The sequence below is a fragment of the Actinokineospora diospyrosa genome, assembly GCF_024171925.1.
Lineage (GTDB): Bacteria > Actinomycetota > Actinomycetes > Mycobacteriales > Pseudonocardiaceae > Actinokineospora > Actinokineospora diospyrosa.
Map to the genome: position 1 here is coordinate 1 of NZ_JAMTCO010000008.1, position 115343 is coordinate 115343.

The following is a 115343-nucleotide window of genomic DNA, read 5'->3' on the forward strand; positions in this document are numbered from 1 at the left end:
GCACTGCCTGACCGCACTGCCTGACCGCACTGCCTGACCGCACTGCCTGACCGCACTGCCTGACCGCACTGCCTGACCGCACTGCCTGACCGCACCCCCGGCCCGGCACGCCGCGGCGCCGCCGCCCGAGCCGGTCGGGCGGTGCTGTGCGACCGACGACAAGATCGCCTTCCCCGGCCGCCGGGCGGGGTGCGCGGATCGGCCGGTTGTGGCTTTGGCGCGGGCGCGGGGAAGTGGTCGGCCGAGAAACATCGCCGGGGTGGGAATTCACACGGGCCGCATGTGTCCACAGAAGACTGTTGTAATTTCATCAAGCTATGGTTTGAGCACGATACGAAATCCGTTCGGATCTCGTCGTGTTCAGCGGGAATTCGTCTCGACCGTCGCTCGTTTCGACGAGTTATTAGATGGACGAGAAATCTGTCGTTTCGCGCTGGAGGGTGGGTGGCCGGCAAAAATGTGGATGAGAAAACGGGTGCGGCTATCGCGGGATCGCGGTGTGAATAGCTAGCTTGGAACTCCCACAAACATGTAGAAGGGAGACGCCGGTGACCGGGTTGTCCGGGCGCGTCGCGTTGGTCACCGGCGCGGCGCGCGGGATCGGCGCCGCCATCGCGGAAGCGCTGGCCGGTGAAGGTGTATCCGTTGCGGCGGTTGATATCGATGTCGACGGGCTCAAGGCGGTCGCGGACCGCGCCGGTGGGTCGGTGGTGCCGTTCCCGGCCGATGTCACCGACCAGGGGTCGTTCGCCCGCGTGGTGGCCGAGGTCGAGCGCGACCTCGGTCCGCTCGACATCGGCGTGTCCGCGGCGGGAGTGCTGTGCGCGGCTTCAGTCGGTTCGACCCGGGCCGAGGATTGGGCGCGTACGTTCGAAGTCAATTCGACCGGGGTGTTCTTCGTGCTGCGGGAAATTTCCCACCGCATGGTGCCGCGCGGTCGTGGTGTACTGATCACGATCGGGTCGAACGCGGCCGGTGTGCCGCGCATGGGGATGGCCGCGTACGCGGCGTCCAAGGCAGCCGCCACAATGCTCACCCGGTGCCTCGGCCTCGAACTCGCCGGATCCGGCGTTCGCTGCAATATCGTTTCCCCCGGCTCGACCGACACCGAGATGCAGCGCGCGCTCTGGACCGACGGCAACGGACCGGAGCGGGTCATCGCGGGTGACCCGGCGCGGTTCCGCGTCGGTATTCCGCTCAAGCGCATCGCCGACCCCGCCGACGTGGCCGACGCCGTGGTCTTCCTGGTGTCCGACCGCGCGCGGCACATCACCATGCAGAACCTCTACGTGGACGGTGGCGCCACCCTGTGCGCTTGACCGCCCGACCGTTCGGCGGTCCGGCCGCCCGCCGAACGAGACGGGCGAACGGGCGCTGCCCGGCGCGCTCGGCACCACTCGATCCGCACGCGTGAAAGGAAACCCGGCGTGTCCCCAGCTGTCCTGGTGCGTCCCCGCCCCGTCCACCGAGGGGTGGATCTCCTGGCCGCCTACCTGCCCGGGTCGTTCTACTACACCTCGGCACGCGGCTCGCTGCTCGCCGACGGCGTGCACGCCTGCGTCGAGGCCGACGGCGGTGATCGCGCCCGAGCCGCGGCGACGGCGCTGGCGGCAGCGGTCCGGGCGGGTCACGACGACCCCGTGGTGGTCGGCGCCATCGGCTTCCGCCCGGACGGTCCGGCCAGCCTCGTCGTGCCCGCTCTCGTCCGCCGCGCAGGCGCCCCCGCGGGTACCGGCCCCACCGCACCGGCGCCGGTACCCGCCTGGACGGTCATCCCCCGACCGGAACCGGCGCGCTACACCGACGCCGTGCGCCGCGCGCTGGAGCTGATCGACGGTGTCGAACTGGACAAGGTCGTGCTGGGACGGTGCCTCGACCTGCTCTCCGACAGCCCCGTCGCGGTGCCCGCGCTGCTCGTCCGGCTGGTGCGCGCCGACCCCGCCGCGCACGCCTTCGCCGTCGACGTGAGCGCGCCCGGCGATCCCGCCCCGCGCACGCTGGTCGGCGCCAGCCCCGAGCTGCTGGTCTCGCGGCGCGGCACCGAGGTGGTCGCCACCCCGCTCGCCGGGTCGGCGCCCCGGGTGGCCGACGAGGAGGAGGACCGCGGGCGCCGGGCAGCCCTGCTGGCCTCGGCCAAGGACCGGGCCGAGCACGCGCACGTCGCGACCGAGGTCGCGCGGGTGCTCGGCCGGTTCTGCCGCGAGCTGGACGTGCCCGCCGAACCCACCGTGATCGCTACGCCGACCATGTGGCACCTCTCGACCCGGATCACCGGCCGGATCGCGGACCCCGCCGACCCCGCCACCTCGGCGTTGGCGCTGGCCGAGGCGTTGCACCCCACGCCCGCGGTGTGCGGGGTGCCGGTGGACCGCGCGCGCGACGCGATCGCCGCCCTGGAGCCGCTCGACCGCGGCTACTTCACCGGGCTGGTGGGGTGGACCGACTCGCACGGCGACGGCGAGTGGGTGGTCACCATCCGCTGCGCAGAGGTCTGCGACGCGGCGGTGCGCCTGTTCGCGGGCGCCGGGATCGTCGCGGGCTCGGACCCGGACGCGGAGCTGGCCGAGACCGGGGCGAAGTTCCGCACCCTGCTGCGGGCGCTCGGCGCGCGGGAGCGGTGATGACCCTCGAGCACACCCCGTGGCCCGAGGACGTCGCCGCCCGCTACCGCGCCGCGGGCCACTGGCGCGGGCAGACCCTCGGCGCGCTGCTCACCGCGCTGGCCGAGGCGCACGCGACCCGCACCGCCGTGGTGGGGGAGCGCGACGGGGTCACCAGCCGCTGGGACTACGCCGAGCTCGACACGCGCGCCCACCGGATCGCGGCAGGCCTAGCCGAGGCCGGGACCCGCGCGGGCGAACGGGTGGTCGTGCAGGTGCCGAACGTGCCCGAGCTGGTCCCGGTGCTGTTCGGGCTGTGGCGCCTCGGCGCCTGGCCGGTGTTCGCGCTGCCCGCCCACCGGCACACCGAGCTGCGCCACTTCGCCGAGCAGAGCGGGGCCGCCGCGATCCTCACCGTCGACGCGCACGAGCGCCACGACCACGCGGCCCTCGCGCGCGCCGTGGCCGCGGAGGTGCCCTCGGTGCGCCGGGTGCACGTGGTCGGGTCGACCGAGTTCGACGAGCTCGCCGCGACCGCGCCGCGCGAGCTGCCCGCCCCCGACCCGTCGGGTGTGGCGTTCCTGCAGCTCTCCGGCGGCAGCACGGGGCTGCCGAAGCTGATCCCGCGCACCCACGACGACTACCTCTACAGCGTCCGCGAGAGCGCCCGCATCTGCGCGCTGCGCCCGGACAGCGTGTACCTGGCCGCCCTGCCCGCCGCGCACAACTACCCCCTGAGCTCGCCCGGTGTGCTGGGTGCGCTGCACGTGGGTGCCAAGGTCGTGCTCTGCCCGCGCCCGGACGCCGACACCGCGTTCCGGCTCATCGACCGCGAGGGCGTGACGATCACCGGCGTCGTGCCGCCATTGGCCGCCTCGTGGGTGCAGGCGGCCGCCCGCACCGAGCACGACCTGTCCACCCTCGAAGTCCTGCTCGTCGGCGGGGCCAAGTGCGGTCGTGAGCTGGCCGAGCGGATCGGGCCCGCGCTGGGCGCGCGGTTGCAGCAGGTGTTCGGCATGGCCGAGGGGCTGGTCTGCTACACCCGCCTCGACGACCCGGACGACCTCGTGCTGGGCACCCAGGGACGCCCGATCTCCCCGGACGACGAGGTGCGCGTGGTCGACCCGGACAACCCCTCGGCGGGCTCGGACGACCTGGTCCCGCCGGGGGAGACCGGGGCGTTGCTGACCCGCGGCCCGTACACGATCCGCGGCTACTACCGCGCGCCCGAGCACAACGCCCGGGCGTTCACCCCGGACGGCTTCTACCGCACCGGGGACCTGGTGCGGCGCGGTCCCACCGGGCACCTGGAGGTCGTCGGCCGGGCCAAGGAGCAGATCAACCGGGGCGGGGAGAAGGTCGCCGCGGAGGAGGTCGAGGACCACCTGATGGCCCACCCCGACGTGCTCGACGCCGCGGTGGTCGCGGTGCCCGACGAGTACCTCGGCGAGCGGACCTGCGCCTACGTCGTGCCCGTGGCGGGCGCCGCGCCCACCGGACCCGCGCTGCGCCGGTTCGTCCGCGAGCGCGGTGTCGCCGCGTTCAAGGTGCCCGACCTGGTGCAGGTCGTCGCGGAGTTCCCGGTGACCGGTGTCGGCAAGACCAGCAAACGCGAACTGCGGGTGGCCTTGGCCGCCCTCGTGAGGAGGGCGTGACCGTGTCCCTACCCAAGATCGGCACCTACCGGCTGCCCACGGCGGCCGACCTGCCCGCGGGCCGGGTCGACTGGCGGCCCGACCCGGCTCGGGCGGCATTGTTGGTGCACGACGCGCAGCGCTACTTCCTCGCCCCTTTCGCAGGCGCGCCCATCCCGCGGGTGGTCGCCAACATCGCGGCCCTGCTCGACGCGGCGCGGGAGGTGGGGGTCCCGGTGTTCTACACCGCCCAGCCGGGCCGCCAGAGCGCCGAGGACCGCGGGCTGCTCACCGAGTTCTGGGGCGCGGGCATCGGCGCGGTCATCGATGACGACCCGCGCGCCGCCGACGTCGTCGCCGAGCTCGCCCCGCGGCCCGGCGACACGGTGCTGGACAAGTGGCGCTACAGCGCGTTCCAGCGCACCCCGCTGATCGATCTGCTCGCCGCGGCCCGCCGCGACCAACTGCTGATCACCGGGGTCTACGCCCACATCGGCTGCCAGGCCACCGCGGTGGAGGCGTTCATGTCCGACGTCCGGCCGTTGCTGATCGGCGACGCCGTGGCCGACTTCTCCCGCGAGCACCACGACCGGGCCTGCGCCTACGTCGCGCAGTGCTGCGGCACCGTGACCACCACCGCCGACGCGCTGGCCGCGCTGGTCCCGGCGGGGGCACGGCGATGAGCCAGGAGCCGGGCCGCGCGCTGACCGCGGACCGCCTGCGGGCCGACATCGCCGAGGTCCTCGGCTGCGCGCCGGAGGAGGTGACCCCGGAGGCCGACCTGCTCGACCTGGGCCTGGACTCCATGCGCACCATGGCCCTGGTCGAGCGCTGGCGGGCGGCGGGCGCGCCCGGGGTGGAGTTCGCCGACCTGGCCGAGGAGCCCCGGCTGGACCGCTGGACCCGCCTCGTCGCCGGGGCGGGCCCGTGACCCGGGTCGATCACCGGCACCGCCACCGCGAGCGGATCGCCGAGGTCCGCGCGGGCACCGCGGCGGAGAAGGTGGGCTACCCGATCCGCGTGCGCGCCGCGCGGGTGGTGCGCACGGCCATGGTCGGGTCCGGCCTGCTGCGGGTCACCCTCGGCGGCGCCGGGACCGCCGGGTTCGAAGCGCACGCGCCCGACGAGCACGTCAAGGTGCTGTTCCCGGACCCGGACGGCACGCTGCGCCTGCCGGAGCCCGACGGTGACCTGCTGCGGTGGCCCACGCCGCCGCCGATCTCGCGCGAGTACACGGTGCGCCGCTTCGACCCGGCCACCGGCGAGCTCGACCTCGACATCGCCCTGCACCCGGGCGGGCTGGGCAGCGACTGGGCGCGCGCGGTCGAACCCGGCGCGGTGGTGCACGTGGTGGGACCGCCCGGCGGGGTGATCGTCCCGCACCGCTACGACCGCTACCTGCTCGCGGGCGACCTGACCGCGCTGCCCGCCATCTCCCGCTGGCTCGAGGAACTGCCCCGCACCGCGCGCGGCTGGGCGTTCATCGAGGTCGCGGACGCCAGCGAGCACATCGACCTGCGCAACCCCGAGGGCGTGCGGGTGCGCTGGCTGCACCGCGACGGCGCCGACCCCGGCGGCCCCGGCCTGCTCGAGCGCGCCGTGCGGGAGGTTCGCGTGCCCGACGGCGAGCGGGTCTACGCCTGGATCGCCGGTGAGGCGGGTTCGATCAAGCCGCTGCGCCGCTGGGTCCGCGACGAGCTGGGCCTGGACAGGGCCGACCACGACATCACCGGCTACTGGAAGCGAGGCGTCGCCGACTTCGACGACGAGCACGAGTGACCCGCGCGACCCACGACATCACCGGTCACGATCAACCTGTTGAGGGAACGCCCATGCCCGAGCCCAGACTCGCCCGCACCGCTGGAGCGCTCGTGCTCGTCGCGGGTCTGACCGCCGGGCGCGGCTCCGGCTCCGACGACCCCGCCACGGGCACCACCCGGGTCCGCACCGCCGACAACGGCGACATCACCATCCCGGCCACGCCGAAGCGGGTCGTCGCCACCGGGTACGCCGTGCCTGCCCTGCTAGAGGCGGGCGCGCTGGCCACCTTCGACACCGGGCGCGAGGCCTACCGGACCAAGACTAGGGAGCTGGCAGCCAAGTACGCCGGGGTACTGCCCCGGCTGAGGTGCGCGCACCTGGGCGCCTACGGCGAGATCGCCAACGGCGACGCCCACCGCGAGGTCAACGGCTCCTGGGGCGCCTACGGCCAGGTCGAGGTGAAGGGCGGCGGTTCCAAGGACGTCAGCGAGTACCCCTCGATCGAGGAGCTGCCCTCCGCCTTCGGTGAGGCCGAGGTGATCACCTGCACGGTCAACGCAGGCGGTTCCACGCCCAAGGGGGTGCGGTACGCGCTCGACTCGCCGTTGTGGAAGGCGCCGCCCGCGGTCAAGGCGGGCAAGGTCCACCCGTTGCGCTACACCGAGGCCACGACCTACGGCTCGGCGCTGGCCACCGCCGCCGCGGTCGACAGAGCGCTCGAACCGCTGCTGAAGTCGTGAGTGCCGTTCACACCGCGCCCGCGCGCCGCCGGTCGGGCGCGCGCACGGCGTGGCTCGTCGCGGCGATCGGGGCGCTGGCGATCGGCGCCGCGCTGGTGGGTTCCTTGCCGCTGAGCAAGCGGCTCAACGCCGTGGTGCTGGGGGAGACCGTGGCGCGCGGCCTCGGCGCGAACGTGGCCGGGGTCCGGGCGGGCGCGCTGGTGCTGATCACCGCGCTGGCCGGGGCGGCGACCGCGGTCGCCGGGCCGATCCTGTTCGTGGGGCTGATCGTGCCGCACCTGGCCCGGCGCGTGGCCGGTGGTTCGGTGCCGTGGCAGGTCGGCCACGCCGCGGTGATGGACCCGATCCTGCTGCCTGCCCCCGACGTCGGGTCGCGGGTGCCGCTGCCGACCGGTGAGGCGCCGGTGGCGGTCGTGACCGCGTTCCTCGACGGGCCGGTGCTGATCCGGGCCGCCCGCCGCTACGGAGCGGCGCCGCTGTGAGCTCCGTCGTCCCGCGCCGCGGTCGCCGCTGGCCGCCTGCCTGCCCGCCCAGGTGCCGCTCGCCCCGGTCCCGCCGCCTGCGGACGTGGTCAGCACCGCCGTCGGCGGCCGCTACCCGATCTGGCCGCTCGCCAGGAAGGTCGGGCGCCGATGACCTCCCACCTGACCGCGCGCGGCCCCACCCCGCGCCACGGCGACCACCGCGCCGGTGGTCGTGCCCGCCGCCCGCCCCGACCTCCAGGAGACCGCGTTGAGCACAGCCCACGCCCACCCCGGGACGCAGTTCGACTCCGACGCGGCGGGCTCGCCCGAGACCACCTGGGAGTTGACCCGCGCCCAGCGCGGTATCTGGGACGCGCAGCGCCTGGAGCCGGACTCGCCGTACTACGTCGTCGGTGACGTGCTGGAGATCGGCGGCGGCGACCCGGTGGACGTCGAGGCGTTGCGCGCGGCGATCCGCGCGACCACCGAGGAGGCGGACAGCCTGCGGTTGCGCGTGTTCACCACCGCGCGGGGGCCGCGCCAGGTGCTGTCCGCCGAGCCGGTGCCGCTCCCCGAGGTGGTCGACCTGCGCGCCGCCCCGGACCCGGTGGCCACCGCGCACGCGCTGGTCGAGCGCGAACGCCGCCGGGTCGCCGAGGCCTGCCGGGAGTTGGTGGACCGCCCGCTGTTCTCCCACACGGTGCTGCGCCTGACCGACCGGGAGGTGTGGTTCACGCAGCTGGGCCACCACCTGGTGTTCGACGGCTACTCCGCGGCCATGCTGGCCCGCCGCACCGCGGCCCATTACACGGCCCTGGTGCGCGGGATCCAGCCCGCCCCGTCACCATTCGGCCGGTTCGCCGACGTGGTCGCGGCCGACCGCGCCTACCTCGCGGGCGAGCGGGCCGAGCGGGACCGGGCGTACTGGCGCGCGCGGTTCACCCCCCTGCCCGACCTCGACGGCGACACCGGGACGACCGGGCTCCCCGAACGCACGGTCACCGCCCGTGCCGTGCTGCCCGCGAGCGACCTCGAGCGGCTGCGGGAGGTCGCCGAGAGCGTGGGCGCGACGTGGGGCGAAGCGCTCATCGCCTGCTACGCCGCGTTCCTGCACCGGGTGTTGGGCCGCGACGACGTGGTGTTCGCGCTGCCGCTGATGTGCCGGACAGGTTCCGCGCTGCGCACCCCGGCCATGGCGGTCAACGTGCTGCCCCTGCGGGTCGCGGTGTCCGGTGGGGACGGGTTGGCCGAGCTGACCGCGCGGGTGGCCGCGGCGATGCGGGAGATGCGCGCGCACCAGCGCTACCGCGGCGAGGACCTGCCCCGCGACTTGGCCGTGCCCGGCGCGGGCGCGCTGCTGCACGGGCGGGGGATCAACCTCAAGGCGTTCGACCTCGCGATCGACTTCGCCGGGTCGACCGGGACCATGCGCAACGTCGCGGGCGGGCCGCCGGAGGACATGGGGCTCAGCGTGCTGCCCACCGCGGGCGGCGGGCTGCTGCTGGGTTTCGAGGTCGACGCCCGCACCCACGACCAGGCGGGTGTCGACCGCAGGCTCGACGCGCTGCGCGCGCTGGTCTCCGGGTTGACGGACCCGACCGCGCCCGCGGTCGGTCAGGTCGACCTGGTCGGGCCCGATGACCGCGCCGCCCTGCTCGAGGCCTGGCGCGCCGAGGCCGTGCCGGGTGTGCCGCGCGACGTGCCCGGCCTGCTGGCCGAACTCCTGGCCGACCACCGCGGGCAGACGGCGCTGGTGTGCGGGGCGCGGCGGCTGACCGTCGAGGAGTTGGTCGCCGGGGTGCGCAGGATGGCTCGCGCCCTGCGGGCGCGCGGTGTCGGCGCGGACGACGTGGTCGCACTGCCGATGACCCGTTCGACCGACCTGGTCGTCACCCTGCTGGCGGTGCTCGAGGCGGGCGCCGCCTTCCTCCCGCTCGACGTCGAGCACCCCCTGCCGCGGCTGCGCGCGACGATCGCCGAGGCGGGGGCGGTGCTCGCGCTCGCCGAGGTGGCCACCGCCGACGCGGTGCCGCCGGAGGTGCCGCACCTGGTGCTCGACGCACCGGAGGTCCGCGCGGAATTGGCCGGGCTGCCCGATCTACCACTGTCCACTGAGGAACTGTCGGCGCCCCGACACCCCGATCACCTGGCCTACGTCATCTTCACTTCGGGCTCCACCGGGACCCCCAAGGGCGTGTTGGGGCGCGTCGGCGGCTTGGCCTCGCTCGTGCACCACCACCGGGCCACCACGGTGGCCGAGACCGCGCGCGCGGCCGGGCGGCGGCTGCGCGCGGCGCACACGTACTCCTTCGCCTTCGACTCCGCGCTCGACCAGCTGCTGTGGCTGTTGTGCGGGCACGAACTGCACCTCTACGACGCCGAAACGGCGCGCGACGCGTCCGCGTTGGTCGCCGCGTTCGCCCGTGACGGCATCGACGTCGTAGACACCACGCCATCGATGGCCGCCCACCTGGTGGACGCGGGCCTCCTCGAGGGTCCCCACCGTCCGGCGTTGCTCATCCTCGGCGGGGAGGCCGCGCCACCCGCGCTGTGGCGCCGGGTCGCGGAGTCCGGCGTCCCCGCGCGCAACCTCTACGGTCCGACAGAGGCCACAGTGGACAGCACGGCGGCGCGGATCGACGGCGGTGACCCGGTCGTCGGGTTCCCGGTCCCGGGGACCCGCGTCTACCTGCTGGACAACGCGCTGCGCGTGGTGCCACCGGGCAGCGCCGGGGAGCTGTACCTGGCGGGCCCGCACCTGGCGCGCGGCTACCTCGACCGGCCGGGCGCCACTGCCGAGCGGTTCCTCGCCGACCCGTTCGGCGCCCCCGGCGACCGGATGTACCGCACCGGGGACCTGGCCCGCTGGGTTCCGGGCCGGGGGCTGGCGTACCTGGGCCGCCGCGACGGGCAGGTCAAGGTTCGCGGGCACCGCGTCGAGCTCGGCGAGGTCGAGGCCGCGCTGGGCGCGCTGCCGGGGGTGGGCGCCGCGGCCGCCGCCGTGCGCACCGACACCGGCACGCCCCGCCTCGTGGGCTACGTCGTGCCCGCCGCGCTGAGCACCCCCGACCCGGCGGGCGCGCTCAGCCAGGACGCGATCCGCTCGGCGTTGGCGCGGCGGGTGCCGGACCACCTGGTGCCCACGGCCGTGGTCGTCCTGGACGCGCTCCCCATGACCGCCAACGGGAAGCTCGATCGCGCGGCCCTGCCCGCCCCCCGGTCCGCCGGTGGCGGCCGCGGTCCGGGCACGGAGCGGGAACGGCTGCTCTGCGCCGCCGTCGCCGAGGCGGTCGGGGTGGACCAGGTCGGTCCGGACGACGACTTCTTCGCCGTCGGCGGCGACAGCATCACCGCGATCGGCGTCAGCAGCAGGTTGCGCGCGCACGGCGTGGACCTACGTCCCCGGGACCTGCTCGGGCGCGGGAGCCTCGCCTCGCTGGCCGCCGCGAGCCGCGACCTCGGCGAGGTGCGGGCGCTCGTGCCCGACGAGCCGACCGGGCCGGTGCCCGCACCGCCCATCGTGCGCGCCCTGCTCGACGCGCACCCCGACCTCACCCCGGTCGCGGGGTACGCGCAGTGGACCGCGGTGCGCGTGGACGGGGTGCTGACCCTCGCGGCCCTCACCCGTGGTGTCCGCGCGCTGGTCGACCACCACGACGCCCTGCGCCTGCGGGTGGCGCTCTCCGGTGAGTTGGTCATCGCCGCACCGGGGGCCGCGCTCGCGGGCCACGTGGTCGTTGAGTCCACAGGGCACGGTTCGGCCGCGGTGGCGGCCGCGCTGGCCGCCGAACTCGACCCGACCGCGGGCGAGGTGGTGAGGGTGGCGCTGCTGCGCACGCCGTCGGAGGTCCCCGACGAGGTGGTGGTCGTGCTCCACCACCTCGTCGTCGACGGCGTGTCCTGGCGGGTGCTGCTCAACGACCTGCACGCCGCGTGCACCGGAAAGCCCCTCGCGCCGGTTGGTGCCTCGTGGCGCGGTCACGCGCTGCGGCTCGCCGAGCAGGGCACCACCGGCGCCCGCGCGGGCGAGGTCGACCACTGGCGCGCCGCCCGCGACGACTTCCGCCTCGGTGCCCGTCCGCTGGACCGGTCCGTCGACACCACCGCCACCGCCCACCGCGTCACCACCGTCGCCTCGCCCGAGGCCAGCGCCGCCGTCCTCACCGGACTGACCGCCGCCTACCGCGCGGGTGCCGACGAGGTGCTGCTGGCCGCGCTCGTCCTCGCGCTGCGGTTGTGCGGCGGCGACGAGCGTGACGCGGTGACGGTCACCGTGGAAGGCCACGGCCGCGATCAGGACGGGTTCGACCTCGCGCGCACGGTCGGCTGGTTCACCGCCGAACACCCCTTGCGCCTGCCCGCCGACGCCGTGCGCTCCTCGGCGGACCTGGCCGACGCGCTGGCGGGCGGCGCGGCCGCCGGGCGGTTGGTGCGCGCGGTCAAGGAGGCCAAGCGCGCGGTCCCCGACAACGGCGTCGGCTACGGCGTGCTGCGCCACCTCGACCCCGCGACCAAGGCGGAGTTCGCCGCGACCCCGCCGCCGGACGTGGTGCTCAACTACCTCGGCCGGTTCGCCCCGGTGACCGGGGGCGGGTGGCGGTTGCCCGACGACGACCCGTTCGCCGTGATCGAGCCCCCGGCCAAGGCGCTGGAGCAGGTGCTCGCGCTCAACTGCTTCGTCCGGGAGGGCACCCGGCCGCGCGTCGCCGTGGAGTGGACCGCGGCCGGACTGGTCCTCACCCCGCGCGCGCTCGCCGGGCTGCGCGCCGCCTGGGCGCGGGCGCTCGACGCCCTCACCGCGCACGCCGAGCGCCTCGGCCCCGACGGCGGCGGTCTCACCCCGTCCGACCTGCCGCTGGTCGACCTCGACCAGGACGCCATCGACGAGCTCGAGCGGCGTGGCCGGGTGCTCGACGTCCTGCCCGCCACGCCCCTGCAGATCGGCCTGGCCTTCCACACCCAGGTGCGCGCCGAACAGGACACCGACGTCTACGTCGTGCAGGCGCTGACCCTGCTGCGCGGCGCCCTCGACCCCGACCGGATGCGCGCGGCGACCGCCGAGCTGCTGCGCAGGCACCCCGCGCTGCGCGTCCACCTGCACACCACCGCGGGCGGGGACGTCGTGCAGGTCGTCCCCGCCGAGGTCACCCTCGACTGGCGGCGGGTCGACCTGTCCGGACACGCTCCCGATGAGCGCGCTCGACTCCTGGCCGAGCATTGCCGCGCGGACCTGGAGCGGCCGCTGGACCCCGCGGTCGCGCCGCTGGTGCGCTTCCTGCTGTGCGCGCTCGGCCCCGACGAGCACCGGCTGGTCATCACCAACCACCACGCGCTGCTCGACGGCTGGTCGATGCCGCTGGTGGGTCGCACCCTGCTGGCGACCTACGCCGAACTCGGCGGCGGGCCCGCAGCGCCGACCAGTCCGTCCCCGAGCGAGTACCACCGCCTGCTCGCGGGGCGCGATCACGCCGCCGGTCTGGCGGCCTGGCAGGCGGCGCTGGCGGGGCTCGACGCGGGCACCCGGCTGGCCCCGGCCACCGCCGTGTCCACCGTGGCCCGGCCGGGGCGGGTGACCGTCGAGCTGGGCGTGGAGTTCAGCGAGCGGGTGCGCGCGTTCGGCCGGGAGCACGGCGTCACCGCCACCACGCTGTTCCAGACCGCCTGGGGAGTGCTGCTCGGCAGGCTCACCGGACGCGAGGACGTGGTGTTCGGCTGCCCCGTCTCCGGTAGGCCCGCCGAGCTCGACGGGGTCGAACGCGTCATCGGCCAACTGGGCAACACCATCGCGGTCCGCGTGCGCGCCGCAGCGGCCGAGACCGCCGCGGCCGTCCTCGCCCGGGTGCAGGCCGAGAGCGCCGCGTTGGCCGAGCACCACCACGTCGGGCTACCGCAGGTGCAGCGCGCGGCGGGACTGGGCGAGCTGTTCGACACCATGCTGGTGATGGAGAACTTCCCCCTCTCCAGCAGGCACCGCAGCACGCTCGCCCCCGGTCTCGACCTCGTGGGCGTCGACATCACCGACGCGACGCACTACCCGCTGACCGTGGTCGTGATCCCCGGGGAGGACATCGTCGTCGGCCTCGGCTACCAGCCGCGGGTCTTCGACGAGGACACCGTGCGCCGCTACGGCCGCTGGCTGCGCACCCTGCTCGAGGAGATCATCACCGACCCGGACCGCCCCGTCGCCCGGTTGCGCCTCCTCGACGCCGCCGAGCACCGGGCGGTGCTGGCGCTGGGGGAGGGGCCGGAGCCGAGCAGGCGGGTGGGCGGCTGCCTGGAGGAGTTCGGCCGGTGGGTGCGCGAGCGGCCCGACGCCGAGGCCGTCGTGTGCCGCGACCGCGTCCTGTCCTACGCCGAGCTCGATCGCCGCGCCAACCGCCTCGCCCACGCCCTGCGCGCGCGGGGCGTGCGCCCGCAGGACCCGGTGGCGGTGCTGCTCGACCGGGACGTGGAGCTGGCGGTGGCGCTGTTCGGCGTGCTCAAGGCGGGCGCGGTGCACGTCCCGATGGACCCCACCTACCCGGTCGAGCGCCTGCGGTTCATGGTCGAGGACATCGCCCCCAGCGCGGTGATCGCCACCCCCGGCTCGCTGGCCGTCCCGATCTCCGCCCCGGTGGTCGACCCCGCGGCAGACACCGGACCGTCCACTTGGGACGCCGATCCGGTCGAGGCCCGCCGCGGCATCACCGACGACTCGATCGCCTACGTCATCTACACCTCCGGCACCACGGGCAGGCCCAAGGGTGTCGCCATCGCGCACCGCGGCCTGCCCAGCCTGGTCACCCTGCAGGAGGACATCGTCGGGATCGGTGAGCGCGAGCGCTTCCTGCACTTCGCCTCGACCAGCTTCGACGTGGCGTTCTTCCAGTTCGTGCTGCCGCTGCTCTCCGGCGGCACCTGCGTCATCGCCCCCGAGGAAGCGCGGGTGCCCGGCGACGAGCTGCTCGACTACATCGCCGAGCACCGGGTCACGGGGATAAACCTGCTGCCCTCGTTCGTCGCGGCGATGCCTGACGCCGGCGCGGTCGACCGCGAGCTGTTCGTCATGCTCGGTGCCGAGCGGCTCGACCCCGAACTGGCCCACCGCTGGGGCGATCGGCGCGCGCTGTTCAACGCCTACGGCCCCACCGAGGTCACTATCAACTCCGTCACCTGGCGCTACCGGCGCGACGACCCGGGGCCACTGCCGATCGGCAGGCCCGATCCGCAGGTGCGCGCCTACGTTCTCGACGCGGGACTGCTCCCGGTCGGCATCGGGGTGGTGGGCGAGCTGTACCTGGCCGGACCCAAACTCGCCCGCGGCTACGTCAACCGCCCCGGGTTGACCGCCGAGCGGTTCATCGCCGACCCCTTCGGACCGGCGGGCGAGCGCATGTACCGCACCGGCGACCAGGTGCGCTGGCGCCCCGACGGGCAGTTGGTGTTCCTGGGCCGCGTCGACCACCAGGTCAAGGTTCGCGGCTTCCGCATCGAACTCGCCGAGATCGAGAACGTGCTCAGCAGGCACGCGCAGGTGCTGGCCTGCGCGGTGGTCCTTCGGGAGGGCAGGCTGGTCGGCTACGTCCTGCCCACCGAAGGCACCCAACCCGATCCGGCCTCGCTGCGCGAGCACCTGGGCACCGACCTGCCCGATCACATGGTGCCCGCGGCCTTCGTCGTCGTCGACCACCTGCCCCTGGGCCCCACCGGCAAACTCGACCGCGCCGCCCTGCCCGACCCCGCCCCGCACACCGCGGCAGAGGACCGGGAACCGTCCACTCCGGCCGAGGCCACGCTGCTGGCGGTGTTCCGCGAGGTGCTCGGCGACGTGCGCCTCGACGACTCCTTCCTCGACGCGGGCGGCGACAGCATCGTCTCCCTGCGGGTGGTGTCGCGGGCCCGCCGCGCCGGGCTCGTGCTCACCGCCCGCGACGTGTTCGAGGGCGGCACGATCGCCGGGATCGCCGCCCGATGCGGCACCCCGAAGTCCACACAGGACATTCCGGCGGTCGGCGACGCCCCGCTGACCCCGATCATGCGCGACCTGCTGCGGCGTGGACCCGCGGACTCGTTCTGCCAGTGGGTGCAGGTGTGCGTGCCACCCGGCGACACCGCCGGGTGGCACCGGGTCCTCGACGCCGTCCTCGCCCGGCACGACGCCCTACGTGCCCGCCTGGCCGACACCCCGGACGGGCCGGTGTTGCGCATCCCCGAGGTGGGTGCCGTGACCGGATCGGACGTCCTCACCGCGGTGGCCGCCACCGGCGACCCGGGGGTGCTCGCCCGGGAGCACACCGACCGGGTCCGCGCCGCCATGGACCCGCGCACCGGGCCGCTGCTGCGCGCGGTGTGGATCGACGCGGGACCGACCCGACTGGGCAGGCTCGTCCTCGTCGCCCACCACCTCGTGGTCGACGCCGTGTCGTGGCGCGTCCTGCTCGACGACATCGCGCAGGCCCACGCGGGCACCGCCCTTCCCCGCCACGGCATGTCCCTGCTGGGCTGGGCGCGGGCACTGCGCGCCGCCGTCCCCGCGCGGCAAGACGAACTCCCGCACTGGCACCGCGTCGCCGCGGCCCCGCCAGTCCCGCTGCCCGCCCTCGACCCCATCCGCGACACCGCCGCGACCGCTCGCCACCACCACATCCGCCTCGACCCGACCACCACCCGAGCGGCGATCACCACCCTGCCCGCCGCGTACCGCACCACCCCGGACACCGTGCTGCTCACCGCCCTCGCCCGCGCGGTCGCCGCCTGGCGCGGCACCACGCCCGACCTGCTCGTCGCGCTCGAGGGCCACGGCCGCCCGGCGCACCTCCCGGACTTCTCCGGACCGGTGGACCTGTCCCAGGCGGTGGGCTGGTTCACCGCCGCGCACCCGGTCCGGATCACCCTGCCCGCCCACACCCCGCCCACCCACACCGCGTCCGCCTTGCGCGCGGTGCGCGAACACCTGCGCGCCGCCGGGGACGGCCTCGGCCACGGGATCCTCGGCGGCGACCTGGTGCGCCCGGCCGAGGTCGGCTGGAACTACCTCGGGCGCTTCCCCGCCGCGCCCCGGGAGGAGACCGCCTGGCAGACCCCGCCGGGGGTGGACCCGCTCGGCTCAGGCGGCGAGGACCTGCCGCTGCCGCACGCGCTCATGGTGAACGCCCTGCTCCGCGACGACGGGCACGGCGAGTGCCTGGGTGTCCGCTTCACCTGGCCCGCGGCCCTGTTCACCCCCGAGGAGATCGCCGAGCTGGGGCAGTGCCTCACCCACGAGCTCGCCGAACTCACCGCCGATGTGCCCGGGGGCGACCTGCTCCCGCTGACGCCCCTGCAGGAACTCATGCTCGACCAGGCGCGGACGGGCGAGGACCCCTACACCGTCCAAGCCGTCTTCACCCTCGAAGGCCACCTCGACCTGGCAGCCCTGCGCGCCGCGGGCACCCGCCTGCTGGCCCGCAACCCCAACCTGGGCGCGGTGTTCCCACCCAGCCACGCCGTCCAGGTCGTTCCCGCCCGGCCCGAGCCCGGCTTCACCACCCGGGAGGTCGATGACGCCGATCGGGAGCGCGTGCTGGCCGAGGACCTGGCCGAACCGTTCGACCTGGCCGCCGGGCCGCCCTTCCGGCTCACCGTGCTGTGGCGCGGACCCGGTCACCACGACCTCGTGCTGACCAGCCACCACCTGCTGTCCGACGGCTGGTCGGCGCCGCGGATCCTGACCGAGCTGTTCGCCCTCTACAGCGGGACCGAACTACCCGAGCCCACCCCGTTCTCCCACCACACCCGATGGCTCGCCGCCCGTGACCACGCCGCGGACCTGCGCGCCTGGCGGCGCGAGCTGCTCGACCTGCCCGAGGGAGACCACGTGCTGCGGGGCAGGCGCGCCGTCGTCGCCGCGGCCGATCCGGTCCTGTTCACCGTGCCCGCGCCGGTCGTCTCGGCGCTCTCCGCCGCGGGCGCCGACCGGGGACTCACCCCCAACACCATGCTGCAAGGCGGTTGGGCGGCGGTCCTCGCCGCCCGTTCTGGCCGCCGCGACGTCACGTTCGGCACCATGGTCGCCTGCCGCACACCCGAGGTGGCGGGGGTGGAGGACATCCTCGGCCTGCTCGCCAACACCGTCCCGGTCCGCGTCCGGCTCTCCGGGACCCTCGCCGAGGCGCTGGCCGACGCGCAGTCGCGCCAGCACGCCCTGGTCGAGCACCAGCACATCGGCGTCCCCGAACTCGCCGCCACCACCGGTCGGGAACGGTTGTTCGACACCCTCCTCGTGTTCGAGAACTACCCGGTCGACCCCACCCGGTTGCGCGAGCCCGCTCCCGGGCTGGTCGTCACCGGCACCCGGTTCCGCGAACGCACCCACCACCCGCTCACCCTCACCGTCGTCCCCACCGGCGCGGGCTGGACGGGTGTGCTCGCACCCCAGGCCGGGATCTTCGACCCCGGCGAGGTCGACGCCGTCGCGGCCGATCTCCTGCGCGCGCTGCGCGTGCTGCCGACCCTGCTCGACCACGACGTCGAACGACTGCCGGGGGAGCTCGCGTGAGCACCGACGCGGCGCGCCCCGCCGTCGACGCGGCCCTGTGGCGGGCCGCGTTCGTCCTGGTGCTGGGCACCTTCATGGCGACCATCGACACCACCATCGTCTCGGTGGCGCTGGACGTGCTGGCCGACCGGTTCGCCGTCGCGGTCACCGACATCCACTGGGTCAGCACCGCCTACCTGCTGGCCGTCGTCGCCGCGGTCCCGGCCTCGGGGTGGCTGGCCGACCGGTTCGGGGGCAGGCGCGCCTGGACGGCGTCGATCGCGGTGTTCCTGTTGGCCTCCCTGCTCTGCGCGCTGGCCTGGTCGCTGCCCAGCCTCATCGCCTTCCGCGTGCTGCAAGGCGCGGCGGGCGGGCTGCTGCCGCCGCTGGGCCAGGCCCTGCTGGCCCGCGCCGCGGGACCGGACCGCGTCGGCCGGGTGATCAGCGTGGTCGCCGTGGTGCCCCTGCTGTCCCCGGTCCTGGGCCCGCTCGCGGGCGGCGCCATCCTCGGCGCGGCCTCGTGGCCCTGGCTGTTCTGCGTCAACATCCCGATCGGCGCGGTCGCCCTGCTGCTGGTGCGCCGATGCGTCCCCGCCGGGGCGCGGGGCGAGCGCGGCACACCGTTCGACCTGCGCGGCGCAGCCCTGCTCGCACCCGGACTCGCCGTGTTCGTCTACGGGCTCACCGGGTTGGGCCGCACCGGGTCGGCCCCGTTCAGCGCCGCCGCGATCGCACTGGGCGCGTCGATGCTCGTGGCCTTCGTCGTGCACGGCCTGCACACCAGGGGCGTGCCCCTGATCGACCCGCGCCTGTTCACCCGCCCGCCGTTCGGGGTGGCGGCGATCGCCCTGGTGGTCCTGGGCGCCTCGGTGTTCGGCACCATGTTCCTGCTCCCGCTGTACCTGCAGCGGGCGGCCGGGCAGAGCGCGTGGGAGACCGGTCTGCTGCTCGCGCCCCAGGGCATCGGCGCCGCCGCGGGCTCGCTGTGGGTCAGCCGGGTCGTGCACCGCCTCGCGCCCCGCACGCTGGTGCTGAGCGGCATCGTCCTGGTGGCCGCTGGCACGGTCGTGTTCACCCAACTCGCCCACGACGTGCCCGACGCGCTCATCGCCGGGTCGCTGCTGGTCAGGGGTCTGGGCGCGGCGATGATCGGCGCCCCGGTGATGACCCTGGCCTACCGGGCCGTCGAGCCCGCCCAGCTGCCGCGCGCCGCGGGAGCCCTGAGCCTGCTCAACACCCTCGGCGGCTCCGTGGGCACCGCGGTCCTCGCCGTCGTCCTGCACGCACGGTTCGCCGCCCGCGGACCCGACACCGCCGCGGCGTTCGCCGACACCTTCTGGTGGGTGCTCGCCTCGGCGGTCCTGGCCGCGGTGGCGGCCACCCGGCTACCGCGCCCACGACAACGACACCAGCCCGGTCCACCCGCCTGACCGGCTCGACGGGAGGACCTGGCGACCGCCCCAGACCACGGAAGGAGCACGACGATGACCCACGACGACAGCGCGACCCTCGAGGTCCTCTGCTGCTGTGATCCACCGGAAGTCCTCGACCCCGCTGCGTACCGCGACGCCGCGGTGACCGAGGCGCTGACCGAGGTCACCGCGCGCCCGGCCGCGCAGCAACCGCCGTGGCCGCACCCGTTCGAGGTCGACGCGGTGGAGGCCGAGTTGTCGGAGCTGCCCGGGTTGACCACCGAGGACGAGGTGGACGACCTGGCCCGCGCGATGGCCTTGGTGGCCCGCGGTGACGCGCTGGTGCTGCAGGGCGGGGATTGCGCCGAGCGGTTCCACGAAGCGGTGCCCGACCTGGTCCGGCGGAAGGTGGACTACCTGCAGGGCTTGGCCGCCATGATGCGCGCGGCCACCGGGCTGCCCAGCGTGGCCGTGGGCAGACTCGCCGGGCAGTACGGCAAACCGCGTTCCTCGCCGTACGAACCGGCACCAACCGGAGGGCGGATGGCCGCCTATTGCGGTGACGGGGTCAACGCCCCCGAAGCCGAACCGGCTCGGCGCGTGCCGGACCCGCGCAGGCTCCGCACGGCTTACGACTGCGCTCGGGCGGTGCTGCGGGAGGTTCGTCGGGCATCGAGGGGCAAGCCCCTGATGGAACGCGTCCACGTCGCCCACGAGTTGCTGCTGATGCCCTACGAGCGGCCGCTGGTGCGCGCGGGCGTGCGCGGCCCCTTCAGCGCCTCGACGCACTTCGGCTGGATCGGGGAACGCACCCGCGACCTGGGGGGCGCTCACGTGGCGCTGGCGGCCGCGGTGCGCAACCCCGTCGGGGTCAAGATCGGCCCCACGGCCGCCCCCGATGACGTCGTCGCGCTCACCCTGGCGCTCAACCCCGACGGCGTGCCCGGCAAGCTGTGCCTGATCACCCGCTACGGCGCCGCCGATGTCGACCGGTCGCTGCCCGAGGTGGCCAGGGCCGTGGCCAGACGCGGAGCACCCGCGGTCTGGGTGTGCGACCCCATGCACGGCAACGGCATCAAGGTCGGTGACGTGAAGACGCGCCTGGTCGAGGACATGCTCACCGAGGTCTCCTCGTTCGTGCGCGTCCTCACCGAACTCCGGCTGCGCCCCTCGGGTCTGCACCTGGAACTCACCCCGGACCCGGTGACCGAGTGCGTCTCGTCGCAGGAGGCCGAACCGCTCTTCGCCGACTACCGGTCCACTTGCGACCCGAGGCTCAACCCCGAGCAGTCCGTGGCGGTGATCGCGCACTTCCTCGACCGGATCTCCTGATCGGACCACCGGGCGGGTTGTCCCCCCGAGTTGGCGTAGACCGGGTACCGGCGGGTGCCGTGCGGGCCGCCAACAGTGAGCCGATCCAGTTCCGCCGCGACCGGCCGCGGGCGGAGCGGGACGGGCCACTCGGGTGCCCTCGCCGTCCGAGGGCGCTTGCCGGTCGGACGGCGATGTGCGACGGTCCAGCGGGCAGCGGTCGGCGTGTGCCCGGGAGTTGGGGGTTGCAACGGTGGATTCGGACGACACCGGCGCGCGTGCCGACCGCGATCGAGACGGGGCGGGCCACGCTCGCAACGAGCGCCCGCGCGACAGACTGGGCAGGCCGCTGCCGCGCGGGGTACCCGGAGTGCCGCGCCTGGTGGAAGGCGTCGCTCGGACACCGGATGAGACCCTTCTGGAAGCGCAGCGGCTGCTGGACAGCGGCATGCCCTTCCACGCGCACGAAGTGCTGGAGGACGCCTGGAAGGCGGCACCCGAGGCGACGCGCGCGCTGTGGAAGGGCCTCGCGCAGTTGGCGGTGGGTGTCACGCACGCCGCCCGGGGCAACCTCGCGGGCGCTGGTGCCCTGCTCACCCGCGGCGCGGACAGCATCGCGCCCTACGAAGGCGGGCCTGCCCACGGCGTCGACGTCACGGCGCTGCTGCGGTGGGCCCGCGACCAGGCCGCGGCCATGGCGGAAGGGACCAGCCAGGTGCCCGTTCTCCGCCTGCGCGACCGGCCATCCCAGTCGGACTGAGAGTTCCCGTGGTGCTGAAGCCGCCGAGAGGTGGCGCCGCACGCAGCCGCTTGCGCGGCGGTCTCTGTGCGCCTCAGCAGACCCTGCCCCCCGCATGATCGTTCTACCGCGACTGGCGGCTTGATCGCCATCGCCCCGGTGGCGCAGGCCGTCACCATACCGGTGGCGTGCAGCGAGAACGCTCTGGTCGCGGCGGTGAACCTGGCCAACTCCACTCCCACCGCCGATACCCTCGTCCTCGCGGGCGGAGTTCGTGCGGTGGCAGGTGGCGGCGTTGCGGGCGGTGATCACCACCCCGATCGAGATGGTCGGCCCCGCCGCGGTCACCAGCGCCGCACCGCTGGGCCTGGGGTTGTTCCGGATCGCCGAGGTCGGTCCGAGCGGCACGCTCACGCTCACGACCGGGGTCGCGTTCACCCGCGGCAACGTCCTCGGTGACGGTGGCGCAATCCTCAACCGGGGTGCCGTCACCCATCACGGCCAACACCCCGAACAACTGCGCGGGCAGCGCCCCCGCCGTACCCAACTGCACCGGCTGACCCCCGCGCCGGTGGCACCCGCGGACCCGCGCCCACCACGTCGGTGGGCCGGGTGCGGATCCGGCTGCCGGGACCGGGGAGTCCTGGCCAAGCTCCGCTGCTGCCCAGAAATAGGGAAGCAAATAGGTTTGCCGCCACACCCGCCCAGGGGAACTTTTTGTCGCGTTCTTTCCTCGAACACTTTCTCGCCGAGAGGAAAGTCCTCGCAAGAGGGTGACAAGCCGCCATTTTCCTTGCCGATTCCGACGGATCAGCGCAGGGTTGAAATGGGAGTTCAGACGAGCGGGCGTATCCGTGCGCCGCGCCGCACCGCGAGATCTTCGCGAAGAAGGCCTGTCTCTCAAGCTGCTGGCCAACCTTTGCCCCCGGCGGCGGCGACCGACGATCCGACACATCGTGGAACTGGAGAAGTATCATGGAATCGACCACGCGCAACACCACGGCGGTACGAGTCCGACGTGCTCTGATCGGGCTGGGGACCGTGGCGGGATTCGCCCTGGTCGCTCCCGGCACCGCCCACGCCGCGGATCCGACCGGCTGCGTCCGCACCGGTGAGAACGTGACCTGCACCGCGGGCGTACCCGCTGGCCAGACCGTCACCGGCACCGCCAACGCCAACACCATCACCATCAGCGGCGGCCCGGTCGCGGGCACGATCTCCACCTTGGGGGGCAACGACACCATCGTCATCACCGGCACCGCGGGCATCAACGGGACGACGGGTCCTCCCGGCATGAACGGCACCGCGGGCACCCCTGCGGGGACCGCGGGCGGCAACGGCGGCGTCGGGACCACCGGCGGCGTCGGCATCAGCGGCACCGGGACCGTCGACGGCGGTGACGGCACCGACCAGATCACCGTCACCGGCGGTCCCGGCGGCAACGGGGGCAACGGCGGTCCGGGCGGGACCGGGCGCAACAGCGGCGCGGGTGGCGCGGGCGGCAACGGTGGTGTCGGCGGTGTCGGCGGCGCCGCCAACGTCGGGTCGATCACCGGCGGTGTCGGCGGCGACACCATCACCGCCACCGGCGGCAAGGGCGGCCTCGGCGGCGTCGGCGGCCTGGGCGGCAACGGCGGGGCCACGGCAGGCGGGGCGGGCGCGGGCGGTATCGGCGGTGCCGCGGGTGTCGGTGGTGCAGGCAACGGCGGGACCGTCAACGGCGGCACCACGGACTCCGGCATCGACAACGTCACCACCAACGGCGGTGCGGGCGGTGCGGGTTCCGCCGGTGGGGTCGGCGGCTGCGGTAGCGGCGGCGGCGCTGGCGGCGTGGGCGGCGCCGGTGGCGCGGGCGGTGTTGGCAACTCCGGGACCGTCAACGGCGGCGCCGGAGCGGACACCCTCAAGAGCAAGGGCGGTCTCGGTGGCCTCGGCGGTCTGGGAGCCAAGGGCGGCAACGGGCTGAGTGCCACGCAGCCTGGTGGAGCGGGTGGCCTCGGCGGTGCGGGCGGCGCGGGCGGTGTTGGCAACTCCGGGACCGTCAACGGCGACGCCGACAACGACGTCATCACCAACACCGGCGGCACGGGCGGCAACGGCGGGGCAGGTGGCACCGGCGGCACCGGCTGTGCCGGTCCTGGCGGCGCGGGCGGTCTGGGCGCAGCCGCGGGTGCGGCGGGCACGGGCAACGCCGGAACCGTCAACGGCGGTACCGGCGTGAACACCATCACCAACCCCAACGGCGCGGCAGGCCTGGTCGGTTCGAACGGCGTGGCAGGCGTCAACAACACCGGTGTGTGCACCTGCTGATCGGTCGTCACCTCACGAGGGGGTCGGGGCTCCTGGAGTTCGCCAGGAACCCCGACCCCTCGCATGCCTGCGTTGGACCACCGAGGGGCGCTGCCCTGCTTACCAGGTCGCAAACAGGGACCGCGCCGCTTCCAGGCGTCCCCATCCACCGCCGTGGTGAGCGGAACCTGGTGTTCGGGAGCCGCCAGAGCGGCCGTCGCTCACGGGGTCAGCAGCAGGGTGGCGCGGTTGTCGCTACCGGAGAGCAAGGTGTTCGCCGCGGCGGTCAGCGGGCCGCACCCGGTCAGCGGCGGCACGGTGAACGCGGCGGTCAGCTCCCCGCCCAGCCGCGGGTCGAAACCGGGGCGCGAGCGCAGCGGCAGGTCGACGGGCGCGGTCCGGCAGCCCGCGGGTACGGGGAACGTCCTGCCGCGCACCGTCACCGACCGCACCACGACAGCCACCCGGGCGTTCGCGGTGAACACGGTCGACGACAGGGAACCGGTGACGGGTGCAGCCTGCTCGAACTCCACGTGCGCCGACAGCTCCCGCGCTGACACGTCCCGCGCTGACACGTCTGTTGCGTCGAGCGCCAGGTCCGAGGTGTGTTCGCCGGTGGCCGCCGCGACGACCGCGTGCAGGGAGCCGCGCAGGGGCGCGACGGCGCTCTTGATCGTGGCGGATCCGGTGATCGAGTAGTGGAAGGTCGCTGTTCGCGCGAGGGTGCGGAGTGCGGTCGGCGGGGTCGAGCGGACCAGGCGACCGGGTCGGGTGATCGGACGGACTTGGACGTAGTACCCGGTTTCCGGGACCAGACCGGTGATCACTGCCGACCGGCCGTCGGCGCCGGTGGTGGCGACGACCGAGTCGTCGAGCAGCACCTCGTAGCCGGTCGTGGCCGCGTCCGACGGACCCCACTGGGCGGTGATCGTGTCCGAAGTAGACGTGGCCGCGAACGGTGCGGGCGCGGGTGATTAGTCGACCCTCATGTCCATTGTGGTCACCGAGTACCAGCGGGCGGTTGGCTGCTCCCCGCGTGTGCACAGGGTGCTGACCGGCGGGATGTCCGACCAGTCCGCCCGCTTGCCGGTCAGGCTGATCCGGACGCTGTCCACCTCGACGGTCGTGGACCCCCAGGCGTTGCCGACCAGGGCGGCGGTCGCGTACCCGAAGACCGGCACCACCACGTCCTGGCCGGTGACCGGGGTCGGGCGCAGGTCCAGGGTCCGCACCGCGGTAGCGGTGCCCAGCGCGTTGCGCGACTCCAGCCGGACCGCCACGGTGCCCTCGACCCCCACCGCGCCGACCGCCGCCAAGCCCGCGGCGGGAATGGTCAACGTGCCGCGCACGGCGCGCGGCTCCGGGCCGAGCCAACTGTAGATCGGGTCCTCGGCGTTGGTGGTGAGCGCGAGGTCCGCGCGTGCGACCACCGGAGAATCGCACGTTCGCGCCACCGCGACCGACCGCTCCACCGCGCCGGCGACACCCCCCGTCGCGAGCACACCACCCGCGGCGACGAGCACAGCGGCGATCACGGGTCGTACGCGCATGGGGATGTCCATTCGGCCGGGACCACTCGGTCTCGGAATGGTAGGGGCGCTGTTGATCGCCGGCAATCAGGTTGCGCCGAACGCAGGCTGGTGCTTTCACGCTCGAGTTAATGGAAGCGGCAACCTCTCCTTCCACGATGGATTCGGCGCTCATCGTTCTCCACCCTGGCGAGCGCGAACGCGTCAGGCACTGGAGGATCTCCGGCACCTGAGCTGAGCGGTAAACACACAACCCGAGCAACCCGTCGCACAAGGTGCTTTCGAACTTCCCGGGCGGGTCAGCGCCGCCAAGCGCGGGCACTACGATGCCGCCGTGCCGACACCATCTGTTCCCGGGATCGAGGCCCACGCCCGCACCGCCACCCGGTTGCACCCACTTGCCGGGACGCCTACCTCGGCGGACAGCCACGTCGGCGGCCCCATGCGATGGCCTGCCGACGAGCCGTGGCCGTACTGCGCGGATCCGCTACCAGACGGCTCGCTCGGGCAGGCGTTACTCGGGACCGCGCAGTTCTATTGTCGGGATTTCCCGATGCTGCCATTCCCGGCAGGCCGCGACCTGCTGCAGGTGTTCTGGTGCCCAGCCGTCTACGACGGCCGCCATCACCACGGCTACGAGCCCATAGCGCTTCGCCTGTTCTGGCGGGATTCGACGACCCTGAACGGCCCTGATCTCGATCAGCCCGAACCCGTGCTGGTTGACGAGGAAGCCGTACCCGACCACGCCTGTGCGCTGCGGCCATGCCAGGTCACGGAATATCCCCACTCCTACGACGCAGAGCTGCTGGGGTTCGAGCCCGGTGACGACTGGCCGGAACTGGCCGCTGGCTCAAAGATCGGCGGCTGGATGCCCTGGTGGCAGTCCGGCCCAACGACGTTCCCCTGCCGAGACTGCGGAACCGACTCGGTCCTGATGCTGTCCCTACACACCGAAGAAGCCAACGACGGCTGCTCATGCGAAACCGACGAGACCACCGTGGGCTGGCAATTCGGCCGGGACGGTGCGCTGAACATTCTGGTCTGCCCAAATGACGTAGAGCACCGACCAACCCCCTGGATCGACTAGCAGCGTCGGGGAGGTAATCCGAGCCCGCCGCCCACACGCAGTGCGCACCTGCTGTGGCGAAAGTGCTACGCCGCCAGACCTGGTCCGCATTGGCCGCGATATCCGCCCCGGCCGTACTTCCGCCTGAGCTCAGCGGGTTTGGACGATGGCGGTCGTGGTGAGGACGACCACTGCGGCGGCGCAGGACAGGGCGAGGGTTGGGTAGCCCGCTTGGGCCAGGACGAGGCCTGCCAGCGCTGTGCCTGCGGCGCCTGCGAGGCCCATCAGGAGGTCGGTGAGGCCCTGCGCGGCGGGGCGGACTTCTGCGGGGAGGGACTCGGTGAGTAGCGTCGAGCCGCCGATGAGGGTTGCGCTCCAGGACAGGCCCAGTAGGCCCAGGGCGACCGTCAGCAGGGCCGGGTTGTGCGGGACGGCCGCGGCCAGTAGGCAGGCGGTGAGCAGGCCCGCGGCGCCCGCGGCGAGCAGTGGACGCCTGCCGAAGCGGTCGCCCAGCCAGCCGATGACGGGGGAGAGCCCGAACATCCCGGCGAGGTGGGTGCTCATGACCAGGCCGACCACGCCCAGGCTGCCGTGGTCGAGGTGAACCGGGGTCATTGACATCAGTGACACCATGACCAGGTGCCCGGTCACCACCGCCAGCAGGCCGAGGCGGGCGGGTGGGCGCGTCCGCAGTGTGCGCAGGGCCGCGCGGACGCCCACCGCGGGGCCCTCGCCCGCCAGCCCCAGTTCGCGGGCCAGCAACAGCGGGTCGGGGCGCAGGACGACCAGCACGATGACCGCGGCGGTGAGGAAGGTCAGGCCGCTGAGCACGAAGGGGCCCGCCATCGCCGCCGCGTGCCACCCCTGGAACAGGGAGTCGACCGCGGCCGAGATCGCCGGGCCCGCCACCGCGCCGACGGTGGTCGCCCACACCACTGTGGACAGTGCGCGGCCGCGGCCCGCCCGGTCGGCCAGGTCGACGGCGGCGAAGCGGGCTTGGAAGTTGGACGTCGTGGCGGCGCCGAAGCAGAACATCGCGGGGTAGAGCAGGACCACCCAGCCGGTGGCGGCCGTGGTGGTGAGCAGCGCCGCGCCCACCGCCCCGACCAGGTAGCCCGCGGCCAGTCCCACCCGCCTGCCCCGGTCGCGCATGAGCGCGGCCACCACCGGGGCCAGGACGGCTGAGCCGACCACCATCGCGCTGCCCGCGAGCCCGGCCTGCGACGGACCGACCAGCCGGGCCGCGAACAGCACGCCGACCGCGATCCCGATGCCCAACCCGACCCCGCCGACGAGCTGGCTCGCGAACAGACCCGCGACCGCACGGCGCTGCGCGAAGGCCGCGGTGGCGAGCGCCGCCGCTGACGGGGCCGGTGTCTGGTCAGCGATCACTGGGCTTCCTCTCATCGGGCGCACCGCGTGTGCCGGGCACCGGTGCGGGACTGGTCGACCCGGCGGGACCGGGTGGTGTCCGGTCAGCCGGTGCCGTGGCCGTGGTGCTCGGGGGCGCCGGGCGGCACGGTGCTGCTCTGTTCCCACTTGGGCGCCACGGCACCGGCGGGTGCGGTGCGGTAGGCGAAGTCCTCGAGTGTCATCAGGTAGTCGCGCTCGCGCTGGCGGTAGCTCACGCACGAGCGGCGCGGGTAGAAGCCGCTCTGCTCGACCTGCGGAGCCCACTTCAGCGGGATGCAGTCGCGCGCGGGTTTGGTCGTCTTGAGCCAGTCGGTGGCGAAGACGGTCTCCCAGAAGGTGATGTGCGCGTCGTAGGTACCGTAGACGAAGGCCTGGGTGAACGGGCCGCCGTTGAGCACCGGCGCGCTGAGGTCGGCGATGTGGTTGCCCATCCGGCCCGCCGCGCCGGGAGCGCCGAAGCCGAGCGGTTTGTACGGGTCCGGGACCGGGCGCAGGGCCTTGTCGTTGTCGACGCAGTTGATCAGCACCGCGCCGCACGGGCCGGTGCGGATGGCGTTGCGCGCGTAGTAGTCCTGCATGAAGAAGTGCAGGTCGAAGTGCGGCTTGTCGAACACGTGCTCCGGCCCGTGCCCGCCGGGCTGCCAGTTGAACATCATCCACTGGAAGGGCAGGCCCTGCAGCTTCGGGAACCACAGCACCCGCTCGTGCCCGCTCTTGCACTCCGACACGGGGTCGACGGTGCCGTTGCCGTCCTTGTCGAAGCAGGTGTTGCCGTCGTGCAGCGGCAAGGTCGGCAGCGACCTGGCGGCCGCGTCGTCCACGGTGATGCCGATCATCGTCGGGGTACCGTTGGACGATTTCGAGTAGACGGTCTGGACGTAGCCGTCACCCAGGGACGCGCGGTTCTCCACGATGATGTCGTTGTTGCCGTGGCCGCCGTGCCCCGAGTCCTGAGCGGCCGCCGCGGTGCACGCGGTGGCGCAAGAGGCGAGTAGAGCGGTCGATAAGAGGATCTTGCGGATTCTTCTGCTGTTCATGGGTTCCCCTGCCGTGGTGTGGACGTGCCGTGTGAGCGGGCGGTCCCAGCGCCGCTGCGCCGGGACCGCCCGTGAACCGTGACCCGGCTAGTGCGCCGAGTGGCCTTCCCAGCGGTAGCTCTCGAACGCGGCGTCGAGCTTCGCGCCGGTGAGCCGGTTGGCGAAGGTCGACATGGTGTAGGTGCCGATGCCCAGCACGACCTCCAGCGCGTTGCGCCGGGTGTAGCCCGCGGCGAGGAACGCCTCGAGCTCCTCGGGCGCGACGCCGCCGTTCTTGGTGATCACGGCGAGGGCGAACTGGCGGATGGCCTCCAGCCTGCTGTCGGCCAGCGGCTTGCGCTCGCGCAGCGTGTCGATGACCGCGGCCTCGACCTCCTGCCCGGCCAGCATGGTGGAGTGCATCGCGACGCAGTAGTGGCACTCGACGTGGGTGGCCATCGCCATGATGACGACCTCGCGCTCCATGGTGGTGAGCGTGGTCTTGTCGAAGGCGCCGATGTTGCCCATGAAGGTGCCCAGCAGTTCCGGCGAGGTGGCCATGTTGGCCACCGGCGCGGGGACGTAGCCGAACTTCTTCAGCGAGCCCTCGACCATGGGCTTCGAGCTCGCGGGGGCGGTCTCGGGGGTGTGTGCGACGAACTGGCTCATCGGGGGTGTCCTCCTGGGACGACTGGATTCTCTCTTTGACCGTGGGGGAAGCGGGTTCTCGGCGGTGTCGCGGCTAGCTGCGGGCCTCCTCGTCGGTACTCGTGGTCCGCCCGCACGGCGGCAGTGCCGCGCGCAGCCGGTCGGCCAACGCGGCCAAGAGCGGCGGCCGCATCACGCTGTAGTGGTCGCCCTCGAGGTCGACCACCTCGCTGCCGGGACCGAACAGGGCCAGCCACGCCGAGGTGACCTCGGCGGTCGCGCCGTCGCGGGCGCGCAGCACCAGGACCGGGCCCGGGTACGGGCGCGGTCGGTGGGCCAGCAGGGCGCGGTAGTTGCGCGAGAAGCGGTCCACGATGGCGGTGAGCGTGTCGAGGTCGACGTCCCGCGGCAGCACGGATTCCGCGCGAGCCCGGTCGTAGAACTCCCGCAGGGAGGTGAACCCGGCGGGCGTCCAGTCGCGGCCCGCCAGGCCCGCGAGGTCGCGGGCGAACCAGGACAGCAGCGTCGACTCGTCGACCTCGTGCCCGGAGCCGGGCGCCTCCACCAGGTCGACCACCGCCACGAGCTCGATCGCGCGGCCCGCCTCGGCCAGCTGGCGGGCGATCTCCACCGCCAGTACCCCGCCCATCGACCAGCCGCCGAGGCGGTACGGGCCGGGGTGGGCGGCGGTGATCGCCTCGACGTAGTGCGCGGCCATGGCCGGGAGCGTGGCGGGCGGCTCGTCGGGGGTCTGCAGCCCGTGGAACGGCTGGTCGGGACCGAGCAGCTCGGCCAGGGCCGAGTAGCACAGCACGTCGCCACCGACCGGGTGCGCGAAGAACAGCGGGGTCCGCTGCCCGCTCGCGCGGATCGGCACCAGCGCGCGGCGGTCGTGCTGGGTCGCACCGCGCAGCGCCTCGGCGAGTTGGGCGATGGTGGGCCGGGCGAACAGGGTGGCCAGCGGGAGCGACTGGCCCAGTCCACTGCGGACTCTCGACATCAGTCGGACGGCGAGCAGCGAGTCCCCGCCCAGCGCGAAGAAGTGGCTGTCGATGCCGATCTCGGCGGTGGGGAAGAACTCGGCCCAGATCTCGGCGAGCCGGACCTCGACCGCGTCGCGCGGGCTGGTGCCCGCGGCCCCGACCGGGGCGGCGTCCGGCGCGGGCAGCGCGGCGCGGTCGACCTTGCCGTTGGCGCTGAGCGGGAGCGAGTCGAGCACGACGACCCGCGATGGCACGAGGTACTCGGGCAGCTCCGCGCGCAGCCCGGCGAGCAGGTCGGCCTCGTCGACGGCATCACCCACGACGTAGGCGACCAGCCGCTTGGCGTGCCGCTCGCCCACCGCCGCCGCGACCGCGGCGCGGACGCCTGGCCTGCGCAGCAGTGCCGCGTCGACCTCGCCCAGCTCGATCCGGAACCCGTTGACCTTCACCTGGAAGTCCTCGCGGCCGAGGAACTCGATGGTGCCGTCGGGCAGGTACCGGCCCAGGTCGCCGGTGCGGTAGAGCCGTTCGCCGGTGACCGGGTGCCGCACGAAGCTCGCCCGGGTGCGCGCCTGGTCGCCGAGGTAGCCGCGGGCCAGGCCGACGCCCGCGATGTAGAGCTGCCCGGGAACCCAGGTCGGGCACGGGCGCATCGCGTCGTTGAGCACGTGGAACCGCTGGTTGCGCATCGGGGTGCCGTAGGGGATCGACGTCCAGCCCGGGTCGACGTCGCCGATCGGGTGCAGGATCGACCAGATCGCCGCCTCGGTGGCACCGCCGAGGCTCCACACACCCGCCCGCGGCAGCAGGGTGCGGACGCGGCCGGGCAGGGTGACCGGGATCCAGTCCCCGCTCATCATCACCACGCGCACCGGGAGGTCGGTGAGCCCAGCGGCCAGCGCGTGCTCGGTGAACATCTCCATCAGCGTCGGCACGCTGTTCCACACGGTGACCCGGTGTTCGGTCACCAACTCGGCCCACCGGGCGGGCTCGCGCAGGGCCGAAGGCTCGGGCAGCACCACCGCGGCACCCGCGGCGAGGGCTCCGAACACGTCGTAGACCGACAGGTCGAAGTTCAGCGCGGACAGGCCGAGCACGCGGTCGGTGGCGGTGATCTCGAACCGGTCGTTGACGTCGTGGATGGTGTTGAGCGCGGCGGCGTGCTCGATCATCACGCCCTTGGGCACCCCGGTGGAGCCGGAGGTGAAGATCACGTACGCCAGGTCGCGCGGGGTGACCGCGGTGGCGGGCAGCGCTCCGGTGCCCTCGGCCGAGTCGAGGTCGACGCTGAGCCGGACCGTGCCCTCGGGCCACGAGGTCTGGCGCTCGACCGCGGACTGGGTCAGCACGGCCGCGGCACCGGAGAGTTCCAGCAGCGTGCGCAGCCGTTCGGTGGGCACACCCGCGTCGACCGGCACGTAGGCGGCCCCGGCCTTGAGGACACCGAGGGTGGCCACGACCTGCTCCCACCCCTTGTCCATCACCACCGCGACGAGCGCGCCGGGGGTGACCCCGTTGGCCCGCAGCCACCGGTCGACCTGGTTGGACCGCGCGTCGAGCTCCCCGTAGGTCAGGGTGCGGGCGGCGAGCACGGCGACGTCGTCGGGCCGGGCGGCGGCGCGCTCGAGGAACGGGCCGTGCAACAGCCCGGTGGGCAGGTCGGCGTCGGTCGCGTTGACCCGGGCGCGCACGGCCAGGTCGGCGGGCGGGACCAGGACCGGCGCCGGGCGCCGCCACGCCGCCGGGTCCTCGCTCAGCTCGTGCAGCACCTCGACGTAGGCGGCGAACATCGCCGCCACCACCCCCTCGGGGAACAGCGCCTCGACGACGTCCCAGTTGACCAGCAGCGCCCCCTTGTCCTCGACCACCTGGTGGTCGAGCCACACCTGGGGCGTGCGGATGGAGCTGGAGACCTCGCGACCGCGCGGGCTGAGCCCGGCCAGGTGCTGGGCCAACCCGGTGGCGGCGGGCTCGTCGTCGCGCGCCGAGAAGTTGACCATGCTGGCGAACACGACCGGCATGCCCGCCGCACCCGAGGTACCGCGCGTGCGGTTCAGCTCGCGCAGCACCTCCACACCGGAAACCGCGCTGTGCTCCAGGTCCGTCCACAGCTGCCGCTGCACGCGGTCAGCGCGCGCGGCGAACGCCTCGTCGGCGGCGCTGTGCACCTCCAGGAGCGTCGTAGCGCTGAAGTTGCCGACCACGTCGGGGACCTGCGGGTGCAGCGGGATCCGGTTGAAGAACAGCACGTTGAGGGTGAAGTCACCGGACTTGCTCCACGCCGCGAGCACCTGGGCGTAGGCAGTGGCCAACGCCGCGGACGCGGTGACGCCGTGCTCTTGTGCGGTGCGCTTGAACGCCGACCACGTGGCCGGGTCGAGTCGGGTGGAGCGGTGGGTGAACTGCGGCGTGCCGATCGAGGCCGGGCTGACCGCGAGGGGCAGCTCGGGAGCGGGCGGCAGGGTGGCGATCCGGTCCTTCCAGTAGTCCCGGGCAGCCGGGCTATCGATCTGGGCAGCCGCGGTCACGTAGTCGCGGTAGGTGATCTCCAGCTCGGGCAGCGAGTCGACCTCACCCCGGTAGGCCGCCGCCCACTCCTTGAACAGCAGCGACGTGCTCCAGGCGTCGATGATCAGCGCGTCGAGTCCGATGTGGAGTCTGGTGGTCGTCTCGTCGAGCCGGGTTGCCCGAATGTCGAACAGCGGCCAGGTCGCGGTGTCGAACACCTGGTCCTCGAGCTCGCGGTGGATCTCGGCGAGCCGGTCGGACTGCTCCGGCACGCCGCGCAGGTCGGTCACCCCTATGACGTAGTCCTCGACCTCGGGCAGCACCCGCTGCCAGCCCTCGGGGCTGACCACGGCGCGGAGCTGGTCGTGCCGGGTGATCATCGCGCGCAGTGCGGACTGCAGCCGGTCGAGGTCGACCTCGACGTCCACCTCGAGGAAGAAGTAGGTGGAGACGTCGCCGAGCTCGAACGCCCCGGACCGGCCGACCAGGTAGGCCTGCTGCAGGTCGGTGAGCGGGAACGGCTCGTGGCGGTTGTCCCGGTCGGCCACCAGGGCCGCGGGTCGCGGGCTGCCTGCGTGCTCGGTGGGCTCGGTCGGCGCGCCCAGCAGGCCGAGGACCTCCTCGCCGAGGCCGGTGATGCTGCGCCCCTCCAGGAACGCCACCAGCGGGAGCGCGATCCCCAACCGCGCCGACAGCTCGTCCTTGACCTCCAACGCCATCAGCGAGTCCAACCCCAGGTTGGGCAGCGGTTCGTGCACGTCGAGGTCTTCGGCGCGGGCACCGAGCGCGCGGCCGACCACCGCGGCCAGCACGGCCGCCACCTTGCCCGGCCGGTCCGCGGCCGAGGCCGCCAGCAGGTCCGCCCGTGGGTCAGAAATGTCCGCGGTGGATCTGGTGGACGCGGTGGATCCGGCGGGGTGCCTGCGGGCGGTCGGCACGGCCTCGGCGGGCGCCTGGGTGCGCAGCATGCTCGACCGCTGCGCGCGCTTGAGGTAGACGCCCTCGGCCTCGGCCACCGGGGTGCCCGCGGCGTCGAAGAGGCGAACCGTCGCGTTGAGCATCGCGGTCGGGTCCGCGGCCGGGTGCAGCACGACGTGGGTGTAGAGCGGCTGGTCGGGTTCGTAGCCGTGGAAGGCGAACCGCTCCATGCCGACGAGCATGAACACCGCGTCGGACGGGGTTTCTTCGGGCAGGCAGGAGAACAGCGCCTGGAACATGGCGTCGGTCAGCCCGGGGTGCAGCAGGTACGGGTCGCACTCCTGCGGCCTGGGCACGCGCATGCGGGCGAGCGCCTCACCCGGCGTGTGGTGGATGTGCTCGATCCACTGCGCCGCCGCGCCGAGGTAGACCCGGCGACGCCACATCGCGCGGTAGAAGTCCGCCCCCGACGTTTCGTCGTCGAGCCGCGCCGCGATGGCGTCCAGGTCGGCGGTGCGGGAACCCTGCGGTCCAGTGTGGACGGAACCTCGCGCGTGCCGCACCCAGTCGCCTGCGTGTTCGCCGTAGTAGTCGAAGGAGTGCCCGCCGTCGGCCGTCGGTTCGACGACGAGGTGGACGGCGGTGCGCTCGTCGTGCTCGAGCACCAGGCTCTGCAACACCAGGCAGTCGCGCACGGCGGCCGGACCCGGACCGACCAGCTCGGCCGCGGCGGCGAACGCGGCCTCCAGGTACACCCCGATGTTGATCACCGGTAGACCGTCGACCACGCAGTCGCCCAGGCACGGGTGCGCGGCGGCGTCGAGCACGGACTCGAACTGGACCAGGTCCAGGGGCGAGGGAACGCGCCTGCCGAGCAACCTCGTGGGCGCGGCGGGCGCGGCGGGCGCGGCGGGCGCAGCGGGCACGGCAGGCACGGTGTTCGCGGTGGTCGGCGCACTGGGGGTGAACCAGTGCCGCGAGCGCTGGAAGGGGTAGAGCGGCACGTCGACGCGGGTGCGGGCCCGGCCCGCCTCGAAGCCCGCCCAGTCGACCGCGACCCCGGCGACGTGCAGCGCCCCGAGGCTCTCCAGCATCACCTGGGCGTCGCTGTGCTGGGGCCGCAACGAGGGCAGGAACGCCATCGGCTCACCTGCGGGGGCGAACCGCTTCGCCATGCCCGTGAGCGTGGGCGCGGGTCCGATCTCCAGGAAGGTCCGGTACCCGAGGTCGAACAGGGTGCGCATGCCCGCGTGGAAGTCGACCGGCCTGCGCACGTGCGCGCGCAGGTACTCGGCGCTGTACACGCCTTCGCCGCGCAGCACACCGCCGTCGAGGTTCGACACCAGCGGGATCCGCGCCGCCCGGAAGTCCGCGGTGGACGCCTCTGCCTCGAACGCGTCGAGCATCGGGTCCATCAGCGGCGAGTGGAACGCCCGGCTGACAGTGATCGGCTTGGTGCGGATGCCCTGCTCGGCCAGCAGTGCCACCGCCGCGGCGACCGCGCCCTCCGCCCCGGAGATCACGACGCTGTCCGGCCCGTTGACCGCCGCGAGGGCGAGTTCGGCGATGTCGGCGATCAGCGGCGCGACCCGCTCGGTGCTCGCGAACACGGCCGCCATGGCGCCGCCGGTGGTCAGGTCTTGCATGAGCGCGCCCCGGCGGGCGGCCAGCCGCGCGGCGTCGGGCAGGTCGAGCACGCCCGCGACGCACGCGGCCACCAGTTCGCCGACGCTGTGGCCCAGCACGGCCGCGGGCTCGACGCCCCAGGACCGCCAGAGCCGCGCCAGCGCGTACTCCACGGCGAACAGGGCGGGCTGGGTGTAGCGGGTCTGGTCGACCAGGCCGACCTCCAGCGGGTCGAGCACCGACCGCAGCGGCCTGCCGAGCAGCGGTGCGAGGACCGCGTCGCACTCGTCGAGGGCGGCCCGGAACACCGGCTCGGTCGCGTTCAGCTCACCGGCCATGCCCGCGTACTGGGCGCCCTGCCCGGTGAACAGGAACACCACCTCGGTCCGGGACCCGGCGGGCACGTAGCCCTGGCGGGCGGCCGACACCGTCGCACCAGCGGTGACCTCGGTGAGCGCGGCGTGCACCTCCTTCGGGGTCGCCCCCGCGACGGCGAGCCGGTGCGCGAAGGTGGCGCGACCGGTGTTGGCGGTGCGGCAGACATCGGCGAGCTCGTCATCGGCGGTCTGGGCGAGCCGGTCGCGGTAGCGCTCGGCCAGGGCCGTCAGCGCGGGCAGCGACTTCGCCGACAAGGTCAGCAGGTGCGCGGCGCGCTCGGGAACGGTCCCGCCCGGGCGCTCGGCCAGTGGCGCCTCGGCGAGGACGACGTGGGCGTTGGTGCCGCTGGCACCGAACGAGCTCACCCCCGCCACCCTCGGCTCGGGCCCGCGCGGCCACGGGGTGAGCGCGGTGGGGATGCGCAGCGCGAGGTCCTCGATGCCGATCTCGGGGTTGACCTCGGTGAGGTGCAGGTGCGGCGGGATCTCGCCGTGGTGCAGCGCGAGGGCGGCCTTGATCAGCCCGGCGATCCCCGCCGCGGGCTCCAAGTGGCCGATGTTGGTCTTGAGCGACCCGACCCAGACCGGGTCGGCGCCCGCGCGGTCGCCGAGGACGGCGTCGAGGGCGCGCAGCTCGATCGGGTCGCCCAGGGGAGTGCCGGTGCCGTGCGCCTCGACGTAGCCGACCTGGTCGGCCCGCACACCCGCCGCGGTGAGCGCCTCACCGATGACGGCGCGCTGGGCCACGGCGTTGGGCACGGTGACGCCGCTGCTGCGCCCATCCTGGTTGACCGCGGAACCGCGCACGACCGCCCAGATCCGGTCGCCGTCGCGCTGCGCGTCCGAGAGCCGCTTGAGCACGACCACGCCGCACCCCTCGCCGCGCACGTAGCCGTCGGCGGCGGCGTCGAAGGTCTTGCAGCGCCCGTCCGGGGCGAGCATGTTCGCCTTGGACAGCACCACGAACCACTCCGGCGAGAGCAGGACGTTGACCCCGCCCGCCAGCGCCATGGACGTCTCGCCCGAGCGCAGGCTCTGGCAGGCCAGGTGCAGGCCGACCAGGGAGGACGAGCACGCGGTGTCCACCGACAGGCTCGGCCCGGACAGCCCCAGCCAGTAGGACAGCCTGCCCGCGGCGAAGGTGGAGGCGCTGGTGGTCAACGCGTGCGCCCGCAGCTCCGCCGGGTCGACCTGTTGCATCTGCAGCTGGCCGTAGTCGTTGTTGGTGACCCCGAGGAACACCCCGGTCCTGCTCCCGGCGAGGTCGTCGGGCCGGATCCCGGCGTCCTCGAGCGCTTCCCAGCCGACCTCCAGCACCAGCCGCTGCTGCGGGTCGAGGGTGGCCGCCTCCTTGGGCGAGACACCGAAGAACGGCGCGTCGAACTGGTCCACATCGGACAGCAGGCCCGCGCGCTTGGTGTAGGTCCGCCCGGGGGTCTCCGGTGCCGGGTCGTAGAACCGCCCGGTGTCCCAGCGGGAGTCCGGCACCTCGGTGATCGCGTCGCCGCCGGAGCGCAGGAGTTCCCAGAACGCCGCGGTGTCGGCACCGCCGGGCATCCGGCAGGCCATGCCCACGATCGCGATCGGCTCGGACCTGGCCCGCTCGGCCTCGGCGATCCGCGCGCGCAGCTTGCGGATCTCCACCACGCTCTGCACCAGCAACTGGTGCCGGTCGTCGGTCTCGGGCGCGGTCATCGGGTGCTCCCTGCTGCGCGTGCGGCGCGCACCTCGGCGGCCAGGATGGCCAGGAGTTCGGCTTCGGTCAGGTCGTCGGCGAGCGGCTCGGCCACCGGTTCGGGCACGCGGGTGGGCGCGGGCTCCGATCTGGGCACAGCGGGCACAGTGCCCACATCGGGTGTGCTGGTCGGGTCGAGCAGGTCCGCGAGGTGGGCGGCCAGGCTGTCGGAGGTGGGATGTTCGAACATCACCGTCGCGGGCAGCTTGCGCCCGAACGCGATCTCCAGGCGGGCGCGGACCTGCGCCGCCAGCAAGGAATCCATGCCCAGCTGGAAGAAACCGGCCCCCGGGTCGACGCGGGCCCGGTCGAGCTTGAGCACGGCGGTGACCGCGTCGAGGACGGTGTCGTGGACCTGCTCGCGCCGGGCACCCCCGTCTGCCACCAGCGGGCGCGCCGTCGGTGCTTGAGCGACCACCGGGGGCCGGGTGAGCGGCGCACCCTGGACGTGGCGCGGTCCGGACTCGCGGAACCAGAAGCGCTCCCGCTGCCACGGGTAGCCGGGCAGCGACACCACCCGCCCGGACGCGGGGAACAGCAGGTCCTGGTCGACGGCGACCCCCGCGCACTGAAGCGCCGCCAAGCCCATCAGTGTGGCGCGGTCCTCGGGCTCGTCGCGGCGCATCGACGGGATCAGCACCCCGGCCCGGTCGGTGGCCTCGAAGCCCTGTTCCACCGCGGAGAGCAGGATCGGGTGCGGGCTCATCTCGACGAACACGCCGTTGCCCAGGTCCATCAGCCGCGTCACCGCGTCCCAGAACAGCACCGGCTCGCGCAGGTTGCGCACCCAGTACCCGGCGTCGAACTCGGTGCCGACGCACACCTGGCCGGTGACCGTGGACAGGATCGGGACCGTGGCCCGCGTCGGCGCGATCGCGTCCAACTCGGTCAGCAGGTCCTCGCGCAGCGGGTCCATCTGCGGGCTGTGCGAGGCCACGTCGACCCGCACCGGCTTGCAGAACACGTTCCCGGCCCGCAGCGCGGTCGCGATCTCCTCGAGCGCGGCGGGATCACCGGACACGACGGTCGAGGTGGGGCTGTTGCACACCGCGACCGACACCCGGTCGCGGTAGCCCTCGAGCAGGGCGTCGGTCTCGGCCATCGGCAGCGCGACGACCAGCATCGATCCCTGTCCGCTGACCCGGCGCAGCAGCCTGCTGCGACCGCAGATGACGCGCACCGCGTCCGCCAGCGACAGCGCGCCCGCCACGTGCGCGGCGGCCACCTCACCCATGCTGTGGCCCACGACCGCGGCGGGTTCGACCCCGAGCGAGCGCCAGCGCGCGGCCAGTCCGACGCCGATGGCGAACAGCGCGGGCTGGACGAGGTCGATGCGGGTCAGCTCGTCGTCGGCGGCGAACACCTCGGCCATGACCGGGTGCCCGACGTAGTCGCGCATGGCGTCGTCGACCTCGGTGACCGCGGTCCGGAACACCGGGCACCGCCGCATCAGCTCGCGGCCCATCCCCGCCCGCTGGGAACCCTGCCCGGGGAAGACGAACACGACGCCGTGCTCGATGCCCGCCTTGGTCGACCCCGTGACGACGGCAGTGGGCCCCTCGCCCGCCGACCACTCGTCCAGCCGCGCCGCGGCTTCCTGCGCCGTCGCGGCCACGACGGCGCCGCGGTGCTCGTACTGGGTCCTCCTGCGGGCCGCGGTGAACGCGATGTCGCGCAACGGCGCCGGGTCGTCTGCCAGGTGCTCGCGCAGGGCAGCGGCGGCGGCCTGGCGGGCCTGCGGTGTGCGGCCGGAGAACGGGATCAGGAACGGCCCGTCGGTGACCGGCTCCGCGGCGTCGGTGGCGGGCGCCTGGCCGAGGATCACGTGCGCGTTGGTGCCGCCCGCGCCGAAGGAGCTGACCGCCGCGTGCCTGTGCTCGTCGTCGACCGTCCACTCGCGAGTCCGGGTCGGCACGAACAACCTGCTGCCCTCGAGCGAGATGTGCGGGTTGAGCGAGTCGAAGTGCAGGTTCGGGGCGATGCGGCGGTGGTGCACGCTCAGCGCGGCCTTGATCAACCCCACGATGCCCGCGCCCGCCTCGACGTGACCGAGGTTGGTCTTGACCGAGCCGAGGGCGCACGGCTCGCCCGCGCCGCCGTAGACCTCCGCGAGAGACTCGACCTCGATCGGGTCACCGAGCGCGGTGCCGGTGCCGTGCGCCTCCAGCAGCGTCACCTGGGCGGGCTCGACGCGCGCGGCGAGCAACGCCGCCTCGATGACCTCGCGCTGCGCCAACCCGTTCGGCGCGGCCAGCCCGTTGGTGAGCCCGTCCTGGTTCACCGCTGAGCCGTTGACCACGGCCCAGATCCGGTCGCCGTCGGCCTCGGCGTCGGAGAGCCGCTTGAGCACGATCGCGGAGACACCTTCGGCGCGGACGTAGCCGTCGGCGCGCGCGTCGAAGGTCTTGCAGCGACCGTCCGGGGCGAGCGGGAGGCCCTTGGCGTGGGCCATGGTCGCGATCGGCGAGAGGATGAGGTTCATCCCGCCGACGACCGCGGTGTCGGTCTCCCGGCTGCGCAGGCTCTGCACCGCCAGGTGCACCGCGACCAGCGACGACGAACACGCCGAGTCCATGCTCAGGCTGGGCCCGCGCAGGTCGAGCAGGTAGGAGAGCCGGTTGGCGATGGCGCAGGAGAGCCCGCCCATGATCGTGTACGGGTCGATCTCGGTCGGGTCGGCGAGCTGCAGGTGCAGGTAGTCCGTGCAGTTCGTGCCGACGAACACCCCGGTGGCGCTGCCGCGCAGTTGCGCGCGGGTGCGACCGGCGTCCTCTAGCGCCTCCCACGCGACTTCCAGGAACAGCCGCTGTTGCGGGTCCATCCGCTCCGCCTCCCGCGGCGAGATGCCGAAGAAGTAGGGGTCGAACTCGTCCACGCCGTCGAGGAAACCGCCGTGCCGCAGCGACATCCGCCCGGGCACCGCGGGGTCCTCGGCGTAGAACTCCTCGACGTCCCACCGGTCGCCGGGGACCTCGGAGATCGCGTCTCGCCCCTGTTCGAGCAACCGCCAGAACGACTGCGGCGAGCGCACCCCGCCGGGCAGCCTGCAGCCGATGCCGACGATGGCCATCGGTTCCCGCTTGGCGTTCTCCAGTGAGTCGATCTTCGCGCGCAGTTCGCGGATCGCGGCGAGCGCCTTGCTCAGGTGGCCGTCACTCATCTCAGATGGTCTCCAAGCGCTGGTATAGCTCGGCGATCTCGCGGTCGAGCAGTTCTTCGGCGGTCAGGTCCAGGCCGCCGAAGGCGGGCTCGGGCTCGGTGACGAGCTCCATCGGCTCGGCGGCCGACCGGACCGGCACCCCGATCCGGTCGAGCAGCATCGGCGCCAGTTCGCGGGTGGTCGGGTAGTTCCAGACGACGGTGGCCGACAACCGGGTGCCGAACCGCTTCTCCAGCCGGTTGCGCAGCTCCAGCGACATGATCGAGTCGATCCCCAGCGCCTTGAGCGGGCCGTCCGGGTCGATCCGCGCCGCGGGCAGCTTGGCCACCTCGGCGACGCACTCGCGCACCATCAGCTCGGCGGCGGTCGGCCGGTCGTCGAGGTCGAGCAGGCACAGCTGGTCGCGCGCGGACAACGCGGCCGGGTCGGTCGCGGCCCTGGTCTCCGCGCGTGCCAACGTGATCCCGATCGCGCGCACCAGCGGCGCGCCCTCGACGTCGGCGAGAGTCAGGTCCGCGCCGCGCACCAGCGCCCCTGGCCTTCCCGGTGCCACGTCGCGCCGGTGGACGAGCACGCGTTCGATGTGCTCGCAGTCGAATCCCTCCCCGGCCTGAGCGGCCACCCCGCGCAGGGCCGAGGCGAACGCGGTCGCGATGTCCGCGCGGCCGGTGCCCGCGCCTGCGGTGACCTCGATGACCTCGACCGCTGCCGAGGCGACCTCGGTGGTGTCCGCGCCGTCGCGGGCGAACACCCGGACGGTGGCGTGCTCGCCGGTGCGCAGGACGACGGTCTGGAGCAGGCCGGGGCCGACCGGGCGCGCCGTCAGGTCGGACAGCTCCACCACCCCGGTAGGGAAGGTCTCGGCCACCGCGGCGAGCACGACCTCCATGACCCCGGCTCCGTCGCGGGCATCGCCGTGCGCCCGCTGCCAGTAGGAGGCCCCGGGGTCGATCGGGGAATCGAGCCGCTCCCCGAGCACCGGGTGACCACCGGCGCCGACGCCGCGCGGCGCACCCGGTGAGCCGATGTGGTCGAGCCAGAACCGTTCCCGCTGCCACGGGTAGGCGGGCAACCGCGTGCCGAGCCTGCCGGGCGTGCGCATCGCCGACGGCACGCCCAGCACGGTCAGGCCGCCGAGGGAGTCGAGCATGGTGGCCCGCTCCGGTTCGGCGCGCCGCAGCGACGGGAACACCGCGGCCACCGCGTCCGCGTCGGCGATGACCTGCTCGACCGCCGGGAGCAGGATCGGGTGCGGGCTGATCTCCACGAACGCGGTGGTCCCGGCGTCGAGCATGGCGCGCACCTGGTCGCCGAAGAGCACCGGCTCGCGCAGGTTGTCCACCCAGTAGCCCGCGTTGAGGTCCGCGCCGTCGGTGACCCGACCGGTCACCGTGGAGTACACCGGGACCCGCCCGCGGCGGGGGGTGACCGGCCGCGCCAGCTCGAGCAGGTCCGCTCGCAGCGGGTCCATCTGCGGGCTGTGCGAGGCCACGTCGACCTTGACCCAGCGGTGGAAGACCCCGTCGCGGGCCAGACCCGCGGCGATCTCGCGCAGCGCCTCGGGGTCCCCGGACAGGACTGTCGCGTTCGGACTGTTGTTCACCGCGACCGAGACCGCGTGCTCGTATCCACTGAGGACAGAGGCGGCCTGCGCCATGGTGAGCTCGCAGGCCAGCATCGCGCCGCGACCGCTGACCCCGCGCAGCAGCGCGCTGCGCCCGCAGATGATCCGCACCGCGTCGGCCAGGCTGATCGCGCCCGCCACGTGCGCGGCCGCGACCTCACCCATGCTGTGGCCGACCACGGCGTCCGGGGTGACTCCCCACGAGCGCCACAGCTCCGCCAGCGCGACCTGGACGGCGAACAGGGTGGGCTGCACGACGTCGATCCGGTCCATCGCGGACCCGGGCCCGGTCAGCTCGTCGAGCACCGACCAGCCCGCGTACTCGGCGATGGCCGCGTCGACCCGGCGCAGCGCGGCGTGGCAGGCGGGCTCGTGGCGCAGCAGCTCGCGGCCCATGCCCGGCCACTGGGAACCCTGGCCGGGGAAGACGAAGGCGATCTTCGGCCTGGTCGCGCTCGCGCCGACGCGCACACCGGCGGCGTCCCCGTCCGCCCCGAACGCGGCCAGCGCGGTCGCGACCTCGGCCGTTGACCGGCCGACGACGGCCAATCGGTGCTCGCCGTCGGCGCGGCGGGCCGTCGCGGCGGCGAAATCGGCCAGGGTGTCCCGGGTGGTTGTCGTCTGGGCTGTCGTTGCCCTGGGTGTCGCTGCGGATGTCGTCGCCGCGGATGTCATCGTTGTGGCCACCCGGGACGCGCGTTCGCGCAGGGCGGGCAGGCACCGCGCGGAGAGGGTGAACAGCTCGTCCCGCTCGGCTGCGGGTGTGCCGAGACCGAGGGCGGCGAGCTCACCCAACGGGTCGGCGGCACCGTCGCGGCTCATCGTGGCCACCGCGGTCGGCACGATCTGCCGCAGGGCGCTGCTCAGGATCGGGTTGGCGCTGATCTCGACGAACACGCCGTGCCCGGCTGCGAGACCCTCGACGGCCCGGTGCAACCGGATGGGGCTGCGCAGGTTCTCGGCGAAGTAGTCGCCGTCGACCGCGCGCCAGTCCACCGGTTCGCCGGTGACCGTGGAGATCATCGGGATCCGGCCGGGACGCGGCTGGACGCCCGCCCCGGCGGCCCGGAACTCCGCGAGGGCGCGGTCCAGCTCGGGGCTGTGCACCGCGACGTCGATGCGGACCATCGCGCACCGGACACCCTCGGCCTTGAGCACGTCGAGCACCGCGCCGAGCGCGCCTGCCGACCCGGAGAGCGCGCTCGAGCGGGGACCGTACTCGGCGGCGACCACGACGTCCGGCCCGGTGAACCGGGCCAGGTCGACCGCGGGCAGCTCGACGGCCGCCATGCCACCGCCGGTGCCCGCCACCCGGGCTTGCGCGCGGCTGTAGAGGTGGACCAGGCGCGCGCCGTCGGCGAGGTCGAGCACGCCCGCGAGCACCGCCGCGGTGATCTCGGCGAAGCAGGCGCCGACCACGGCGTCGGGTCGGATCCCGCAGGAGTCCAGCCAGCGCGCGATGCCGTACTGGATCGCGAAGGCCATCGGCTGGGCGATGTCGACCGCGTCACCGGCGCCGTCGTCGGCCGCGAACATCCGCCGCCGCACCGACCACCCCAGGTGCGGTGCGAGCGCGGCGTCGCAGTCGGCGAGCGCGGCGCGGAACTCCGGTTCGGCGCGGAACAGGTCGCGCCCCATGCCCGCCCACTGCTGCCCGTGCGGGGAGCACACGAACGCCACCCGGGGCGCCTCGACCGGCGCGGCGACCGGTCGGGGAGCGGGTGCCGGGTCGTACCAGCCGCGCAGGACGACGTGGACGTTCGTGCCGCCCCAGCCGAAGGAGCTCACCCCGGCGACCGCGGGCCGTTCGTCGGGCCACGGTTCCACCGCGACCGGGACGCGCAGGCCGAGGTCGTCGAAGGCGATGTGCGGGTTCGGCCGCTCGAAGTGCAGGTTCCCCGGGATCTCCCGGTGCCGCAGGCACAGCGCGGCCTTGATGAGCCCGGCGACCCCGGCCGCGCCCTCCAGGTGGCCGATGTTCGACTTCACCGACCCGATCACCAGCGGCCGCTCCCGACCCGCGCCGAGCACCGCGCCGAGCGCGGCCGCCTCGATGGGATCGCCCAGTTGCGTGCCGGTGCCGTGGGTCTCCAGGTAGTGCACGTCGGCGGGCGCGACACCCGCGTTCGCGTACGCGTCGCGCAGCACCTCCTGCTGGGCGAGCGGATTCGGTGCGGTGAGGCCGTTGCTGGCACCGTCGTTGTTCGCCGCCGAACCCGCGATCACGCACCAGACCTCGTCGCCGTCGGCCAGCGCGCGCGACAGCGGCTTGAGCACCACGACGCCGCAGCCCTCGCCGCGGCCGTAGCCGTCGGCGCGGGCGTCGAAGGACTTGCAGCGCCCGTCGGGCGAGAGCCCGCCGAACCGGGTCAGCGCGACCGTGGTGGCTGGGCTGAGCAGCAGGTTCACCCCGCCCGCGACGGCCATCGCCGATTCGCCCAGCCGCAGGCTCTGGCACGCGGTGTGGATCGCGAACAGCGAGGCCGAGCACGCGGTGTCCACCACGACGCTGGGCCCGCGCAGGCCCAGCGCGTAGGACACCCGGTTGGCGATCATGTTGACGGCCCGCCCGGTGGCCGAGTGCGCCGCGGTGTGCTCGGGGGCGAGTCCGGCCAGGTCGGCGTAGTCCCGCCAGATGGCGCCCGCGAACACCCCGGTCCGGCTCCCCGCCAGCCGCGCGTCGGCGACCCCGGCGTTCTCCAGCGCCTCCCAGGCGACCTCGAGGAACAGCCGCTGCTGCGGGTCCATCTCCTGGGCCTCGCGCGGCGAGATCTCGAAGAACAGCGGGTCGAACTCGTCCAGCGGCTGCGCCAGCAGCGCTGCCTGGTCGGTGGCCATGGTCGCCGGGTCGGTCGGCCAGCGGTGCGCGGGCACCGGTCGCACCGCGTCCACGCCGCCGCGCAGCAGGTCCCAGAAGCCGTCGGGGTCGTCGGCGCCGGGGAAGCGGCAGGCCATGCCGATCACCGCGATGGGCTCGTCGGCACCCGGGCGGGCGGTCGCGCAGGCGCTGGTCACCGCGGCGCTGGTCACGGCCGCGCCGTCGCGGACGAAGGCGGCGAGGGCGTCGACCGAGGGGTAGGCCCACAGCGCGGAGACCGGCACCGCCGCGCCCAGCTCACGCGAGAGCGCGGCGGCCAGCTGGGTCGCGCGCAGCGAGTCCAGGCCGAGCTCGGCGAACCGCGCGGCGGGATCGACCTCGGCCGCCGGGCGGTCGAGCAGCTCGGCGACTGCTTCCCGCAACCAGGCGTGTAACGGGACCGGCTCCACATTCACTCCAGTGATCGAAGGCAGGCGCCGACCAGCGGCGCGGCAGATTCACGGCAGGAACAAGCAAAATCGCTCGGGCGCGCGGCGATGTGCGTACCGTCCCGGTGGGGGACGTGGACCGCGCCATGGGCAGCTCAAAGATGACTATCCGTTGATGAAAATGTCCCCCGGTGGCTCAGTGTGCGCGGAGGTCCGCCCATTCGGGGTGTCCCACCACCCCGGATGTCGCACCGTTGTCGCGCTCTGCGACGAAGTTACCCACCCCGGCCAAAACGGTCAAGCGACTTGACTATATTGCGCCGTTCGGTGGTGTGGGCCGTCCCGCCGCCAACGGCGGATCCGGTCGCGATCGCCGTGCGGCACGGGGATGGCGAACGTGGACCCGAATGGGCGAATCATCGTGATCGCACACCGAACCCGGCGTGCGGGGATCGTCGGGGGAGTGGCTCGCCCGAACTCGAGTGCGCTCACCCGGCGCGGGTGGGTCCGCCCCCACAACTAGTCAAGCGACTTGACTAGTTGTGGGGGCGCCGGCAGCCTTCGAGGGGACAACTAGGAGGAGGTCCGCATGTCGTTCGTCAGTCACACGGTCGAGACCGCGCCCGAGGGTTCCAAGCCCATGGTCGAGGGTGCGCGGAAGAAGTTCGGTTTCATCCCCTCGCCCGTCGCGCGGATCGCTGAGTCGCCGGAGCTGTTGGCGACGTTCATGGGCAACACCGCCGCGTTCGACCGGTCGTCGCTCGACGCGCTGCAGCGCGAGGTCGTCATCATGGCGATCGCGATCCGGGTCGAGTGCCACTACTGCGTGGCGCTGCACTCGGCGACGATGACCCGCCAGTCGGTCGACGGGGAGGTCATCGGGGCGCTGCGCGAGGGCAAGCCGCTGGCCGACGCCAAGCTCGAGGCGCTACGGCAGTTCACCACCGCGGTGCTCGCGACCAGCGGCGGGGTGTCCAAAGAGGACCTGGAGGCGTTCTTCGCCGCGGGCTACGACCAGCGCAACGCCCTGGACGTGGTGCTCGGCGTCGGCACGTACACGCTGTCCACGTTCGCCAACCGGTTGACCGAGGCCCCGCTCGACGCCCCGTTCGAGGCGCACCGCTGGGAGCCTCACCACACCGGGCGCAACGCCACCGCCTGACCGGACGCGGTGACGATCCGCTGGAGATCGGCGCGCAGGTGGTCGACCTGATCGGCTCCGATCAGGTCGACCCAGCGCGCCTCGATCTCGTTCCAGCGCCGCACCACGCTCGCCACGCAGGCCCAGCCGCGCGGCGCCAGCACGACCATCCTGCTGCGACGGTCGGTCGGGTGCGGCCTGCGCTCCACGTAGCCGCGCGCCTCGAGCTCGTCCACCAGTTGGACCGCGGCCTGCTTGGTCACCCCGAGGTGCACCCCCAGTTCGACCGCGGTCGCCCCCGCCTGGCGGTGCGAGAGGTACTGGAAGACGAAGCCGTGCGCGGGCCGGACGTCGTCGAACCCCTCCGCGGCAAGGGACTCGTGCACCTCGTCCATGACGGTGCGGAACGCCATGGCCAACAAGGCGGGGATCTCGGCGGTCAACACCTCTCCTTTGGTCAAGTGCCTTTACTTTATGTGCCGCCCCGCCCATGCGCACCACCGCCGCCCGCCCCGTCCCGAATTCTGATACGGGCCTTGACAACCCGCCCGCCGCGTAGACGATCACCATTCCGTTCTGAAGTGGATGATCAGGCGGCTGACCGACAGCGCCGTCGCGGCGAACCCGTGCCGGAAGCTGGGGATCACCGTCAACCGTCGGCCCGAACGCGCCCCCGCGACACCGACCCGCGTCGAGGTGGACGCTAGGTATCCGATTACTCGCCGTCACCACGCTTCGACGGCGCGGGCGCCGACGGACCGCACCTGCCACCCGAGGGGGAGCGAAGCCCGTCTCAATCGCGGTGGGTGTGGAACTTGCGCGGGTGTCGCGACGTCCCCAGGGGTGAGTGGGAAGGGGGCTCGGTGACGACTTCACGGGTGGGTTCGGTGGATGGGTTGCGGTTCGAGGAGCTGGGGTTGCTCAGCGGCGGGCCGGGGCGGGCGGCTGAGGTGGCGATCGTCGCGATGCTCGATGCCAATGTGCTGCGGATATCGCGTGGGGGCGCGGTTACCGCGATCAGCGGGCCGACCGAGCAGTGGACTTCGTTGGAGCGCAGTGTGCGCCGGTTGACGCCGCGGACGTTGGGGAGCCTGGTTCGCGCGGGAGCCGAGAGCAAACCGATCACGAGACTGCGGGACGGGCTGGTCGAGCGCGGCTACCTGCGGTCCGCGCAAGCACGGCGCAAGGCGCGGTGGACGCGGTGGCTGGTGCTCGCGGTGGCCTGCGCGGCGTTCGGGGGCCTGCTGTTCACCGAGTTGCCCATGCTGGCGGCGTGCGTGGTCCTCGGCGCTGGGTTCGTGGCGGCGGCGGTCGTACAGCGGGGTGAACTGCCGCTGACTCCAGCCGGGCGGGCGGCGGTACGGGAGGTGTGGACATCGGCGGTCAGGTCGAAGCAGCGGCTCCCGTTGGTCGCCTCGCTCGGGTTGAACGGGACGATCCAAGGGCAGCCCGTCTGGGAAGCCTTGGACTTGGACCCGGTCGCGGCGTCGACGTTGGAGCGGCGGCCCAAGAACTCCTCAGGTAGCTCCGGTGGGTGCGGGAGCTGCTCGGGTTCATCCTGCAGCGGCGGCGGCGACTCGTCCTGCGGCGGCGGGTGCGGTGGCGGCGGTGACTGAGGCTTTCCGCCTGCGTCAGGGATAGTGCGCCGAACGCTCGAATCCCGGTCGCGGGAGTCGGGTGCGGCCACCTGTGGTGACCGCACCCGACAGCACCGGTTCCCGGTCTAGCTTCGGACAGGTCCGGATTCGGTCAGCGGCTGACCAGTGGTGCGAACGCCGCGTGCACGTCGGCGTCGGTCGGCACGACCTTCTCCTTCACGTCGCCCACCGTGCTCGTGTTGAGGAACTCCGGGCAGGTCGCGCCGCCGATCTCCAGCGTGACGTCGGACAGCACCCGACCGCTGGTCAGCTCGATGGCGCGCACCGGGACCGCGATGCGGTGGAAGGACACCGTGCTGCGCCTGCGGAGCCCGCCGATCTCGATGTAGGGGCAGCTCTTCGCCACTGAGCCCTCACCGGATGGGCCCACGCACAGGACGACGGTGGCGTTCGCGACGTCGTCCACGACCCAACCGGCGGGCAGGCGCGCGGTGAACTCGCTCGAGCCCGCGACGTACGCGCGGCCCGGCGGCGCGTGCGGTGGCGCGGCCGTGTACGGGGGAGCGGCGTCGCAGTAGCGGGGCCTGCCGGTCGAGGTACCGAGCGCGGACCGCACGGCCGCCAGTTCGATCGCCCACTGGGCCTTCTGCGCGCCTTCCTTGGCGCGCGGTGTGAGTTCGTGGTTCGGGTACATCGCGACCAACGACTTGTACCGGGTGAGGGCTGGTTGCAACGACTGCCGCGCCAAGAGGCTGTCGGCACACGACAGCAGTGCCTTCGGCTGAAGGCCGGGCACGACGTCGGCAGCGCGGCCCAGCAGGTCGCCTTCAGGTCGGTGGTCGCGCAGCCACTGGGTGACGTCGGCGACCTCGCAGTTCTCGCGCTTGGGCAGCTCGGCGAGGAAGTCGTCCAGCACGTGGCGGACCACGTTGTCGTACGCCGGTTCGTCCTTCAGAAGACCCGCCAGACCGGTGAACCCCTGGTCCAGCGCGGCATGCCTACCGTTGAGCCCGGTCTTGAGCGACGCGGCGGACGCGGCAAGCCGCTGGCACGTAGCCGTGGCGTGCTCGCCGCGCGCGACGAGCGGGGGATCGGCGAGTCGGTGCGCGAAGGACAGCCGCGCCACCTCGGCGACGGACTTGTCGCAGTCACCACCATCGCGGGCGGCGTCGCTGTCGGACTCGATGCCCGCGGCGTCCACGCGCACCAGCGTCACGACCACCAGCACCGGCAGCACCGCGGCGACGCCGATCACGCGCTGCCGCCGCGGACTCGGCACCTGGCCGCTCTTGGCCGCGATCCGCCAACCGTGCCAGGCCAGGGCGCCCGCCCACAGCACGAGCACCAAGTGGAAGAACACGTTGCGGACCACGAGCGCGGAGACCAGCAGGTAGCCGATCGTGACCAGGAACGCGAGGACAGCGAGCCAACGCCTGCGCAGCAGGAGATAGCCGATGCCCAGCAGGGAAGCGTTGCCGAGCGCGGCGGCGAGCGGGTCGACGGCGGGCGGCGGGGTGGGCTCCGGCTGCGGCCAATGGACCGGTGCCGGGCCGAGCGGAACGTCTCCGACGGTCTCCGAACCGGTGCCCGCGGTGTGCGCGGCTGTCGGGGACTGCACCGGGATAGGGCCGGTGTCGGGCTCGAAAGGCGCCACGGGCTCGGTGTCGGCAGGCCGCGGGGTGGAGTCGGCGTCTGACTCCGAGTCCGCTGACTCCGAGTCCTCCGGACGGCGCTCGGAGCCGAGAGCGGACGGGGGTACGGCGACCGGCTCGCCACCCACCTCCCGCGGTCTCTCGTCGTGCGGCTCCCGCGGCGTGGTCTCGTCCACAGTCCTCCCCTTCACAGCGGGCCCCTCGTCGGGCCACAGCGCCCCACATAGTGGCGGGGCGGGCCGTTCGCGTGGGCCGCATTCGCACAGTCGTGACCAAACGTCGGGCAACCGGACCACTCCACCCGTCCGGGGCCGAGGCATAGCAGAACGGGCGGGGCGGGGCATATACCCCGTGGTCGTCATGATTTCTGTTAACTGGCAAGGGTTTCCCGACCTGCCCGGATCATTAGCATGAGGTGCACCGACACATCGGAGGCGGCATGTACCTCACCCGGGTCCGCAGGCGTCCGCTAGTCCTTATCGGCGCGCTGTTATCGGCTGCCGCGCTGCTCTCGGGGAATGTCACCGCGACCGCGGCTCCACCCGACCAGCCCGAGCACCAGTGGCAGTACAAACACTGGCCGCGCCAGCAGCCGTGGCAGCAGGCACGGGACGGGGCGCGGGTCGCCGCGTCCGACGGGTTGCCCGGGCCGATCGACCCGCAGAACTGGGTCAACCCCGACCACATGACGTGGGAGCGGGACTACCGGAGTATCCCCGGTACGAACTGGGCCGATCCGGCGGTCAAGGGCTCGAAGCGCACGGTCAAAGGCGCTTTGGTCCTGTTGGACTACCGCAACCAGCCCTTCGTCGTGACCCAGCCCGCGCGTTCGACCGTCTTCGGCAACCCCGGCACCGAGGCGCACGACGTCCCGCGCGCCCAGGTCGCCCAGTTCTACCAGGACTTCCTGAACAAGCCCGGCGCGCTCAACCGCGGTCACACCGTGCACGAGTACTGGATGGAGAACTCCGGCGGGCGCTTCGGGGTGGACCTGAAGGCGTTCGGCCCATACACCATGCCCGGCAAGGACCACGAGTACGGCATGGAGTTCCAATCGGGCACCGGCTGCCCGGCTGGCGACCGCTGTACCCGCGACTTGCGCACCGACGGCCGTGCCGCCTGGGTCGCCGCGGCCGGGTCGCAGGTCCCGGCCGGGTTCGACTTCATCTACTACCTGTCCGCCGGCCAGGACGAGTCCAGCACGTGGCAGGAGTTCGGGCCGATCAAGTTCGCTACCAAGGCGGACGTGCCCAGGGCGTTCGGCTCGCCCGACCCGGCATTGCCGAACTCGGCGCGCACCCGGTACGTGGACTGGACCTCGTGGGCGTCCGCGTCGACGTTGTGGCCCAACGCGGTCACCGGTTCGTCCACGCAGGCGGAGAGTTCGGGGCAGGGCGTGTTCGCCCACGAGCTGACCCACATCCTCGGTATCGGCGACAACTACGGGAATCCGTTCGGGAGCCCGCCGCGCCGGGACTACTCGGGGATCTGGGACATGCTCTCCCGCGGCGCGTTCAACGGCCCCGGCGGCCCGCACTCCCGCTGGGTCATCCCGGCCACCGCGGGTGCGTCGATGGGATCGCAGCACACGTTGCGCAACAAGCTGAAACTCGGCTTCCTCGACGAGGTCAACGTCCTGCGCCTGTCGCGAGACGCGCTGGCCCAGTCCGGCGCGGTGATCGCCAGGGTGACCGCGCGCGAGGTGCGACCGGGCGCGACTGGGCTCTCCGGCATCAACATCGTGCTCGACCGGGGCGACCTGTCCGCCAGGTGCGACATCCGCACCAACCCGTACTGCGACGGCGGCGGCTACCAGAACTACACCGTCGAGGTCGTGGACCGGATGGGATCGGACTCCTTCACCCCGGACTCCGGCGTCCTGCTGGCCAAGACCAAGAACACCGACGACGCCCCGTTCACCTGGGTGGTCGATGCCAACCCGCAGGACATCGGCATGACCGACTACGTGCTGCCGGACGGCCGCAAGGTCCCCATCACCATCGGCGACTACCGCCAGCTCTCCGACGCGCTGCTGCACGCGGGCACGGGGTCCGGCAGCGAGTACGAGTACGTCGATCAGGCCAACCGCCTGCACTTCTACGTGCTCGACATCAAGCGCGACGACAAGGGGATCTTGTCCTACACCGTCGCCGTCCGCTCGCTCAGCGGCGCGGGCCCGCAGAAGCGCGGGGTGCAGGTGCAGCCCACGTCCGCGCGCACCGGCCCGGACGGCGTGGCGACGTGTGTGTTCCCACTGTCCAACACCGGCACCGGCGCGAGGCCCGCCGGGCAGCACCCAGAGGACGTCAGCGCCTACCTCAACGGCGACGTCTACCGCGTCACAGCCAGAGACGACCGGCCAGAGTGGACGGTCGCCGTGCCCAACGCGCTGGCCACGGCGCAGTTCGGTGCGAACGTGCAGGTTCCGGTACACGTCAAGCGGGACAGCGGTTCCGGACCGGCGACGGTGACCTTGACGGCCACTTCGGAGAGCAACCCGAGCGCCACCACGACCACCACCTGCACCGTCGACGGCTGACGAGACTGCGGGGGCGGGCTGATCCGCCCGTCCCCGCGGCCTGCTAAGACCCCTTGATCCGTTCGACGAGTTCGTCGCGGAACGCCTGCGCCGCCTGGAACTCCGGTTCGTCACCGGTCGCCCGCTTCAACGCACCTTCCAGAATCTTCAACCCTTGGCGTTCGTCACCACGCGCATCGGCCTGCCTCGCGGCGTTCTCCATGGCTTTGGCGAGCACGGTCCGCGCCTCGGGTTCCTTGGTGGCCTCGTTGATCCGTATCCAGTTGCCACCCGGATCCACGACGGTGAACCCGGTGTACCGATCGTTGCGCAACCGCGGCCGGGTCATGCGCGGGATGCCGGAGATGAGCAGTTTCCCGTGCACAGACCGCATCCCCGCGGCGAAAGCCTCAAACAACTCACCGGTGTCCGCCACGATGACCAGACAGGTACTGTACGACTGCGCCGGGTCGTACCCGTCCATCCCGAAGAAGTGCAGATTGATGTCTTCCCTCCGCAACGCAACATACGGATTCGGCCGCACCTGCCGATAGGTGATCTCGAAGCTCAACATCTCGTAAAACGACGCGATCTCATCAACAGAAGAACAGGGCAAAAGCGGAATAGTCAGTTCGTTCGCCACCACCCGAAGCTAAGCCAAGCCCCGCCGAAACGACACGAACCAATTTGCTCAAGCGAACAACCCTCCGACGCCTTCCTCCCCGCAGGCCGTGGTGGTGGGCGCAATCAGGCGCCATCGACATCACAGCAGAGCGGTCGTGAGAGCGGGACGTCGACCGATTCGCCGTCTCCCATGCCTTCGCCGTGCTGCGACTGTTGCGCATGGTCGACCACGAGAAGATTGTCGAGATCCTTGCGTTGCGTCATCGACTCGCGGTCCTGCTTAGACAACTCGCTGATCAGCGCCCACGGCTGCGGCCCGAGGACAGGTGGCGACGCTTTCGTAATTGTCCGTAGGCAGATCAGTCTTCTCGAGTCTGGAGCTGATTGGCCCGCGCTGGCGGGCACTGGCTTGGGAGGCGCTGACTGCGGGTATGTGCCACCCCGGTGTGTGAGCTACAGGCGGGCAGTAACGGGTAGGTCGGCGGAGCTGTTGCGGCTACCCTCGCCCTCGAACGCAGCGAGTCCTGCGGCCAAGCAACTGGTGGACCTACCGACCTGGCTGTGGCTGACTGCCTCGTGGGCGCCGGTGCCGGGGGCTCGGTGACCGGGGCCGCGACACCGACCCCGGTTGCCCTGGGTAGTGGGCGCACGCCACCGAACTCTCAGTAGACATGAGGGTCAATGCTACCGATGTTGTGCCCAAGCGCAGCCAGCCAGCATTGGGCTCGGTACTCTTCGTGAACAGTCTCCACCATGAGGAGTGACGATGGTACGGCGCTGGGTGCTCGCACTGACGGCGGCTATAGGGGTCGTTCTTGTCAGCTTCGCCGTGCTGGTGTGGTACTTGGCCGAACAGGCACTGGGGCCAGCACCGGAGGTACGGACGTCGTCCCCGGCAGGCATGTCGGCGTGCGGATACCAGCCAGGGGTCACTGGCTGTGATCCGCCAGAGTTGTCGGCTGGGACGTTGGCGTTGATTGCTCTGCTGGCGATGGGCGGAGTGGGTGCGTTGACCGCCGTTGTGGTGGATATGGTGCGCTGTAGGCGGCTGCGGCGCGGGCATGTCGGCGTGGATCACGATTGATAGTCGGCGCTGTTTCTCCTTGTTCGCTTGCCCTGCGATGACAGACGACGTTTGCTGCGGCCAATGCACTAGGTGGGGCAGCTTGACCTCAAGGGGTCATTGCGCCACCGTGTTTGGCCAGTAGTTCGTTGAGTTTCTCGACTGGTTTGTACCAGTCGAGGGTCTGGCGGGGTCGTCCGTTGAGTTCGCGGGCGACCTCGTCGAGGTAGGCCTGGGAGTGGACCGAGAGGTCGGTGCCTTTCGGGAAGTACTGGCGCAGGAGTCGGTTGGTGTTCTCGTTCGTGCCGCGTTGCCACGGTGAGTGCGGATCGCAAAAGTAGACCGGCATCCCGGTCGCCATGGTGAACACCGCGTGGTCGGCCATTTCACTTCCCTGGTCCCAGGTGATCGATTTCCGAAGGAACTCGGGCAGGGTTTTCATCTTGTTCGCCAGTAACAACGCGACACGGTCCGCGGACCGGTCATGCGGGACCCGGATCAACATCACGAACCGGGTTTGCCGTTCCACCAGGGTCAGGATCTGCGACTTACACGCCGACCCGAGAATCAGGTCGCCTTCCCAGAAGCCGGGCACGGCCCGGTCCTCGGCCTCCTTCGGGCGTTCGCTGATGTTCACCATGCCCACGATCAGGTCGTGCCTGGGCCGCTTCGCCGATGGCGACACGCGTTTCGCCCGACCGGACCGCAGGGCCTTGTACATCATGGCCCGCAGCTCGCCTTTCCCCTGGACGAACAAGGTCCGGTAGATCGTCTCGTGGGACACACGCATCTCCGGCTCGGTCGGGAACTCCACCCGTATCCTGGTCGCGATCTGCTGCGGTAACCATCTCGCGTTCAGCCCGGCCATCACATAATCCCGCAACCTGCCCGACCGCTCCACCTTGCGAGATTTCGGACGCGCCCGCAGCACCTTCGCACGTTTCCCCGCCCTGGTCGCCCGATAAGCCAGCCGGCCGCCATTCCGGGCGACCTCCCGAGCAACCACCGAATGATGACGACCCAACACCCCGCCAATGAACCGAAAAGATCGGCTCGCCCGTAACTCCCGCGAAATCGTTTCCCGTTCCTCGGCACTCAACACCACACGACACGCCACAGACATGACCTCCGATCACTAGTACCCCGAGATCATCTCACGCCTGGCGCATCGACCCCTTGAGGTCAAGCTTCCCTAACACCGATGGCGTGATCATTCGTCCGCTCCGGTCCCCCCGTGCGGCACTGGCAGCATTCGAAGGTGATGATAACCCGTCTTGACGAGACCGCGTTGGCGGAACTCAGCCAACGCGCGCGCTGTGGAAGAGAGGCTGAGATCTGCCATGTGCGCGAGGTCCTGCTGGGTCAGCGGGATCGGGATGAGGATTGAACCGTCGTCGGCCGGTTGACCCCAGTTGTCGGCGAGATCACGGAGGATCTCCAAGAGTCGGTCCTTGCCCGTCTTCGCGGCCGCCGAGTGCCGTCCGTCCTCTTGCGCCAATACATGGACGGCGAGCGCCCGCATGACCTGACTCGCGAGAGCGCGGTTCGCTGCTACCAGGTCAAGGAATCGAGAACTGGTCAGGACGCTCGCCGCCACCTCGGTCACCGCGGTCGCTGTCGTGGAGCTACGCAGGCTGGCCATTGCTGCGGTCTCGCCAACGAGGGTCCCCGGGCCGCGGAAACCATGCGTCACCGTGAGGCCAGAGCCGGTCTTGCTGATCTTCACAAAGCCGCGGTCGACAAGTTGCACCGTGGTGCCTGGGTCACCTTCAACTGCGAGCGTATCGCCGCGACGATACTCACGGCGAGTGCTGTTCTCGTGCCACAGTGCAAGAACATCCCGTGTGAAGGTGACGGCATGACCCGATACGGGGGGTTGGACCGGGACCATTGTGAGCGCCTGCTCGATCTCGGCGCGCTTGGCCAACCACCTGGCTTCGTCACCTCCCCACTCGCGGGCCAAGGCCGCCACGACTTCACGACGGGGCAAGCGATCGCCCCGCAGCGCGGCGTAGAGGGTCGAGCGAGGAATCCCGGTCCGGGCGCCGATCTCACCGACGCTCCGCGTCCTGGCACCAGCAGCGTCCTGCAGCCTTCGCAGCGCTGCCGCGAACTCGGCCACTGGCCCAGCGGCGGGATCGATGGGCGTCGGCAACCTCGACATCGGCACCTCTTGTCTCGCTTAGTACCATCACTATACTAGTGCCGACTTGTTTCGCCCTTTGACACAAAGGAGCTGGGCTCATGGGAAGCGATCGCCCTACCCACCGCACGTTGCTCGTGCTGGTGGCGGTCCTGCTGGGCGTCATAGCGGGCCTGGTCACCGGCATCCTGTTGGTCGTGGGTGGGGTCGCGCTGGCGGCGGCGTTCTTGGGCGGCGGTGCGGCCCTCGGGGCGACCGTGCCTGTGGTTCTGGTGATCGAGAGGGAGCTGGGCTACCTCGACTAGTCGTGGGCTTCTTGGGGAAATTGACCACCAGGAAGTCGCGCAGCGCCGTTACCCGTGCTGGCTGGTGGCGGTCCGAGGGAACCACCAGGCAGAGGGGTGGTCCTGGATGTCGTGGTCGGGCAGTACTGCGGCCAGAAGGTTATCCTGACCCGCACCTCTGTGCATCGGGCTAGGAACACCGCCACCACGTCTGGCAGGACAGCGGCACCGGCATCCGGACGGGCGGCCGAGCGGACTATGCCGTGAGGGCCCTCGGGTGTTGGACGAAATCTCGGTGTGGGCTCTGCTCGGCCAGCGGCGGCACTTGCTCGAACAATGGCTGCTTCTCGCCGGGGGAGAGATGGATGGCTGGGGCGTCGTGGTTCGAATGCGCGGGACTGATCGCCAACACCAACTCACCCGACCGGTCGCCTAACTGCCGTCGTGGCACGGGCTCGTCCTGATGGTTCTGGCCTGCAGGCGTCAGCGCTTCGTACGGAGTCGCGGTGGTCGCTTGAATGTCCGTGCTTGGTCTCGACAAGCCAAGTCGACAGGCTGTCCTCGCCCGACCGCCGCGTGAGGCCAGCTACGCACCCGTAACGGATATCTGCCCTTCTTGGAACGGCCACAGGTGCGACGCGACGACCTAGTTGACGACAGGGTGACAGGGACGAGGCGAAGCATGCCAGACGTGGGCGTAAACCTCGACGGGGTCAAAGTTGAGCTCACGTCGGCACAACTAGCCGCGATCCGCGCTCGATGGCGTTCAATCTCTCTACCAGGGCCCCTGCCTCCTGATCGAAGATCGGGCTGGACTAGCGCTTGCTCCGACGGCTTGTTCGTCGCCGTTGAGGTCGGAGACTGTGCGGGCCAGGCGGCGGATTAGGTCTTGGGCGGTCCTTGGTGGTGGCAGGCATGCGCCTTCACATAACGCCTGATCGCGGCGCGTTCGGTCTCAACGGGCCATAGCGAGCCTGGGCTGTGGCGTAGCTAGGAAGGTCGGCGGCTGTCCTGGATGGTTTCCCGCGCTTCGCGCCGCAGTCAGAGCTGAACACCTAGGTCCGGTGCGAGACTGTTGGGGGGGGGGGGCATCGATGAAGGGTGGGTTCGCTGTGCCCGCGGAGGAGAAGTCGGACCGGTCGGGGGACGCCGAGGTGGTCAATCAGGTCATCGGCCACGAGACTGGATCGTCCAGGCACACACGATAAACGGGGACCTGCACCTCGGCGGTGGGCCTCCTACTGGCCGCCCTTTCGTCGACTGGCATCCGTTCGACTTGGATATCCACCGGGCCATCACGGTCGACCGGGACCTGCCCGACCTCCCCACGTATCTGCGCCGACGACACGACGACGAGTTGGCCGCGGCGCTGGATGAGGCGCGCTCGACGTTCATCGTGTTGACCGGGACGTCGTGCACCGGGAAGACCCGTGCGCTGTTCGAGGCCATCCTGTCCCACGACGAGCTGCGCACTTGGTCGCTGGTCTACCCGAGAACTCCGGGTGACCTGCTCGCGGTCGCTGCGACCAGACCGCGGCAGGGAACGATTCTGTGGCTCAACGAGACCCAGAACCACTTCGCGGGCCAGCGCGGAAGTGAGGCGGCTGCTGCGCTCCGCAGGATCCTGGAGTCGGACGACCCGCCGATCGCCGTCGGCACGCTGTGGCCGCAGCACTGGTCGCGGCTCGAGTCAGACAACTCGTCCGTGAGCGGACTGTTGACGCACAAGACGACTCGTGTACGAGTCGCCGACCGGTTCAGCGTGGCCGAGCAGGGCGCGGGCGCGGCGCTGGACCTGCGACTATCGATCGCGGCGTCGAAATCCGGTCCCGATCGCGCGGTCATCCAGACACTGACCGGCGGCCCGGCGCTCGTGGAAAGTTTCGAACACCCCGACGACGTGGAGGACCGTTTCGCCACGGCGATCATGTCGGCGGCGATGGACGCTAAACGGTTCACCTTCCGATCCCTATACACGTCGGCGTTTTTGGAACACGCCGGGGCGGGATATCTGCTCGGGAGCGACCGGATCGACCCTCCAGCGGACTGGTTCATTCTCGGCCTTCGCCGGGCGACTCGCCCCAGCCGGTTCGGCATCACCGCGCTCCGCGGTCGACGCAGCGCTCCAGGCCCTGGTCCCGCAGACGGGTTCGAGCTGCACGACTATCTCGACCAGCACGGTTTAATGGCCCGCGAGGTCGTGACGCTGCCGGATTCGCTCTGGGCCGCGCTCGCTGCACACACCACCGACCCTCGCGAGCGCCTTCGCCTGGTGAGACCGGCATTGGACCGGATGCGCTACGACAGTGCCCGATCCCTGTACGGCTCCGCGAACGACTGTTCGGTGTGGGAGAACCTGCGACTCATGGACGCTCTCATCGACCACGGCTGGATCGCCGAACTGCGCGCGGCGCTGAACCGCGTGCCGGACAGGCAGTTGCGAGTCTGGTTCGGCGACCCTGTCATGTTCGCGCTCAGGCGCTTAGAGGACCAGCGGCGCTGGCACGACCTCGAAGCCTGTCTGCGACTCTTCGCTCGCAAGCAGATCGAGGTCGAATGGGTTTATGTGACCCTGACGAAGGTGCTCGTCCGATGGGGGCGAGTCGAGGAAGCCAAGGCATTGGTCCACGAGCACCCGAGCGAACGGGCGAGGTCGGTCCTGGTGTCTGCGCTCGCTTCGGACGACAATGCAGCCGAGGCTGCATCGTTTGACAGCGGCCTTGACAACATGGACTGGTATGCAAGTCACTTGGCTTCGCTCGGGGACATCGAAGGCCTGCGCCAGTCGTCGTTGGTGGGCGCGTGTGAGCCCCTCTTCGACCTTCGGCTCCAACGCGGCGATGTCGCCGGAGCCCTCGAGGCACTCATGCCTGTCCCAGATTGGCCGAGCCTTTCCGCCCGCCGAATCCGACGCTGGCGGAATCGAATGGCTGACAAGGCGTCAGCCGCTCTCGTCGCATTCGAGGGCCTGGACTGGGCTATCGAGCAAGTGTGGAATGTCAGGAACTTCGACGCCACTATCAAAGTCGGTAGTGGTGATCACCTTCCCGGAGTCCTCCTCGTGCTCTTGGCGGATCTGCTCGCGGCGGCGGGTCGGTGGGACGATGCGTTGGATCTGATCGGTGCCGCACCAGACGCACACGCCGCGTGGCAGGCCAGACAGTTGGCCAAAGCGGGGCGACTCGACCGCCTGCGTGCTCTCGCCGAGGGCGGCGACGTGGAGGCCAAACAGGTGCTTGTGGATTTGCTCCTCTCACGGGGCGAGGTGGACGACGCGTTGGCCTTGTTGAGGTCTGACGGGTTTCAGCGCGCGACAGTCCTTACCAAGCACAAGCGGTTCGACGAGTTGCGGCGGCGGGCGGTCGTAGGAGACGAGTGGTGTTGTCGGGAGTTGGTCGCGCTGGCACAACAAGGGCGGTTGCCGGACGGGCAAGTGTTGCTTCAGCACGGACTTCGGTCGGACGGTCGAGCCGCATGGCCAGATGAGACCGGGTGAGTGTCATTCGTCGGGGGCGACGGCCTGGGGCGTCGGTGTTGTGCTCCGTTTCGGTGCTTTACACGGGAGGCAAGATCTCCAGCGTGGTCAGCGGCGTGGTCGCGGTCAACGGCGTTTGCCCCACGTGGTGCAGCGCACGTCGTTCATGGACGTTAGGAACTCGTCGACGTGACGGATCTCAAGCTGGCCAATGCGATGCCCATGTCTTGTATCCGGAGCATGGCTTCGTCAAGCCCGCCGTGAAACCGAGGACCCCGCCAACTGGGAACCCGACCGACCGATGTGGTTGCTGCACGGCACATCCGGGCCGGGCAGAAACCACCCGATCAGAAGACGACGAACGTGAACCCCGGTGTCGCTCCAGACGAACTTACCCTCGTCCAGTTTCACTGCGGTGGTGTAGACAGACCGGGTGTCGTTGTCGCACTTCTTGTGCGTCGTGTTGCTCAACCGGATGGCCCCCGGGAACACGAAGAAGTTCAGCGTCGCGGACACGACGCTGGTGTTCACGTCGAAGAGGGCGGTGAAGTTCAAGCAGTACTGGCCGGTGTCGACACGCCGGACTTGCTCAACGTTCCTGCCGCGCAGCAGATTGCCGTCCTTGTTGACCACGGCGGCGTAGGACGCGTAGGGCGCTAGCACCGGATTGTCGGCCGCAGCGGTCCCCGCCGTGGCGACCGTCGTGAGACCGGCGGCAAGCGCCGTCACCAACACGGAGATTCGTGTCCTGCCCAGCATCTTATCTTCCGTTCGTATCCCGATGTGCGCTCTCAGTTGATGACGAGGGTGAACCCGCTGTCGGCCCACGCCTTGGCGTTGTCGCAGAAGTTGGTGGCGTAGGTCGGGACCGCGATGAAGCGGTCCCAGTTCAGCGCCGCGGTCGTGGGGATTGCCTCCCCGGGCACGAGCCTGCTGTCGGTGAACGTGACGCAGTACCTGCCCACGTCCTTGCGGACGACCGAGTCCACCCAGTGCGGAACCGCCAAGTGGAGTCGCTTGAACCAGGCGCGGAGTCCTTCATCCCAGGTCAGGAAACCCCGATACCGGCGGCCGCTGCCGCTGCCGTCTGCCACAGATCGCCCTCGTCCTGGGCGGAGAGCACGTCCGGCGGCCGCCGCCTCCAGTTGCCGAAAGAGATCCTCGACTCGCTGGGAGCGGCCCTGCGACGCGGATATGCCGCTGCGGCGCTCGATGGGCTGCGGTTGCGCCTGGGAGTGTCGTTGAAGTTCACGGTCGAGGCCGTCGGTGACGACCAGGTGCGGCGGCCCCTGCACATGGTCGGCCACCAGGATCTGGGAACGCTGAGCCACGGCTTGGTCGACGCGCGTGTGCAGGTATATGAGAATGTTGGTGTCGATGACCGCTTCCAGCAGACTGGGCTTGTTGTCGAGGACCTCGGCATCCACCGTGAAGCTGAACACGAATGCGTGAATCCACACCAAAGGCCGCCGCCCGGCCCCGCGACCCGGGTCGTCTACCATCCCCAACGGACAAGGTAACCAGGAGAGGGACACGTGGGCTGGCTGATCCTCTTCCTACCGACCGCGGCCGTCTGGGTGGTTCTCATCGGTGCGCTCATCAACCACTCGGGTCCCATCGTCACGGTCCCGCTGGGCGTCGGCGCCCTCCTCGGCGCCTTCGCGATCCTCACCCAAGAGCCCTGGCTCCTGGTCCCCGTGGTCCTCGCCTGGGCCTGGGGCGTCGCCATGCTCGTCCGAGCCGAACGACGCACGCGATGACTGCGGGCGCACACCCCGGGAACTCGGCCGAATAGTGCGCGACATGGCCCGCGAAGAATCTCCGCGGGCCATGTCACCGGTGCATTACTTAGCGCGCAGGGGCGCCAAGGCTTGGCCCCAGGCGACGACCTGGTCGAGCAGTTTGTCCAGGGTCGGTGCGTGGTGGTCGCCGGGGGTGAGGTTCCCGTTGGCGTCAAAATCGGTGAACATCGAGAGGGCGACCTGGTCGCGCACGTCGGCGATGTGCAGTTCCGCGACCACCAGTCGCAGTTGCTCCACCGCGCGTGTCGCGCCGACCAGGCCGTAGCCGACGAAGCCCGCCGATTTGTTCTTCCACTCGTGGTAGAGGAAGTCGATCGCGTTCTTCAGCACGCCCGTGGTGCCGTGGTTGTACTCCGGGGTGACGAAGACGAAGCCGTCGTAAGAGGCCACCGCCTCGGCCCAGCGCTTCGTGTGGTCGTTGGCGTAGTCCGATCCCATCGCGGCCGGGACCGGCTCGTCCAGGTGCGGTAGGGCGAAGTCGGCGAGGTCGACGACCTCGTAGGTGGCGTCCCCGCGCTGGGTCGCCAGCTTGTGCACCCACTGCGCCACCGCCTCGCCCTTCCGGCCGGGGCGGGTGCTGCCGATGATGATGCCGATGCGCGTCATGTCGCCTTTCCTTCCAGGTGCCCTGCGGCCGCCGGAGTGTGTGGGATGGACCAACGATACCCAGCGGTTCGTTGGGTGTCCAACGATAACCCGGTCAGCGCGCCGCGGCGCGCTGCTCGCGGGTCAGCCAGACCGCCGCGGCCAGGGCCACCAGGGAGGCGCCGGTCAGCCACCAGAAGGTCTCGCGGAAGGCGGCCGGGTCCGTGGCGCCGTCGGACAGGATCACCACGAACAGGGCGCTGCCCAGCGCGCCGCCGACCCGGGACAGGATGTTGACCTGGGCGCTGGCGTCGGGCAGCTGCCGCTGGTCGACGCTGGCCAGCGCGGAGGACACCCCCGGCGAGCCCGCCAGCGCCATCCCGATCCCGCGCAGCACCTGCAGCACCTCGACCAGCACGAGGTCGGGCCGGGCGGGCAGCAGCGCCATCGCCACGGTGGTCGCCACGGTGAGAACGAGGCCCGCCACGGTGACCACGCCGCCACCGAAGCGGTCGTTGAGCCAGCCCGCCGCCGGGAAGGTGGCCGCCGCGCCGATGCTGAAGGCCATCAGCAGCAGGCCCACGTCCACGATGTCCGCACCGAGTTGGAGCTGGAAGTACAGCGGCATCACGACCAGGCCGCCGAAGAGTGACGCGCCCGCGAAGAACACCTCCGCCGAGGCCGCGGCGAACCGGCGGTTGGCGACCAGCCGCAGGTCCATCAGCGGCTCCTCGCTGCGCAGCGAGCGCCACCCGAAAGCCCCCAGTGCCACCAGGCCGATGACCAGCGGGATCCACGCCCGCGGTCCGCTCGACGAGCCGGAGATCTCGGTGAGGGCGTAGACGGTCAGCGGCAGGCCGATGACCACCAGGCCGAGTGCGACCAGGTCGAGCCGCCCGGCCTCGCCGCGCTCGCCGCGGGGCAGGTGGCGCAGCGCCAGCAGGAGGCCCACCAGGCCGATCGGCAGGTTGATCAGGAACAGCCAGTGCCAGGACAGGTTCGCGATGAGCACCGCGCCGAGCACCGGCCCGAAGGCGGGCGCCAGGATCGAGGGCACGCTGGAGATGGCGATGACCCGCCCCATCCGGCCCTTGCCCGCGACCTGGCCCAGGATGGTCATCCCGGCCGGGATCAGCAGCCCGCCCGCCACGCCCTGGACCACCCGGCCCACGACCAGCCAGATGATGTCCGGCGCGACCGCGCAGAGCCCGGAGGCGACGGTGAACCCGGCCAGCGCCCATAGCCACAGCCTGCCCGCGCCGATCCGCTTGCTCAGCCAGCCGCACGCGGGCAGCGCCGCGGCCAGCGCGAGCAGGTAGCCGCTGTTGACCCACTGCGCGGTCGACAGCGGCGCGTCGAGCCTGCTGCCGATGGTGTCGAGCCCGACGTTGACCAGCGAGGTGTCCAGGCCCGCCATCAGCGAGCCGAACGCGAGCAGGAGCGCGGTGCGCCACACCGACGCGGGCACGGCGCCCCCGTCGTCGTGGTCCCGGGCGGTCTCGCCCTTCGTCGTGGTCGCCATGGTCTTCCCCTGTCCGTCCCTATCGTTGGGCTTCCAACGGTACTCCCCCTGTGTTGGATGTCCAACGCAGGCCGGGCTACACTCGGCGATATGGACGAACCGCTGCTGCAACCGGACGTCGACCCCCCGGTGCGCCTCTGGCGGCTGACCTCGTGGCTGCTGCACCAGGCCACCGCCAGGGCCAACCGGCTGGTGGTCGCGCACTTCGGCAGGCCGGGCGGGCGGATGCGCTACGCCATCCTGGCCGGGCTCGACCAGTTCGGGTCGCTGAGCCAGGCCGACCTGAGCCGCCGCCTCGGCATCGACCGCGGCGACGCGGTCGCGGGCCTCAACGACCTCGAACGCGACGGTCTGGCCAAGCGGGTGCCCGATCCCGCCGACTCCCGGCGCAACCTCGTGCACATCACCCCGACGGGCCGGGAGGCGCTCCTCGAGTTCGACGTCCTGGTCGACGCGGCGCAGGGCGAACTGCTGCGCGATCTGGCCCCGGCCGAGCGGGTGCAACTCAACTCACTGCTGCGCAGACTGGTGGAACGACCCGCCAACGCGCCCGCCCGCACCGGCGCCGCATCGCGAAAATCGGCCCGGGCCTGAGCGCGGGCGGCCGAAATCCGCCGTCGTGATAGCGCTCCGCTATTTTCGCCGCTAATCTCCGCCATTCGAGTGAAACCCAAGCCACTGACATTCTTGGGAGTCCGGGAATTGCCGGTCGCCGATGTGTGTTGCGGTTGTCACAAACCGCGGTGACCATTCTGTGGACCAGTCGGCCAGTCGGGTCGATGTGCTGTAGAAAAGGAAGACGTAGGCGGCCGTGAATCGTGGGTCGGACCGGGCAATTGGGACATATGGGCCCGGTGGAGCCATTCTCATTCTCCTGGGGGAGTAGATGTTGCGTGTCCTGTTCGTGTCAGGCGACTCCGAGCGCGTGGACCGGATCGGGACGGAGTTACGCGGCCGGGGTTTCGACCTCACCCGCGTCGCCACCGGGGCCGCGGCGATCGGCAGCCGCGCCGAGGCCGACGTGGTCCTGCTCAACCTCGACCTGCCCGACCTGGACGGGATCGAGGTGTGCAGGCGGATCCGGTCGGGCACCGTGGTGCCGATGATCGGCATGATCGCCGAGAGCAGCCCGCTGGAGCGGGTGCTTGCGCTGCGCGCGGGCCTGGACGTCTGCCTGAGCAAGCCGTGCGGCACACCCGAGATCATCGCCCGCATCAACACGGTCACCCGGCGCACCAGGGCCCGCTGCGTGGGCGGGCGCGCGCTGCGCTACGGGGCCCTGGAGATCGACGTGCCCGCGCGCGAGGTGCGCCTGCGCGGCACCGCGATCCGGTTGACCCGCAAGGAGTTCGACCTGCTGCACCTGCTCGCCTCGCGGCCGGGGGTGACCTTCGACCGGAGGCAAATCCTGGCCGAGGTGTGGGACGACGACAACGCCTGGATGCGCCGCAGCCGCACGATCGACACCCACGTCAACAGCATCCGCCGCAAGCTGGGCGGGCTCGCCGCGATCAGCACTCAGCGCGGCGTCGGGTTCCGGTTCTCCGCCACGTGAGGCTCAGGGGCCTACCTCGTCCGGGCTGCCGATCCGCAGCCCGTAGCCCTTCACCGTCACGCACACCCAGCGGCCGACCTTGCGCCGCAGGCTGCTCACGTGCGTGTCCAGGCTCCGCCCGACGACCGCGGAGTCCTCGCCCCAGACGGTTTCCAGGATCTCCGCCCGGTCCACCACCGCGCCCGCCCGGCCCGCCAGCAACCGCAGCAGGTCGAACTCCTTGCGGGTGAGGTGGATGGGCTCGCCGGAGAGCCGGACCTCGCGGGTGCCCGCGTCGATGCGCAGCGGCCCGTGCACGACGAGCGCCACCTCGGCGCTCCACGGCTGGACCCAGCGCAGCACCGCGTCGACGCGGGCCATCGTCTCGGCTGGACCGCACTCCCAGAACAGGTGGTCGTCGCAGCCCGCGGCCAGCACCCGCAGCCGCTCGGGCTCGGTGTCGCGTCCCGACACCGCGACCAGCGCGATGTCGCGCTGGTCGCGCAGGTCCCGGCACAGTTGCAGCGACTCGTCGCCGTCGTCGATCTCGACCAGGACCAGATCCCGGTCGACGCAGCGCATGGCCCGCTCGTCGGTGTCCGCGACGAGCACGTCGTGGCCGTGCCTGCGCAGCAGTCGGCGCAGCCACTCGGCCCGGTCCGGGTGGAACCGCGCGAGCATCGAGCGGACCACCCCGTCGGGCACCATGCCTGCCGGTGCTGTGTCGTGCAGTTCCATGAGAACCCCCAGGACTTCGAGGACCCGGCCGCCCGGTCCCGTCGAAGACCATCACCTCCCGTGCACGCGACGCTACCGCACCCACCGCACCTGCCGGTCCGCGCCGTGACGGGCTCAGCGATCCCCGCGCCAGCCGCGGGGATCGGTGTAGCCGGTCCTGAGCCACGGCGCGGGCACCGCGGCCGCCGCGCGAGTGTCCGTTTCGCACTGGTGCTCGAGCGCGAGTAGAACAGCGGTCAACGCCGCGAGTTCGGCGTCGTCCGGCTCTCCGTTGAGCACCGTGAACAGCGGTGGGCCCTGGTCGCTCATTGGGGCGGGTTCCCGTGCTTGCGCAGGGGTGATCCCAGGTCCTTGCGGCTGAGCATCCGCAGGCAGCGCACGATCACCGCCCGGGTCTCGCCCGGGTCGATCACCTCGTCGACGAGTCCGCGTTCGGCGGAGTAGTAGGGGTGCATGAGCTCGGTGCGGTACTCCTTGATCCGCTGCGTGCGGACCGCGACCGGGTCGTCGGCGGCGGCGATCTCGCGTCGGAAGATGACGTTGGCCGCTCCCTCGGCGCCCATCACCGCGATCTCGTTGGTGGGCCAGGCCAGCGACACGTCCGAGCCGATCGAGCTGGAGTCCATGACGATGTACGCGCCGCCGTAGGCCTTGCGCAGCACCACGGAAACCCTTGGTACCGTGGCGTTGCAGTAGGCGTAGAGCAGTTTCGCGCCATGTCGGATGATCCCGCTGTGCTCCTGGTCCACGCCGGGCAGGAAACCCGGCACGTCTACCAGGGTCACCAGCGCGATGTTGAAGGCGTCGCAGAACTGCACGAAGCGGGCGGCCTTCTCGCTCGAGTGGATGTCGAGCACGCCTGCCAGCGACTGCGGCTGGTTGGCCACCACGCCCACGGTCTGACCGCCCATCCTGGCCAGCACGCAGACGATGTTGCCCGCCCAGGCCGGGCTCACCTCGAAGCAGTCGCCGTCGTCGACGATCTCGGCGATCACCTCGCGCACGTCGTAGGGCCGGTTGCCGTCCGCGGGCACCACCTGCCGCAGCACGTCGGTGCGCCGGTCGACCGGGTCGTCGACGACGGCGGTGGCGGGCAGTTCGCGGTTGTTCTGGGGGAGCAGCGAGAGCAGGTACCGCACGTCCTCCAAGCAGGTCGGCTCGTCGTCGTAGGCGAAGTGCGCCACACCGGAGGTGCCCGCGTGCACGTCCGCGCCACCGAGGCCGTCGTGCGTGGTCTGCTCGCCGGTCACCGAGGCGATCACGTCCGGGCCGGTGATGAACATCTGCGAGATGTCGCGCACCATGAACACGAAGTCGGTCAGCGCGGGGGAGTAGGCCGCGCCGCCCGCGCACGGGCCGAGCATGACGCTGATCTGCGGGATCACCCCGGACGCCTTGGTGTTGCGGCTGAAGATGCCGCCGTAGCCCGCGAGCGCGGTGACGCCCTCCTGGATGCGCGCGCCAGCGCCGTCGTTGAGCGAGACCAGCGGGGCGCCCGCGGCGATCGCGCGGTCCATCAGCTTGTGGATCTTCTGCGCGTGCGCCTCGCCGAGCGCGCCGCCGAAGACCCGGAAGTCGTGCGCGTACACGAACACCGTGCGCCCGTGGACCGTTCCCCAGCCGGTGATGACGCCGTCGCCGTAGGGCCTGCGGTCCGCCATGCCGAACCCGACGGCCCGGTGCCTGCGCAGCTGTTCCACCTCTTGGAACGAATCGGGGTCGAGCAGCAGGTCGATGCGCTCGCGCGCGGTCAGCTTCCCCTTGGCGTGCTGGCGTTCGGTCGCCCGGCGGTCCGGGCCGTCCAGGGCGGTGGCGCGCCTGGCCCGCAGTTCGTCAAGGCAGTCTTCCATCGTGGGCCTCCGTGGTCGGGTGGGGCGGTGTGGCCAAACCGGTGAGCGCGACCGCCAGCGCGAGCACTCCCGCGCCCGCGACGATCGGCAGCGCGGTGGCGGTGGCGGCGGTCACCGTCAGCAGCAGCACGGCGCCGCACTGCACGCAGCACTGGTAGAACGCGACCGCCCGGCCGGTGTCGGCGGCGGGTACACCGTCGACCGCCTGGGTGTTCAGCGCGGCGAAGGAGAGCGTGAAACCGGCGCCCACGAGCAGGAGCGTCGGCAGCACACCGCTCAGGTAGGACTCGGGTGTGGTCAGTCGCAGCAGGTAGCCCGCGCTCGCGCAGGCCGCGCCCGCCGCGATCAGCCGGGGGGCGCCGAAGCGGCCCACCAGGTCCGCGCCGAACAGCGACGAGCAGGCCAACGGCACGCACGCGGGGAGCAGGGCGAGCGCTGTTCGCCAAGGCGCCCAACCGAAGGCGGTGTGCGTGGTGAACGTCGTCAGGACCAGCAGGGCCAGGTAGGACCCGTTGAGCAGGGCCGCGCCGATGGCCGCTCGGACCTGGGGAGCCCGGTGCGGCAGCCGGTCCACGGTGGTCCCGCGTCCGGCTCCGAGGGTGTCGTGGGGCAGCACCCGGGTGGCGAGCACGGCCAAGACCAGCGCGACCGGCGCCGGGAACACCAGCACCCACCGCCAGTGCGCGAGTGCCAACGCGCCGGAGAGCAGCAGACCCGCGGTGAACCCACCCGCGCCGAACAGCGAGTACACCGCCACCGCGCGCCTGCGGGCGGCGCCCGCCGGGAAGGTGGTGGCGATGATCGCCAGCCCGGCGGGCGCTGTGAGCGCGGCACCCATGCCCTGCGCCACCCGGGTCGCCACGAGCCAGCCGGTGTCCTCGACCAGACCCGCGGCGACCGAGGCGACGGCGAAACCGGCCAGCGCGGCGAGGTAGGTCCGCCGCCTGCCGAGGCGGGCGACCAGGCGCCCACCCACGGCCAGCAGCAGGGCGAACCCGGCCGCGAAACCGCTCATCAGCCAGTGCGCGGTGCCCCGGTCGGCCTCGGCCGAGGGCAGCACCGGCAGCACGATCGAGACCTCGAGCGCGTCGAGGAGCATGGCCCCGGCCAGGACCGCGAGCAGGGTCCGGGGCGCGGCGGCGGTGTCGGGGCGCACGGGCTCAGCCGCCGAGCAGCGTGCCGCCACTGGCGTCGATGTAGGAGCCGGTGATCCAGCGCGCGTCATCGCCCGCCAGGAACGCCACGGCGGCGGCGATGTCGGAGGTGTCGCCGACCCGGTTGAACACCGACATCTTCGCCATCTGCTCGACCACCTCCGGCATGTTGAACACCGGGGTGCCGTTGTTGGTGATGCCGGGGCCGACGCTGTTCACGGTGATGCCGCGCGGTCCCAAGTGCTTGGCGAAGTGCAGGGTCAGCTGGTCGATCGCGCCCTTGGTCATCGCGTAAGCGATCTCCTGCGGGTTGGCGAACCGGGTCAGTCCGGAGGAGATGTTGATGATCCGGCCGCCGTTGGGCATGAGACCGATCGCCCGCTGCACGATGAAGAACGGCGCCTTCGCGTTGACCGCGTAGAGCTGGTCGAACTGCTCCGCGACGATGTCCTCCGGCGCCACCCCGCCCATGACGCCCGCGTTGTTGACCACGATGTTCAGCTCGGTGGACCCGGTCCGTTCCTTGAGCCCGTGCTCCAGACCGAGGAACAGCTCGTGCACGTCGCCGGGGATGCCGAGTTCGGCGCGCACCGGGAAGGCGCTGCCGCCGTCGCCCTCGATGGCCGCCACCACCTCCTCGGCCGCGGCCGGGTCGTGCCCGTAGTGCACCGCGACGAGCGCGCCCTCGCGCGCCAGCCGGATCGCGGTGGCCTTGCCGATGCCGCGGCTGGCCCCGGTGACCAACGCCGTCTTGCCGCTCAGGGTGCCCATGGTCGTCCTCCTGTCTTCCCGCGGCGCCCGGGCGGGCACCGCGTCGCGTAGTGGATCTCGTAGTGGATCCCGTTGTGGTCGGGGCTGGTCCACGCCGCTGATGGCGGCGGCGAGGTGTTTGCGGACGGGCCGCAGGTCGAGCAGTTCGGCGACCACCTCGCGCAGCGCGATCACCTCCGGGCCGCCGAGCAGCAGGTGCGCCTGTGCGGCGATCCCGGTCAGCGCGCGGCTGACCGCCGCGTGCCGGACCTCGTGGTAGCTCTCCAGCAGCCGTTCGCCGCCGCCGCGGAACTGGGCGGCGAGCTTGCCGCCGAGGTCGGCGGCGTCCTGCAGCCCCAGGTTGATGGCCTGCCCGCCCACCGGCAGCTGCTGGTGCGCCGCGTCGCCCGCCAGCAGCACCCGGCCCGCCCGGTACCGGGTGACCTGCCTGCACGCGTCGCCGAACGCGTTGACCCACAGGGGTTTCCCACCGCCGATGTCCTCACCGGTGATCCGCCGCCAGGTCGCGACGACCTCGGCGAAGTCCGGATCGGAGGTGCGCGCGTCCGGGGCCGTGCCGTACTCGTGCATCATCACCCTGGTCACGCCGTCCGGTCCGCGCGAGGAGATCGCCAGGCCGCTCGGGTGCCGTTCGAAGCGGCGGGCGGGCACGTCGATCCCGGCGACATCGGCCCGCAGCAGCTCGCGGCCCGCGGGTGTGCCGGGGAAGTCGAAACCCGCCAGCCGCCGCACGGTGCTGCGTTCGCCGTCGCACCCCACCAGGTAACGCGCCCGCAGCCGCAGGGTGCCCGCCACGACCTCGACGTGGTCGGGGCGGCTGGTGACCGCGGTGACCTCGTGGCCGCGCAGGATCCGCGCGCCGGTGTCGAGGGCGCGGCGAGCGAGCCCGGCCTCGACCACCGTCTGCGGTGCCTTCCACACCCCGGCGAACGGGTGCTCCGGGTCGGCCTCGGCCAGGTCGAGGGGCAGGCCACCGAAGTGGCCACCCGTCCCGCGCACCGGCGGGCCGAGCACGTCGAGCAGGTCGCGCTCGGCCAGCAGCGCCATCGTCGCGGCGTGCAGCGTCGAGGCCCTGGACTGCCCGGTGGGGCGGTCCAGCCGCTCCACCACGGTCACCCCGACCCGGTGCGCCCGCAGTTCGCACGCCAGCAGCAGGCCGACCGGCCCGGCGCCGACCACCACGACATCGGTGTCTCGAGCGGGTACCTCGGTGGTCCGGGGCACGGCTCAGCGCCGGGCCCTGGCGTACTCGGCCGCGTGCCCGAGGGTGGCTCGGCTGTTGCGGCCCAACGCCTCACGCAGGAACTGGCGCGCGTCGTCCACCGTGGCATCGGCACCCAGGACCCGGGCGAGGTTGTCGGTGTTGACCACCACCGTGTGCTGCGAGCTGGCGGTCGTGCCGCCCGCGCCGTTGTCGGTGAAGTCCCACTGGCCGGTGTGCAGGCTCATCAGCGCGGGCAGCAGGGTCTGCTTGTAGGCGATGCGGCGGTGCGGGAAGCAGACCCGAACCGACTCGGTGGTGTGCTGGCCGCCGTCCTTGGTCAGCGTGTCCATCCGCAGCACCTGCAGCCCGGGGGTGTCCTCGCGCAGGTCGACCGCGGCCACGTGCGGCAGCCGGTCGGACCAGTGCTGGGCCTCGTTGACGAAGTCGTAGAGGTCCGCGGCCGCGGCGTCGACCTCGACGCTGTCGGTGAACGACAGGATCAGCTCGGCCCGGTTCGCCGCGTCCTCCACGGTGGACTTGAGCGCGGCCAGCTCGCTGCGGCTGTTGCGGTCGACCGCCTCGTCGATCCACTGGAGACCGGCCGGGTCGTCGTCCACCGCGCGGTAGTCGTGCAGCAGCCGCACCCGGGCGCTGCCCGGACCGGTCTCCTCGATGATCCAGGTGCCGCCCATCGCGGCGACCGGCGGGGTGGAGCGCTGCTGGCGGAAGGTGATCCGCCGCGCCGCCGGGTCCAGCTCGCGGCGCGAGGTCCAGCTCTTGGCCTCACCGTTGGCGGTGGCCCAGATCCGGATGAGCTCCGCGGACTCGCCGCGCTCCACGTAGTCCACGTGCACCGACGGCGGGAACAGCAGCGGCCAGTTCTCGACCTCGGCGATCATCCGGTACACCTGTGCCGCGGGCGCGTCCACGTCGATGTGGTGTTCGACCTCTCGGGTGGTCATGGTGTGCTCCTCTCTAGAAGTTGCCGAGACCGCCGCAGACGTTGAGCGCCTGCGAGGTGATGGCCGCGGCGGTGTCGGTGACCAGGTAGCCGACCAGGCCCGCGGCCTCCTGCGGGGTCGAGTAGCGCCCGAGCGGGATCTTGGCCTGGAACTTCGCGAGGATCGCCTCCTCGGTGGTGTCGAACGCGGCCGCGTAACCCTGCCGGACCCGTTGCGCCATCGGGGTTTCCACGTAGCCGGGGCACACCGCGTTGACCGTGATGCCGGTCGGCGCGAGCTCGTTGCCCAACGCCTTGGTGAACCCGACGACGCCGTGCTTGGACGCCGAGTACGGCGCGCCGAGCACCACGCCCTGCTTTCCCGCGGTGGAGGCGATGTTGACGATGCGGCCCCAGTCGCCCTCGCGCATCCGACCGGTGGTCAGCACCTCGCGGGTCATCCGGAACACGCTGCTCAGGTTGGTGTCGAGCACGTCGAACCAGAGCTCGTCGTCGATCTCGGCGGTGACCCCGCCGCCGGAGCGGCCCGCGTTGTTGACCAGGATGTCGATCCGCCCGAACGCCGCGACCGCGGCGCCGACGGCGGCCTGGATGTCCTCTTTGGACCTGACGTCGCAGGCGGTGCCGTCGGCTTCGCGGCCCTGCGCGCGGAGCTGCTTGACCAGGGCGGTGACGTCCTCGGCGGTGCGGGCGCAGACGAACACGCGGTCGCCCCGCTCGGCGAGCAGTTCGGTCACGGCCAGTCCGATGCCGCTGGTGGCGCCGGTGACGATGGCGGTGTGCTGGGTCATCGTTGCTCCTCGCCCGCTCAGGCGCTGGTCAGCTGGTCGTTGACCAGCCTGATCAGCGCGCGCGGGGTGGTGGTCGTCTCGAGCAGCTCCTCGTCGAGCCGCAGGCCGTACTCGCGCTCGATGCGGCTGTTGGTCTCCAGCAGCGCCAGCGAGTCGTAGCCGATCTCGGTGAACTCGGTGTCCACCGTGTCCTCGCGCAGGCCGACGCCCTCCGGTTCGCCGGAGCCCTCCGACAGGATCCGCTTGAGGTCGTCGACGGTGAACCTGGTGTTGGACATGGTTGTGCTCCTGTGCCGGGTGGCGGGTGGTGGGTGATCGGTTGTTGGTCAGCGGTGGTGGGTCAGCCGCGGTGGCCGCGGAACTCCCGCACCAGGACCGCGGAGTTGAACCCGCCCTGGCCGCGGGCGAGCACCAGCGCGGTGCGCAGCGGCGCGAGCAGCCGCGGCGCGCCGGTGACCAGGTCGATGTCGTAGTCCTCGGCGAGGCGGACCCCGGTGGTGGGCGGGATGACGTCGTCGCGCATGGCCAGCAGCGCGGTCGCCAGGTCCAGGGCGGCGGCACCGGAGTAGAGCCGCCCGGTGGTCGTCTTCGGCGCGGTCACCGGCACGCCGCGCGGGCCGAACACCGCGGTGATCGCCTCGACCTCCACCCGGTCCAGCTCCGGCAGGGCGGCGGCGTCGGCGAAGACGACGTCCACCTCCGCGGGCCTGGTGCCCGCGTCCTCGAGCGCCCGCTCGATCGCCGCGCGCAGTCCCGGCTCCCGACCTGACCCCGGCGCCGGGTCGAACGTGGCGCCGTAGCCCGCGACCTCGCCGTAGATGTGCGGGGCGGCGCGGGTCAGCGCGGCTTCAGCGTCCTCGAGGACCAGCAGCGCGCCGCCCTCGCCGGGGACGTGACCGGCCGCGCGGCCGTCGAAGGGCAGGTAGGCGGTCGCGGGGTCCACACCGGTGCTGAGCCTGCCGCTGGTGATCAGCGCCGCCCAGCCCCACGGGCACAGCGAGGCGTCGATCCCGCCGGACATCATCAGCGGCGTGCCCTTGCGGATCTGCCTGCGCGCCTGGGCCACCGCGTCGAGCCCGCCCGCCTGGTCGCTGACCACGACGCCGCTCGGCCCGCGCATGCCGTTGCGGATGGAGATCTGGCCGCTGTTGACCGCGTAGAACCAGGCGAAGGACTGGTAGGCGCTGACGTACTCGTTGCCCTTGGCCCACAGGTTGCGCAGCTCGTTCTGGCCGAACTCGAAGCCACCCGACGAGCTGGCGGTGACCACGCCCATGTCGTACTCGGGCAGCTCGGCCGGGCGCACGCCCGCGTCGGCGAACGCGCAGTCGGCGCCCACCAGCGCGAGCTGGGTCATCCGGTCGGTCTGCGGCAACAGCCTGCCCGGCAGCGACGCCGAGGCGTCGAAACCGGTGATCTCCCCGGCCAGCGTGGCCGGGTACGGGGTGGGGTCGAACCGGGTGAGCCGGTCGATCCCGCTCACCCCGCGCAGCACCGCGTTCCAGTAGTCCTCGGCGCCCAGCCCGTTCGGCGCGGCGACCCCCAGACCGGTGACAACGACGGTCGCGGTCATCGCGCACCCCCCGGCTTGGTCAGCACCATCGCGGTCTGGAACCCGCCGAACCCGCTGCCCACCGAGACCACGGTGTCCACCCGCAACTCGCGCGCGGTGATCGGCACGTAGTCCAGGTCGCACTCCGGGTCGGGCGTGGTCAGGTTGGCCGTGGGCGGCACGACGCCGTGCTCCATCGCCAGCACGCTGGCCGCGATCTCGATCGAGCCGATCGCGCCGAGCGAGTGCCCGACCATCGACTTGATCGAGCTGACCGGCACCCGGAAGGCGTGCTCACCGAGGCTGCGCTTGATCGCGGCGGTCTCGTGCCGGTCGTTCTGCCGGGTGCCCGAGCCGTGCGCGTTGACGTAGTCGACCTGGTCGGGGTTGATCCCGGCCTCGCCGAGGGCGACGGTGATCGCCTCGGCCATCTCGCGGCCGTCCGGCCGCAGCCCGGTCATGTGGAAGGCGTTGCAGCGCGACGCGTGCCCCGCCACCACGGCGTAGACGTGCGCACCCCGGGCGCGGGCGCGGCCGAGCTCCTCGAGGACGAACACCGCGCAGCCCTCGCCGAGCACGAACCCGTTGCGGGTCCGGTCGAACGGCCGTGAGGCGTGCTCGGCGTCGTCGTTGCGCGGCGTGGTCGCCTTGATCGCGTCGAAGCAGGCCACCGTGATCGGCGAGATCGGCGCGTCGGTCGCCCCCGCGACCATCACCTCGGCGCTGCCCTCGCGGATCAGCTCGGCGGCGTGCCCGACCGCGTCGAGCCCGGAGGTGCACCCGGTGGAGACCACGGTGTTGGGCCCCTCGGCGCCGACGGCGAGCGCCACCTCGGCGGAGAACGAGCTCGGCACCAGGTAGTTGTAGAGGTGCGGCACGGCGTAGCGGTGGTCCACCAGCTCCAGCCGCCCGCCGTCGCTGACCGTGCGGTACTCGGTGTCCAGGCCCGTGGTCGCGCCGACCGCGCTGCCGATGGTGACGCCGAACCGGTGCGGGTCGACGTCGTCGAACCCGGTGCCGCTGTCGGCGACCGCCTCCAGGGCGGTGACCACGGCGAACTGCGCCGCCCGGTCCATCCGGCGCTCCTGCTGCGGGCTCAAGCCCGCGGCGGCCGCGTCGAAGTCGACCTCGGCGGCGATCTGCGAGCGGAACGGCGACGGGTCGAAGGTGCTGATCCGCCGGGTGGCGGTGCGCCCGCTGGTGAGCAGGTCCCAGAAGTTCTTGGTGCCGACGCCGCCGGGGGCGGTCACGCCGATGCCGGTGATCGCGACCTGCCTCACCGGGCGCTCCAGTGGTAGAACCGCTGGGCCATCGCGTCGGCGGGGGAGCGCCAGGTGTCGGGGTCGTAGGCCTCGATGTGCGCCTTGAGGTCGGTGCTGATGCCGACGAAGGCGGGTTCGGTCTTGGCCGCCTCGATGCGCTCGCCGCCGTCCTCGGACTCGAAGTCCTGCAGGTGGAAGTAGAGGCCCCGGTAGCTGAAGAGCTCCCGTCGGGCAGTGCCCATCCGGTGCGGCATGTCGGTGCGGTCGAACTCGGCGAACAGGCCCGCGACGTCCGCGGCGGACTCCGGGCGCATCCGCGCCACGATCAGCGTGCTGTGCATGGGTTTCCCTTCGTGCTCACAGGTGCGGCCCGAACCAGGTCCGCAGGGCGGTCGGGAGGTCGCGGTGGCTGCCGGGCGCGGCCCAGGCCACGTACCCGTCGGGGCGCACCAGCACGGCGGTGGTGCCGTGCAGGGGGTTGTCGGGGGTGCTGTCGGTGGCGGTCGCGGTGACCACGTCGACGCGGGTGCGCCAGCCCGCGGCGCGCTCGCGCAGCACCGGGTTGTCGGCCAGGTCGAGCAGCACCGCCCGGCCCGCGCGCAGGAGGGCGGTGCTGTCGGTCGTCCGACCGTCCGGCAGGGACAGTCCGGTCTTGGGCATCCGCATGCCCCGCAACGGGTGCGAGCCGCCGCCGACGTCGTAGCGGATCTCCAGCCCGGACACCATGCCCGCCAGGTGCGCGGCGACCTCGCGGTAGCCGACGAGTTCGCCGAAGACCTCGCGCAGCGGCTGCATCTCCGAGCCGCTGAGGAAGAGCAGCCCCTGCGCCCGGGTGTTGAGCAGCAGCCGCCTGCCCACGGCGTGCCGTTCGCTGTGGTAGGTGTCGAGCAGCTCGACCCCGGCCGTGCCGCGCACGACCGAGCCCAGCTTCCAGCCCAGGTTGACCGAGTCCTGGATGCTGACGTTCATGCCCTGCCCACCCGCGGGCAGGTGGATGTGCGCCGAGTCGCCCGCGAGGATCACCCTGCCGCGCCGGTACTCGGTGACCTGCCGGGTGGCGTCGCCGAACGCGCTGACCCACACCGGTTCGGCGTGCGAGATGTCCACCCCGGTCAGCCGCTTCCAGGCGTCGGCGACCTCGGCGAACTCCGGCGGCCCGCTGCGCTTGCGCGGCTGGGCACCGCGCTCGCAGACGATGAGCCGGGTCACCCCGCCGGGCAGCGGGCCGACCATGACCATGCCGCCGGGCAGCGTCTCGCCGATCATCCGCGGCGCCAGGTCGACCCCGCGCACGTCGGCCAGGAACATCTCCATGGTGGCCGCGGTGCCGGGGAAGTCGAACCCGGCCAGCTTGCGGACCGTGCTGCGGCCGCCGTCGCAGCCGACCAGCCACTGCGCGGTGAGCCGCCGCTCGACACCACCGTCGTCCACGGTGACCTCGACCGACTCGCCGGTGTCGCGCAGGCCGGTGATCTCGGTGCCGCGCCGGATGTCGGCGCCCAGGTCGCGCGCCCACTGCTCGAGCACGGCCTCGGTGGTCGACTGCGGGATGGTCTTGGCGGCCTGGGCCGCGCCGGTGAGCACGCCGAAGTCCACCGGCACCCCGCCGAAGTGGCCCTGGTCGCTGGTCTCGAAGTCGGCGAAGCGGCGCAGCAGGCCGCGCTGGTCGAAGACCTCCATGGTCCGCGCGGTGAAGCCGAGCCCGCGCGACTGCCCGGTCGGCCGGGCCAGCCGCTCCAGCACGACGACCTCGACCCCGGCCAGCCGCAGCTCGGCGGCCGCGGTGAGTCCGGCGGGCCCGGCGCCCGCGACGATGACTGGTGCGTCCATGTACCTCTCCTTGCGAAATCGGCGGAATCGGTACCTTTTCTTCCCGCGGTGAATAACCACCGGCGAGATGTCGGCCGCATTTGCTCTAAGGGGCCGCGGCTGGGAGTCCACAGGATCCGCCGGAACTCCCGCGGATCATCCGTGCTGTGCTGACTCCATTATTTGACCGCCTTCACCAACGGGTCAAGGCGGTTCGGGCCGGTAGATGACAATGTTGCCCCAAGCCAATGTGAGAAACGGTTTCCACAGGTTCTGCCGGACAAGCGGCAGGCCCCGGGTTCGGTGAACCCGGGGCCTGCGGTGGAACGGGGGAGTGGCTACCCCGCGGCGGAGTAGTCGGCGTTCGGCCTGCCCGCGCCCGAGGTCCACACGACGGTGAAGCTCAGGTCGTCGATCCGCCAGCCGTCCGGGCCGCGTACAGCGGTGACGTCGTAGTAGCCGCCCATGTCGAACCGGGTCGCGTGCTCAAGACCCGCGGTGGGCACGCCGTACTCCACGTGCGTCCCGAGGATCTGCACCCGTACCGCGGCCCGGTCGCCGTCGAGGTCGACGACGTGGTTGGCGCTGACGTGCAACGTGCTCTGCCAGGTCAACCGAGCTCGCCGCTGGAACTCCGCGAGCCCGTCGAGGCCGCGCCGCTCGCCGATCGGGAAGCTCAGCCGCACGTCCTCGGTGAAGATCCGCCGGTACCACTCGATGTCCTGCGCCGGGTCCTGCGCGGTGTCCAGGCCCACCACGTAGCGGTCGACCAGGCCACTGATCTCCTCCCGGTCGAGCAGCGCGGCCAGCCGGGACTCGGCTGGGGCCGCTTGTCGTCCACTGTGGAGCATGAGGTCCTCCTCAGCCGAGCTCGATCACGCGGTACTGGCCGCGCTTGGCCATCCGCACCCCGTCGGTGGGATCCTTGAGCCAGTTGACGACCACGTGCCGCCCGGCTCCGGCCGCCAGCCGGTGCACCGACCGGCCGCCCGCGCTCAGCGGCAACGTTCCGCAGCCCAGGCCCAGGTCGAACGGCGGGTTCGGCGGCCATTCCGGGCTGCCGTCGACGAAAGCGTTGAAGAACTCCGCCAACTCCTCGGCGCCGACCTCGTCGGCCACCGGGAACACCACGGCCTCGGCGAGGTACGGCCGCGGCATCGCGTTGTCGAAGGCCAGCGGTTGCCCGGCGGTCGGGGTGCCGAGCACCTCGAAGACCGGCCCGTCCGGGGTGAGTACGGCGCGCACGGTACCCGCGGCGTCCGGCACCGGACTGTCCTGTGTAGACCCCTCGACGGTGAGCGACCGGTACCGGGGCGCCGGGTTGTCACTGGCGGTGTCGGGGTAGTCGAACAGCACGTGCTGGCCCGCCACCAGCTCCGCGGTGAACTCGCCCGGCCTGCCCGGGTGGATGACCGCGCCACCGAGCAGCACGGCGTCACCGTCGAGCGCGGCCATGCCCTTGACGATGCGCTCCTGCTCGTCGGACACCACGGCCTGCAAGTCTCGGCGGAACCGGTCCCAGGTGACCCCGTCGGCGAGCCGGGCCAGCCCGACCCAGCCCACCCCCGCCGCGGTGGTCTCGGACCGGAAGCTGCGCTGCCCCGGTGTGGCGGAGTCGGGGGCGGTGAGCCCGTCCTCGGTCGAACTGATCAGCAGTGGTGCGGCCTCGTGCACGGCGATCGCCTCCGGTTCCGGTGTTGTTCCACCATGATCCAACGATCCGCCGCACCCGCACGACAAAGGAACCTCAATTGTCTGCAAAACCCGGCTCCGGTATTTGACGATCCTCTGAGGAACAACTGACACGGGCGTCCTTGTCATTGTCCGCACCGATCACGAGACTGGATCGCAGAGCACCTGACACCGATGCCGGGAGATCTCCGCCATGATTTTCACCGAGGACGAGCTGACGTACCTGGCCGGGCAGCCGGTCGGCAGGCTGGCGACCGTGCAACCGGACGGGACGGTGCAGGTCAACCCGGTCGGCTTCCACTTCAACCCGGAGTTGGGCACCATCGACATCGGCGGGTTCAACTTCGCCGCCAGCCGCAAGTTCCGCAACGTCGCCGACAACGGCCGGGTCGCCCTGGTCGTCGACGACGTGGTCTCCACCGACCCGTGGCGGATCCGCTGCGTGGAGGTGCGCGGCACCGGCGAGATCGCCGTCGACCCGGCCGCCTACCCCGACCTCGACGACGAGGTCATCCGCATCCGCCCGCGGCGGATCATCAGCTTCGGCGTCGACCAGCCCGACCTGGCCCCGCACGAGCTGACCCCGAACAACCGGGACGTGCGCCCGTGACGGCCCACCGGTGCGCCGAGGCGCTCAACTCGCTGCACTCCACGCTGTACTTCGCCCCCGAGCTGGAAGCGGCGTTCGCCCCCCACGGCGTGGCCGACCAGATGGCGGTCTACCTCGCCGCGCGCGCCGCCCCGATGGGCGCGGTCGGTGCCGGGCCGGTGGTGGCCGCGTTCAACGCTTTCGCCCGACCCATGGTCGCCGGGCACCTGCCCGCGCTGTGGGAGCGGGTCGCGCCCGCGTCTGCCGTCGACGCCCGCTACCGGGCCGTCGACGCGGTGCTGCGCAGACTCCTCGGTGAGGGACCGGACGGGGTCGGGGCGCCGCAGGTGGCCGAGGCGGCCGAACTGGCCCTGCGGGCGACGGAGGCGTGCGACCCCGGCGGCAGACCGATGTACGCCGCCAACGCCGACCTCCCGGTGCCCGACGAACCGCACCTGGCCCTCTGGCACGCCGCAACGCTGCTGCGGGAGTACCGGGGCGACGGCCACGTGGCGGTGCTCGCCTGCGCCGACCTCGCCGGGCTCGACGCACTGGTGACGCACTGCGCCAGCCCCGCCGGGATGCCCCAGCAGCTGGTCATGACCAAGCGCGGCTGGACCGAGCACGACTGGGCGCGGTCCCAGAACCGCCTGCGCGAACAGGGGTTGCTCGACGCCGCGGGCGCGCTCACCCCGGCGGGCACCGAGCTGCGCGCCGAGGTCGAACTGGAGACCGACCGCCTCGACCGCGCGCCCTACGACCACCTCGGACCCGCCGCCCTGGCCAGGTTGACCGAGCTCTCCGGCGCCCTGCTCGGGCTCGCGGCGAGCGCGTTCCCGCCGGTGCTGCGCGAGTTCTTCGTGCCCGCCTGACTTCTCCGTGCCTGCCTGACGAGAGGGACCCCATGGCCACCCAGATGAGCCGGACCACCACGCCAGCCGGGTTCCCGGCCTGGCTGGTGACCGACTACCAGACCGTCCGGGCGCTGCTGTCCGACCCGCGGCTTGGCCTGACGCACCCGGCGCCCGAGCTGGCCGCCCGGCTGTCGGACTCGGTGGTGTTCGGTCGGGCCCAGCAGGCGCGCCCGACCGACGGGATCGACCACACCCGGATGCGGCGGCTGCTCTCGCAGTGGTTCTCCGCGCGTAGACTCGCCGACTACCGGCCGCGGGTCGAGCAGTTGGTCGATGGCCTGCTCGACGAGTTGGCGGCGTCGGGCAGCCCGGCCGACTTCCACCGTGTTGTGTCCTTCCCCCTGCCTGCCTTGGTGATCAGCGATCTGCTCGGTGTCCCGTTCGAACACCGCGACCGGTTCCGCGCCTGGTCGGACGAGGCCGCCGACATGCGCGACCAGGCCCGCTCCGAGCACGGCAGCACCGAGTTGGCCGCCTACATCGCCGACATGGTGGCGCTGCGGCTGCGGGAGGACACCGACGACCTGTTGTCCGACCTGGTCGCCGCGCACCGCGTCGACCCGGAGGGCTTCACCCTGGACAAGGTCGTCGCGCTCGGGATGACGCTGCTGTTCGCGGGCCACGAGACCACGGTGACCGCCATCGACGCGGGCGCCGTCCTGCTGGCCACCCACCCCGACCAACGCGCCCAGCTCACCGCCCGGGCCGAACTGATGCCCACCGCCGTGGAGGAGATCCTGCGCGGCTCGCTGCCCAGGACGAGCTACTTCGCCACCCCAGACCCGGCAGATGTGGGCGGCGCGCTACCGAGGTGGGCCAACACCGACCTCGACATCGGCGGCGTGACCATCCAAGAGGGCGAGATGGTGCTACTCGGCCTCGCCCACGCCAACGTCGACCCGCACCTCGTCGGTGACCACCAGGGCTTCGACGTGACCCGCGAAGCCAACCGCCACCTGACTTTCGGCCACGGCAAGCACTTCTGCGCCGGAGCACCACTCGCCCGACTCGAACTAGACGTCCTATTCGCCCGCGTCGTCCAACGCTTCCCCGGCCTAACCCTCGCGGTGCCACTGAACGAACTCGAACCCCGCGACAACCTCCTCACCGGCGGCCTGAACGCACTACCCGTGACCTGGTAGCCCTTACCTCAGAACAAAGTCGAGGGCTCAGCGGCTCAGGCTACTTCTCGAGATCAGGCTCCTTCGCTCCCACCGAAGGCACAAACCGCCCAACCTAGGCCTTGTGCGTCCACATCGCACACCCAACCCGCAGCCTTGACACCCGTCATCCTCCCCGATCCCGCCGACAACAGCCCCCGCCGATCATCAACGACGCCGCGCAACCCAAGCCAAGAGCAGGGAAAGAGAGCGTAGTCAGTGCGACGTGAATGCGCTGACCGGCCACTCATCGCCAGCGGCCGCCACTTCCTCCAGACGACCCGACGAACTGGATCGGCGACAAGGGCGCTGGATCACGGGAACTCTCGGGGGAGTGGCGCTCACGTGTGCGGGACGGCGGTCGGGCCGTCGAACCAGGATGCCTTGTCGGCGAATCGTCGGGTTTGCACACCCTGCGCGATCCGCTCGGCCTCGGCCCGGCTGTACCCCGAGGGGAGAACGACGTCGAGGACGTAGTCGCCGCAGTCGACCATAAGGTCGACCTGTCCGTCCTGCATGACGTCGATCTGGGCGGGATGGCCTTGGATACGCAGATCCCAGGCCATGGCGGCGTCCGAGCCGTTCTTGGACCTCATCGACAGGCTCGCGGCACTCCGCGTGCCGGAGGTGTTGTCGCAGAGTTCGATCGCGGAGTCCCATGAGCGCATGCCGTTCGGGGCACCGGTCGCGGAGACGTTGTCCGCCCCGGCGCAGGGGTGCAGGTCCGCCGGGAGATAGCCGAAGCGCACGGGATAACGCAACGGGTGCGGGGTATCAAACCGGGTACCGTCGGCGATTCTGCGGGCCAGGTCGGCCGCGGCCGGGACGGCCTCCACCACCTGGGCGAGAAACCAGTGATCGTCGCCGTTCCGCACGGCGACGGACGGCATCCGGTCATCCGTGGCTCCGTCGTACGGGCCGGGCAGTGTCGCGACGTAGGCGGCACGGCCCGAGCTGGTCAGCGACTGCCCCTTCTCGGCCTCGGTCGGGTCGTAGCCGCCGGGTGGGAAGGCGTGGACGACGGCGATTCGCTTGCCGGTGGACACCTGCCGGATCGTGACGGTCTGCAGTGCTCCTTGGACGGATCGTTCGAACGTGCTGAACTCGCCGGGCGGCAGGTCGACCGTGATCGAGGTCGCCAGGGCGAAGGGCGGGGAGGGCACGGGGGTCCTCGTCGAGGGCATTGTCGAGGTCGTCGCCGGGGTCGTGGCGGGCGCCGGGCTGCCGCTGATCGTGATCGAGCGGTCCGCGCTCAGCAGCAGGGCGACCGCGGCCGTGACGGAGGCGACGGCCGTCAGGGTTGCCAGGCGGCGCGCGGGCCGCCGATCCGACGCTCGGTGTCGGGGGAACAGCGTGCGCCAGGCTTGGTCCATGTCGGCCAGGTCGGTGAAGCGCTCGCCGACATCCCGGTGCAGGGCCCGTTCGAAGAACCCGGTCAGTCCGCTGCGCAGCGCGGGGTCGAACAGGTCGGTGGCGATCGCGGGGAGGTCGGCGTTGGTCATGCGGGGGTCGGCGAGGCCGTCGCCCCAGGTGGGCAGTTGCCCGGCGGCCATCTCGTGCAGGGTGACGGCGGCCGCGTACCGTTCCGCGGCGTCGTCGTAGACAGGGCGAGCTTCGGTGCCCAGGAACGGGTCGAGGTAGCCGTAGGTACCGGACCGGGTGTCCCGGGAGGGGCGGCCCGCGAGGGAGAAGTCGAACAGGACCAGTCGCCGCGAACCGTCGGCACGGGGCAGGATCCCCAGGTTGTCCGGCTTGATGTCCCGGTGCCGGACTCCCGCGGCGGAGAGCTGGTCGAGCGCGGTGAACAGGTCACGGCCGAACCGGTCCAGGTCGGCGGTGCAACACCCGCCGTCGCGGCGCAGTTGGCACGCGAGGGTCTCCTCGCCCGCGTGTGTCAGGTGCAACGCCGTACGCCCGGACATCAGTCGGGGACCATCGAGCAACCGCACGACGGCACCGCCGCCGACGGCGTGCAACGCCCGCGCCTCGACACGCAGCAGCTCGGCCTTGCCCTCGTCGAGCGCGACCTTGAGCACGCGTCGCCCACCGTCGCCGTCCACCTCGATCACCCGGGCGGTCGCACCGGTTCCGAGCACGCGCTCGACCACCCAGCCGCCCGCGATCCACTGTCCGGGCATCGCCGCCAGCGGGTCGACGATCACCACGGCGTGCTTGCAGGTGTCCCGTTCGACCTGGTCCAGCTCGGCGATGACGGCCTCGATGGACAGCGGCCGCGCGCTCGGGTCCCGGTGTGTGGCCTGGAAGACGGCATCGCCCAGCGGGCCGGGGATCCGCAGGCCGCCCTCGGCGGCGAGGCGTTGCAGCAGCGCGGTCCGCCGCTGGGCGGGCGGCTCGCCTGCGAGCAGGAGGTGGGTGAGGGCGCCGAGGCCGAACATGTCGAGCGCGACCGGGTCGGCTCCGGGGACGTCGAACTCCGGCGCCAGATAGGGCGCGGCGACCTCGGCGACCTGCGTGTCGTCCAGGGCCGTGTACGCGATGGACGACAGGAAGGTCGCCGTTCCGGTGCGGGAGGCGCTGTGCCAGTCCGCGATCCGCACGTCCGGCGCGGAGCCGTCCTCGCGCGGGGACACCGTGACGGAACGGGGCGAGAGGGCGCGGTGGTACAGCGAGTGCGAGTGCGCGTACCGCAGGGCGTCCGCGAGCTGGCGGACCATGTCGCGGCGATGGGCGGCGGTGAGGCCGGTGCCGTGGACGGCGAGGAAGTCGTCGAGGCGCAGGTCGGACGCGCGGTGGTGGAACAGGATCGCCGGGTTGTCGCCGTGTCTGCCGTACTGGCGTGGCTGGGCGATACCGCTGTGCGTGATACCGCGAAGGATCCGGTACTCGCGCGCGGCCTGCCGTTCGACCGACGCCCGAGCCTCCGCGGTGGCCTGCAGCGCGCTGAGGTATATGCGCAGCCTGCCCTCCTCTGGGAACTCGCCCACACGAGTGGCCAGCCGGTCCTCCCACGTCGGCCCGATGTCGAGGGGCCGGGGGGCGAGCGCCCAGTCCTCGCCGAAGCGCAGGTGGGCGCTGGCCGCGCGGATGCCGATGTGCCGCAGCAGAACCGGGAGGTGCTCGGAGATCCCGGCGTCCGCGGTCGCGGCTTCCTGACCGAGCAGGTCACGCCAGATCCACGGCAGACCCGTGCGGAGGTCGTCGCGGCCGTAGACCAAGGGGCGTTGCGCGTCGTCCAACTCGACCTGCAGATCGGCAGCGGACAGGAACACTGCCGGTTCGATGCGGGGGACCCTGATGCCCAGCCGCAGCTGCCCGGCGGCGCGGGCGAGCAAGCCCTTGAGCTCTTTGCACTTGAGGTCGACGAGGTGCAGCGGGTTGAGCATGGTGCGGGCTCGTTTGCCCCGGTGGAACATCCAGGAGTCGCCGTTGTTGGTGACCGTGCCGCCGAGACTCTTGAGCTCGACCAGGAACAGCCCGCGCGGGGCACACACGAGCAGGTCGCATTCGCAGACCCGGCCGGACACGGCGGTGAAGCTGAACCCCGCCCACGCGCGGTACGGCTCGGCGTCGGGCATCAGCGCGCGAACGTGGTCGAGGCCGTCCTGTTCCAAGGTGAACTCGGATCGCTTTTCCTGGAACCACCGACGACCGCCATCGGAGGACACGACACCTCCGATCGCTCTGCTGCCGGGACACCCTACCAGTGGATCAAGATCGAGGCCCTGGGTCGGGTGGTCGAGCGCGGTTCGTCGGCGAAGCGGTGTGCGTGGTGCCTGGAAGGGCAGCGACCGCTCGAGAAACGCACGACATCGCCGACCGTCGTCGCCCGGGTTCCTTCACCCTGGTCGAGAGGGGCTGGCGGCCTGTCCGGGCTACCGCACCTCTATCCCGACAGCGCGGGCTGGGTACTCGACAGCGGCGCCTACAACATGATCGTCCCTGGCAGCCAGCACAAAGACAGTCCACTGGAGTACGCGAAAGCCATGCGCCGCTACCGCCGTGCCATGGGCCACCTGCACTGGCTACCCTCACCTCTTAGCTTTGGGGGCCAGCCTTAGCAGGTCTCGCCGCTCGTCGGCTGACGTGACACTTCTTGGTGACCTAGGAGTCGATATGTTTCGAAGCTGAAACGGCCGACCAAAGGCGCCCATTTGCGATACACGACAGCTTCCGTCATGACCGGGGGATTCTTCTCGATCCATTCGGCGATGTCGGCCGCACCGCAGTCGCGAAGCACTACGATCATGTCGCTACCATGCGCGCAATTCTGGATCGCAGTGAGCAGCGTCGCGGCCTGAGTTGGTCTGCCGGTGACCGCGGTGAGAAGAACTGCGGCAGCCTGGAACGGTGCCGTGTCAGCACCACTCAGGAAGGTGTCCAGCTCGTCGTGCGCGCTGATGCGCAACAGACGGTAGAGATTGACGAGCTTCTTCATCGCTCGCGGTGTCGGCAGGAGTCAGCCAAGCGCGGGAGGAAGCTCAGCTCAGCCTCCGACAACTCGAGTGGCTGGGCAAGCACGGAGATACATCGCAGCCTGTTCTTCGCGTAGGACGACGCAGCGCGAATGGCACGTGGAAGATCTTGCCCAGGTTTTACGTAGTCTTTCAACGCTTGCACTTCATGCGGTATGCCCTGGGTGATCGGCGAATGGCGAACTTAACTGCGAATCATTCATCAAGACTCACTCCGCTTGTGCTCGGTTGACCAGATTCGGCGCCTCCAACGCACGGTGTAGGCGCTCATCCGACGAGCCAGCTCCAAGGGAGATGCCGTTGGGGCCAGAGTCGCCCGATCGTGCAGTCAGGCAGTGCAGACCGAGTGAGATCTCCGACCTGGCCGTAACCGATCCATGTAAGCAAGCGACGGCTGTCGAGTCGATGGCCAGCCGAAGCCTCTGCGAGGCGCTTTCGCTCCTACTCCTGGGTGATCTCAACGTCCTCGAACCCGACCATCACCCTGCGCACCGCGGACAGTTTGCCCCGTTCGAGTACGACTTCTACACCGACCTCACCCACCGCCACGGCCTACGTGATCTGTTCCGTCACCTTCACCCACACGAGGTCCAACACAGCTGGGCACGTCGAGCCGAACTGGGCTACCGCTACGACCACGCCCATGGCACACACGCGCTCGCAGGCGACCTGATCGCCTGCGAATACCTCCACGAAACCAGGACACCCACAGCGGACGGAACTCGACTCACCGACCACTCCGCACTCTCGGTGCGCCTCGCCCTGACTGCCACCACACGCCTGCTAACGTCGGACCCCGCCACGGCGGCCACACTCGCCGAGACGGAGCCAACCTTGTTCTGAATCGGAGATCCGCTCACGGTCCGGCCCCGCTGGCACACCACGCCCGCCAGCGGACCGCGAGGACCACCCCACGCCATGCCCACTCGCACCACAACACCCCGCATCGGCGCGCGCGTCCTCCTCCTGGACCCCGCCGACCGCGTGCTTCTCATCCACGCCCTCGACCCCGCCGCACCCGACCACCACTGGTGGGAACTCCCCGGCGGCGGCCTCGACCCTGGCGAAGACCTCCACACCGCGGCACGCCGAGAACTCGCCGAGGAAACCGGGATCCTGCTCGCGGACCTGGAACGCAAACTCTGGGTGCGCGAGACCCGATTCCACTACAAAGGCCACGACTACCACCGCATCGAACACGTCTTCCTCGCCCGAACACCCACAACAACGCCTCAGACGACGCCCAAACCCACAGCCAACGAGAAGGCTGGACTCATCGAACGCCGCTGGTGGACAGGCCAGGACCTCCACCGCTGCCACGACAAACTCCTCCCTCCAACACTGCCTACCCTCCTGCATAACCTCCTCACCAACCAACTCGGCCCGGAACCACTCGCCCTAGCCGACTGACCTGTGCCACCGCTGCTAGGGGCCTGAACTAAGGGCCGCAGGACATCCTGCGTCGATAGCGACGGCTAGTGGTCGCCTCCGCGTCAGCGTCGGCGGATGACTGGCATCACCCGGTCGCGCCAAGACTTCACGAACACCGCGCGCACCTGGTGATCATGTAGTCGCCAGCCGGTGCGCGGGATCGCGTTCCGGGCGCAACCGACCCAGCACCGGCCCACTGGAAGTACCGGTACCAGACATCGACCGGGCATGGAGCCCGCGCATCGAATCCCCTGCCAGGGACGTGGTGAATCCCGTCGTGGTGCGGGTCGGCGTGGTTCGCCGAGGTATAGGGATACGCGGTGCGCAGCGCCACATCGTGCGCGTGGGCCGTGCGGGTCGCCAGCCGTGGGGCTGCCAGCCTCTCGGGTGTCGCGTGAGTTCGTTGGGACGTATGGGTGGAGTGTGTGCCAAAGATCGTGCGCTGTCTCGATGCAGTGGCGACGCTGTAGGCACGAGGAGGGGACAGTGATGGCCTTTGATGAACCGAACAGTCCGTACCTTGATCCTCAGCACGGGATGATGCAAGGCGACGGTAGCCGTTGGCCGGGAACGACCCCATCGGAGCCGCCCATCGAGGTGGATCCGTATGGCCCTCCGGGACTTGCCCCTCCCACCCCCCTCAATCAGTTGGGGAACCCTCTCGGGGAGCAGAGGCTGGTCAGGCGGGTTGCTCCCGGTGGTGGTTCGCCTCTGCTCGCGGGCGTCATCGTGGGTCTGTTCGGGTTCGCCGTGGCTGGTGGGGTGCTGTGGTTCAAGCAGGGGCAGGCGTTGGCGGAGACCAGGGCGGTGCTCGGCATTGTCATCCCCGATGTGTGGTTCTCTCCTGGCAACGCGGACGGTGTCTGGCGATTGCGTGTGTTTGTCGTGGCATTCACCCTTATCGCCTTCCTGGTGCTCACCCTGCTCCGGTATCGCCTCGCCACCGCGCGAGCGCGGTCGGAGGACGAACCTGGACGGCCGGTCGCGATCCTGTGTCTGACCGTCGTCAGGACGTTGCTGATCGCCGAGGCGGTCGCGCTGTTCTTCCTCGCCGGGCGCCTCAACGACCCGACGGAATCGGGGTGGCCACTGTTCGGCGCCTCGGTGGGGATGCCGGTCAGTGACTGGACCTGGTTCGCCAACACGATGTTGCCCTGGATCGTCCTCGCGCTCATCGTGATCGGGACGACGATCAACTCGGCCACCCGCGCGATACGGCGAGCGGAGACTATCGCTGCCAGTCGACTGTGAGATCAGCGTGGTACGCGTCGTCCCGCGATCGCAGGCGAAACCCACCCACTGAAGGCGGTGCCGACGCGGATCATCCAGATGGCTTCGGCCAGCAGTGTGGTGCTATGTGGACGATGCGATTGGTGATCATCGGGCCGGGAATCGCTCAGGTGTCACGTGGATCCCTTGGCGCCCAATAGGCCACGCTGGTCGAACCGAACGGGAGGTGCATCCGGAGGCCAAGTCTTACCCAGCGCCGTAGCGAGGCTCGAGGTTTAGCATCCTGTGCGGGCTGCTGTGCTGTCTCGGCGGAGGTGCTGAGCGTGTTGATTCGTGTCGAGAGTTCGTTGGCGTCGCCGTCGTTCTCAGCTCCGGAGGTGGTGCTCGCTGGATCCCGCCGACTCGCCATGGTGCAGCGCCACGCCCACGGCACTCCGCCCGAACGGGTTCGGCAGAAGAGTTTGCGGGAGTCCGTGGTTAAAGGTCAGCCGCAAGCTCAACGCCCGCTCCCGCCACGACGTCCACCTCTAAGCGCGATCTCCACCGTCGTCTCGACCGGTGGCTGCGGGGTCAACGGCAAACAGGCTGTTGATCCAACGTTGGGTTCACCAGTTCTTCGCATTGCACCCGAACTCGCTGCGGGCTCATCGTCCATTCCGTGTACGGCGGGTTGTAGCCCATACCACCCCCGTCTTCGGTCGCGTAGACGAGACCGGTGGTGATCGGGATCGAGTGAACCTCGCCGCTGACCTCGGCACGCACATCCATACGATAGGCCTGCGGCCCCGAACCTCCGAGGAAGCCCAGCACCACGTCGACCTCTCTCGCCCGTCCCGGTGAAAGCCGCATCGACTCGGTGAAGCCGACCTGGGCAGGGTCTCCGTCGCGGAGCATGAGACCAGGCACGGCACTCTCGGATGGCATTCGATCGCTGTCCCTAGCTGGCAGACAGGACAGACGTTCGCTGGGCAGCGGCCGGTCAGGCGGGAAAGGGCTGGGGTCCGAGGTGAATGTCATCTGCAGTCCTGACACGTTGACTCGGCGATTCGCTGTCACACTTACAGTGACGACAGTATCAAGGGTCGGCAACGCACCCTCTCTCACTGCCCAGTTGAAGAGCGCGGCACAGTCGCTTACGTCTGCGGGTGGCGTCCGCGCCGCCAGATCCCTGGGAACCATGAGGTACCAAGCTTCGCTGGCTGGTGGTGTCCGAAGGGCAACAGCGGCTGCCAGCGTCAGTGGCTCCGGCATGGTCGGGCTCGGAGGAGACACCTGAGGCGTCGACAAGGACGGATCGGATTCGGGAGCGACGGCTGCGGCCACCAGTAAGCTCGCCGTCAGGCCGACGATAAAGCCTCCGCAGGTCGTCAGAATCGACCGGTGGGCTGGGCGCATCAGAACTTACGCCCCGGGCCGTGGTCGACCCAACTGCCCGGCCACTGGACATTGAACCCAAACCGCTGCTGGTAGTGAGCAGCGAACGCTGTCGTGATGAATGGCTGCTCGTTGACTCGGAACGCACGTGTTGTGCCATCGATCCTGGCCGTGATGATGATGTGCCAGGCGCAGCAGGAGCGGGTGGTCCTACCGACGACCGTGAACGGTTGTGAACTCCCGGGTTCCAACTCGACGTTTTCACCGTAGGTCCATGACTCGCCAAACTCGCCGTCCTCACCTAGAACCTTCGCCTGCGGCGAGTCTTCGTCCAAGTCGAACCCAATTCCTATGACAGGCACTCCGCCTTCCGCGCCCGCCCAGACGAGAGTGCCCGCCAGGACGGGTGTTCGCGTTACCTCTGCTCGGAGATCAGTGATCAGGATTGGTTTTGGCCACTGGTTGGTCACGATTAGCCGCAGTCGGGTGATGCTGCGTTCCGGATCCAGTCCCGATACCATCATTCGGACCGCGCCTGCCCCGGCCAAGGCGCCGGGGAGTCGGGGAGGGCCGTTCAACGCGAGTAGGTCACGCGCTTGTTCGCTGGAAAGCGGCTCGGGGAAGGCCCAGCCCGAATTGTCATCCGGTTGTTCCTGGACCTTGGCCTCCATCGTGAGTATCCCTTTGGCCTCGGCCGCTTCCTGTGCCGCTCGGTCGACCTCCTCTTGGGCGTGTGGCTCGATCGCCGGATTGACGAACCAGTTGCCTAGAACGCCTAGTAGACTGCCTGCCATCGCACCGCCGATGGCAAGGACAGCGTCTCGCCGAGGCAAGACCTGCTTGCGCCACACGATGCGTTCGGCAAGCTGTTGCGCTTGGCTGGCGAACTCGTGATCGCTGCTTAGTGCTTGCCGCACAACAGCGAAGGTTTCGTCGGAGCAACCTTCAGGATGGTTGACCCGGTCCCATGTCGAGGTGTTCGTCTCTGTGCCGGTCAGCTTTGCCCGGACCAAGGTCCGTAGGCTGGAGCGTTCTTTGCGTGGGCCCTCGGCGGAACGCACCGCGGCCACGACAAGGGCAGCAAGTGCGGCGTCGTCCATATCCTGAGCTACCTTCCAAGTTGGGCGTGGGCGGCGGCAACTTTAGCAGTAAAGCTCGACGATCGGAGCTTCTGTCGAAAATTAGCCAGTGGGATACTGGGTGTCCCAGGGTGGACCTCCTTATCGCTGTGGCTGGTTTGCAGAAGTGGACGCCCGAGAAATATATGTTGTTGGCTGCTACAGCTAGAAGTAGAGAATATGAAATCGGATGAGTTGAATCGAGGTGGATGATCGTGCGGGAAATCCCGTGTATGGTGCTTGGCCCGGTTGGAGTGGCCAGGGCAACCGGCAGACGTCCGGCGGCGGCTACTTCGGCGGCGTCCGGGGCTTCGGGCTCGGTTGGGTCGCCCGGGTTGCTGATCGGCGACAGGTCATGCGGTTCGGGAGTGCAGCCATGTTGCTGCACCGTGTGCGCCAACTCGTGGGCGAGCAGCCTGCGGCTTGCCGCGAAGCTGATGTCGCGCTTGAGCGTGCGCGGTCGCGGCGACCGGGGATCTGGTCGGAGATTTCGTCGGCGTGGATCTGGATGTCGTCGAAGCCGGTGCTGGGCAGTGGGTCCAGGTCGGCGCGCAGCGCGGGGCTGAGCGGTTCGCCTGTGGCACGCAGCTCCCGGGAGACCGGTTTCCGCTGGCCTGCTGGTGTTTCTCGGTCGTGACGGGAGGATGTCACATGTGTGCCTGCTATTGGTTGCGGACAGCCGTAGCGGGACACGTTACTCCGGTTCGCAAACGCACGTAGTACCTGCGAAATGGTTGCCATTTGCCATTTTCGGGAGTGTGTCGCACCGGATGACGGAGTGTGGTTGTTGATCGCGTTATTGCGATAGTCGGGTGATGAGATATCCACCTGTTCGGCGTAGTAGCACTACCGCGACGACTAGCGACCCACAATTGGGGTGTTGGAAGCGGATTGGGGGCGGATGGCAACCATACGAATTTTGGCCTATTTTCGGTCGAGTCGGGGTGGGGTTGTCGGGGTGGGTTGGTCACGCGGTCGTCGATAGTTCGCCTTGCGTGGAGGTTGTCATGCCGGTCGCGTTGGCCTATTCGGATGTGTATGTCGAGGAAATGCCGAGCGGGGTTCGGCCGATCGGCGGCGTGGCGGCGTCCATCACGGCTTTCGGCGGTCGGGCTCGGCGTGGCCCGACCGACGGGGGCGGGCCGGTGGTGGTGAACAGCTATACCGACCATGAGCGGATGTTCGGTGGCTTGTGGCTGGAGAGTCCGATGTGGTTCACGCGGGCGATCGTAGTTCGGCTGCACCGGACGAAGACCACGGCCGACACCGTCGCCAAGGCTCCTGGTGGGTGGGGGAGGCGATTATGTACGCACCTGGATGCTGTGGGACGACAACACCTGCTAGAAGGTGGCCAACCCGGACACGACCGTCGGCGTGGACACCGAAGTGATCACCAAGGCCGCCGTCTTCCGCGAGCAGCGCCGGGCCGTGCTGGGCCCGCGGCGGGACACGAAGACGGGCGCGGCCATCGCGGCCGGTACGAACAGCGCCGATGCCGCCAACTGCTTCCCCGCGACTGGTCCGATCGAACCCGTTGCGGGACAGCCGGATCGAAGCGCTCGCGCCGTGTGGCCGGGGTGATCGAGCGCACGGACGCCGCGGCGAACCCCCGGCGATTCGGCCCTTGCAAGAACGTCAAGTGACGCTGCCGCACGCCTGCATAGCGTGCTCGTTCCAGGCTCGTGCCACGGGAGGCTCGATCTTTCACTCGAGATAGGAGTCGTTGACTTGTCCACCACTATCGATGTTTCCGTCCGCGCCGAGGCGATCGGATCTGATCCGATGGCTGTTGTCGAAGAGATCTCCGGCTGGCTGTCCACGCCCGCCGAGGAGGTCGATCGGGAGTTCGCCTGCGAACTCGACCGGTTACGAATCGCTGTTTCGGTGATGAATTCCGACGCCGCCGCGGGTGACCGGCGCGCCCACTACTGCCAGCAACTCCTCCTGGCCAGGATCTACCAGCTGACCATGCAGATCCCCGAACAGCCGACCGCTGAGGGATCGGTGGTGGTGCACGAGGTGATGCGGCTGCTCGAGGCCGCGACGCTGGCCGCCGAGGACGACCGGATCGAGCCGGGCATCCTGGACCAGGCGCCCGCCCAGCCGAAGGCGTACCTGTCCTGGCTCAAAGGGACCGCCCGCGCGCACCGGGTGTTCAAGCACCCGTACTACCAGGACTTCATCAAGGACCACGCGACGGTCGACGACCTGCGCAACTACGTGATGCAGGAGTCGGTGGTCGACGGCCGCTTCGACGACCTGCTGGCGATGATGCAGGTGGGCACCAGCGGCGGCGCCAAGATGGAGATCGCCACCAACTTCTGGGACGAGATGGGCAACGGCAACCAGGCCGAGGTCCACACCCACCTGTTCAACAAGATCTTCGAGGTATTCGAGATCACCTCGGCGGAACTGGAGGCGGGGCTCAGCGCGAACGCCCTGCTCAGCGGCAATCTGGCGGTTCTGCTGAGCCGCTACCGCACCTTCTACGCCGAGGCCGTCGGCTTCCTCGGGATGACCGAGTGGTTGGTGCCCGACCGATTCGTGCAGGTGGTCAAGGCGTGGGAGCGGCTCGGCCTGCCCGATGTCGGCATCGTCTACCACCGGCTGCACATCACGGTCGACGCGCAGCACGCCGCGGGCTGGTTCCACAACGTGGTGATCCCCGCCGCGTCCTCGCCCGCCATGCGCCGCGGCATGATGCGCGGCGCCCTGTGGCGGCTGAACTCCTCGTGCCGCTACCTCGACGAGCGGATGCCCACCACCGACCGCTGACCGCCGCGCACCCCCTGCCGAGAGCACACAGGAAGGCAAGACGTTCGATGCCACTGAACCACCAGCGCTTCACCGTGATCGACCTGCCGGCGCCACCTGTGGACGTCCTGCGCAGCTACGACCGCTGCCCGGTCGACGACTACATGGGCAATGGCACCCGCTTCAAGCGGTTCTCCCAGTACCGGATGCACTGGGAGCAGGACCGTGGTTGGGACTTCGAGCTGCTGCCGCACCGGGACTACACCACGTTCACCAAGTTCAACCCGGTGGCTGGCGGTATCCGTCGGATCTACCAACCGATCGAGGTGGACTTCACCACCATGATCGCCGCGGGTGCCGCGGCCTTCCCGCTGGACACCAGCGAGAGCTGGCAGATCAACGTGCACCAGAACCGGACGCGGGCCGAGGCCGACCGGGTGGGCCCGCTGACCCCGGAGGGCGTGCACCACGACGGCCACGAGTTCGTGATGATCGCAGTGCTGGCGCGCCACAACGTCGCGGGCGCCGAGACCCGGCTGTGGCACGACGGCGCCGACGCGCCGTTCTGGAGCGGCACCCTCGAGGCCGGGCAGGCGGTGCTGCTGGACGACCGGGCGATCGCGCACGACGTGACCGACGTCGAGTCCGCGGATGGCGGCCAGGCGCACCGCGACATCGTGATCGTGGCGTTCTCCCGCTGGCAGGAGAAGTGGTACGGCGACGAGCACGACCGCGCGGCGTTGGCCGAGCCCGGGGTCACCGGCAGTTGAGCACCGTGGATCCCGCGGGCGGCACCGTCCTTAGTGCACGGTGCCGCCAGTCTGGCCCGCCCGTGATGAGGGGTTGACGAGATGACTCACTTCACCAAATACCAGGCCCTTGGCAACGACTACGTGGTGATCGACCCGAGGGACGCCGCCTTCGAGCCGACCGGGCAGGACGCCCTGCTGTTGTGCGACCGCAACTTCGGGATCGGCGCGGACGGGGTGCTCTACGGCCCGATCGGCCCGGTGGACGCGGACCAACCGGTGCGGCTGCGGATCTTCAACTCCGACGGCAGCGAGTGCGAGAAGAGCGGCAACGGCATCCGGATATTCGCCCTGCACTTGGCCGCGCGGCACCTGCCCGGAGTGCGGGAGTTGACCGTGCGCACTTTGGGCGGCGACTCGCCGGTGCGCATCGTCGACGAGCAGGCAGGCGTCGTCAGCGTCGGCATGGGCCTGCCGAGCTTCGACGCCGCGGCGGTGCCGATGCTCGGCATCACCGGGCTCGCCGTCGAGCAACCGCTGCTCGTCGACGGCCAGCAGCTCACGGTGACCGCCCTCAACCTGGGCAACCCGCATGCCGTGGTGTTCACCGAGCACCCGACCCGCGAGCTCGCCTGCGCGCTCGGACCCCTGATCGCCGAGCACGAGCGCTTCCCGACGAGGACCAACGTCCAGTTCCTGCGGGTGCTGGACCGCCGGACGATCCAGATCGAGGTCTGGGAGCGCGGGGCGGGCTACACGCTGGCCTCGGGCAGCAGCGGCTGCGCGGCGACCGCCGTGGCGCACCGGCTCGACCTGGTCGACACCGGCGCCGAGATCACCGTGCGGATGGCGGGCGGGGAGATCGGCGTGACCGTGGCACCGGACAGCACGGTGACCATGACCGGCGGCGCCGAGCACGTGCTGAGCGGCACGCTGGCCGCCGCGCTGGTCGCCCGGCTCGGCAACCACGCCGATCAAGACGCGGTAGCGCACTCCGATCGAGACGCGGTAGCGCACGCTGAGCCCGCGGCGGTGCGCGCATGAGCACCGAGTACCCGATGCGGCGGTGGGTGTTCGAGGACGCCGCGGGCCGTTACGACATCGATCTCGGCGACAGCAACGTGCAGTGCAGGCACCTGGCGTCGCTCGCCGTCCCAGCCGACATCGAGCTGAACTACGGCATGGACCGTGGAACCCAGCGGCTCCGCGAGCTGATCGCCGAGCAGTACGGCGACGGGGCCGACTCGGTCGCGGTGACGCACGGGGCGCAGGAGGCGCTGTACCTGCTGTACAACGTGCTGCTGCGGCCGGGCGACCAGGTGATCACCTTCCGGCCGGGCTGGCCGCAATCCTGGGCCGTGCCCGCACTGCTGTCCGCCGAGGTGGACGTGCTCGACCTGAGCGACGATTTCAGCATCGACGTGGCCGCGGTGCGGGCCGCGGCCCGCCCGAACCTGCGGTTGGTCGTGGTGAACACACCGTGCAACCCGACCGGGAGGCGTGCCGGGCCGCTCGAGCTGGCCGGTCTCGCCGATCTGGTCGCCGAGACCGGCGGGTACCTGCTGCTGGACGAGGAGTACTCGCTGGACCTGGCCTCCTCGGCCGCGGTGGGCAGCGACCGGGTGTTCTCGGTGTCCAGCGTGTCCAAGATCTACGGCCTGCCCGGGCTGCGGGTGGGCTGGTTGTACGGGCCACCCGCCGTGGTCGCCGCGTGCGCCGAGCGCAAGCACCTGACGTCCATCTCGAACTCGGTGCTCTGCGAGGCGCTGGCGTGCGGGGTGCTCGCCGATCGTCAGTTCTACGCCGCCGAGTACGACCGGCTGACCGGCGGCGGCCTGCGGTTGCTGCGCGACTGGGTGGCGCGCCACCCCGACAAGCTGCGTCTCTTGCCGCCCGACGGGACCCCGTTCGCGTGGTTGCAGCTGACCACGGGGGAGTCTGCCCTGTCGTTCTGCCGCCGGGTGCTCGACGCCGGTGTGCTGCTGATGCCCGCCGAGACGCTCGGCGGCCAGGGCGGGGTGCGGCTGTGCTTCGCCCGTGAGCAACGAGAACTGGCCGAAGGGCTGCGTCGCATCGACGCCGTACTGCACTCGGTTCCGGTTGACCGGGATCCCCTAACCACGACGTCGCCGAACCCCGGCCCGGGCCGAATGGAGCACGTGAGCAGATGAGAGCCGCCAACGGAGCGCAGGCGCTCGACCAAGCCGTGGCCGCCGAGCCGACCCGGCTCCCGCTGTCCTTCGGGCAGGAGCAGCTGTGGTTCCTCCGCCAGCTGAATCCCGATGAGATCGTCTACAACCTGGGATCTGCCTACCGGCTTCGCGGGGCGCTGGACGTCGGCGTGCTGCGCGCCAGCCTCAGCCGGGTGGTGAACCGGCACGACATGCTGCGGTCCACCTTCGGCATCGAGGACGGCAGCCCGTACCAGGTGATCGGCCCGCACCGCGAGGTCGAGCTGATCGTGACCGACCTGAGCGACCTGCCCGCCGTTGAGCGCGAGCAGACGCTCCAGGACGCGCTGGACGCCGAGAACCGCACCCCGTTCGACCTGGCGCAGCCGCTGTACCGCTTCAAGCTCTGGCGGCTGGGCGGCGACGAGAACGTGTTCTGGTTCGGCTGGCACCACATCGTGATCGACGGCTGGTCGTCGGGTTCGGTGATCGCCGAGCTGACCGCCACGTACCGGGCGCTGCTCGCCGGATCCGAGCCCGCGCTGCCGCAGCTGGCGATGACCTACGCCGAGCACATCGCGCAGCAGCGCGAGCGGCTCTCCGGCGAGGCACTGGAGGAGGAGCTGCGGTACTGGGAGCAGTCGCTCGCCGGGCTGCCGGTGCTGGAGCTGCCGACCGACCGGCTGCGCCCAGCGGTGCCCAGCGGTCGCGGCGAGATGCTCAGCGTGGACTGCGACCCGCGGCTGCTGGCGAGCCTGCGCGAGCTCGCCCAGCAGCACGGTGTGTCGCTGTTCATGGTGCTCACGGCCGCGGTGACCATCGTGCTGGCGCGCTACTCCGGCGAGGAGGACATCCCGCTCGGGGTGCCGATGCTGGGCCGGGTCGACCCGGACCTGGAGGACGTGGTCGGCATGTTCATCAACATGGTGGTGCAGCGCACCAGCACGGCGGGCGACCCGACCTTCGTCGAGCTCGTGGAACGCATCGCCGACGCCAGCCTCGATCTATACGAGCACCAGGAGATCCCGCTGGAGATGGTGGTGCAGCGGGTGCAGCCGATCCGCGACCCCAGCCGCAATCCGCTGTTCCAGGTGTCGGTGCAGGTCCTCGGCGAGAGCATGTCCGGGGCGGGTTTCCAGCTGCCCGGCATCGAGTCCGAGCGGGTGCCGCTCGAGTCGGTGCTGGCCATGTTCGACCTGGTGATCAACTTCTGGGAGTCGGCGGACGGCCTGCGGCTGGACATCGGCTACGCCACCGACCTGTTCGACCGCTGGCGGATCGACGGGCTGGCCGACCACATCCAGACCGTGCTCGGCGCGGTCGCCGCCGAGCCGTCCCTGCGGGTGTGGCAGGTGCCGCTGCTGTCGGGGACCGAGCGGTCCCGGATCCTGGCGGCGGGCCGCGGTGAGGTCGCCGAGTTCACCCACGACGCCGTGCACGTCACCATCGCGGAGCTGGCCAGGTCCACACCGGACGCGGTGGCGCTGGTCTGCCGCGACGTCGAGATGACCTATGCCGAGTTGGACCGGCGGGCCGACCTGGTGGCCCGGCTGGTGCGCTCGCACGGCATCGAGCACGAGGACATCGTGGCCATCGCGATGGACCGCGACCTGGACGCGCTGGTCGCCATGCTCGGCGTGCTCAAGGCCGGTGCGGCGTTCACCGTGCTCGACCCGAGCCACCCGGCCAAGCGGCTGGACTACATGCTGCGCGACACCGCCACCCGGCTGCTGCTCACCCGCACCAGGCACCTGCCGCAGCTCCCCTCGGCAGGCGGCTGGGCCGTCGTGGCGCTGGACGCCGAGTGGGACGCCGTCGAGGCCATCCCCGCGGACATTCCACTGGCCGAGTGGGCCACCGGTCGGTCGCTCGCCTACGTGATCTACACCTCCGGCTCGACCGGTCAGCCCAAGGGCGTCATGGTTGATCACCGCGACCTCCAGTGCTTCCTGCAGGCGTACCGGCGGACGTTCGACTTCGGCGCCGGTTCCCGGATGCTGCAGCTGCCCGCGCTGACCTTCGACATGTCCATCGGCGAGATCTTCACCGGTCTCACCGCGGGCGCGACGTTGGTACTGGTGTCGCCTGAGGAAGGGCTGTCGCCGGACGCGCTGAGCAGGCTGATGCGCGACCAGCGGGTGACTTACGCGGGCCTGTCGCCCGCCATCCTGTCGGTGCTCGATCCCGACCCGTACCCCGACCTGCGCGGGGTGATGAGCGGTGCCGACGCGGTGCCCGCCGAGATGGTCAACAAGTGGAACCTGCCCGGCCGGACCTTCGTGGACCTCTACGGTCCGACCGAGGCCACGGTGGCCTGCACCGAGTACGTCTGCGAGCAGGTGGACTGGCGCACCCCGCCGCCGATCGGCCACCCGGAGCAGAACCGGCTGGTGTACGTCGTGGACCGGGCTGGCAACCTCACCCCGCCGGGCATCGCCGGTGAACTGCTGATCGGCGGCGACGACGGGCTGGCCCGCGGCTACCTCAACCAGCCCGAGCTGACCGCGCAGACGTTCATCCCCGACCCGTTCCGGCCGACCGGCCGGGTGTACCGCAGCGGCGACCTGGTGCGCTGGCGGCCGGACCTGGAGCTGGAGTTCCTCGGTCGCATCGATCACCAGGTGAAGCTGCGCGGGCTGCGCATCGAGCTCGGCGAGATCGAGTCGGCGCTGCAGCTGCACCCGGGGGTGCGCATGGCCGTGGTGCTGCTGCGGCCGGACTCCCACGGCGAGAAGCAGTTGGTCGGCTACGTGACTGCCGAGTCCGAGCCCGCGCCGAGCATCGCCGAGCTCAAGCGGCACCTGGGCGAGCAGGTCCCGGAGTACATGGTGCCCACGGCCTGGGTGGTGCTCGACGAGTTCCCGCTGACCGCGGCCCGCAAGGTCGACCGCAAGGCACTACCGGCACCGGCGGAGCAGAACGAGCAGGCGGACGCCGAGTTCACGCCGCCGCAGACCCCGACCGAGACCGGCATCTGCGAGATCTTCGCCGAGGTGCTGGCGCTGCCGCGAGTGGGCTCGCAGGACAACTTCTTCGAACTCGGCGGCAACTCGCTGCAGGCCATGCGCGCGGTCAGCCGGATCAACAAGAAGTTCCGGGTCAAGATCAACATCCGGCTGCTCTACGGCAGGGCCGCGGTGCACGCGATCGCCGCCAAGATCGAGGAGATGATCGGTGCCTGACCTGCTGCCGGACACGATCGTGCCGATGCGGGAGACGGGTACGCGCACGCCGCTGTTCTGCGTGCACCCCGTTTCCGGCTCGGCGTACCCCTACCTGGGGCTGGCCGGTTTGCTCGGCGACGACCAGCCGGTGTACGGCTTCGAAGCGCCCGGCTACGACGACGACCGCCCGCCCGCCCGCGCCCTGGGGGAGTTGTCCGAGTACTACGTGTCGCTGCTGGGCGCGCACTGGCCCGGCCAACCGGTGACCTTGCTCGGCTGGTCGCTCGGCGGGGTGGTGGCCTACGACATGGCGCAGCGGCTGGCCGCGGCCGGGGTCGCCGTGCCCGCGCTCGTGCTGGTCGACGTCAAGGTGCCGTACCGGGCGCCGCTGCCGCCGGAGAAGACGATGCTGCTGAAGTTCCTGCACGACCTGACGGCGGTGGCACACACCTCGACCGACGCCGCGTCGACCTCCTTGGCCGACAAGCTCGACGCGATAGTGGGGCCGCACCCTGCCGACGCCGACCCGGCGGCGGTCTTCGACGCGATCGAACGCGCGGCGGTCCTGCCCGAGGAGGTGGACGCCGAGCTGCTCCTGCAGCGCTACCGCATCTTCCGGGCGCACGTGGCCGCGCTGTTCGACTTCGAGGTGCGCACCCCGTACCACGGGCCGGTGGTCCACATCAGGGCCGCCACGTCAGCCGGGGACCAGATGCGGTGGGAGCGGGTGGCACCGGCCCTGCGCGAGCACACCATCGAGGGCGACCACCATTCCATGTGGACCGGGAACGGCCTGTCCAGCATCGCGGGCATCGTCGCGGACCTGCAGCGATGAGCTCCACGCGATCCCGTGGCGAGCTGTGGCGCAACCCGGACTTCCTCAAGTTCTGGGCAGGGGAGACGCTGTCGCTCTACGGCACGCAGATCACCACGCTGGCGCTGCCGCTGACCGCGGTGCTGGTCTTCGATGCCGGTCCCGAGCAGGTCGGGTTCCTGCGGTTCATGCAGCTGGCGCCGTACCCGCTCTTCGCGCTGCTGTTCGGCGTGTGGGTGGACCGGGTGCGGCGGCGACCGTTGATGCTCGGCGCGAACTCGCTGCGGGCAGTGCTCATCGGGCTGGTGCCGGTGCTGGCCGCGATGGACATGCTCACGCAGCCGGTGCTGCTGGTGCTGGCGTTCGGCATCGGCGTGGCCTCGGTGCTGTTCGACGTCAGCTGGATGTCCTACCTGCCTGGCCTGCTCCGCGACAAGAAGTACTTGGTGGAGGCCAACTCCAAGCTGTCGACCACCGCCAGTTCCGCGGACGCCGCCGGGCCCGGCCTGGCAGGCGTGCTGATCAGCGCGCTCACCGCGCCGATCGCGATGGTTGTCGACGCGGTGAGCTACCTGGTCTCGGTGGTGTCGCTGGCCGCCATCCGCACCCGGGAGCCCGCGCCCGCTTCGGCCGCGGCCCGGCGGCACCTGCTGGCCGAACTAGCCGACGGCCTGCGGTGGGTGTTCGGTGACCGCTACCTGCGGGCGATCGCCTTCGTCGGCGCCTTCTGCAACTTCTTCACCATGGCCACGTCGACGATGTTCATCGTCTACGCGGTGCGCGATGTCGGCCTGTCCCCGGCGCAGTTGGGCGTCGTCTTCTCGCTCGGCGCTGTCGGTGGGCTGCTCGGCTCCCTGGTGTCGGGCAGGCTGCTCGCCCGCCACACGCCCGGCCGGGTCTACTTCTGGTCGCTGGCCGCGACGTTCACCGGCCCGGTGCTGATCCCACTGGCAGGCGGGCCGCGCTGGCTGGTTCTCGGTCTGTTCGTGGCTTCGTTCTTCTTCGCCTACGGCGGGCTCGCGGTGTCCAACGTGCTGATCATGAGCCTTAGGCAGACGGTGACGCCGCCGCACCTGATGGGCCGGATGAACGCGGCCATCCGCACCCTGCTGTTCGCGGGCGGCGCTCTCGGCGGCCCGGTGAGCGGCCTGCTGGCAGGCGCCGTCGGCCTGCGCCCCGCGCTGTGGGTCATCGGTGCCGCCGCGGTGCTGATGCTGCTGCCGGTGCTGCTGTCCCCGGTCAGCCGACTGGCGGCGATGCCGGAAGCCCCTTCCCAGGCACCACTCGATCCGATCGATCCGATTCCCGAGCGTACGAGGGAGTAAAACGACGATGGTTCAACGAGGACGGGTGCTCGCCGCAGCACTATTAGTACTGTCCGGGCTGGTGGTGGCAGGCCCGGCACCGGCCGCGGCGGCACCCACCACCGGGCCGGTGACCTACACCGTGCTGCTCGCCGAGAATGGTCGGCACGACGCCGCACTGGCCGCCATCCGCGCGGCCCAGGGCACAGTGCTGCGTGAGAACCGCGAGCTCGGGCTGGTCGTGGCGGAGAGCTCGGCCGCCGACTTCGCCGAGCGCGTAGTGGCACCGGGGGTGCTCGGAGCGGCCCGCAGCCGGGCACTGAGCCGCACCGGGGGCAGCGTCGGCCGCGACCTCGGCGCCGGGGCCACGGTCGCCGACGTGACCGGCCACAGCCCGGCCGGTCCGTCCCGAGCGGGCGAGGTCACGGCCGCGGTGGGGCTGGACCCGTTGGACGCCAAGCTGTGGGGCCTGCGGATGGTGCGTGCCGACAAGGCCCGCGAGCGCCAACCGGGCGACCGCCGGGTCCGGGTCGGTGTGATCGACTCCGGGATCGATGCCACCCACCGCGACCTGACCACGAAGGTCGACCTGGCCGCGTCGCGCAACTTCGTGGTCGACATCCCCAACGACGTGAACGGTGTGGTGATCGACGGGCCGTGCGAGTTCGCGGGCTGTGTGGATCCCCCCGGGTACGACGACTACGGCCACGGCACCCACGTCGCCGGAACGATCGCCGCCGCCGCCAACGGGACCGGCACCTCCGGCGTGGCGCCCGGGGTCACGCTCGTGGACATCAGGGCCACCCAGGACAGCGGCTGGACCTTCCTGCAGCCCTTCCTCGACGCCCTGACCTACGGCGCGGACATCGGGCTCAACGTGATCAACCTGCCGTTCTACATCGACCCGTGGCTCTACAACTGCCCGAACAACCCCGCCGACACGCCCGCGCAGCAGCTCGAACAGCGCGTCACGGTCGAGGCGGTGAACCGCGCGCTCGATTACGCGCACCGCAAGGGTGTCACCCTGGTCGCGCCGATCGGCTTCTCCCACGACGACCTCGGGCGCCCCAATCCGGACACGTTCAGCCCGACCTTCCCGGCCAACTCGGCCCACACGCGGCAGATCGACGGCGCCAGCTGCGCGGCCATGCCCATCGAAGGGCGCCACGTGATCGGCGTCAGCGGCCTCGGGCCGTCGGAGGGCAAAGCCGACTACTCCAACTACGGCCTCCCCGAGGTCGAGCTCGGGGGCCCCGGCGGCTTCCGCAAAGACTGGGTGGGCACCCCTTCATCCGGGGCCAGGGAGAACCAGGTCCTGTCGACGTACTCCCGCGCCTCGGCCACCGGCAAGGGCTGGCTGACCCCGGAAGGCGACATCACCCCGCTCGGCGACGCGCAGGGGATGCTCAAAGACTGCCCCCAGGTCGGCACCTGCTCGTTCTTCCGCTGGGCCGAGAGCACCAGCCGGGCCGCCCCACACGTCTCCGGCGCGGCCGCCCTGGTGATCAGTCAATACGGCAACCGGCGCGGTAGCCGGATCAGGATGGACCCGGACAGCGTGCGGCACGCCCTGCTGACCAGCGCCCGCCAGCACGCTTGCCCGACACCACGCCTGGTGTCCTACGCCGACATCGGCCGTCCACCGACGTACGACGCCTACTGTGAAGGCCCCAAGTGGCACAACGGCTTCTACGGCTACGGCATCGTCGACGCCTATGCCGCGGTCACCCGTCGGCGCCCATGAAAGGGAGGATCTCCGGCATGCCCAACACGACGCTCCCGTCCGTGCGTTTCGTCCGCCTGGGCCCGGCTGTCTTCGAGGCGCTACTCGCCGGCGACCTGGCCACCGCCCGGACGCTGACCGGTGTCGCGCTGTCGGACTGGTTCCTCTCCGACGAGGTCGACTGGCTGTGGCGGATGCGACTACTCCAGATCGCCGCCGACCCATCCGCCGAAGACTGGGTCGTCCGCGCGGCGGTAACGGTGCCCGACGGCGTGGCGGTGGGCACCGGCGGCTTCCACGGACCGCCCGACGCCGCGGGCGTGGTGGAGATGGGATACGCAACGGACCCGGCGTTCCGCAGGCGTGGTTACGCTCGAGCCATGGTGGCCGCGCTGCTGGACTGGGCGGCCGCGGAGCCATTGGCGATCACGGTCCGGGCGACTATCAGCCCGGACAACGAAGCCTCACTGGCCACCATCGCCGGCTACGGCTTCGTCCACGTCGGCGAGCAGCAAGACGAGCAAGACGACACGGAATACCTCTACGAGCGCCCGACCCGATCCACCGGTTGATTCACCCGACCGCCGCCGGGGCTTTCGCTCCCGGCGGCGGTCGTCCTTCAGGTAGATCCCGGCGACAGGGCCATTGACCGGCGCTCGACGGCTTCCTGTCCTTGTAGCGCACCAGGACCTGGCCAGCGGGGTCCAGGTTGGTCAGCAGCTGGCCCGGCGATCGGGCGTTCGCGGTGGACCCGAGTCCCGGCAAGTCGTAGTTCCTGCGGCCCGGTCCAGCGCGGCACACGGGTCTAGGCGGTCGCGGCCCGATCCCCGGCGCACGCGACGCTCGACTTCGGCCCCGTTGGCTGGACGTGGTGACCGGCGCGCACCTGGCGATCCCGCCCAGGTGCGGCCGATTCCCCGCGCGCGCCGATCAGGCCTTGGCGAGCTGGTACTGCGTCTGGTCCCACCAACAAGACGTCGAGTACCTGGTGGCGGTGTAGGTCCAGCCCGCGGGCACCCGGCAGGCCCACAACCCCGGCTCCGGTAACGTAACCAGGTACAACGGCTCACAACCCACGTCGGCGCGAACCATGACGTACGTGTAGCCCGCGGGCACCGTCCGGCACGACCACCGGTACTCCGCCGCTTCGGCTGTCGACGTGAGTGCGGTGGCCGCGATCACCGCCGAGAACACGACACCAAGCACCTTGCTGGCCTTCACAAGACCCACCTTCCGCCGCGATGAACGCCCCGGTGCGGGGCGGTCCAAGCACAGCAGGTCGGGCCGCCTTGATCATCCACCAATTGGTTGAACCAATCGAGGGGTCGGTCCCGTCAGGACAGTGGTGTCGTGACCACCGTCGGATCGTGGGCCGTTCAGGGGATGTGGTTCACCGATTCTCCACTGTGCTCGTACGCCCGCTCCACAATCGCCAGCCCTGTCGGTCGGACCGCGGACCAGACGGGTGCGGCACCATAGGGCGGTGGACGACGTGGCCAAGGTGGACGTGGTGGCCGAGCTGGTCGGCCGGATCTGGCGCACGGAGGCAGCGGGCATGCTGGCTGTGCTCAGCCGCAGGCTCGGCGACTTCGACCGGGCCGAGGAAGCCCTGTCGGACGCGCTCACCCGCTGGCAGGCTGACGGCGTACCGGACAGTCCCTCCGGGTGGCTCGTCACCACGGCCTGGCGCAAGGCGTTGGACCGGCTACGCCGCGACGCCGTCGGCCGGGAGAAGGCCGCCAGGGTGGCCGCCGAATCGTCGCCGGAGACGGCGCGGACGACCGGCTGGCCACGATCTTCGCCTGCTGCCACTCCGGCCAGATTCTTCTCGACGCACCTCAGGCGGCTCGTCGCCCGTACGCCGATCGGGTCACGGTGCCCTCTACCGTGGTCGGAACGCGAGCGAACCCACCGGCGGCCGGGCGGTGTCACCCCCAGTCGGCCGCCGCCAGGACGGGACTGTCCTCGCCGTCGGGACGGTGCCGCGGGCGAGTGCCGTGGGGGCGTGGTCGCCGTGGAAGCGGGCAACGTCCACACGGCGCGCAACACCGGGAAGTCCCACATGGTCGGACTCCGCTCGGACGGCAGCGGAGTGGAACGGTGACGGTCAGTGCGGTGTCGCGCCGCACGCTCGGGATTCCCGTGGACGGCACTGTGGTGGCAGCGGGCAGGAGTTCGGAAGGCCAAACCGACGTGCGGCACTGGCGGGAGATCGTGAGCGTGGCCTGAGGCGACTGGCATTCCGCCGGGGTTCGGGCGGACGATACGGCGGTGGCTGTGGGAAGCGCCATTGAGGGCAGTGCGCTGTCGGCGGTTGGGGGACGGCACCGCTATCGCGGCCGGGTACCTGCACGCGGTCGGGCTTGGAAGCGATGGGCGTATCCGCGCGACCGGGGAACGGTCGACCGGGCCTGCGAGGTTTGATCGGTGGGAGGACGTGGTGGCCCTGTCCACCCGTCGGAGTTGCAGCGGACAGGCGGATCCTCGCGATCGGGGACAACAGTCTGGGGCAGTGCGAGGTCGGCGACTCGCACGACATCGTGGCCGTGGTCGCGGGCTCACACACCGGGCATGGTTGTCAGCACCGGTGACAACCAGTGCGGGGTTGACCCCTGGACGGGAGTCCACCTCACTCGCGAGTAGTGGGCGGGCGGTCACCTCGACTGCGGCAGGAGCGAGCCGGTGAAACCGCTCACTCCGCGAACATCCACATCGGACTCACGCGCGATAGTGGGGACAACCGCGAACAGTCTGGGGGAATGGTGACCACCATCATCGCCATCGTGCTGGCCCTGTCGTTAACCGTCGTCGGCGTGCTCCACCTCGTCTGGGCGGCAGGCATCTACTTCCCCTTCGCCTCCGAACGCGAGGCGGCCCGCAAAGCCGTGGGCGACCGCGAGACCATGCCGCCGTGGCCGCTGACCACGCTGGTGGGCGCGCTCCTGATCCTCGCCGCGTACCTGGTCCTCGCGCTCCGCTGGCCCACGTGGCGAATCGTCGCCGACTGGGTCTACGAGTGGTCGATCTGGGGCATCGCGGTCGTGTTCTTCCTCCGCGCACTCGAACCCCTCGCGGCGCGCACGGCCAGCGCCGAGTACAACCGCCTGAACCGCCGCCTGTACTCGCCGTTCGTGCTCGTCCTCAGCGTCCTCGCCGCTGTGGTGGCGCTCGCCTGAACCCGCTGCTTGCCACACGCGCGGCGGCGCCGGGTGGGCGTGACCCAGGCCGCCCGGGGTCAAAGATTCTTGACATGCTGTCAACGCCGCTTTACCTTGGTGATGTCAAAGATTCTGTACACGGGGAGCGGTGCATGTCGTCCGAAGAGCAGCGTGCCTGGATCTACGTACTGGTCTGCGTGGTGGTCCCGGTCATCTACCTGGTCGGCATCCTGTCCGAGCTGCCGGGTGCCGACGTGGCGGAGATCGCCTACGTGCGACCGATGCTCACCGCGATCGGCGTCGGGATAGTCGCGAACGTCGTGCTGACCGTCGTGGCCGCCGTTGTCTCACCCAAGGACGCGGGCAAGGCCGACGAACGCGACCGGGAGATCAACCGCCGCGGCGAGCACGTCGGGTTCTACGTCATGAGCGTCTGCGCGGTCGGGCCGCTCGTCCTGGCGATGGTCAGGGCCGATCACTTCTGGATAGCGAACGCGCTCTACGTGTCGTTCGTCCTCGCCGCGCTCGCCTCGACTGTCGTGAAGCTCGTCGCGTACCGGCGGGGTTGGTAGATGGGCAAGCCCACCAAGGTCACGAACTCGATCCGCGCGTTGCGCTTCGCCACCGGGGAGATGACCCAGGCCGACCTGGCCGACCGCATCGGCGTGACCCGCCAGACCATCATCGCGATCGAACAGGGCCGCTACTCGCCGTCGCTGGAAGTGGCCTTCCAGATCGCCCGCGTCTTCAAGGTCCCCCTAGACGACGTCTTCGGCTACCCCGAACAGTAAGCCCCACAACCGCAACGGTTCGCGAGGCAACCGCATCGCGGCCCGGTTTCCCATGCCCTCAACCAGGGAGCAACCATGCACACGACTCAAGACACGACGCGTACAGCGCGCCTGGCCGGGGTCTTCTACCTCGGCATGGCCATCACCGCCGCGCTCGGCTTCATCGTCATCCGCCAGCAGGTCTTCGTGGCGGACAACCCGGCCGAGACACTGGCCAACCTGCTCGCACACGACTCCCTCGCCCGCGCGGGAATCGCGCTGGAGCTGGCCATGGTGGTGTTCCAAGCCCTCGCCGCCGCCTGGTTCTACCGGCTGTTCTGCCCTGTGGACTCCTTCGCCGCGAGCGGGATCGCCGCCTTCGGCCTGGTCAACACCGTGGTGACACTCGTCAGCACGGCCCTGCTCGCCACCGCGGTCCACATCCCCTCCGACGCGGCCACCGTCCAGGTCTTGTACGTGATCAGCTACAGCATGTGGGAGGTGGGCGCGCTGTTCTTCGGCCTCTGGCTGCTCCCTATGGGCTGGTGCGTCCTGCGCTCGGGTTGGATGCCCCGCCCCCTGGGCTGGACCCTCCTAATCGGCGGCGTCTGCTACCTGACCAGCCCGTTCATCCTCTACCTCGTCCCCAACGCCAAGACCCTGTTCGAGATCATGGCTATCCCCGCCTCCATCGGCGAGTTCTGGATGGTCGGCTACCTCCTCATCCGCGGCGTCCGCCAGCGGACACCGCAGCAGGCGTGACCGTCAGACGGGTCTACCGGGCCATCATCCCCGGGACACCGCCACAACCAGGTCAGTGAACGACGGTTCGCCGTAGCCGTTGCTGCAGCGCAGGAATACCGCAGGTCCATCGCTGTCGATGACGATGCCGGAGTTGCCAATCCAGGCCTGCTCGATGTCCATGCCGTCGACCCAGGTGTTCCACATCATGACCCGTAGCGGCTTCGAGCCCTTGGCGCGGTGCACGGTCAGCGACACCTCCGGCGGCGTGGTGTCGGTCCACAGCACCACCTCTGGATGGCGTTGACCCACAACCTCGAGCTTGCCTCCGCTGGCGCTCACGACCAACCCTTGCCTGTGCGGCCCGGCCACGCCCTCGAACCTGACGCGCAGCCTGTCGCCGTCGACCGGGTCGGGCAGCTCGTACGCCATGTGCACGAGCTGCCCGTCGACTTCGAGCGGCTCGCCCTGGGACTCGATGAACAGCTCGCCCAGCTTCTTCACCATCAGTAACCCGGCCTCCGGAAGGGGTCGACGCGGGCGTGGTCCTGCGGCCAGCGCGGCACGACGTCGCGTCCACCGTCGCGCATGGGGATGGGCTCGTGGCTGAGCTCCATCAACTCCGTCCCGCCCTTCTTGGCATTGTAACGGACGGGAGGCTTGCCCAGCCGCATGCGCTCCAGGTCAGCGGCAGTCCAGTCGGCGCTTCTCACCGGGTCCGCGGCCAGGTTCTTCCAGAAGCGTGCGCGTACCGTCGACCACGCGGGCTCCTTGCCTGCGGCGGTCTTGCGATAGATGTCCTGGCCCGGCTTCCACCTCTTGCCGAGGCAGGCGTCAGCCTGGTCGTCCGCGTCGTCGCAGTCCTCCTGGACGTGGGGCCGGGCCGGGTGTGCTTCGCCGGTGCCCACGGCGGTGCCGGGGTTGGGTTCCTCGACCGCGCACTCCTGCAGGTCGCCGCGGACCGCCGCGCAGCCGCCGCCTACCGGGGTGGTTGCCGTCTCCGCGAGGCAGGACAGGAGGTTGCCGCCGATGCCGCACGCGGTCAGCTGGTCGTCGTCCTGGTCTTCCTCTTCCTCGCCGGTGTAGTCGCCCGCGTCGGGATCTTGTTCGCCTTCTTGCTCCGGCGCGTCTTCGCGGGTGGGGTCGACCGTCTTGACTCGCCAGGTCCAGGACTCGTGCAGGCGCAGGCTGCGGTACCAGCCGGAGGTCCACACCGCGCCGGTGTTCCAGATGGCCGTGCGCTTGGTCCACTGCTCCAGGTAGTTGTCGACCCTGGTCACCCGGTAGCCGCTCACCGACTGAACGTCCTCTGTGGACCACATCAGGGTCAGCGTCGAGGAGCTGGTGTGGATGATCCGCGGCTTCTCCGGCTCGACCTTCGCCCTCGGTGCCCTCGGCGGTGACGGGGGTTTCGGCTGTGGCAGCGGCTTCGGGCAGCCGCACCAGAAGTACTGGCCGCAGCCAACTCCCTCCACGCAACCGAGGCTGTAGTAGTCGCGCTTCATGGCGTCGTAGCCCTGCCACGAGTGCCCGTTGGCCTCGTACGGGTACCGGTCGGGGAAGATCGTGCCACCCAGTGCGACCGCGCCGATCAGGGCCACCGCCGCGGCCGCGCCGACGAGCTCACCGGCCACGACGCCACCAGGCCCGAACACGCCGCCGACGCAGCCACCCACGCCCGCGGAGGCGCCGACCATGGCACCGGGCGGACCTGCCACGGACAACCCCAGGCTCGCTTGAGCGGGCGGGTTGCACCAGTGGCCGCTGGGATCGGTGTTGGTCAGCGGGTTGCCTGCCGCGTAGCCGTAGCGGTTCATCGACGTGGCGCCGAACGGCAGGTCGACGTCGTCGCGGGACAGGAAGCCCGCCGAGCCGGGGCGGAACCAGCGGGCCTGCATGGACACTGTGCCGGTGGTCGGGTCCGTCCAGTCGCCCTGGTAGCCGAGCTTCGACTGCGAGCCGGTGCTGGAGCGCCGGACACCGAAGGGGTCGAAGGTGGTCTGGCCCGCCACCGGGGCGGGGGCCTGCGGTGTCTGGTCGGTGCGCTGCCACCCGACGACGTCGCCGCGCGGGTCGGTGATCGGCCACATCGGGGTGGCGTTGATGCCCGCCAGGCGAGCCGAGGCGAGGGCGCCGAACGGGTCGCGGTTGTACAGCTCACCGGGCCCGACGACCGGTTCTTTCTCGGCGCCCGCGTACAGGAAGCCCGCCGTGTCCCGGGTCGCCACCCGGTCCATCGAGTCGTACCGGTAGGTGATCGCGCCATCGGCGGTCATCCGGTCGAACGCGTCGAAGGCGGTGGTCGAGGTGCCCGCGCCCGCTGTCGTGGTCGAGGCGAGGGTTCCCCGCGGTGTGTAGGCGTAGGTCTTGCTGATCCCGGCCTCGGTGGAGGCCGTGAGCCTGGTCCTGGCGTCGTAGGCCCACGAGCCGACCTGGACCGGTGTCTGACCGGAGACCACAGTGGACTCCGCGGTGCGGTTGCCCGCCGCGTCCCAGGTGTAGCGGTGTTCGGCGGTACCGTCCTCCGGCGTCCAGGTGCTGAGCCGATCGGCCTTGTCGTAGCCGTAGGTGCCACCCGACTGCGGCCCGACCGTGACGTCCTTGCCGGTCAGGTTGCCGTTGCCGTCGTAGCCGTAGAGCGCCTGGTACATCACGATGTTGCCGGAGTTGACCGCGCCGTACTTCGAGACCCGGCCCCGGTTGTCGTACTCCCAGGCCTGCCAGCTGCCGTTGGCGTTGTTGAGGTACTTCAGCTCGCCGGTGGTCGCGTCGTAGTTGTACGTGCGGGTCAACCCGGTGGCGCTGTCGTTCATCGTGGCGAGGTCACCGCTGGGTCGCCAGGTGAACGTGCTGGTGCCCGCGGCGTCGACCCGCTTGGTCATCCGGCCCGCGGCGTCGTACTCGAACGAGGAACCCGATCCCGGACCGGACGATGAGGTCATCAGACCGCGGTCGGAGTAGGCGAATGTCTGCAACCCGTTCGGGTGGCTCATCGCGACGAGCCTGCCCGCGATGTCGTAGTTGAGGTAACGGGTGACCAGCGTCGACCCGCTGCCGCTGCGCTCGTCGGTGAGCCTGCCGACCGCGTCGAGGTAGCGGTCCACCACGACCCCACCGGGTTTGACGGTCTTCACGAGGTTGCCCGCGCCGTCATAGCCGAAGGTCCAGCGCCGGTCGCTCACCGCGGGGTGCGCGGCGGTCGACGGCTCGGTGACCGTCTCGGCTCGGCCCAGCGAGTTGTAGGTGGTCCAGGTCGCGTCTCCACGCCCGTCCGTGGTGCGGGTGCGGTTGCCCGCCCGGTCGTAACCGGCGGAGGCGGTGACCGACTCGGTCGCCGAGACCGGTTGGGTCGCCGACACCAGGCGGTTCATCGCGTCGTAGGTCTGGGTGGAGCGGTGACCGTTCGCGTTGACCACGGCCACCGTGTTGCCCGTGACGTCGTACTCGGCAGTCGCGACGTCCAGTTGCGGCCCACTCGGGCTCGCCCGGTGCCGGACGAGGGTCGCCCTGCCCGCGAGGTCGTACTCCATCTCGGTGACCCGGTTGCCGGTGTCGGCGGTGGCCGCGAGCCTGCCCCACGCGTCGTACCGCCAGCGGGTGGACGCGCCCACCCCGGGCCGGGTGGCCGAGGCGCGCTGGTTGTCCGCCGTGTAGGTGTAGGTCGTCCGCGCGCCCGCCGGGTTGACCACCGCGGTCACGTTGCCCGCGTTGTCGTAGTCGAACGTGGTCGTGTGGTAGTTCGCGCCGCCGTCGAACTGCCGCGTCTCGACGATCTCGTGGGTCTTGCGGTCGAGGGTGTCCCAGTAGTAGTACACCTTCGCCCCGGCCGGGTCGGTCTGCTCGGTGACCCGGCCCAGCTCGTCGAACACCCGGCGGGTGATCGCGAACCCGGCGTCGGTCTCCGGCAGCTGCTCGTAGTTGACGTTGCCCGCCGCGTCGTAGCCGTACGCCCAGGCCTGGCCCCGCGAGTCCTCAACCTGGTAGAGCCTGCCGTTGGCGCCGTAGGTGTACCGGGTGGTGGGCGTGATCGGCGACCCACCGGGCGGGGTGTAGGTGGGCTCGCGCTCCTCGGTGACCCGGCCCGCGTCGTCGTAGACGGTCTCACTGATCCGACCGTGCTCGTCCTTCACGTGCGTCAGCTCGCCGAAGACGTTGTAGCCGCGCACCACCTCGGGGCGCACCGTGGTCGGCGACTGGCCCGCCAACTCCTCGGTGACCGGCGGCGCCTTGCTGCTCACCACCCGGCCGTAGGCGTCGTAGCGCGAGGTGGTGGCGAACGCGTCAGGGTCGCTCGCGCCTTCAGCGCGCGGGTCCAGCTCCTTGACCACGCGGCCCAGGCCGTCGCGCTCGTAGCGGGTGACCAGGTCGGTGCTGCCGTTCTCCACGGTCTCGCTGGTCACCGCGCCCGCGGCGTCCCTCGTGTAGCGCACCGCCTCGACCCGGGTGCCGAAGACCGACTGCCTGGAGACCAGCCGGTCCTGCGGGTCGTACAGGTAGTTCGTGGCGAGCGCCAGCGGCGTGCCCGGTTGCCGCACCGTGCGTTTGATCTTGCCTTCGGCGTCGTAGAAGGAGTTGACGGTCGAGCTGTCGGCGGTGGTCTCGGAGATCACCCGCCCCGCGCCGTCGAACTGGCGGCGGAACAGCTCGACATCGCGCGGCGACCCGTTCGACCGCGGCACGTCGAGCCGTACGGCGAGCTTCACCAGGTCGTCGTTGGTGTACTCGTAGAAGGTCCGCCCGCCGAGCGCGTCCCGGTCCTCGACCTTGCGGCCCGCGGCGTCGTAGACGTACGTGCGGATACTCGCCAACCGCGGGGTGACCCCAACGGTCTGCTTGACCTCGGTGAGCCGCCCGCTGTCGTAGTGCCGCTCGGTGACCTTGCCGGTCGGCTCGGTCATCTTCTCCACGTACTCGTGGTCCAGCGGTTCGGTGCGCCAGCGGTAGGAGAACGTCGTCGTCGCACCGGAGGTGTCGACGATGGTGAGCACCCGGGCCGCGTTGTCGTAGGTGTACTCCGTGGTGCGGTTGCCCACCGCGCGCGGTGCCGTCACGGCCGGGCACGCCGCCGCCCCGGTCTCGACCGCCTTCTTCGTCAAGCCGTCGTTGTCGTAGTAGCGGCAGATCCGCTTGCGCGAGGACACGCCGGTGACCTCGTTGGTGACCTGCGGGTGGATCTCCTCGACGGTCCGGCCGAGGGCGTCGACGACGAAGCTGGTCGTCGTGCCCTCGGCGAGGCTGCTCGTCCAGGTGGTCTCGGAGGTGCGCCTGCCCACCACGTCGTAGTCGTAGCTGATCTTGCGGCCACCGGGCTCGGTCACCTGCGTGAGGTCGCCGTTGGCGTTGTAGCTGAACAGCGTTGTCGTCGTGCCGACCGTGGTCGACCGGAGCAGGCCCGCGGGCATCTTCTCCGGTGACGGGCCCGCCGTGCCGCCCCGCCGAGCGCCCACCGCCGTCTCGGTGCCCGCCGTGTAAGCGTGTGTGGTGACCTGGCCGTCGACCGTGTTGGGCGTCGGGTGCCCGTTGCGCTGCAGCAGCCTGCCCTCGGTGTCGTAGCTGAACATGTCGTGGCGGCGCAGGGTGTTGCCCTGGTTGGGTTCGACGAAGGTCGCGGTCAGCCGGGTCACGTCCGGATCACCGCCGGGAACCGCGTTGTAGAACGAGCTCGTCGTCACCTGCTCGCTTGTGGAGCGGTTCTGCTGCTTGGAGGTTTGGTTGCCGTCCGCGTCGTACACCATCGTGTAGATGTGGAAGTTCTCGTCGGCGAACGAGAGGAAGTGCCCGTCGATCTCGCCGTAGTGCCAGGCGCGGTGCGGGTAGAGCTCCTGCGGGGTGTTGATCGACCCCCCTTGTTCGAGGTCGCGCAACCGGTTCAGCTCGTCGTAGCGGTAGACCTCCCGCCGGTACGGGTTGGGCTGCCGGTTGTACTCGACCTGGACGGTTATCCCGCCGTAGGTGTTGAAAGTGTTCATGTACGGCTCGAGCTGACCTGGCTCCGGGCGGGCCAGGAAGATCTGGGTGCGCAGCCCGTCCGGCGTCTCGACCGAGATGTCCCGATAGCTGTACAACAGCGCGTCGGAGGTCCAGTTGGTGAACACCGGGCGCTTGATCTGCCTGCCGTTCGGGCTCTGCACGAACCACTGGTCGGTGTTGGTGCCCAGGTTGTAGGAGGTGCACTGTGCCGGACCGGGCGCTGGTTGGCAGACGGTGCTCAACCTGCCGCAGAGGTAGTTGTAGGACCAGGTGCCCAGCGCGGTGGCGATCGAGCTGATCACCGGCGGGCTCGTCTGCGCGCAATTCGGGCTCTGGGCGTTGGTCCAGGTGAGGGCGAGCGTGCGCCCGCTGGGCCGCTGCGTCACCGAGGTCACCTGCCCGACCGCGTCCCGGGTGAGCTCCAGCGAGCCCGACCCCGTGCGGCGGACTCGCTCGAGCCTGCCGGACGGGGAGAACTCCAGCACTTCCTGGTCACTGGCCTTGACGGTGATCCGCCCGGCCACGTCGACGGTCACCTTGTTGGTGCTGCCCGAGTCGCCGCGGGCGACGAACACCCCGTCGTAGCGCTTGCCGAACACCTGCTGGCGGCCGTCGGGGTAGGTGATGGTCAGCTGGGTCTTGTCCGGGCTGTAGGTGGCACCCGCGTCGAACATCGACATCCAGCCAGGGCCGAACGCGCCGGGAGTGGCCTCGGCGCCGGTGGAGTACGTGCGGTCCACCCGCAGCGGCGGCCCAC

General features: G+C 71.1%; 82 protein-coding genes and 2 pseudogenes (1 of these 84 running past the window's edge). 44 read left to right on the forward strand and 40 right to left on the reverse strand.

Annotated features, from left to right (window positions below):
• Positions 1-548 precede the first annotated feature (548 nt).
• The 13 genes from LV75_RS16200 (at position 549) to LV75_RS34920 (ending at position 23466) form a co-directional block, all read left to right on the forward strand.
• Entirely contained in the window at positions 549-1319 is a 771-nt protein-coding gene (locus LV75_RS16200; RefSeq protein WP_253887747.1) for a 2,3-dihydro-2,3-dihydroxybenzoate dehydrogenase, read from the forward strand.
• Between the two features lie 108 nt (positions 1320-1427).
• Positions 1428-2621 (forward strand): isochorismate synthase, encoded by a 1194-nt coding sequence (locus LV75_RS16205; protein WP_253887748.1) that lies wholly within the window; start codon positions 1428-1430, stop codon positions 2619-2621.
• Entirely contained in the window at positions 2621-4255 is a 1635-nt protein-coding gene (locus tag LV75_RS16210; protein WP_253887749.1) for a (2,3-dihydroxybenzoyl)adenylate synthase, read from the forward strand. The genes LV75_RS16205 and LV75_RS16210 overlap by 1 nt, the downstream gene beginning before the upstream one ends.
• A complete protein-coding gene (locus tag LV75_RS16215; protein ID WP_253887750.1) occupies positions 4252-4917 on the forward strand; it encodes an isochorismatase family protein in 666 nt (221 codons plus the stop codon). Before LV75_RS16210 ends, LV75_RS16215 begins: the two co-directional genes overlap by 4 nt.
• Entirely contained in the window at positions 4914-5165 is a 252-nt protein-coding gene (locus tag LV75_RS16220) for a phosphopantetheine-binding protein (protein ID WP_253887751.1), read from the forward strand. The genes LV75_RS16215 and LV75_RS16220 overlap by 4 nt, the downstream gene beginning before the upstream one ends.
• A complete protein-coding gene (locus LV75_RS16225) occupies positions 5162-6013 on the forward strand; it encodes a siderophore-interacting protein (RefSeq protein ID WP_253887752.1) in 852 nt (283 codons plus the stop codon). The genes LV75_RS16220 and LV75_RS16225 overlap by 4 nt, the downstream gene beginning before the upstream one ends.
• A gap of 53 nt (positions 6014-6066) precedes the next feature.
• Positions 6067-6735, forward strand: coding sequence for a TroA family protein (locus LV75_RS16230; RefSeq protein WP_253887753.1), 669 nt, complete (start codon positions 6067-6069; stop codon positions 6733-6735).
• Positions 6732-7217: an iron chelate uptake ABC transporter family permease subunit gene (locus LV75_RS16235; protein ID WP_308210997.1), complete on the forward strand. Its 486-nt coding sequence runs from the start codon at positions 6732-6734 to the stop codon at positions 7215-7217. The genes LV75_RS16230 and LV75_RS16235 overlap by 4 nt, the downstream gene beginning before the upstream one ends.
• Before the next feature lie 325 nt (positions 7218-7542).
• Complete coding sequence (locus LV75_RS16240; RefSeq protein WP_253888132.1) at positions 7543-17715, forward strand: non-ribosomal peptide synthetase; 10173 nt, start codon at positions 7543-7545, stop codon at positions 17713-17715.
• Complete coding sequence (locus LV75_RS16245; RefSeq protein WP_253887754.1) at positions 17712-19124, forward strand: MDR family MFS transporter; 1413 nt, start codon at positions 17712-17714, stop codon at positions 19122-19124. Before LV75_RS16240 ends, LV75_RS16245 begins: the two co-directional genes overlap by 4 nt.
• 54 nt (positions 19125-19178) lie before the next feature.
• A complete protein-coding gene (locus tag LV75_RS16250) occupies positions 19179-20438 on the forward strand; it encodes a 3-deoxy-7-phosphoheptulonate synthase (protein ID WP_253887755.1) in 1260 nt (419 codons plus the stop codon).
• A gap of 232 nt (positions 20439-20670) precedes the next feature.
• On the forward strand, positions 20671-21177 hold the full coding sequence (locus LV75_RS16255; protein ID WP_253887756.1) for a DUF309 domain-containing protein: 507 nt from the start codon (positions 20671-20673) through the stop codon (positions 21175-21177).
• A 954-nt stretch (positions 21178-22131) separates the two neighbouring features.
• A complete protein-coding gene (locus LV75_RS34920) occupies positions 22132-23466 on the forward strand; it encodes a hypothetical protein (RefSeq protein WP_301319308.1) in 1335 nt (444 codons plus the stop codon).
• Positions 23467-23666: 200 nt separating this feature from the next.
• On the opposite strand, the pseudogene LV75_RS16265 reads toward LV75_RS34920, so the two are convergent.
• Together LV75_RS16265 and LV75_RS16270 are read right to left on the reverse strand one after the other, a co-directional pair.
• Positions 23667-24398, reverse strand: a pseudogene (locus LV75_RS16265) (fibronectin type III domain-containing protein); the annotation flags it as partial.
• Between the two features lie 21 nt (positions 24399-24419).
• Positions 24420-24995: a hypothetical protein gene (locus tag LV75_RS16270; RefSeq protein ID WP_253887758.1), complete on the reverse strand. Its 576-nt coding sequence runs from the start codon at positions 24993-24995 to the stop codon at positions 24420-24422.
• Between the two features lie 313 nt (positions 24996-25308).
• Between LV75_RS16270 and LV75_RS16275 the strand changes: the two genes are divergently transcribed.
• A complete protein-coding gene (locus tag LV75_RS16275) occupies positions 25309-26061 on the forward strand; it encodes a YwqG family protein (protein ID WP_253887759.1) in 753 nt (250 codons plus the stop codon).
• 129 nt (positions 26062-26190) lie between these two features.
• Here the strand turns inward: LV75_RS16275 and LV75_RS16280 are convergent, their stop codons facing one another.
• From LV75_RS16280 to LV75_RS16305, 6 genes are all read right to left on the reverse strand, one after another.
• Entirely contained in the window at positions 26191-27432 is a 1242-nt protein-coding gene (locus LV75_RS16280) for an MFS transporter (protein WP_253887760.1), read from the reverse strand.
• Between the two features lie 83 nt (positions 27433-27515).
• Complete coding sequence (locus LV75_RS16285) at positions 27516-28490, reverse strand: hypothetical protein (RefSeq protein ID WP_253887761.1); 975 nt, start codon at positions 28488-28490, stop codon at positions 27516-27518.
• 87 nt (positions 28491-28577) lie between these two features.
• Positions 28578-29138, reverse strand: coding sequence for a carboxymuconolactone decarboxylase family protein (locus LV75_RS16290; protein ID WP_253887762.1), 561 nt, complete (start codon positions 29136-29138; stop codon positions 28578-28580).
• Positions 29139-29211: 73 nt separating this feature from the next.
• Positions 29212-37224 carry a hybrid non-ribosomal peptide synthetase/type I polyketide synthase gene (locus LV75_RS16295; RefSeq protein WP_253887763.1) on the reverse strand — a complete coding sequence of 2671 codons (8013 nt, stop codon included), beginning with the start codon at positions 37222-37224 and terminating at the stop codon, positions 29212-29214.
• Positions 37221-40424 (reverse strand): type I polyketide synthase, encoded by a 3204-nt coding sequence (locus tag LV75_RS16300; RefSeq protein ID WP_253887764.1) that lies wholly within the window; start codon positions 40422-40424, stop codon positions 37221-37223. Before LV75_RS16300 ends, LV75_RS16295 begins: the two co-directional genes overlap by 4 nt.
• A gap of 1 nt (position 40425) precedes the next feature.
• Entirely contained in the window at positions 40426-45321 is a 4896-nt protein-coding gene (locus LV75_RS16305; RefSeq protein ID WP_253887765.1) for a type I polyketide synthase, read from the reverse strand.
• A 562-nt stretch (positions 45322-45883) separates the two neighbouring features.
• Here LV75_RS16305 and LV75_RS16310 point away from each other — a divergent pair.
• Positions 45884-46456, forward strand: a complete 573-nt coding sequence (locus LV75_RS16310) for a carboxymuconolactone decarboxylase family protein (RefSeq protein ID WP_253887766.1) — start codon at positions 45884-45886, stop codon at positions 46454-46456.
• On the opposite strand, the gene LV75_RS16315 is transcribed toward LV75_RS16310, so the two are convergent.
• Positions 46426-46881: a MarR family winged helix-turn-helix transcriptional regulator gene (locus LV75_RS16315; RefSeq protein ID WP_253888133.1), complete on the reverse strand. Its 456-nt coding sequence runs from the start codon at positions 46879-46881 to the stop codon at positions 46426-46428. The genes LV75_RS16310 and LV75_RS16315 overlap by 31 nt on opposite strands.
• A gap of 417 nt (positions 46882-47298) precedes the next feature.
• On the opposite strand from LV75_RS16315, the gene LV75_RS16320 reads away from it, so the two are divergent.
• Positions 47299-48051: a TIGR04222 domain-containing membrane protein gene (locus LV75_RS16320; protein WP_253887767.1), complete on the forward strand. Its 753-nt coding sequence runs from the start codon at positions 47299-47301 to the stop codon at positions 48049-48051.
• Positions 48052-48184: 133 nt separating this feature from the next.
• On the opposite strand, the gene LV75_RS16325 is transcribed toward LV75_RS16320, so the two are convergent.
• Entirely contained in the window at positions 48185-49861 is a 1677-nt protein-coding gene (locus LV75_RS16325; RefSeq protein ID WP_253887768.1) for a DUF2628 domain-containing protein, read from the reverse strand.
• Positions 49862-50124: 263 nt separating this feature from the next.
• Between LV75_RS16325 and LV75_RS16330 the strand changes: the two genes are divergently transcribed.
• Entirely contained in the window at positions 50125-52224 is a 2100-nt protein-coding gene (locus tag LV75_RS16330; RefSeq protein ID WP_253887769.1) for a M6 family metalloprotease domain-containing protein, read from the forward strand.
• 43 nt (positions 52225-52267) lie between these two features.
• On the opposite strand, the gene LV75_RS16335 is transcribed toward LV75_RS16330, so the two are convergent.
• From LV75_RS16335 to LV75_RS16350, 4 genes are all read right to left on the reverse strand, one after another.
• A complete protein-coding gene (locus LV75_RS16335) occupies positions 52268-52846 on the reverse strand; it encodes a DUF8817 family protein (RefSeq protein WP_253887770.1) in 579 nt (192 codons plus the stop codon).
• Between the two features lie 104 nt (positions 52847-52950).
• Complete coding sequence (locus LV75_RS16340; protein WP_253887771.1) at positions 52951-53091, reverse strand: hypothetical protein; 141 nt, start codon at positions 53089-53091, stop codon at positions 52951-52953.
• A 908-nt stretch (positions 53092-53999) separates the two neighbouring features.
• Positions 54000-54992, reverse strand: a complete 993-nt coding sequence (locus tag LV75_RS16345; protein WP_253887772.1) for an IS30 family transposase — start codon at positions 54990-54992, stop codon at positions 54000-54002.
• Between the two features lie 108 nt (positions 54993-55100).
• A complete protein-coding gene (locus LV75_RS16350; RefSeq protein WP_253887773.1) occupies positions 55101-56012 on the reverse strand; it encodes a cyclic nucleotide-binding domain-containing protein in 912 nt (303 codons plus the stop codon).
• 122 nt (positions 56013-56134) lie between these two features.
• Between LV75_RS16350 and LV75_RS16355 the strand changes: the two genes are divergently transcribed.
• Positions 56135-56338, forward strand: coding sequence for a hypothetical protein (locus LV75_RS16355; RefSeq protein ID WP_253887774.1), 204 nt, complete (start codon positions 56135-56137; stop codon positions 56336-56338).
• A 1255-nt stretch (positions 56339-57593) separates the two neighbouring features.
• Positions 57594-59813, forward strand: coding sequence for a hypothetical protein (locus LV75_RS16360; protein WP_253887775.1), 2220 nt, complete (start codon positions 57594-57596; stop codon positions 59811-59813).
• Between the two features lie 228 nt (positions 59814-60041).
• On the opposite strand, the gene LV75_RS16365 is transcribed toward LV75_RS16360, so the two are convergent.
• Entirely contained in the window at positions 60042-60551 is a 510-nt protein-coding gene (locus tag LV75_RS16365) for a hypothetical protein (protein ID WP_253887776.1), read from the reverse strand.
• Positions 60552-60583: 32 nt separating this feature from the next.
• On the reverse strand, positions 60584-61234 hold the full coding sequence (locus LV75_RS16370) for a PIN domain-containing protein (protein WP_253887777.1): 651 nt from the start codon (positions 61232-61234) through the stop codon (positions 60584-60586).
• 93 nt (positions 61235-61327) lie between these two features.
• On the opposite strand from LV75_RS16370, the gene LV75_RS16375 reads away from it, so the two are divergent.
• Positions 61328-61552: a hypothetical protein gene (locus LV75_RS16375; RefSeq protein ID WP_253887778.1), complete on the forward strand. Its 225-nt coding sequence runs from the start codon at positions 61328-61330 to the stop codon at positions 61550-61552.
• An 84-nt stretch (positions 61553-61636) separates the two neighbouring features.
• Here the strand turns inward: LV75_RS16375 and LV75_RS16380 are convergent, their stop codons facing one another.
• Together LV75_RS16380 and LV75_RS16385 are read right to left on the reverse strand one after the other, a co-directional pair.
• On the reverse strand, positions 61637-62200 hold the full coding sequence (locus LV75_RS16380; protein ID WP_253887779.1) for an NADPH-dependent FMN reductase: 564 nt from the start codon (positions 62198-62200) through the stop codon (positions 61637-61639).
• A gap of 94 nt (positions 62201-62294) precedes the next feature.
• Complete coding sequence (locus LV75_RS16385) at positions 62295-63701, reverse strand: DHA2 family efflux MFS transporter permease subunit (RefSeq protein ID WP_253887780.1); 1407 nt, start codon at positions 63699-63701, stop codon at positions 62295-62297.
• Positions 63702-63791: 90 nt separating this feature from the next.
• On the opposite strand from LV75_RS16385, the gene LV75_RS16390 reads away from it, so the two are divergent.
• Together LV75_RS16390 and LV75_RS16395 are read left to right on the forward strand one after the other, a co-directional pair.
• A complete protein-coding gene (locus LV75_RS16390) occupies positions 63792-64295 on the forward strand; it encodes a MarR family winged helix-turn-helix transcriptional regulator (RefSeq protein ID WP_253887781.1) in 504 nt (167 codons plus the stop codon).
• 292 nt (positions 64296-64587) lie between these two features.
• Positions 64588-65256: a response regulator transcription factor gene (locus LV75_RS16395; protein ID WP_253887782.1), complete on the forward strand. Its 669-nt coding sequence runs from the start codon at positions 64588-64590 to the stop codon at positions 65254-65256.
• A gap of 3 nt (positions 65257-65259) precedes the next feature.
• Here the strand turns inward: LV75_RS16395 and LV75_RS16400 are convergent, their stop codons facing one another.
• The 14 genes from LV75_RS16400 to LV75_RS16470 form a co-directional block, all read right to left on the reverse strand.
• Complete coding sequence (locus LV75_RS16400) at positions 65260-65973, reverse strand: response regulator transcription factor (RefSeq protein WP_253887783.1); 714 nt, start codon at positions 65971-65973, stop codon at positions 65260-65262.
• 114 nt (positions 65974-66087) lie between these two features.
• Complete coding sequence (locus tag LV75_RS16405) at positions 66088-66282, reverse strand: acyl-CoA carboxylase epsilon subunit (RefSeq protein WP_253887784.1); 195 nt, start codon at positions 66280-66282, stop codon at positions 66088-66090.
• Entirely contained in the window at positions 66279-67823 is a 1545-nt protein-coding gene (locus tag LV75_RS16410) for an acyl-CoA carboxylase subunit beta (RefSeq protein WP_253887785.1), read from the reverse strand. Before LV75_RS16410 ends, LV75_RS16405 begins: the two co-directional genes overlap by 4 nt.
• Positions 67807-69009 (reverse strand): MFS transporter, encoded by a 1203-nt coding sequence (locus tag LV75_RS16415; RefSeq protein ID WP_253887786.1) that lies wholly within the window; start codon positions 69007-69009, stop codon positions 67807-67809. The genes LV75_RS16410 and LV75_RS16415 overlap by 17 nt, the downstream gene beginning before the upstream one ends.
• The gene (locus tag LV75_RS35505) at positions 68984-70972 is read right to left on the reverse strand and encodes an SDR family oxidoreductase (protein WP_308210998.1); all 1989 of its coding nucleotides are present in this window, start codon (positions 70970-70972) and stop codon (positions 68984-68986) included. Before LV75_RS35505 ends, LV75_RS16415 begins: the two co-directional genes overlap by 26 nt.
• A 3-nt stretch (positions 70973-70975) precedes the next feature.
• Positions 70976-71914 carry an aromatase/cyclase gene (locus LV75_RS16430; RefSeq protein WP_253887787.1) on the reverse strand — a complete coding sequence of 313 codons (939 nt, stop codon included), beginning with the start codon at positions 71912-71914 and terminating at the stop codon, positions 70976-70978.
• 13 nt (positions 71915-71927) lie between these two features.
• Positions 71928-72704 carry an SDR family NAD(P)-dependent oxidoreductase gene (locus LV75_RS16435; protein WP_253887788.1) on the reverse strand — a complete coding sequence of 259 codons (777 nt, stop codon included), beginning with the start codon at positions 72702-72704 and terminating at the stop codon, positions 71928-71930.
• A 17-nt stretch (positions 72705-72721) separates the two neighbouring features.
• Positions 72722-72982: an acyl carrier protein gene (locus LV75_RS16440; protein ID WP_253887789.1), complete on the reverse strand. Its 261-nt coding sequence runs from the start codon at positions 72980-72982 to the stop codon at positions 72722-72724.
• A gap of 62 nt (positions 72983-73044) precedes the next feature.
• Complete coding sequence (locus LV75_RS16445) at positions 73045-74277, reverse strand: ketosynthase chain-length factor (RefSeq protein WP_253887790.1); 1233 nt, start codon at positions 74275-74277, stop codon at positions 73045-73047.
• A complete protein-coding gene (locus LV75_RS16450) occupies positions 74274-75536 on the reverse strand; it encodes a beta-ketoacyl-[acyl-carrier-protein] synthase family protein (RefSeq protein WP_253887791.1) in 1263 nt (420 codons plus the stop codon). The genes LV75_RS16445 and LV75_RS16450 overlap by 4 nt, the downstream gene beginning before the upstream one ends.
• Positions 75533-75859, reverse strand: a complete 327-nt coding sequence (locus tag LV75_RS16455) for a TcmI family type II polyketide cyclase (protein ID WP_253887792.1) — start codon at positions 75857-75859, stop codon at positions 75533-75535. The genes LV75_RS16450 and LV75_RS16455 overlap by 4 nt, the downstream gene beginning before the upstream one ends.
• Positions 75860-75875: 16 nt before the next feature.
• Entirely contained in the window at positions 75876-77348 is a 1473-nt protein-coding gene (locus LV75_RS16460) for an FAD-dependent monooxygenase (RefSeq protein ID WP_253887793.1), read from the reverse strand.
• A 317-nt stretch (positions 77349-77665) separates the two neighbouring features.
• Positions 77666-78178 carry a nuclear transport factor 2 family protein gene (locus tag LV75_RS16465; protein WP_253887794.1) on the reverse strand — a complete coding sequence of 171 codons (513 nt, stop codon included), beginning with the start codon at positions 78176-78178 and terminating at the stop codon, positions 77666-77668.
• 10 nt (positions 78179-78188) lie between these two features.
• Positions 78189-79001, reverse strand: a complete 813-nt coding sequence (locus LV75_RS16470) for a hypothetical protein (protein ID WP_253887795.1) — start codon at positions 78999-79001, stop codon at positions 78189-78191.
• A 211-nt stretch (positions 79002-79212) separates the two neighbouring features.
• Here LV75_RS16470 and LV75_RS16475 point away from each other — a divergent pair, with 211 nt between their 5' ends.
• The 3 genes from LV75_RS16475 to LV75_RS16485 are packed head-to-tail and all read left to right on the forward strand — an operon-like array spanning position 79213 to position 81664.
• Positions 79213-79629, forward strand: coding sequence for a PPOX class F420-dependent oxidoreductase (locus LV75_RS16475; protein WP_301319313.1), 417 nt, complete (start codon positions 79213-79215; stop codon positions 79627-79629).
• Positions 79626-80480: an SCO6745 family protein gene (locus LV75_RS16480; protein ID WP_253887796.1), complete on the forward strand. Its 855-nt coding sequence runs from the start codon at positions 79626-79628 to the stop codon at positions 80478-80480. The genes LV75_RS16475 and LV75_RS16480 overlap by 4 nt, the downstream gene beginning before the upstream one ends.
• Before the next feature lie 32 nt (positions 80481-80512).
• Positions 80513-81664 carry a cytochrome P450 gene (locus LV75_RS16485; RefSeq protein WP_253887797.1) on the forward strand — a complete coding sequence of 384 codons (1152 nt, stop codon included), beginning with the start codon at positions 80513-80515 and terminating at the stop codon, positions 81662-81664.
• A gap of 359 nt (positions 81665-82023) precedes the next feature.
• On the opposite strand, the gene LV75_RS16490 is transcribed toward LV75_RS16485, so the two are convergent.
• The gene (locus LV75_RS16490; RefSeq protein ID WP_253887798.1) at positions 82024-85218 is read right to left on the reverse strand and encodes a protein kinase domain-containing protein; all 3195 of its coding nucleotides are present in this window, start codon (positions 85216-85218) and stop codon (positions 82024-82026) included.
• Between the two features lie 12 nt (positions 85219-85230).
• Between LV75_RS16490 and LV75_RS16495 the strand changes: the two genes are divergently transcribed.
• Positions 85231-85701, forward strand: a complete 471-nt coding sequence (locus LV75_RS16495; protein ID WP_253887799.1) for a hypothetical protein — start codon at positions 85231-85233, stop codon at positions 85699-85701.
• On the opposite strand, the gene LV75_RS16500 is transcribed toward LV75_RS16495, so the two are convergent.
• The gene (locus tag LV75_RS16500) at positions 85698-86078 is read right to left on the reverse strand and encodes a hypothetical protein (protein WP_253887800.1); all 381 of its coding nucleotides are present in this window, start codon (positions 86076-86078) and stop codon (positions 85698-85700) included. The genes LV75_RS16495 and LV75_RS16500 overlap by 4 nt on opposite strands.
• Before the next feature lie 955 nt (positions 86079-87033).
• Here LV75_RS16500 and LV75_RS16505 point away from each other — a divergent pair.
• Positions 87034-87525: an NUDIX hydrolase gene (locus LV75_RS16505; protein ID WP_253887801.1), complete on the forward strand. Its 492-nt coding sequence runs from the start codon at positions 87034-87036 to the stop codon at positions 87523-87525.
• Positions 87526-88035: 510 nt separating this feature from the next.
• Complete coding sequence (locus LV75_RS16510; RefSeq protein ID WP_253887802.1) at positions 88036-88797, forward strand: hypothetical protein; 762 nt, start codon at positions 88036-88038, stop codon at positions 88795-88797.
• Positions 88798-89346: 549 nt separating this feature from the next.
• Here LV75_RS16510 and LV75_RS16515 read toward each other — a convergent pair.
• The 3 genes and pseudogenes from LV75_RS16515 to LV75_RS35895 form a co-directional block, all read right to left on the reverse strand.
• The gene (locus tag LV75_RS16515; RefSeq protein ID WP_253887803.1) at positions 89347-89670 is read right to left on the reverse strand and encodes a hypothetical protein; all 324 of its coding nucleotides are present in this window, start codon (positions 89668-89670) and stop codon (positions 89347-89349) included.
• Positions 89671-90170: 500 nt separating this feature from the next.
• Positions 90171-91250 (reverse strand): hypothetical protein, encoded by a 1080-nt coding sequence (locus LV75_RS16520; RefSeq protein WP_253887804.1) that lies wholly within the window; start codon positions 91248-91250, stop codon positions 90171-90173.
• Positions 91251-91650: 400 nt separating this feature from the next.
• A pseudogene (locus tag LV75_RS35895) lies at positions 91651-91947 on the reverse strand (hypothetical protein); the annotation flags it as partial.
• Positions 91948-92642: 695 nt separating this feature from the next.
• Here LV75_RS35895 and LV75_RS16525 point away from each other — a divergent pair.
• From LV75_RS16525 to LV75_RS16570, 10 genes are all read left to right on the forward strand, one after another.
• Positions 92643-92849, forward strand: a complete 207-nt coding sequence (locus LV75_RS16525) for a hypothetical protein (RefSeq protein ID WP_253887805.1) — start codon at positions 92643-92645, stop codon at positions 92847-92849.
• A gap of 147 nt (positions 92850-92996) precedes the next feature.
• Positions 92997-94043, forward strand: a complete 1047-nt coding sequence (locus LV75_RS16530; RefSeq protein WP_253887806.1) for an iron-containing redox enzyme family protein — start codon at positions 92997-92999, stop codon at positions 94041-94043.
• A 47-nt stretch (positions 94044-94090) separates the two neighbouring features.
• Positions 94091-94792 (forward strand): 2OG-Fe dioxygenase family protein, encoded by a 702-nt coding sequence (locus LV75_RS16535; RefSeq protein WP_253887807.1) that lies wholly within the window; start codon positions 94091-94093, stop codon positions 94790-94792.
• Positions 94793-94873: 81 nt separating this feature from the next.
• Entirely contained in the window at positions 94874-95815 is a 942-nt protein-coding gene (dapF, locus tag LV75_RS16540) for a diaminopimelate epimerase (RefSeq protein WP_253887808.1), read from the forward strand.
• Positions 95812-96942 (forward strand): pyridoxal phosphate-dependent aminotransferase, encoded by a 1131-nt coding sequence (locus LV75_RS16545; RefSeq protein ID WP_253887809.1) that lies wholly within the window; start codon positions 95812-95814, stop codon positions 96940-96942. The genes dapF and LV75_RS16545 overlap by 4 nt, the downstream gene beginning before the upstream one ends.
• Positions 96939-100124 (forward strand): non-ribosomal peptide synthetase, encoded by a 3186-nt coding sequence (locus LV75_RS16550; protein WP_253887810.1) that lies wholly within the window; start codon positions 96939-96941, stop codon positions 100122-100124. Before LV75_RS16545 ends, LV75_RS16550 begins: the two co-directional genes overlap by 4 nt.
• Positions 100117-100941 (forward strand): thioesterase domain-containing protein, encoded by an 825-nt coding sequence (locus LV75_RS16555; protein ID WP_253887811.1) that lies wholly within the window; start codon positions 100117-100119, stop codon positions 100939-100941. The genes LV75_RS16550 and LV75_RS16555 overlap by 8 nt, the downstream gene beginning before the upstream one ends.
• Positions 100938-102245 carry an MFS transporter gene (locus LV75_RS16560; protein ID WP_253887812.1) on the forward strand — a complete coding sequence of 436 codons (1308 nt, stop codon included), beginning with the start codon at positions 100938-100940 and terminating at the stop codon, positions 102243-102245. Before LV75_RS16555 ends, LV75_RS16560 begins: the two co-directional genes overlap by 4 nt.
• Before the next feature lie 7 nt (positions 102246-102252).
• A complete protein-coding gene (locus LV75_RS16565) occupies positions 102253-103968 on the forward strand; it encodes a S8 family peptidase (protein WP_253887813.1) in 1716 nt (571 codons plus the stop codon).
• Between the two features lie 17 nt (positions 103969-103985).
• Complete coding sequence (locus LV75_RS16570; RefSeq protein ID WP_253887814.1) at positions 103986-104519, forward strand: GNAT family N-acetyltransferase; 534 nt, start codon at positions 103986-103988, stop codon at positions 104517-104519.
• A 358-nt stretch (positions 104520-104877) separates the two neighbouring features.
• Here LV75_RS16570 and LV75_RS16575 read toward each other — a convergent pair whose 3' ends face one another.
• Entirely contained in the window at positions 104878-105168 is a 291-nt protein-coding gene (locus LV75_RS16575) for a hypothetical protein (RefSeq protein ID WP_253887815.1), read from the reverse strand.
• Positions 105169-105430: 262 nt separating this feature from the next.
• Here LV75_RS16575 and LV75_RS16580 point away from each other — a divergent pair, with 262 nt between their 5' ends.
• The 6 genes from LV75_RS16580 (at position 105431) to LV75_RS16600 (ending at position 108637) form a co-directional block, all read left to right on the forward strand.
• Complete coding sequence (locus tag LV75_RS16580) at positions 105431-106051, forward strand: sigma factor (protein WP_253887816.1); 621 nt, start codon at positions 105431-105433, stop codon at positions 106049-106051.
• On the forward strand, positions 106048-106176 hold the full coding sequence (locus tag LV75_RS34925) for a hypothetical protein (RefSeq protein ID WP_301319314.1): 129 nt from the start codon (positions 106048-106050) through the stop codon (positions 106174-106176). Before LV75_RS16580 ends, LV75_RS34925 begins: the two co-directional genes overlap by 4 nt.
• A gap of 530 nt (positions 106177-106706) precedes the next feature.
• Positions 106707-107123, forward strand: coding sequence for a DUF3995 domain-containing protein (locus tag LV75_RS16585; RefSeq protein WP_253887817.1), 417 nt, complete (start codon positions 106707-106709; stop codon positions 107121-107123).
• Positions 107124-107257: 134 nt separating this feature from the next.
• Entirely contained in the window at positions 107258-107677 is a 420-nt protein-coding gene (locus tag LV75_RS16590) for a hypothetical protein (protein ID WP_253887818.1), read from the forward strand.
• A complete protein-coding gene (locus tag LV75_RS16595) occupies positions 107678-107896 on the forward strand; it encodes a helix-turn-helix transcriptional regulator (protein ID WP_204453444.1) in 219 nt (72 codons plus the stop codon).
• Between the two features lie 75 nt (positions 107897-107971).
• Positions 107972-108637, forward strand: coding sequence for a DUF4386 domain-containing protein (locus LV75_RS16600; RefSeq protein WP_253887819.1), 666 nt, complete (start codon positions 107972-107974; stop codon positions 108635-108637).
• A 24-nt stretch (positions 108638-108661) separates the two neighbouring features.
• On the opposite strand, the gene LV75_RS16605 is transcribed toward LV75_RS16600, so the two are convergent.
• Positions 108662-109123 (reverse strand): hypothetical protein, encoded by a 462-nt coding sequence (locus tag LV75_RS16605; protein ID WP_253887820.1) that lies wholly within the window; start codon positions 109121-109123, stop codon positions 108662-108664.
• Positions 109123-115343, reverse strand: partial view of an RHS repeat-associated core domain-containing protein gene (locus tag LV75_RS16610; protein ID WP_253887821.1) — the 3' portion only. Its footprint extends 1180 nt past the window's final position; 6221 of the gene's 7401 nt are visible here — the last part of the coding sequence; its start codon lies beyond the right edge, outside the window; it ends in the stop codon at positions 109123-109125. The genes LV75_RS16605 and LV75_RS16610 overlap by 1 nt, the downstream gene beginning before the upstream one ends.

What these genes read in the sequence shown, in the direction of transcription:
- LV75_RS34920 (WP_301319308.1), top strand. Translation starts at nt 22,132, where the DNA reads ATGGAATCGACCACGCGCAACACCACGGCGGTACGAGTCCGACGTGCT.
- LV75_RS16410 (WP_253887785.1), bottom strand. Translation starts at nt 67,823, where the DNA reads ATGGAAGACTGCCTTGACGAACTGCGGGCCAGGCGCGCCACCGCCCTG.
- LV75_RS16365 (WP_253887776.1), bottom strand. Translation starts at nt 60,551, where the DNA reads ATGCTGGGCAGGACACGAATCTCCGTGTTGGTGACGGCGCTTGCCGCC.
- LV75_RS16510 (WP_253887802.1), top strand. Translation starts at nt 88,036, where the DNA reads ATGGCCTTTGATGAACCGAACAGTCCGTACCTTGATCCTCAGCACGGG.
- LV75_RS16390 (WP_253887781.1), top strand. Translation starts at nt 63,792, where the DNA reads ATGGACGAACCGCTGCTGCAACCGGACGTCGACCCCCCGGTGCGCCTC.
- LV75_RS16395 (WP_253887782.1), top strand. Translation starts at nt 64,588, where the DNA reads ATGTTGCGTGTCCTGTTCGTGTCAGGCGACTCCGAGCGCGTGGACCGG.
- LV75_RS16565 (WP_253887813.1), top strand. Translation starts at nt 102,253, where the DNA reads ATGGTTCAACGAGGACGGGTGCTCGCCGCAGCACTATTAGTACTGTCC.
- LV75_RS16475 (WP_301319313.1), top strand. Translation starts at nt 79,213, where the DNA reads ATGATTTTCACCGAGGACGAGCTGACGTACCTGGCCGGGCAGCCGGTC.
- LV75_RS16585 (WP_253887817.1), top strand. Translation starts at nt 106,707, where the DNA reads ATGGTGACCACCATCATCGCCATCGTGCTGGCCCTGTCGTTAACCGTC.
- LV75_RS16300 (WP_253887764.1), bottom strand. Translation starts at nt 40,424, where the DNA reads ATGAGTGACGGCCACCTGAGCAAGGCGCTCGCCGCGATCCGCGAACTG.
- LV75_RS16490 (WP_253887798.1), bottom strand. Translation starts at nt 85,218, where the DNA reads ATGCCCGACGCCGAGCCGTACCGCGCGTGGGCGGGGTTCAGCTTCACC.
- LV75_RS16220 (WP_253887751.1), top strand. Translation starts at nt 4,914, where the DNA reads ATGAGCCAGGAGCCGGGCCGCGCGCTGACCGCGGACCGCCTGCGGGCC.
- LV75_RS16560 (WP_253887812.1), top strand. Translation starts at nt 100,938, where the DNA reads ATGAGCTCCACGCGATCCCGTGGCGAGCTGTGGCGCAACCCGGACTTC.
- LV75_RS16505 (WP_253887801.1), top strand. Translation starts at nt 87,034, where the DNA reads ATGCCCACTCGCACCACAACACCCCGCATCGGCGCGCGCGTCCTCCTC.
- LV75_RS16310 (WP_253887766.1), top strand. Translation starts at nt 45,884, where the DNA reads ATGTCGTTCGTCAGTCACACGGTCGAGACCGCGCCCGAGGGTTCCAAG.
- LV75_RS16385 (WP_253887780.1), bottom strand. Translation starts at nt 63,701, where the DNA reads ATGGCGACCACGACGAAGGGCGAGACCGCCCGGGACCACGACGACGGG.
- LV75_RS16460 (WP_253887793.1), bottom strand. Translation starts at nt 77,348, where the DNA reads ATGGACGCACCAGTCATCGTCGCGGGCGCCGGGCCCGCCGGACTCACC.
- LV75_RS16405 (WP_253887784.1), bottom strand. Translation starts at nt 66,282, where the DNA reads ATGAGCGACCAGGGCCCACCGCTGTTCACGGTGCTCAACGGAGAGCCG.
- LV75_RS16295 (WP_253887763.1), bottom strand. Translation starts at nt 37,224, where the DNA reads ATGACCGCGCCCGAGACCGACGACCGGCACCAGTTGCTGGTGCAGAGC.
- LV75_RS16230 (WP_253887753.1), top strand. Translation starts at nt 6,067, where the DNA reads ATGCCCGAGCCCAGACTCGCCCGCACCGCTGGAGCGCTCGTGCTCGTC.
- LV75_RS16520 (WP_253887804.1), bottom strand. Translation starts at nt 91,250, where the DNA reads ATGGACGACGCCGCACTTGCTGCCCTTGTCGTGGCCGCGGTGCGTTCC.
- LV75_RS16570 (WP_253887814.1), top strand. Translation starts at nt 103,986, where the DNA reads ATGCCCAACACGACGCTCCCGTCCGTGCGTTTCGTCCGCCTGGGCCCG.
- LV75_RS16605 (WP_253887820.1), bottom strand. Translation starts at nt 109,123, where the DNA reads ATGGTGAAGAAGCTGGGCGAGCTGTTCATCGAGTCCCAGGGCGAGCCG.
- LV75_RS16440 (WP_253887789.1), bottom strand. Translation starts at nt 72,982, where the DNA reads ATGTCCAACACCAGGTTCACCGTCGACGACCTCAAGCGGATCCTGTCG.
- LV75_RS16290 (WP_253887762.1), bottom strand. Translation starts at nt 29,138, where the DNA reads ATGAGCCAGTTCGTCGCACACACCCCCGAGACCGCCCCCGCGAGCTCG.
- LV75_RS16340 (WP_253887771.1), bottom strand. Translation starts at nt 53,091, where the DNA reads ATGACGCAACGCAAGGATCTCGACAATCTTCTCGTGGTCGACCATGCG.
- LV75_RS16435 (WP_253887788.1), bottom strand. Translation starts at nt 72,704, where the DNA reads ATGACCCAGCACACCGCCATCGTCACCGGCGCCACCAGCGGCATCGGA.
- LV75_RS16500 (WP_253887800.1), bottom strand. Translation starts at nt 86,078, where the DNA reads ATGAAGAAGCTCGTCAATCTCTACCGTCTGTTGCGCATCAGCGCGCAC.
- LV75_RS16595 (WP_204453444.1), top strand. Translation starts at nt 107,678, where the DNA reads ATGGGCAAGCCCACCAAGGTCACGAACTCGATCCGCGCGTTGCGCTTC.
- LV75_RS16590 (WP_253887818.1), top strand. Translation starts at nt 107,258, where the DNA reads ATGTCGTCCGAAGAGCAGCGTGCCTGGATCTACGTACTGGTCTGCGTG.
- LV75_RS16455 (WP_253887792.1), bottom strand. Translation starts at nt 75,859, where the DNA reads ATGCACAGCACGCTGATCGTGGCGCGGATGCGCCCGGAGTCCGCCGCG.
- dapF (WP_253887808.1), top strand. Translation starts at nt 94,874, where the DNA reads ATGACTCACTTCACCAAATACCAGGCCCTTGGCAACGACTACGTGGTG.
- LV75_RS16600 (WP_253887819.1), top strand. Translation starts at nt 107,972, where the DNA reads ATGCACACGACTCAAGACACGACGCGTACAGCGCGCCTGGCCGGGGTC.
- LV75_RS16330 (WP_253887769.1), top strand. Translation starts at nt 50,125, where the DNA reads ATGTACCTCACCCGGGTCCGCAGGCGTCCGCTAGTCCTTATCGGCGCG.
- LV75_RS16430 (WP_253887787.1), bottom strand. Translation starts at nt 71,914, where the DNA reads ATGACCACCCGAGAGGTCGAACACCACATCGACGTGGACGCGCCCGCG.
- LV75_RS16535 (WP_253887807.1), top strand. Translation starts at nt 94,091, where the DNA reads ATGCCACTGAACCACCAGCGCTTCACCGTGATCGACCTGCCGGCGCCA.
- LV75_RS16250 (WP_253887755.1), top strand. Translation starts at nt 19,179, where the DNA reads ATGACCCACGACGACAGCGCGACCCTCGAGGTCCTCTGCTGCTGTGAT.
- LV75_RS16465 (WP_253887794.1), bottom strand. Translation starts at nt 78,178, where the DNA reads ATGCTCCACAGTGGACGACAAGCGGCCCCAGCCGAGTCCCGGCTGGCC.
- LV75_RS16380 (WP_253887779.1), bottom strand. Translation starts at nt 62,200, where the DNA reads ATGACGCGCATCGGCATCATCATCGGCAGCACCCGCCCCGGCCGGAAG.
- LV75_RS16400 (WP_253887783.1), bottom strand. Translation starts at nt 65,973, where the DNA reads ATGGAACTGCACGACACAGCACCGGCAGGCATGGTGCCCGACGGGGTG.
- LV75_RS16515 (WP_253887803.1), bottom strand. Translation starts at nt 89,670, where the DNA reads ATGCTCCGCGACGGAGACCCTGCCCAGGTCGGCTTCACCGAGTCGATG.
- LV75_RS16445 (WP_253887790.1), bottom strand. Translation starts at nt 74,277, where the DNA reads ATGACCGCGACCGTCGTTGTCACCGGTCTGGGGGTCGCCGCGCCGAAC.
- LV75_RS16270 (WP_253887758.1), bottom strand. Translation starts at nt 24,995, where the DNA reads ATGCGCGTACGACCCGTGATCGCCGCTGTGCTCGTCGCCGCGGGTGGT.
- LV75_RS16210 (WP_253887749.1), top strand. Translation starts at nt 2,621, where the DNA reads ATGACCCTCGAGCACACCCCGTGGCCCGAGGACGTCGCCGCCCGCTAC.
- LV75_RS16285 (WP_253887761.1), bottom strand. Translation starts at nt 28,490, where the DNA reads ATGAACAGCAGAAGAATCCGCAAGATCCTCTTATCGACCGCTCTACTC.
- LV75_RS16485 (WP_253887797.1), top strand. Translation starts at nt 80,513, where the DNA reads ATGGCCACCCAGATGAGCCGGACCACCACGCCAGCCGGGTTCCCGGCC.
- LV75_RS16355 (WP_253887774.1), top strand. Translation starts at nt 56,135, where the DNA reads ATGGGAAGCGATCGCCCTACCCACCGCACGTTGCTCGTGCTGGTGGCG.
- LV75_RS16550 (WP_253887810.1), top strand. Translation starts at nt 96,939, where the DNA reads ATGAGAGCCGCCAACGGAGCGCAGGCGCTCGACCAAGCCGTGGCCGCC.
- LV75_RS16545 (WP_253887809.1), top strand. Translation starts at nt 95,812, where the DNA reads ATGAGCACCGAGTACCCGATGCGGCGGTGGGTGTTCGAGGACGCCGCG.